104 protein-coding genes (2 of these 104 only partly in view) are annotated in these 114306 nt (G+C 65.7%); 37 read left to right on the top strand and 67 right to left on the bottom strand.

Translation table 11 applies throughout. The features are described from left to right. Positions 1-1339: the 5' portion of an FAD-dependent oxidoreductase gene (locus ACZYZ5_RS03015; RefSeq protein WP_463899033.1), read on the bottom strand. The gene continues 119 nt to the left of window position 1, outside the view; 1339 of the gene's 1458 nt are visible here — the first part of the coding sequence; the start codon lies at positions 1337-1339; its stop codon lies beyond the left edge, outside the window. Between the two features lie 174 nt (positions 1340-1513). Between ACZYZ5_RS03015 and rarD the strand changes: the two genes are divergently transcribed. Beyond that, positions 1514-2548: an EamA family transporter RarD gene (gene rarD, locus ACZYZ5_RS03020; protein ID WP_463899230.1), complete on the top strand. Its 1035-nt coding sequence runs from the start codon at positions 1514-1516 to the stop codon at positions 2546-2548. 104 nt (positions 2549-2652) lie between these two features. On the opposite strand, the gene ACZYZ5_RS03025 is transcribed toward rarD, so the two are convergent. Further along, positions 2653-3252 carry a universal stress protein gene (locus tag ACZYZ5_RS03025; protein WP_463899232.1) on the bottom strand — a complete coding sequence of 200 codons (600 nt, stop codon included), beginning with the start codon at positions 3250-3252 and terminating at the stop codon, positions 2653-2655. A gap of 611 nt (positions 3253-3863) precedes the next feature. On the opposite strand from ACZYZ5_RS03025, the gene ACZYZ5_RS03030 reads away from it, so the two are divergent. Continuing rightward, positions 3864-4220, top strand: coding sequence for a hypothetical protein (locus ACZYZ5_RS03030; RefSeq protein ID WP_463899035.1), 357 nt, complete (start codon positions 3864-3866; stop codon positions 4218-4220). A gap of 165 nt (positions 4221-4385) precedes the next feature. On the opposite strand, the gene ACZYZ5_RS03035 is transcribed toward ACZYZ5_RS03030, so the two are convergent. From ACZYZ5_RS03035 to ACZYZ5_RS03080, 10 genes are all read right to left on the bottom strand, one after another. Continuing rightward, a complete protein-coding gene (locus ACZYZ5_RS03035) occupies positions 4386-5117 on the bottom strand; it encodes a polysaccharide deacetylase family protein (RefSeq protein WP_463899037.1) in 732 nt (243 codons plus the stop codon). 136 nt (positions 5118-5253) lie between these two features. After that, the gene (locus ACZYZ5_RS03040) at positions 5254-6957 is read right to left on the bottom strand and encodes an endo-1,4-beta-xylanase (RefSeq protein WP_463899039.1); all 1704 of its coding nucleotides are present in this window, start codon (positions 6955-6957) and stop codon (positions 5254-5256) included. Next, the gene (locus tag ACZYZ5_RS03045) at positions 6945-8732 is read right to left on the bottom strand and encodes a polysaccharide deacetylase family protein (protein WP_463899041.1); all 1788 of its coding nucleotides are present in this window, start codon (positions 8730-8732) and stop codon (positions 6945-6947) included. Before ACZYZ5_RS03045 ends, ACZYZ5_RS03040 begins: the two co-directional genes overlap by 13 nt. A 58-nt stretch (positions 8733-8790) precedes the next feature. Further along, a complete protein-coding gene (locus tag ACZYZ5_RS03050; RefSeq protein ID WP_463899043.1) occupies positions 8791-10593 on the bottom strand; it encodes a polysaccharide deacetylase family protein in 1803 nt (600 codons plus the stop codon). Further along, entirely contained in the window at positions 10583-11923 is a 1341-nt protein-coding gene (locus ACZYZ5_RS03055; RefSeq protein ID WP_463899234.1) for a glycosyltransferase family 2 protein, read from the bottom strand. The genes ACZYZ5_RS03050 and ACZYZ5_RS03055 overlap by 11 nt, the downstream gene beginning before the upstream one ends. Positions 11924-11925: 2 nt before the next feature. Next, a complete protein-coding gene (locus tag ACZYZ5_RS03060) occupies positions 11926-12384 on the bottom strand; it encodes a hypothetical protein (protein ID WP_463899045.1) in 459 nt (152 codons plus the stop codon). Then, positions 12381-12545, bottom strand: coding sequence for a hypothetical protein (locus ACZYZ5_RS03065; protein ID WP_463899047.1), 165 nt, complete (start codon positions 12543-12545; stop codon positions 12381-12383). Before ACZYZ5_RS03065 ends, ACZYZ5_RS03060 begins: the two co-directional genes overlap by 4 nt. Positions 12546-12945: 400 nt before the next feature. Continuing rightward, positions 12946-13818: a universal stress protein gene (locus tag ACZYZ5_RS03070; RefSeq protein ID WP_463899049.1), complete on the bottom strand. Its 873-nt coding sequence runs from the start codon at positions 13816-13818 to the stop codon at positions 12946-12948. A gap of 256 nt (positions 13819-14074) precedes the next feature. After that, a complete protein-coding gene (gene gabT, locus ACZYZ5_RS03075; RefSeq protein WP_463899051.1) occupies positions 14075-15430 on the bottom strand; it encodes a 4-aminobutyrate--2-oxoglutarate transaminase in 1356 nt (451 codons plus the stop codon). A gap of 76 nt (positions 15431-15506) precedes the next feature. Continuing rightward, the gene (locus tag ACZYZ5_RS03080; protein WP_463899053.1) at positions 15507-16937 is read right to left on the bottom strand and encodes a gamma-aminobutyraldehyde dehydrogenase; all 1431 of its coding nucleotides are present in this window, start codon (positions 16935-16937) and stop codon (positions 15507-15509) included. Between the two features lie 145 nt (positions 16938-17082). Here ACZYZ5_RS03080 and ACZYZ5_RS03085 point away from each other — a divergent pair, with 145 nt between their 5' ends. The 5 genes from ACZYZ5_RS03085 (at position 17083) to ACZYZ5_RS03105 (ending at position 24479) form a co-directional block, all read left to right on the top strand. Continuing rightward, on the top strand, positions 17083-18525 hold the full coding sequence (locus ACZYZ5_RS03085; protein WP_463899055.1) for a PucR family transcriptional regulator: 1443 nt from the start codon (positions 17083-17085) through the stop codon (positions 18523-18525). A gap of 249 nt (positions 18526-18774) precedes the next feature. Beyond that, positions 18775-19593, top strand: a complete 819-nt coding sequence (gene ppk2 / locus ACZYZ5_RS03090) for a polyphosphate kinase 2 (protein WP_463899057.1) — start codon at positions 18775-18777, stop codon at positions 19591-19593. A 25-nt stretch (positions 19594-19618) separates the two neighbouring features. Next, positions 19619-22351, top strand: a complete 2733-nt coding sequence (locus ACZYZ5_RS03095) for a cation-translocating P-type ATPase (RefSeq protein ID WP_463899059.1) — start codon at positions 19619-19621, stop codon at positions 22349-22351. Positions 22352-22464: 113 nt separating this feature from the next. After that, positions 22465-23802, top strand: a complete 1338-nt coding sequence (locus tag ACZYZ5_RS03100; protein WP_463899061.1) for an MFS transporter — start codon at positions 22465-22467, stop codon at positions 23800-23802. Next, positions 23799-24479 carry a FadR/GntR family transcriptional regulator gene (locus ACZYZ5_RS03105; RefSeq protein ID WP_463899063.1) on the top strand — a complete coding sequence of 227 codons (681 nt, stop codon included), beginning with the start codon at positions 23799-23801 and terminating at the stop codon, positions 24477-24479. Before ACZYZ5_RS03100 ends, ACZYZ5_RS03105 begins: the two co-directional genes overlap by 4 nt. 128 nt (positions 24480-24607) lie before the next feature. On the opposite strand, the gene ACZYZ5_RS03110 is transcribed toward ACZYZ5_RS03105, so the two are convergent. Continuing rightward, positions 24608-25144: a hypothetical protein gene (locus tag ACZYZ5_RS03110; protein ID WP_463899065.1), complete on the bottom strand. Its 537-nt coding sequence runs from the start codon at positions 25142-25144 to the stop codon at positions 24608-24610. Positions 25145-25281: 137 nt separating this feature from the next. On the opposite strand from ACZYZ5_RS03110, the gene ACZYZ5_RS03115 reads away from it, so the two are divergent. Further along, entirely contained in the window at positions 25282-26223 is a 942-nt protein-coding gene (locus tag ACZYZ5_RS03115) for a DUF1206 domain-containing protein (RefSeq protein ID WP_463899067.1), read from the top strand. A 23-nt stretch (positions 26224-26246) separates the two neighbouring features. Here ACZYZ5_RS03115 and ACZYZ5_RS03120 read toward each other — a convergent pair whose 3' ends face one another. The 14 genes from ACZYZ5_RS03120 to ACZYZ5_RS03185 all read right to left on the bottom strand — a co-directional run bounded on the left by ACZYZ5_RS03120 (position 26247) and on the right by ACZYZ5_RS03185 (position 41875). After that, positions 26247-27248 carry a DNA topoisomerase IB gene (locus ACZYZ5_RS03120; protein WP_463899069.1) on the bottom strand — a complete coding sequence of 334 codons (1002 nt, stop codon included), beginning with the start codon at positions 27246-27248 and terminating at the stop codon, positions 26247-26249. A gap of 214 nt (positions 27249-27462) precedes the next feature. After that, complete coding sequence (locus ACZYZ5_RS03125; RefSeq protein WP_463899071.1) at positions 27463-28923, bottom strand: FAD-dependent oxidoreductase; 1461 nt, start codon at positions 28921-28923, stop codon at positions 27463-27465. Between the two features lie 106 nt (positions 28924-29029). Further along, positions 29030-30352 (bottom strand): uroporphyrinogen-III C-methyltransferase, encoded by a 1323-nt coding sequence (cobA, locus tag ACZYZ5_RS03130; protein ID WP_463899073.1) that lies wholly within the window; start codon positions 30350-30352, stop codon positions 29030-29032. A gap of 239 nt (positions 30353-30591) precedes the next feature. Beyond that, positions 30592-30888: a putative quinol monooxygenase gene (locus ACZYZ5_RS03135; protein ID WP_463899075.1), complete on the bottom strand. Its 297-nt coding sequence runs from the start codon at positions 30886-30888 to the stop codon at positions 30592-30594. A 42-nt stretch (positions 30889-30930) separates the two neighbouring features. Beyond that, positions 30931-31410 carry an SRPBCC family protein gene (locus ACZYZ5_RS03140; RefSeq protein WP_463899077.1) on the bottom strand — a complete coding sequence of 160 codons (480 nt, stop codon included), beginning with the start codon at positions 31408-31410 and terminating at the stop codon, positions 30931-30933. Between the two features lie 80 nt (positions 31411-31490). Continuing rightward, on the bottom strand, positions 31491-32426 hold the full coding sequence (locus tag ACZYZ5_RS03145; RefSeq protein WP_463899079.1) for an ABC transporter permease: 936 nt from the start codon (positions 32424-32426) through the stop codon (positions 31491-31493). Further along, positions 32416-33141 carry an ABC transporter ATP-binding protein gene (locus ACZYZ5_RS03150; RefSeq protein WP_463899081.1) on the bottom strand — a complete coding sequence of 242 codons (726 nt, stop codon included), beginning with the start codon at positions 33139-33141 and terminating at the stop codon, positions 32416-32418. Before ACZYZ5_RS03150 ends, ACZYZ5_RS03145 begins: the two co-directional genes overlap by 11 nt. A 42-nt stretch (positions 33142-33183) precedes the next feature. After that, positions 33184-34362, bottom strand: a complete 1179-nt coding sequence (locus ACZYZ5_RS03155; RefSeq protein ID WP_463899083.1) for an ABC transporter substrate-binding protein — start codon at positions 34360-34362, stop codon at positions 33184-33186. Between the two features lie 238 nt (positions 34363-34600). Next, positions 34601-35767 carry an RtcB family protein gene (locus ACZYZ5_RS03160; protein ID WP_463899235.1) on the bottom strand — a complete coding sequence of 389 codons (1167 nt, stop codon included), beginning with the start codon at positions 35765-35767 and terminating at the stop codon, positions 34601-34603. Between the two features lie 148 nt (positions 35768-35915). Then, positions 35916-37361 carry a sulfate adenylyltransferase subunit 1 gene (locus tag ACZYZ5_RS03165; RefSeq protein WP_463899085.1) on the bottom strand — a complete coding sequence of 482 codons (1446 nt, stop codon included), beginning with the start codon at positions 37359-37361 and terminating at the stop codon, positions 35916-35918. After that, a complete protein-coding gene (gene cysD, locus ACZYZ5_RS03170; RefSeq protein ID WP_463899087.1) occupies positions 37361-38416 on the bottom strand; it encodes a sulfate adenylyltransferase subunit CysD in 1056 nt (351 codons plus the stop codon). The genes ACZYZ5_RS03165 and cysD overlap by 1 nt, the downstream gene beginning before the upstream one ends. Continuing rightward, positions 38413-39084 carry a phosphoadenylyl-sulfate reductase gene (locus ACZYZ5_RS03175; RefSeq protein ID WP_463899236.1) on the bottom strand — a complete coding sequence of 224 codons (672 nt, stop codon included), beginning with the start codon at positions 39082-39084 and terminating at the stop codon, positions 38413-38415. The genes cysD and ACZYZ5_RS03175 overlap by 4 nt, the downstream gene beginning before the upstream one ends. Positions 39085-39248: 164 nt before the next feature. Further along, positions 39249-40997: a nitrite/sulfite reductase gene (locus tag ACZYZ5_RS03180; protein ID WP_463899089.1), complete on the bottom strand. Its 1749-nt coding sequence runs from the start codon at positions 40995-40997 to the stop codon at positions 39249-39251. A gap of 143 nt (positions 40998-41140) precedes the next feature. Beyond that, a complete protein-coding gene (locus ACZYZ5_RS03185) occupies positions 41141-41875 on the bottom strand; it encodes a sirohydrochlorin chelatase (RefSeq protein WP_463899091.1) in 735 nt (244 codons plus the stop codon). Positions 41876-41938: 63 nt separating this feature from the next. On the opposite strand from ACZYZ5_RS03185, the gene ACZYZ5_RS03190 reads away from it, so the two are divergent. Beyond that, positions 41939-42610, top strand: coding sequence for a trimeric intracellular cation channel family protein (locus tag ACZYZ5_RS03190; RefSeq protein ID WP_463899093.1), 672 nt, complete (start codon positions 41939-41941; stop codon positions 42608-42610). Positions 42611-42624: 14 nt separating this feature from the next. Further along, positions 42625-43053 (top strand): hypothetical protein, encoded by a 429-nt coding sequence (locus tag ACZYZ5_RS03195; protein ID WP_463899095.1) that lies wholly within the window; start codon positions 42625-42627, stop codon positions 43051-43053. A 210-nt stretch (positions 43054-43263) separates the two neighbouring features. Here the strand turns inward: ACZYZ5_RS03195 and ACZYZ5_RS03200 are convergent, their stop codons facing one another. Together ACZYZ5_RS03200 and ACZYZ5_RS03205 are read right to left on the bottom strand one after the other, a co-directional pair. Further along, positions 43264-44094, bottom strand: a complete 831-nt coding sequence (locus ACZYZ5_RS03200; protein WP_463899097.1) for a DUF559 domain-containing protein — start codon at positions 44092-44094, stop codon at positions 43264-43266. 431 nt (positions 44095-44525) lie between these two features. After that, positions 44526-45614 (bottom strand): tartrate dehydrogenase, encoded by a 1089-nt coding sequence (locus tag ACZYZ5_RS03205; protein ID WP_463899098.1) that lies wholly within the window; start codon positions 45612-45614, stop codon positions 44526-44528. 84 nt (positions 45615-45698) lie between these two features. Here ACZYZ5_RS03205 and ACZYZ5_RS03210 point away from each other — a divergent pair, with 84 nt between their 5' ends. Continuing rightward, the gene (locus ACZYZ5_RS03210; protein ID WP_463899099.1) at positions 45699-46670 is read left to right on the top strand and encodes a LysR family transcriptional regulator; all 972 of its coding nucleotides are present in this window, start codon (positions 45699-45701) and stop codon (positions 46668-46670) included. Positions 46671-46727: 57 nt separating this feature from the next. On the opposite strand, the gene ACZYZ5_RS03215 is transcribed toward ACZYZ5_RS03210, so the two are convergent. From ACZYZ5_RS03215 to ACZYZ5_RS03225, 3 genes are read right to left on the bottom strand one after another with little or no spacing between them, the layout of a single operon-like run. Further along, the gene (locus ACZYZ5_RS03215) at positions 46728-47828 is read right to left on the bottom strand and encodes a polyprenyl synthetase family protein (protein ID WP_463899100.1); all 1101 of its coding nucleotides are present in this window, start codon (positions 47826-47828) and stop codon (positions 46728-46730) included. After that, positions 47825-49231 carry a geranylgeranyl reductase family protein gene (locus ACZYZ5_RS03220; protein ID WP_463899101.1) on the bottom strand — a complete coding sequence of 469 codons (1407 nt, stop codon included), beginning with the start codon at positions 49229-49231 and terminating at the stop codon, positions 47825-47827. The genes ACZYZ5_RS03215 and ACZYZ5_RS03220 overlap by 4 nt, the downstream gene beginning before the upstream one ends. A gap of 12 nt (positions 49232-49243) precedes the next feature. Further along, positions 49244-50032 (bottom strand): demethylmenaquinone methyltransferase, encoded by a 789-nt coding sequence (locus ACZYZ5_RS03225; protein ID WP_463899103.1) that lies wholly within the window; start codon positions 50030-50032, stop codon positions 49244-49246. Positions 50033-50150: 118 nt separating this feature from the next. Here ACZYZ5_RS03225 and ACZYZ5_RS03230 point away from each other — a divergent pair, with 118 nt between their 5' ends. The 4 genes from ACZYZ5_RS03230 (at position 50151) to ACZYZ5_RS03245 (ending at position 54158) form a co-directional block, all read left to right on the top strand. Then, the gene (locus tag ACZYZ5_RS03230) at positions 50151-51488 is read left to right on the top strand and encodes an isochorismate synthase (protein WP_463899105.1); all 1338 of its coding nucleotides are present in this window, start codon (positions 50151-50153) and stop codon (positions 51486-51488) included. A gap of 162 nt (positions 51489-51650) precedes the next feature. Beyond that, on the top strand, positions 51651-52454 hold the full coding sequence (locus tag ACZYZ5_RS03235) for an ABC transporter substrate-binding protein (protein ID WP_463899107.1): 804 nt from the start codon (positions 51651-51653) through the stop codon (positions 52452-52454). Positions 52455-52551: 97 nt separating this feature from the next. Continuing rightward, positions 52552-53343, top strand: a complete 792-nt coding sequence (locus ACZYZ5_RS03240; RefSeq protein ID WP_463899109.1) for an amino acid ABC transporter permease — start codon at positions 52552-52554, stop codon at positions 53341-53343. Between the two features lie 11 nt (positions 53344-53354). Next, entirely contained in the window at positions 53355-54158 is an 804-nt protein-coding gene (locus tag ACZYZ5_RS03245; RefSeq protein ID WP_463899111.1) for an amino acid ABC transporter ATP-binding protein, read from the top strand. Between the two features lie 39 nt (positions 54159-54197). Here ACZYZ5_RS03245 and ACZYZ5_RS03250 read toward each other — a convergent pair whose 3' ends face one another. Together ACZYZ5_RS03250 and ACZYZ5_RS03255 are read right to left on the bottom strand one after the other, a co-directional pair. Next, positions 54198-55163 (bottom strand): hypothetical protein, encoded by a 966-nt coding sequence (locus ACZYZ5_RS03250; RefSeq protein WP_463899113.1) that lies wholly within the window; start codon positions 55161-55163, stop codon positions 54198-54200. 171 nt (positions 55164-55334) lie between these two features. Further along, complete coding sequence (locus tag ACZYZ5_RS03255; protein WP_463899115.1) at positions 55335-55634, bottom strand: helix-turn-helix domain-containing protein; 300 nt, start codon at positions 55632-55634, stop codon at positions 55335-55337. 65 nt (positions 55635-55699) lie between these two features. Here ACZYZ5_RS03255 and map point away from each other — a divergent pair, with 65 nt between their 5' ends. After that, entirely contained in the window at positions 55700-56464 is a 765-nt protein-coding gene (map, locus tag ACZYZ5_RS03260) for a type I methionyl aminopeptidase (RefSeq protein WP_463899117.1), read from the top strand. Between the two features lie 166 nt (positions 56465-56630). Here map and menD read toward each other — a convergent pair whose 3' ends face one another. The 8 genes from menD to ACZYZ5_RS03300 all read right to left on the bottom strand — a co-directional run bounded on the left by menD (position 56631) and on the right by ACZYZ5_RS03300 (position 65629). Further along, positions 56631-58337, bottom strand: coding sequence for a 2-succinyl-5-enolpyruvyl-6-hydroxy-3-cyclohexene-1-carboxylic-acid synthase (gene menD / locus ACZYZ5_RS03265; protein ID WP_463899119.1), 1707 nt, complete (start codon positions 58335-58337; stop codon positions 56631-56633). Beyond that, positions 58334-60091, bottom strand: coding sequence for an arginine--tRNA ligase (gene argS, locus ACZYZ5_RS03270; protein ID WP_463899121.1), 1758 nt, complete (start codon positions 60089-60091; stop codon positions 58334-58336). Before argS ends, menD begins: the two co-directional genes overlap by 4 nt. A 236-nt stretch (positions 60092-60327) precedes the next feature. Next, positions 60328-62409 carry a PhoX family protein gene (locus ACZYZ5_RS03275; RefSeq protein ID WP_463899123.1) on the bottom strand — a complete coding sequence of 694 codons (2082 nt, stop codon included), beginning with the start codon at positions 62407-62409 and terminating at the stop codon, positions 60328-60330. Positions 62410-62618: 209 nt separating this feature from the next. Then, the gene (locus ACZYZ5_RS03280) at positions 62619-63140 is read right to left on the bottom strand and encodes a MarR family winged helix-turn-helix transcriptional regulator (protein ID WP_463899125.1); all 522 of its coding nucleotides are present in this window, start codon (positions 63138-63140) and stop codon (positions 62619-62621) included. A 78-nt stretch (positions 63141-63218) separates the two neighbouring features. Then, entirely contained in the window at positions 63219-64211 is a 993-nt protein-coding gene (locus ACZYZ5_RS03285; protein WP_463899127.1) for an o-succinylbenzoate synthase, read from the bottom strand. Positions 64212-64214: 3 nt separating this feature from the next. After that, on the bottom strand, positions 64215-64370 hold the full coding sequence (locus ACZYZ5_RS03290) for a hypothetical protein (RefSeq protein WP_463899129.1): 156 nt from the start codon (positions 64368-64370) through the stop codon (positions 64215-64217). Between the two features lie 3 nt (positions 64371-64373). Beyond that, a complete protein-coding gene (locus tag ACZYZ5_RS03295; RefSeq protein ID WP_463899131.1) occupies positions 64374-65180 on the bottom strand; it encodes a class E sortase in 807 nt (268 codons plus the stop codon). 14 nt (positions 65181-65194) lie between these two features. After that, the gene (locus tag ACZYZ5_RS03300) at positions 65195-65629 is read right to left on the bottom strand and encodes a DUF6993 domain-containing protein (RefSeq protein WP_463899237.1); all 435 of its coding nucleotides are present in this window, start codon (positions 65627-65629) and stop codon (positions 65195-65197) included. A 236-nt stretch (positions 65630-65865) separates the two neighbouring features. On the opposite strand from ACZYZ5_RS03300, the gene ACZYZ5_RS03305 reads away from it, so the two are divergent. Together ACZYZ5_RS03305 and ACZYZ5_RS03310 are read left to right on the top strand one after the other, a co-directional pair. After that, positions 65866-66051 (top strand): aminopeptidase P family N-terminal domain-containing protein, encoded by a 186-nt coding sequence (locus ACZYZ5_RS03305; RefSeq protein ID WP_463899133.1) that lies wholly within the window; start codon positions 65866-65868, stop codon positions 66049-66051. 135 nt (positions 66052-66186) lie between these two features. Further along, complete coding sequence (locus ACZYZ5_RS03310) at positions 66187-66951, top strand: M24 family metallopeptidase (RefSeq protein ID WP_463899135.1); 765 nt, start codon at positions 66187-66189, stop codon at positions 66949-66951. 100 nt (positions 66952-67051) lie between these two features. Here ACZYZ5_RS03310 and ACZYZ5_RS03315 read toward each other — a convergent pair whose 3' ends face one another. Continuing rightward, on the bottom strand, positions 67052-67411 hold the full coding sequence (locus tag ACZYZ5_RS03315) for an iron chaperone (protein ID WP_463899137.1): 360 nt from the start codon (positions 67409-67411) through the stop codon (positions 67052-67054). A gap of 184 nt (positions 67412-67595) precedes the next feature. Next, complete coding sequence (locus tag ACZYZ5_RS03320; protein WP_463899139.1) at positions 67596-68948, bottom strand: glycoside hydrolase family 32 protein; 1353 nt, start codon at positions 68946-68948, stop codon at positions 67596-67598. A gap of 74 nt (positions 68949-69022) precedes the next feature. On the opposite strand from ACZYZ5_RS03320, the gene ACZYZ5_RS03325 reads away from it, so the two are divergent. Further along, on the top strand, positions 69023-69970 hold the full coding sequence (locus tag ACZYZ5_RS03325; protein ID WP_463899141.1) for a phosphatase PAP2 family protein: 948 nt from the start codon (positions 69023-69025) through the stop codon (positions 69968-69970). Between the two features lie 113 nt (positions 69971-70083). Here the strand turns inward: ACZYZ5_RS03325 and ACZYZ5_RS03330 are convergent, their stop codons facing one another. Next, positions 70084-70617 (bottom strand): hypothetical protein, encoded by a 534-nt coding sequence (locus ACZYZ5_RS03330; RefSeq protein WP_463899143.1) that lies wholly within the window; start codon positions 70615-70617, stop codon positions 70084-70086. A gap of 325 nt (positions 70618-70942) precedes the next feature. Here ACZYZ5_RS03330 and ACZYZ5_RS03335 point away from each other — a divergent pair, with 325 nt between their 5' ends. Further along, entirely contained in the window at positions 70943-72181 is a 1239-nt protein-coding gene (locus ACZYZ5_RS03335; protein ID WP_463899145.1) for an aminotransferase class I/II-fold pyridoxal phosphate-dependent enzyme, read from the top strand. A 173-nt stretch (positions 72182-72354) separates the two neighbouring features. Here ACZYZ5_RS03335 and ACZYZ5_RS03340 read toward each other — a convergent pair whose 3' ends face one another. After that, entirely contained in the window at positions 72355-72891 is a 537-nt protein-coding gene (locus ACZYZ5_RS03340; RefSeq protein ID WP_463899147.1) for a cupin domain-containing protein, read from the bottom strand. A gap of 102 nt (positions 72892-72993) precedes the next feature. Between ACZYZ5_RS03340 and ACZYZ5_RS03345 the strand changes: the two genes are divergently transcribed. The 5 genes from ACZYZ5_RS03345 to ACZYZ5_RS03365 all read left to right on the top strand — a co-directional run bounded on the left by ACZYZ5_RS03345 (position 72994) and on the right by ACZYZ5_RS03365 (position 76598). Continuing rightward, on the top strand, positions 72994-74184 hold the full coding sequence (locus ACZYZ5_RS03345; RefSeq protein ID WP_463899149.1) for a glycoside hydrolase family 26 protein: 1191 nt from the start codon (positions 72994-72996) through the stop codon (positions 74182-74184). 89 nt (positions 74185-74273) lie between these two features. Continuing rightward, positions 74274-74624 (top strand): PadR family transcriptional regulator, encoded by a 351-nt coding sequence (locus tag ACZYZ5_RS03350; RefSeq protein ID WP_463899151.1) that lies wholly within the window; start codon positions 74274-74276, stop codon positions 74622-74624. A 2-nt stretch (positions 74625-74626) separates the two neighbouring features. Then, positions 74627-74995: a DUF1048 domain-containing protein gene (locus tag ACZYZ5_RS03355; protein WP_463899153.1), complete on the top strand. Its 369-nt coding sequence runs from the start codon at positions 74627-74629 to the stop codon at positions 74993-74995. Positions 74996-75003: 8 nt separating this feature from the next. Beyond that, a complete protein-coding gene (locus ACZYZ5_RS03360; RefSeq protein ID WP_463899155.1) occupies positions 75004-75837 on the top strand; it encodes an ABC transporter ATP-binding protein in 834 nt (277 codons plus the stop codon). Further along, on the top strand, positions 75834-76598 hold the full coding sequence (locus ACZYZ5_RS03365) for an ABC transporter permease (RefSeq protein WP_463899157.1): 765 nt from the start codon (positions 75834-75836) through the stop codon (positions 76596-76598). Before ACZYZ5_RS03360 ends, ACZYZ5_RS03365 begins: the two co-directional genes overlap by 4 nt. 30 nt (positions 76599-76628) lie before the next feature. Here the strand turns inward: ACZYZ5_RS03365 and ACZYZ5_RS03370 are convergent, their stop codons facing one another. Beyond that, positions 76629-77843 (bottom strand): MFS transporter, encoded by a 1215-nt coding sequence (locus ACZYZ5_RS03370; protein ID WP_463899159.1) that lies wholly within the window; start codon positions 77841-77843, stop codon positions 76629-76631. Between the two features lie 473 nt (positions 77844-78316). Continuing rightward, positions 78317-79051: a GAF and ANTAR domain-containing protein gene (locus ACZYZ5_RS03375; RefSeq protein ID WP_463899160.1), complete on the bottom strand. Its 735-nt coding sequence runs from the start codon at positions 79049-79051 to the stop codon at positions 78317-78319. 114 nt (positions 79052-79165) lie between these two features. On the opposite strand from ACZYZ5_RS03375, the gene ACZYZ5_RS03380 reads away from it, so the two are divergent. Together ACZYZ5_RS03380 and ACZYZ5_RS03385 are read left to right on the top strand one after the other, a co-directional pair. After that, positions 79166-79462 (top strand): PqqD family protein, encoded by a 297-nt coding sequence (locus ACZYZ5_RS03380; RefSeq protein WP_463899162.1) that lies wholly within the window; start codon positions 79166-79168, stop codon positions 79460-79462. Beyond that, positions 79462-80358, top strand: a complete 897-nt coding sequence (locus ACZYZ5_RS03385) for a nucleotidyltransferase family protein (protein ID WP_463899164.1) — start codon at positions 79462-79464, stop codon at positions 80356-80358. Before ACZYZ5_RS03380 ends, ACZYZ5_RS03385 begins: the two co-directional genes overlap by 1 nt. 11 nt (positions 80359-80369) lie before the next feature. Here ACZYZ5_RS03385 and ACZYZ5_RS03390 read toward each other — a convergent pair whose 3' ends face one another. From ACZYZ5_RS03390 to pdhA, 10 genes are all read right to left on the bottom strand, one after another. Next, entirely contained in the window at positions 80370-81569 is a 1200-nt protein-coding gene (locus ACZYZ5_RS03390; protein ID WP_463899239.1) for a MinD/ParA family ATP-binding protein, read from the bottom strand. A gap of 241 nt (positions 81570-81810) precedes the next feature. Further along, positions 81811-82773, bottom strand: coding sequence for a LysM peptidoglycan-binding domain-containing protein (locus ACZYZ5_RS03395; RefSeq protein ID WP_463899166.1), 963 nt, complete (start codon positions 82771-82773; stop codon positions 81811-81813). A gap of 665 nt (positions 82774-83438) precedes the next feature. Further along, positions 83439-84254: an MBL fold metallo-hydrolase gene (locus tag ACZYZ5_RS03400; RefSeq protein WP_463899168.1), complete on the bottom strand. Its 816-nt coding sequence runs from the start codon at positions 84252-84254 to the stop codon at positions 83439-83441. 208 nt (positions 84255-84462) lie between these two features. Beyond that, positions 84463-85149, bottom strand: a complete 687-nt coding sequence (locus ACZYZ5_RS03405) for a sialate O-acetylesterase (protein ID WP_463899241.1) — start codon at positions 85147-85149, stop codon at positions 84463-84465. Next, a complete protein-coding gene (locus ACZYZ5_RS03410; protein WP_463899249.1) occupies positions 85130-85258 on the bottom strand; it encodes a hypothetical protein in 129 nt (42 codons plus the stop codon). Before ACZYZ5_RS03410 ends, ACZYZ5_RS03405 begins: the two co-directional genes overlap by 20 nt. Before the next feature lie 271 nt (positions 85259-85529). After that, entirely contained in the window at positions 85530-86663 is a 1134-nt protein-coding gene (locus ACZYZ5_RS03415; RefSeq protein WP_463899170.1) for an acyltransferase family protein, read from the bottom strand. Between the two features lie 185 nt (positions 86664-86848). Continuing rightward, positions 86849-88954 carry an acyltransferase family protein gene (locus ACZYZ5_RS03420; RefSeq protein ID WP_463899172.1) on the bottom strand — a complete coding sequence of 702 codons (2106 nt, stop codon included), beginning with the start codon at positions 88952-88954 and terminating at the stop codon, positions 86849-86851. A gap of 411 nt (positions 88955-89365) precedes the next feature. After that, complete coding sequence (locus ACZYZ5_RS03425) at positions 89366-90817, bottom strand: dihydrolipoamide acetyltransferase family protein (RefSeq protein WP_463899174.1); 1452 nt, start codon at positions 90815-90817, stop codon at positions 89366-89368. A 2-nt stretch (positions 90818-90819) separates the two neighbouring features. Further along, positions 90820-91932 carry an alpha-ketoacid dehydrogenase subunit beta gene (locus ACZYZ5_RS03430; protein WP_463899176.1) on the bottom strand — a complete coding sequence of 371 codons (1113 nt, stop codon included), beginning with the start codon at positions 91930-91932 and terminating at the stop codon, positions 90820-90822. Then, on the bottom strand, positions 91929-93179 hold the full coding sequence (gene pdhA / locus ACZYZ5_RS03435) for a pyruvate dehydrogenase (acetyl-transferring) E1 component subunit alpha (RefSeq protein ID WP_463899178.1): 1251 nt from the start codon (positions 93177-93179) through the stop codon (positions 91929-91931). The genes ACZYZ5_RS03430 and pdhA overlap by 4 nt, the downstream gene beginning before the upstream one ends. A 159-nt stretch (positions 93180-93338) precedes the next feature. On the opposite strand from pdhA, the gene ACZYZ5_RS03440 reads away from it, so the two are divergent. The 5 genes from ACZYZ5_RS03440 (at position 93339) to ACZYZ5_RS03460 (ending at position 100024) form a co-directional block, all read left to right on the top strand. Next, positions 93339-93803 (top strand): Lrp/AsnC family transcriptional regulator, encoded by a 465-nt coding sequence (locus ACZYZ5_RS03440; protein ID WP_463899179.1) that lies wholly within the window; start codon positions 93339-93341, stop codon positions 93801-93803. Between the two features lie 214 nt (positions 93804-94017). Continuing rightward, on the top strand, positions 94018-95484 hold the full coding sequence (locus ACZYZ5_RS03445; RefSeq protein WP_463899180.1) for a tyrosine-protein kinase domain-containing protein: 1467 nt from the start codon (positions 94018-94020) through the stop codon (positions 95482-95484). Between the two features lie 112 nt (positions 95485-95596). Next, complete coding sequence (locus ACZYZ5_RS03450) at positions 95597-96529, top strand: glycosyltransferase family 2 protein (protein WP_463899181.1); 933 nt, start codon at positions 95597-95599, stop codon at positions 96527-96529. A gap of 462 nt (positions 96530-96991) precedes the next feature. Next, positions 96992-97960 carry an O-antigen ligase family protein gene (locus ACZYZ5_RS03455; protein WP_463899182.1) on the top strand — a complete coding sequence of 323 codons (969 nt, stop codon included), beginning with the start codon at positions 96992-96994 and terminating at the stop codon, positions 97958-97960. A gap of 993 nt (positions 97961-98953) precedes the next feature. Next, positions 98954-100024 carry a transposase gene (locus tag ACZYZ5_RS03460; RefSeq protein ID WP_463899183.1) on the top strand — a complete coding sequence of 357 codons (1071 nt, stop codon included), beginning with the start codon at positions 98954-98956 and terminating at the stop codon, positions 100022-100024. Between the two features lie 131 nt (positions 100025-100155). Here the strand turns inward: ACZYZ5_RS03460 and ACZYZ5_RS03465 are convergent, their stop codons facing one another. From ACZYZ5_RS03465 to ACZYZ5_RS03480, 4 genes are all read right to left on the bottom strand, one after another. Then, positions 100156-101346, bottom strand: a complete 1191-nt coding sequence (locus ACZYZ5_RS03465; RefSeq protein ID WP_463899184.1) for an MATE family efflux transporter — start codon at positions 101344-101346, stop codon at positions 100156-100158. Between the two features lie 60 nt (positions 101347-101406). After that, positions 101407-102657: a Coenzyme F420 hydrogenase/dehydrogenase, beta subunit C-terminal domain gene (locus tag ACZYZ5_RS03470; protein ID WP_463899185.1), complete on the bottom strand. Its 1251-nt coding sequence runs from the start codon at positions 102655-102657 to the stop codon at positions 101407-101409. After that, positions 102654-103670 (bottom strand): polysaccharide pyruvyl transferase family protein, encoded by a 1017-nt coding sequence (locus tag ACZYZ5_RS03475; protein ID WP_463899186.1) that lies wholly within the window; start codon positions 103668-103670, stop codon positions 102654-102656. Before ACZYZ5_RS03475 ends, ACZYZ5_RS03470 begins: the two co-directional genes overlap by 4 nt. A gap of 124 nt (positions 103671-103794) precedes the next feature. Then, positions 103795-104097: an acyltransferase gene (locus ACZYZ5_RS03480; RefSeq protein ID WP_463899243.1), complete on the bottom strand. Its 303-nt coding sequence runs from the start codon at positions 104095-104097 to the stop codon at positions 103795-103797. Between ACZYZ5_RS03480 and ACZYZ5_RS03485 the strand changes: the two genes are divergently transcribed. Further along, a complete protein-coding gene (locus ACZYZ5_RS03485; protein ID WP_463899251.1) occupies positions 104044-104187 on the top strand; it encodes a hypothetical protein in 144 nt (47 codons plus the stop codon). The two genes, ACZYZ5_RS03480 and ACZYZ5_RS03485, sit on opposite strands and share 54 nt — an antisense overlap. A gap of 164 nt (positions 104188-104351) precedes the next feature. Here the strand turns inward: ACZYZ5_RS03485 and ACZYZ5_RS03490 are convergent, their stop codons facing one another. The 3 genes from ACZYZ5_RS03490 to ACZYZ5_RS03500 form a co-directional block, all read right to left on the bottom strand. Next, the gene (locus ACZYZ5_RS03490; protein WP_463899187.1) at positions 104352-105179 is read right to left on the bottom strand and encodes a glycosyltransferase; all 828 of its coding nucleotides are present in this window, start codon (positions 105177-105179) and stop codon (positions 104352-104354) included. Between the two features lie 208 nt (positions 105180-105387). After that, positions 105388-106545, bottom strand: coding sequence for a glycosyltransferase family 4 protein (locus ACZYZ5_RS03495; protein ID WP_463899188.1), 1158 nt, complete (start codon positions 106543-106545; stop codon positions 105388-105390). Between the two features lie 97 nt (positions 106546-106642). Continuing rightward, on the bottom strand, positions 106643-107764 hold the full coding sequence (locus ACZYZ5_RS03500; protein ID WP_463899189.1) for a glycosyltransferase: 1122 nt from the start codon (positions 107762-107764) through the stop codon (positions 106643-106645). A 392-nt stretch (positions 107765-108156) separates the two neighbouring features. Here ACZYZ5_RS03500 and ACZYZ5_RS03505 point away from each other — a divergent pair, with 392 nt between their 5' ends. The 4 genes from ACZYZ5_RS03505 to ACZYZ5_RS03520 all read left to right on the top strand — a co-directional run bounded on the left by ACZYZ5_RS03505 (position 108157) and on the right by ACZYZ5_RS03520 (position 112841). Then, on the top strand, positions 108157-109539 hold the full coding sequence (locus ACZYZ5_RS03505) for a sugar transferase (protein ID WP_463899190.1): 1383 nt from the start codon (positions 108157-108159) through the stop codon (positions 109537-109539). 81 nt (positions 109540-109620) lie between these two features. After that, the gene (locus ACZYZ5_RS03510) at positions 109621-111495 is read left to right on the top strand and encodes a DUF4012 domain-containing protein (RefSeq protein ID WP_463899191.1); all 1875 of its coding nucleotides are present in this window, start codon (positions 109621-109623) and stop codon (positions 111493-111495) included. Positions 111496-111666: 171 nt separating this feature from the next. Further along, a complete protein-coding gene (locus ACZYZ5_RS03515) occupies positions 111667-112263 on the top strand; it encodes an LPXTG cell wall anchor domain-containing protein (RefSeq protein WP_463899193.1) in 597 nt (198 codons plus the stop codon). Between the two features lie 122 nt (positions 112264-112385). Beyond that, positions 112386-112841 (top strand): VanZ family protein, encoded by a 456-nt coding sequence (locus ACZYZ5_RS03520; RefSeq protein ID WP_463899194.1) that lies wholly within the window; start codon positions 112386-112388, stop codon positions 112839-112841. A 2-nt stretch (positions 112842-112843) separates the two neighbouring features. On the opposite strand, the gene galU is transcribed toward ACZYZ5_RS03520, so the two are convergent. Both galU and ACZYZ5_RS03530 read right to left on the bottom strand, forming a co-directional pair. Next, entirely contained in the window at positions 112844-113734 is an 891-nt protein-coding gene (gene galU, locus ACZYZ5_RS03525) for a UTP--glucose-1-phosphate uridylyltransferase GalU (RefSeq protein WP_463899195.1), read from the bottom strand. Positions 113735-113832: 98 nt separating this feature from the next. After that, positions 113833-114306, bottom strand: partial view of an enoyl-CoA hydratase/isomerase family protein gene (locus tag ACZYZ5_RS03530; RefSeq protein WP_463899197.1) — the 3' portion only. Its footprint extends 306 nt past the window's final position; the window shows 474 of its 780 coding nt (coding positions 307-780); the start codon falls outside the window, past its right edge — the gene reads right to left on this strand; it ends in the stop codon at positions 113833-113835.

Raw genomic sequence — 114306 nt, forward strand, 5'->3', positions numbered from 1 at the left:
CGAGCCGGTTCCAGCCCTCCCACGTGGTGTATTCGATCCCGCGCTCCTCGAGGAGGTCAATGATCGCCTGCGGGTCCGGGTTCTGCGCCGGGGGCAGGCTCAGCCGGTCCTCGAGCAGGAAGCCGATGGTCTCCAGCGCGTCGCCCTTGGTGTGGCCGATCAGGCCGACGGGGCCGCGTTTGATCCAGCCGGTGGCGTAGATGCCGGGAACGGGGTTGCCCTCGGCGTCGAGCACCCGGCCGCCCTCGTTGGGGATGACGCCGCGGCGGGCATCGTATGCCAGTTCGTCCAGCGGCGAGCCGTGGTAGCCGATCGCGCGGTAGACAGCCTGGACCGGGTAGTCGAGGTACTCCCCCGTGCCCTTGACGTTGCCGGTGCCATCCAGCTGCATGCGCTCGAACTTGATGCCGGCGACCTTGCCGGGGTCGGCCCCGTCGCCGGGTGTTCCGTAAATTTCCACCGGGCTGTGCAGGAAGTGCAGGTGCAGGCGGCGGGAGGACGGCTCCTCGGCCTCGGCGTGCTCCTCGACGAGCCAGTTCGTCAGGGTGTTGACCATGGTGCGGATCTGGTTGTTGCTCCGGATCGCCTCGTCCGAGGCCTCGTCGAACTCGAAGTCCTCCGGGTACAGCACGATGTCGACGTCCCGGGCGTGGGAGAGTTCGCGCAGTTCCAGCGGCGTGAACTTCACCTGGGCCGGTCCGCGGCGGCCGAACACGTGGACGTCCGTGACCGGGGAGTTCTTGAGCGCCTGGTAGACGTTGTCCGGGATTTCCGTCACGAGCAGATCGTCGGCGTGCTTGACCAGCATCCGGGCCACGTCGAGGGCCACGTTGCCGTTGCCGATCACCGCGATCTCCTTGGCCTCCAGCGGCCAGTCGCGGGAGACGTCGGGGTGCCCGTCGTACCAGGAGACGAAGTCGGCCCCGCCGAAGGACCCCTCGAGCCCGACGCCGGGAATGTCCAGGTCGGCGTCCTTGATGGCGCCGGTGGAGAAGATCACGGCGTCGTAGAAGGCGCGGAAATCGTGCAAGGTCAGGTCACGGCCGTAGGTGACGTTACCGAGGAAGCGGATGTCGCCGCGGTCCAGGACCTTGTGCAGCGCGTTCACGATCCCCTTGATCCGCGGGTGGTCCGGGGCGACGCCGTAGCGGATCAGGCCGTACGGTGCCGGGTACGCCTCGAAGAGATCGATGCTGACCTCGAAGTCGCCGCCCTTGACCTCGTTGGACTTGGTCAGAATGTCCGCGGCGTAGACGCCGGCCGGTCCGGCGCCGACAATCGCAACGCGGAGCGGACGTTTGGACGATCTTTTAGGCGAAGTTTTGGCCGAGTTGGACACCGGAAGCCCTTCTGAGTCTTAGCGACAGCGCCAGCACATGCAGCGCACAATCCCCCATTCTAAATGTCCGCAGGACAGTATGGGCGCCCCGGTGACCGACATCGCAGGGATCCGCCCCCGGCGCCGGACGCCTCCGAGCCGAAAGGCAGGAATAGGAGTCCCTCCGGTGGTGTTATTGATCTTGTGTTTACCCCCGACCGATCCCCCTCCCCCGCCACGCTGAGCACTCCGGGCACCGCCGCCCCCGGTGGAAGCCCGTCGAAGCGGCCGCCGGCGGCCCTCAAAGCCGTCGACACGGACACGACGGCGGGAATCATCTTCGGGATCGGCGCCTACGGCCTGTGGGGGCTGATGCCCCTCTACTTCTTCCTGCTGCAACCGGCTGGCGCGGTCGAAATCGTGGCCAACCGTGTGCTCTGGTCGCTGCTGTTCTGCGCCCTGCTGATCACCATCACCCGCTCCTGGCGGGTCCTGGGCGCCGCTTTCCGGAACCGCACGCTGATCTTCCCGCTGATGATCGCCGCGGTCCTGATCGCCGTGAACTGGCTGACCTATGTGTACGGCGTGACCACCGGACAGGCCGTCGAAGCCTCATTGGGCTACTTCATCAACCCGCTCGTCTCGGTCCTGCTGGGCGTGGTGGTGCTGAAGGAGAAACTGCGGCCGCTGCAGTGGGCCGCCGTCGGAATCGGCTTCATCGCCGTGGGCGTCCTGACGGTCTCCTACGGCAAGCTGCCGTGGATCGCCCTGACGCTGGCGCTGAGCTTCGGCCTCTACGGCTTCGTCAAGAAGCGCGTCGGCCCGCGCGCTGACGCGATCACCAGCCTCACCGTCGAGACGATCGTGCTGGCGCCGGTGGCCGCCGCCGCGATGATCATCCTGGCACTCACCGGGACCGCGACGCTGGCAGCCCACGGCCCCGAGCACTTCTGGCTCCTCGCCGCGTCGGGCATCATCACCGCCGTGCCGTTGCTGTTCTTCGGCGCCTCGGCCCGGCGGTTGCCGATGACCACCATCGGCCTGCTGCAATACTTCGCCCCGGTGCTGCAGTTCATCGTGGCGCTGGCCGTGTTCCATGAGCCCATGACGACGGACCGCTGGATCGGCTTCGGCGTGGTGTGGCTGGCGCTGCTGGTGCTCACCGTGGACATGCTGCTCGCCGCCCGGAAGAACTCCGTGAACCGGAAACTGGCCCGCGCCGCCGCCTGAGTCTGGCGCGGGCCTCACGTGGGACGCTTGCCTGCCCGAGGCTGACCCAAGAGGGCCCCGAGCCGGCGAGCCGGGGCAGCGGCGCGGCGCCGCTCAGACTGAAATCAGACGGCGGGGCTGGTTTTGATCCCCGTGTAGTCGCGCGGGACCACCACCATGGGCACCGGAAGGGCCAGGAGCACCTTGTGGGCTGTGCTGCCGAGGAACAGTTTGTTCTTTTCCGCCAGGCGCGACGACCCGACGATCAGGATTTCCCCCTCGTCCCAGTCGAGGTCGTCGATCGCTTCCTCGATGGTGCGCCCGTGGGCCACCTCGACGGTGACGTCGTGTCCGGCCGGGAGGCGGTGCGCGGCCGCGGTGAGGACGGTATTGGCGTGGATGTGCGCGGCGTTGATGTTCTCCCCGCTGTCGCCTTCGGCGTCGAGTTCCACGAGGGACACCAGCCGCAGCGGGACCCCGCGGCGTTCCGCGGCCGTGATTGCGACGTCGATCGCGGCCTCCGCGCCGGGGCGCTGGCCCACCGCAAGGGTCAGCCGGGTGATCGGCTCCGTGCGGTGGTAACCCCGGGGCGCGAGCGCCACCCCAACAGGAGAGGCGTGGAGCAGGGCGTTGGCCGCGCTGCCAATTGTGTACCGCTTGAACAGCCCGGCGCTGGCAGCACCCACAACGATCAAGCCGGCCTCGTAGTCCAGCGCAGCATCAATGAGGCCGGCAGCGTGCGAGTCCGCGTGGCGGACATGGAACCTGGCCTCCGTCCTTGGGGACCAGGGACAAGCCCTCGCGTTCCGTGGTGATCATCTTCTGCTCCGCGGCACTGACACCGCTTCCCTCAGGATGCAAGGCGACGTAGGGGGTCCGCCGGTCACGACGTAGACCAGGTCAAGGTGCGCCCTGGGCGCGGGCCAGGGCAGAGGCCAGTGCAACGGCGTCGGCGCCGCGGTCGCCGGGGGTGTAGCCAACTACGTATCGCATCTATGAACCCCTTAAGGGTCTGTGGCAGAAGCCAGCTTTGCTCCGGGGGTTTCCGGGCGACGTCGGCCGGTCTGCGTTCCTGCAGTGGTAGAAATGACTCTAGCCCAGCAGGACCCGGAATTGACCCTGGCGGCCCGCGGTTTTCTCCCCTGAGCAGGGGAAACCTCTAACAAGTAGAGATGAGGATTTCGCAGGAACGATCCACGCGACCGAAGCGGGCGGGGGCGCCCTGCGGCATTGTCTGTAGCGGCGGTCACGTGGGTTTCGCTTCAGGCAGTCACCTGGGACGGAGAGTGTAATTCGAGGACTACCGGTGATAGCCGGCCAATGGCATACTGGCGCCATGCTGGCAGCCTACGCCCATCAGGCGACCCTAGAAATGAGTTCCGACGCTGACATCGACGCTATTAGTTTGGCCGTTGCCTTGGAGCTGTGCGGAAGCTGGCAACACAGCCCGCCGTGTCCGGTTCCCCACTCCACGCATGCCACAAAGACAGGCAGCACGGTCACCGTGCGCGTGGTATTCGCCGCGGAGTCGGAAGAGGTTGAGTCCGTACGACACCGGATTGGCGAAGCCCTCCGCACGGGCTCGGTTGCCGCTCCGGACGGTTCGACCACCAAATGGGAGCTTCGCGGTAGCTCCGCCGACGATGTGAGCGCCTCCGAACTTGCACGTGCCCGGCGTCTTGTCGGCGCCTGACTCCCGCCAAAGCTGACCGCTTCCCTTTCGTCCAGCCCCGTGCTGGATCCGCTGGCGGTACCTGGCGCCGCGGCCGTACCGGAAATGGAGCGCCGGTGTGATGGCCACCACACCGGCGCTGGGCTGCATCGCATACCCCGAGGACTATGCCCGCGGCTGGGCGCCTTAGGGCGCGACCACGACGGCCGGCGAGCCCTGGTTGACCGGGTTGGCCGTGGCGGAGGGGGCGACCACCCCGAACTCGTAGCCTTTGGCCCGCAGTGCGTCGATGGTTTTGGCCAGGTAGGTCCACTGCGTCGAGGGGCAGGACAGGACGTCCTCAGCGTCGTGGAGCAGGATCATCGCGCCGGGCACCGCCTCCGCCATCACATACTTTTGGACGCCGGCCGCACCGGGGCACTCGTAGTCGCCGGGGTTGCCGACGTCCCAGTGCCAGACAACCCCGCCGCTCATACCGATCGTCTTGAGGTAGCCCAACGCGTAAGAGGTGCTGTTGCCGAAGGGGAAGCGCATCAGCTTGGGCGCCTCACCGGTGGCGGCCTTGATGGCGGCGTTGGTGCGGTCGATCTGCTGCTTCTGCTGCGTCTTGCTGATTGCGGAGAAGTCGGCGTGGTCCCACGAGTGGTTGCCGATCACGTGCCCCTCAGCCTTGATCCGGCGGACGAGGTCGGGGTACTGCTGCGCGTGGGAGCCCTCGAGGAAGAACGTCGCCTTGACGCCTTTCTGCTTGAGGACGTCGAGGACGAACGCAGTGCGCTGGGGCGAGGGCCCGTCGTCGAAGGTCAGGCCGATCAGCGGCTTGCCGGCGGCCTGCGCCGACACGGTGGGGCCGCCGGCCAGCAGTGCCACAACCAAGGTCGCGGCGGCCAAGGCCGCGACGGCAATCTTGCTCTTCATGGTGCTCACCTTCCATTCTCAAGGTCGCTAGGTGAGCACCATAAGGCTCCGCTGAGGCCGCTGTAAACAGCTACTCGCTAGGCAGGGCTCCTCGGGTCGGTGGCACCCGTGTCGAACACGCGGTGGTCGCGGGTGGTCAGCCGCCCAGCGCACGCCTCATCGCGTCGTACGCGGGCGTCGGCTTCCCGTTGTCGAACAGGAAGTCGTGGCCCTGCTGCAGCCTGCCGTGATCGTCGATCCACCAGTTGTAGCGGTCGTCCACGCCCCACGTCGTGTAGGAGACGCAGGCACGCGAGCGCAGACAGGTGGCTAGCACCGTGGTGTACTGCTCCGCCTGGGCGTCCGTCCCCTCGTCGTCCTTGACGTCGTTCTCCGAGATGCGGACGTACAGCCCGGCCTCCTCGAAGAGATTGAGCGTATCGGTGAGGTCGTCGGCGGAGATCGCGTCGGTCTTGAGGTCGTAAACGTGGGCCTGGAGCCCGACGCCGTAGATGTGCCCGCCCAGCGCGTTGGTGTCGAGCGCGAGCTTGAGCAGGGCGTCCTGGCGGTGCCCCGGCACGTCCGCCCCGTTCTCGTTGATGAACTGCTTGACGTCCGGATCGGCGTCGTAGACGGCCTGGGAGACGACCGCCGGGTAGCTCGGCCCGAAGACGCGGTACCAGATGTTCTGCTGGAAGCTTGTCCCCTGGTCCACGTCGAACGGCTCGTTGACGACGTCGAGCGAGTCGAGCCGCCCCTTGAAGTGCGTCACCACGGTGGTGACGTAGTCGAGCAGGGCCTCGGCGCTGGCACGGCGCTCCAGCTCGGAGCCGGTGGGGAGCTCCCGCATCCAGCGGGGCATCGCCTCGGTGAAGGCGATGGTGTGGCCGTGCACCGCCATGCCCTTGCTCTCGGCGATCGCGAGAATCGCATCAGCCTCTTCGAAGGTGTACACGGCCTGCTGCGGTGAGAGGAACTGCGGCTTCATCGCGTTCTCCGGCGTGAGGGCGCCGAAGTTGCCGACGAGCTCCCGCGCGTAGTCCACGTCCGAGGCAAGCGGACCGAGCGCCACCGCCGCACCGATCTTGAAGTCCGGCCGGGTCCGGGAGGCCAGGGCCTGCAGCCCGTCCGCCGACTGCTCGGTCTGCGCGACCGCGGGGCCTTCGGTGGTCAGGGAGGCGCCCTCCGGAGCGGTGGCGGTGAGGGACCTGACCTGGAAGGAGCCGCCGTCGCTCGACAGCCCCAGCCAGAGCTCCCCCGATTTGAACACCCCGCCGAGGGGCAGCGACGACACGGTGCCCCCGCCGCTCGCGACCTCCAACCTCTGCCCGGACCGGCGCACCGAGATCGCGGCCCCCGGATCCGAGACCGTCACGTGCTCGTCGTGCGCCGGCTGAGGGTCGGTCACGTGCTGCTGGCGCGAGCCGTCGAAGACCGCAATCTCGAGGTCGTCGCCGCGGAGGGTGAGCCGCAGGCCCGCCGGCTCGACCCGGAACTCATCGGCGATCACCGGCGGGCTGTCGTAGACGGTCCAGGACGCGTCGGCGGTCACGTCGGAGAATGACGCGCTGAGGGTGAAGTCCCCCTTTGCGACCAGGTGGGTGCCGGCCAGGTTGAGCGGCGGGTTCGGCTGGCCTCCCCCGCCGTCCTGCTCGACGATGCTCCGTGCGGTGGCAGCGACCTGCAGCCCGCCGCCGGCGGCCGTCACCCCGGGCGTGTGCTGCCAGTCCTGATGGACCAGGTCAAGGACCACGTCGGGCTCCGGTGTCGGGTCGTTCGAGGAGCAGCCCGCGAGGGCGAGCAGAAGGCCAGACGCCAGCACGATCAGTACGCGCGGGCGCCCGGCCATCAGGGCCGCCACCAGCGGACATCGTCCACATAGGCCAGCACTCCAGAGTTGCCGGTGACGTACACCTGCAGGCTAGCCTTCGCGACGCTGGTCGTGCTCGGCGAGTAAGTCAGGTTGACGTTGGCGACGCCGAGCGCGGTGCCGGCGAGCTTCCACTGCCCGGAGATCCAGTTGCCGTTGGCGTCGTACTCGTCGATGTACCAGCCGACCTCACCGGCCGTGCGGTTCTTAATGTTGAGGTACGCCGAGATGTTGTAGTTGCCCGGCGTCACGTTGACCTGCGGCGAAAACAGATGGCCGTTGACCGTCGTTCCCTGCAGCTTCACTGAGTTCACCGGGTTGGCCGGGGCGCCATTTCCGGCGTTGTCGGCCACGATGGCGGTCGCAGCGTCGGTCCTCCAGCCACCGCTGATGCCGGCGTCGAACGTGCCGTTGACGGCTAAGTTGGCGGGCACCGGCGGCAGGGTCTCCGCGCCGAGCGCCAGCAGCTCCACGTTGTCCAAGTAGGCCGTAATGCCGGTCCCCGCGACGATCACCTGGAGACTGGCCTTGGCCACGTTCGTCGAGCTCGGCGTGTAGGTGAAGTTGAGCTCCTCCACCCACCGGGAGTTCTCCCGCTTGCGGTACTGCCCGGAGACCCAGGCTCCCGCCGCGTTGTACTCGTCGACGTAGAACGCCACCTCGCCCGAGGTCAGCGCGGAGACGTTGAGGAAGGTCTTGTACAGGTAGTTCGTCCCCGGGGTGACGGCGACCTGCGGTGAGAACAGGTGTGACGGGGTCGCACCGGAGACGAGCTTCACCGACCGCGTGGGGTCGGGGTAGCTGCCGTTACCGCCGGTGTCCGCCGTGATGGTCGCGGGAGCGTCGGTCCGCCAGCCCTCGCCGATGCCCGAGTTGAAGCTGGCGTTGGGCATCTTGTTGGGGGTGCCCGTCACGAGGCCCTTGGAGACGTTGACGTTCTTGATCTGGCCGGCCGTCACCTTGGTCTTCACGTAGGCGGCGAGCTGGTCCAGCTCGGCGGTGCCGTACTGGTAGTCGTCGGCGGTCCTGCTGGGGTTTACGGCGATGTCGTGGAAGGTGAACACGACCCACGTCTTGGCCGCGATGGCCTGGTCGACCTTCGCCTTCAGCGTGGCCACCGTGTCGAGGCCCTCCTCGACCGCGACGTTGTTGACCAGGTAGTCGCTCAGAGGCCAGAGGTTCACGCCCTCGTCCTTGAAACCGCGCATCGACGAGTAGTACTTGGCCACTTTGGCCATGACTGCCTGGTCGTAGTCGCCGTACGGCGGTGCGAAGGCGGTTGCCTTGATGCCTTGTGCGGCCAGCGCAGACCTGCTGTTCGCCATCTGCGCGTCGACCTGGGCCGCGGTCAGCTTGTTGGCCTGGCAGTCGCCGCCGATGGAGGTGAGGCACTGGTGGTCCACCCCGTGCGACCCGATCTCCCAGCCGTACTGGGTCTGCAGCTGCTTGATCTGCGCCCAGGTCATGTACGGCACGCCGCTGTCGGCCCGGCAAGTGTTCGGCACGGTCGTCATGCCAACGCAGTTAGTGATCACGTAGTTCGTGCCCGTGAGACCGTGCTTCTGAAGCGTCGGAGCGGCCTGAGTGAGGGCGCTGGTGTTGCCGTCGTCGAAGGTGAACGAGACGAGTGCCGACGGCGCCGGGTTGTCCACGGCTGCGTTCGCCGAAGTAGGGGTGAACAGTGCCGCGGTCATTGCTGCGACGGCAAACCCTATGGTCGCGAGCCTGCTTCGGGCTCGCGAGGTGCTGAATCTGGTTCCGGTCATGAGTCTTTCCGTTCTTTTCGGGTGGCCGACGGCGCCTGCTTACACCGCCGAATAGTGATCACGGGCCCCGCAACTTCTCGAACGCCTGCGCGACCGGCTGGACTTCGATGCCACTATCGTCAATGAGCTGCAACTGGGCGGCGAGGACGTCGCTGGTAATTGTGCTCCGGTCCGCCGCGATGGTGTTCTCCTGAGTGCCGGTGGACTCGGGGGTTGCGATCTGGTGGTAGACGAAGATGAGCCAGCCGTTTACTCGGGACGTCTCGGCGAGCGCTGCGGCTAGGGTGTCCGGCGTAGTTTCGTCGGTCACGTAAAAGACCTTTAGATCGTGTGGTTCGAGGTTCTGCCGGGTGTTGATGCCCTGCTCCGTCCCCCGCACGATGTCGAAGTACTTGCTCGCGTACCAGTCGACCTGGGGGTCGGACCGTCCGAACGGAGGTGCCAAGTCGTCGGTGCCGAGGCCCGCGGCCGCAAGCGCCTCCTCACTCTTCCGCATCTCTTCGTGCAGCCGGTCGGCGCCGATCGAGGTGAGATCGACGTGTTCGTAGCTGTGTGCGGCGATCTCATGTCCGGCGTCGTGCAATTGCCGCACCTCGGCGGCCGTCATGAAGTTCGGCGTCTCGATGGAGCTGGCATTGACGTACTGGGTGGACCGGAAGCCGTGCTTGTTCAGCAGTGGCAGGGCGCGGTCGTGCACTGACTGCCAGCCGTCGTCGAACGTGATCGAGACCATGGGCTGGTCCCAGCGGAGGGGTCCGGGCTTGGTGACGTCGGTCAGCGTATAGTCGCGGACGCCGGTGGTGCCGTTCCCGTGCGACACCAGGGTGACCATCGCCGTCTTCGCCCCGTCGGGGACCTGGAACGCCTCCCTGACCGTCGTCCACTCCCCCGCCGGCGGCACCGTCGCCAGGTTGCGGAACACGCGCCCGCCGTTCGCGAGTTCGAACTCCGCCACCACATCCACCTCGCGCTCGGACTGGTAGGTCGCGCCGAACTCGAAGTACCGGTCGGTGGTGACCGGGACCGGCTGGTACTGCCATTTCGCCTCGCCGCTCTGGTAGTTCTCGATGCGGGTCCAGAGGAAGCTGCCGTCCTCGTCCTGGCCGCGCCCGGACTCCACGGTCGAGGCCCCGGAGGCGTACGGGGACCATGAGTCGGGTGCGCCCAGCTGGGGACCGGCGAAATTGGGGGCGGGGACGAGGTTGGGGCCCGCCGTCGCGGCGGGCGGCACGCGGACGTCGTCCGCCGCCTCGATGTACGCGCCCTCGACCCGGATGGTGCCCTTGGAGGCGAGCCGGAAGACGTACTCCACTGCGGTGGTCGTGTCGCCGCTGTCGAACGCGTCACTCACCGTGAACAGCGAATTGCCCGGCCGCTCGAGAGGGTTCGGCAGCTGCTTCAAAGTCGTGCTGCCGGCTGCGTGGTGCTGGCGGGCCAGCAGCGTGAAGTCCGCGTCGCTGGCGGTGAACGCCTTGAACAGGTAGGTCTCGCCGGGCTCGACCTCCACCCGGGGGCTCGTCAGCGTGACATCCCCCGAGGCGTAATGGGTGACGTCCAGCTTCAGCGCCTGGCCGCTCAGCTGCCCATCGACCAGCTCCAGCGAGGTCCCAGCGTCCCCGCTGTGGCTGACGTTCCAGCCGCCCACGTCGCCGGCGGAGGGCGCCAGGCCGGACGCCGCCGGATCGCCCACCGCAGTCACACCGAGCGCGGGGAGCAGGTTCGCACCGGGCCGCGCCTGAGCGATGCTGCCGGTCCCACCGGTGTACAGCAGCCACCCGATGGTTATCATGACGACCATCACCGAGATGACGACCAGCGGATTCAGCAGCACACGGAGAACCCGGCCGCGCTTATGCGGCACGAGCTACCACCACCACGCTGGCGGCCCGCTGCGGCGACTTCCATGTGTTGATCTCGGGACGCCGGAACAGCCCGCGCGAGCGCGCGATGCAGCGAAGCGCCGCCGTCAGCTGCACCAGGTCCATGATGTAGAACAGGAAGTAGGCAGTCGGCGCGTAGATGGACAGCCGAGTGCGTTCACGCGCGGTAAGGTTCTCATCCATCCAAACCGTCAGCAGTGTGTACACGGTGATGGTCGCATACGCGCCCAGTATCAGGGCAGGCGTCTGCGTGACCATCGACCAGTAGACCGCGTACGTCCACGCGACGGGCGAGACGAGCAGCGTGAACTCGCTGAGCACAGCCATCGGCATACGGTAGCAGGTCAACATGCGGGTGTACCGGCGGCTCGGGTTGAGCATCATGCCGCGGTACTTGATGAGGTTCTGAATGCTTCCATACTTCCAGCGGTAGCGCTGCTTCGCCAAGGCGCGGAGCGTGAGCACGCCCTCGGTCTTCGCGACCACGTCAGCTCCATAGATCATGCGGAAGCGCCGGTTCCCCAGGCTGGCAATCTTCGCGCTCAGGCCGATGTCCTCGGTCACGGTGTCCGTGTCGTAGAATCCGACCTTGCGCAGCACGCGCATCCGATACGTCGAGGCCACTCCGCCCACCACGAACTCGCAGTTCAGCAGCGAATAGAGCTTCTTTGAGCGGTAGCCGATCATGTGCTCGAAAAGCTGCAGGATGCCGAGCGCCGTCGTCTCCTCCAGGATCTGCACGTTGGCTGCGACACCGGCCACGTACGGGTCGTCGAAGTAGGACAGCGCGTTCGTGATGGCGTCCGGCTCGATGATCGAGTCGGCGTCGAGCGTCATCACGTACTGGCCGCGCGCATGCCGGCGAAGCGCCGCGTTGAGCGCCGCGCCCTTGCCGACGTTCTTGCGCATCCGCACGATGCGCAGGTCCATCTCGGGGTGACGCACCTGGTAGTCGCGGGCCAGCCGACCGGTAAGGTCGGTGGACGCGTCGTCCGCGACGAGGACCTCGAAGGAGCGGTAGTTGCTGCGCCGGATGGAGTCGAGCGTCCGGACGATCACCGCCTCCTCGTTGTGGGCGGCGATGACGATGGAGACCAGCCCGGGCACCTCGGGGAGGGCACGGCGGGTCCAGGTGGCCGTCGCCGCGCACTCCGCCTCGTACTCGACGGGGAGCCGGACGCCCCTCATCCCCTTCCGCCGCTGCTGCCAGACGTCGTAGAAGTTGGCGCCCACCAGGTACAGGCCGAAGTGCACGACGTAGAGGATACTGACGCCGGCGAACAGCCAGAAGATCACCAGCGGGATGTCCATGCTCAAGCCTCGATGGAGTTGGCGGCTAGCGCGGGCACGTGCGCGGCGGACCGGGGCTCGGCGCGCTCGGTGCGAAGCGCGCGGCGCGGCACCTTTACGGACGCGGCGACGGCGGCCGCCGCCTCGGCCGCCGGCTGCAGAACCTCATCGAACGTGGCGTTCGTGACGGCGTTGGCCAGCTGGCCGGCGGCCGGCTGGACCAGGTCAACAATGGCCGTGGTGGTCGGCACGGCAGCGGCCGGAACGGCGGCGCTCCGCGCCACGGTCTCTACGAGAGCCCTGCGAGCCGCGCCGTGGCGATAGATCCGGATGCCGACGAAGCGGATGATCAAGGTGAGGATCACCAGGGCCCACAGCACCACGCTCAGCTGAGCCACGAAGCCGAGCAGGCCCTCGAACATCGCACTGTCCCGGCCGAAAGTCGCCTGTGCGGTCACGGCGACGCCCTGCATATGCGTCATCGAAGGCCCTTCCCTGCTGCATGGGTGTAAGCCGCTGCCGTGCGGCCAAGCAACTGGTCGCACTGCTCAGCCAGCCCTGAAGACTGCTTCTTTTGCGGAAGAGATGCGTGCGCCAGGGGCAGGACAGTGCTGTTCATGGACATCTCGATTTCGGTAACCACCTTGCGCCTCCTCGATTCCGGCATGCGGCCCACTTCCAAAATATGGGGATCCATGCATGGGGGCACGAGTGCTGATTACGTGAATAACTTGCTTGCCAGAATAGGGGCAATACTCGGTTCGGCGGCGAGGTACTCGGATAGATAGCCGCGGTTACCCGACCATTGCCGCGGCTTCCCTTCGGTAGGGCCCTAAGACCCCAATCGCGGTGCTCATCACCTGAAAACGTCATCTGAGGAGCTGGCATTAATAGGCCGTCACGCCAGGCGATATTTTCGCCTGGCGGCCTTAAATTTGCCGGCCTTTAAGCGGTACGGCCCGCCAATGCGTGGTCATTGTGACGCACTGGAGGGCCGAGATCCGTCGAGCCGGTGCAGTGGCGCGGCGTCGCTCAGACTGAAGTCAGACCCCGGGGCTGGTGTGCATCCGTGAGTAGTCGCGCGGGACCACCACCATGGGGACCGGCAGGGCCAGGAGCACCTTGTGCGCGGTGCTGCCGATGAACAGTTTGTTCTTCTCCGCCAGGCGGGAGGAGCCGACGATCATGATCTCGCCCTCGTCCCAGTCCAGGTCGTCGATCGCTTCCTCAATCGTGCGGCCATGGGCCACTTCGACGGTGACGTCGTGCCCCTCCGGGAGCCGGTGGGCGGCCGCGGTGAGGACGGTATTGGCATGGATGTGCGCCGCGTTGATGTTTTCGCCGCTGTCCCCTTCGGCGTCGAGTTCCACGAGGGAAACCAGCCGTAGCGGGACCCCCCGGCGTTCCGCGGCCATGATCGCGACGTCGATCGCCGCCTCCGCGCCGGGACGCTGGCCCACCGCGAGCGTCAGCCGGGTGATCGGCTCGGTGCGGTGGTAACCCCGCGGTGCGAGCGCCACCGGAACGGGCGAGGCGTGGAGCAGGGCATTGGCCGCGCTGCCGATGGAGTATCGCTTGAACAGCCCGGCGCTGGCGGCACCGACGACGATCAGGCCGGCCTCGTAGTCCAGGGCCGCATCAATGAGGCCGGCGGCGTGTGAGTCCGCGTGGCGGACGTGGAACTTGGCCTCGACGTCCTTGGGGATGAGGGACAGGCCCTCCCGTTCCGCGGTGAGCATCTCCTGCTCCGCGGCGCTGACACCGCTTCCCTCCGGGTGCAGGGCGACGTAGGGGGTCCGCCGGTCCACAACGTAGACCAGGTCAAGTTGCGCTCCCTGGGCCCGGGCCAGGGCGGAGGCCAGTGCAACGGCGTCGACGCCGCGGTCGCTGGGGGTATAGCCAACTACGTATCGCATGTATGAACCCCTTATGGGTCTGTGGCAGAAGCCAGCTTTGCTCCGGGGGTTCCGGGCGACGTCGGCCGGTCTGCGTTCCTGCAGTGGTAGGAACGACTCTAGCCCAGCGGCGCGCGGAATTGGCCGTGTGCCGGGGCGCGGAATTGGCGCGGGGACAGCGCGGGGAAGGGAGCCGGGTTAAAGCAGCAAAGCCGCGGACGCTGGGTCCGCGGCTCTGCTGCGTTGTGTTGGTGCCGTGCCTTCGTGCCCGGTCTGGTTAAGCGTTGGCCTTGATGGCCGCGGCCAGGACCTGGAGGCCGTCGAGCAGCAGCTCGTCGCTGATGACCAGCGGCGGCAGCAGCCGGATGACGTTGCCGTAGGTGCCGCAGGTGAGGATGATGACACCCTCCTTGAGGCAGGCTGCGGCGACGGCCTTGGTCAGCTCCGGGTTCGGTTCCTTCGAACCGGCCTGGACCAGTTCGATCGCGAGCATCGCGCCGCGGCCGCGGACGTCGCCGACCACGGGCTGTTCGGACGCCAGTTCGCGCAGCTTGCCGAGGGCGAGCTCCTCGATGTGCTTGGCGCGGGCGTTGAGGCCGTACTGCTCCATGGAGCCGATCGATGCGAGGGCCGCGGCGCAGGCCACCGGGTTGCCGCCGTAGGTGCCGCCGAGGCCGCCCGGGTGGACGGCGTCGAGCAGGTCGGCGCGGCCGGTGATGGCCGACAGCGGCATCCCGCCGGCGATGCCCTTGGCCATCGTGATGATGTCCGGGACGACGCCCTCGTGGTTCACGGCGAACCATTCGCCGGTGCGGCAGAAGCCGGACTGGACCTCGTCGGCGATGAAGACGACGCCCTTGTCCCTGGCCCAGCCCGCCAGCGCGGGCAGGAAGCCCTCGGCGGGGACGATGAAGCCACCCTCGCCCTGGATCGGTTCGATGATGATCGCGGCAACCTGCTCGCCGCCGATCTGCTTTTCAATCATGGTGATGACGCGCTTGGCGGCCTCGGCACCGGTGATCGCCGGGTTTTCCTCGCGGTAGGGGTAGCTCATCGGCATGCGGTAGACCTCGGGCGCGAACGGGCCGAAGTTGGTCTTGTACGGCATGGCCTTGGCGGTCAGCGCCATGGTCAGGTTGGTGCGGCCGTGGTAGGCGTGGTCGAAGGCGACGACGGCGTCGCGGCCGGTGGCCAGGCGGGCCACCTTGACGGCGTTCTCGACCGCCTCGGCGCCGGAGTTGAACAGCACGGTGCGCTTTTCGTGGTCGCCCGGGGTGAGCCGGTTCAGCTGCTCGGCGACGGCGACGTAGCCCTCGTAGGGCGTGACCATAAAGCAGGTGTGGGTGAAGTGTTCCACGGCTTCCTTGACCGCGCCGACCACGGCGGGGTCGGAGGCGCCGACGCTGGTCACGGCGATGCCGGAGCCGAGGTCGATGAACGAGTTGCCGTCGACGTCGTGGATGATTCCGCCGTCGGCGTCGGCGACGAACACGGGAACGGTGGACGCGACGCCGGCGGCGACGACGGCCTTGCGTCGCTCGGTCAGGGCAACGGACTTCGGGCCCGGGAAATCGGCCTGGACGCGGCGCTTCTGCTCAAGACGGTAGGTGATGTCATTCGCGGTGGTGGTCATGGAAAAGCCTTTCTAGCGTGCTGGGTGTGCGGTGGAGCTGTGCATCGGTGCGGTGCCAGCGGGGGATGCAACTGCGCTAGGCGTCCAGCGCACTCATGACGTGCTTGATGCGGGTGTAGTCCTCCACGCCGTACATGGAGAGGTCCTTGCCGTAGCCGGACTGCTTGAACCCTCCGTGCGGCATTTCGGCGGTCAGGAGGATGTGCGTGTTGATCCAGACGGCGCCGAAGTCCAGGTCCCGGCTCAGGCGCATGGCCGTGCCGTGGTTGGTGGTCCAGACGCTGGAGGCGAGGGCGTAGTCGACGTCGTTCGCCATCTCCACCGCTTCCTCCTCGGTGCTGAACTTCTGCACCGTGATGACCGGACCGAACGTTTCCTTCTGCACGATGTCATCGCTCTGCTTGGCGCCGGTGACAATGGTCGGCTCGAAGAAGTAGCCCTTCTCCCCCGCCCGGTGCCCGCCGGTCTCGATCTTGCAGTTCGCCGGCAGGTGCTCGACGACGGACGTGACCGCCTTGAAGTGGTTGACGTTGTTCAGTGGGCCGAAGTAGTTGTCCTCATCGTTCTGCGAGCCAGTGTGCAGGGTCTTCGTGTGCTCGACCATGGCGGTGACGACGTCGTCGTGCACCGAATCCTGGACCAGCACGCGGGTGATCGCGGTGCAGTCCTGGCCGGCGTTGAAGAAGGCGAACTCGGCAATGGCCGCGGCGCTCTTCTTGATGTCGGCGTCGGCGAACACAATGGCCGGCGCCTTGCCGCCGAGCTCCAGGTGCGCGCGCTTGAGGCCCTTCGCGGCACCGGAGGCAACGGCGATGCCGGCCCGGACGGAGCCGGTGATGGAAACCAGGCCGGGGACTTTGTGCTCCACCATCAGGGCGCCGGTCTCGCCGGTGCCCAGGACGACGTTGAGCACGCCGGCCGGGAAGATCCCGCCGGCGAGGCGGGCCAGGACGAGGGTGGATTCCGGGGTGGTGTCCGAGGGTTTGAGCACCACGGTGTTGCCCGCGGCCAGGGCCGGGCCGATCTTCCAGATGGCCATCAGGAACGGGTAGTTCCAGGGCGCGACCTGGGCGACGACGCCGATGGGTTCGCGCCGGACGTAGGAGGTGTGGCCCTCGAAGTACTCCCCGGCGGACTTGCCCTCCATGATGCGGGCGGCGCCGGCGAAGAAGCGCAGCTGGTCCGCGCCGGCGGCAACTTCCTCGGAGGCGATCAGGGACCGGACCTGGCCGGTGTTGCGGTGCTGGGCCTCGACGAGTTCGTCGCTGTTGGCCTCGACGGCGTCGGCGAGCTTGAGCAGCATCAGCTGGCGCTGCCCCGGCGTCGTGTGCTTCCAGCTCTTGAAGGCATCCTTCGCGGCGGTCATGGCGGCGTCGACGTCGGCCTGGCCCGAGACGGGCGACTTCGCCACGACCTCGCCGTTGGTGGGGTTGACGATGTCCAGGACACCGCTTCCGGCCGGAGTGACAAACTCGCCGTTGATGAAGTTTTGCAAGGTTTGAACCACGGTGTACAACCTCTTTCGCGCTGAAAAGGACCCAATGAGACTGCTCCGAGCCTATGCCAGCCGGTCAACCCCGGGGAATAGTCACCTGCACACCGTTGTCGCCATATTTTAGTGCGCTTGCCCAGCCCGTGGTTATCCTGAATCCATGGCCATTTCACTTGCTGCCCTGCTGGGGGTGCCGTCCCTCAAACTCGCCAAGGCCGGCCTGGCGGAAACCACCTGGCACCAGGACATTGTCTGGGTGGCCGTCACCGAACAGGAAGACCCGCAGCGGTTCCTCAACGGCGGCGAACTCATCCTCACCACCGGCATGCGGCTCAAGAGCGCCCCAGAGCAGCGCCGCTTCGTCCGCCAGGTCCAGCGTGCCGGGGCTGTGGGCATCGGCTTTGGGATCGGCCTGACCCACGACGCCGTGCCGCCGGCCCTGATCGCCGAGGCCAACCGGTGGGGGCTGCCGGTGGTGGAGGTGCCGTACGAGACGCCGTTTATCGCGATCGGCAAGCTCGTCGCGGACGCCCAGTCCGCGGACCACTTCACCAAGCTGGAGCGGCTCATCGCCGGGCACCAGATCCTCGCCCGCGCCCTGCTCACCGGCGGCGGCCTCGCCGAACTCCTCAAGCACCTCGGGTCGATGCTGCGCACCGACATCGTGCTGACCCAGTTCACCGCCCAGCTCTACAACAGCGTGCCCGGCCACCCCGCGCCGAGCGCCGAGGGCTGGGCGTCCTTCCCGATTCCCACCGGCCGCCGCGACGCGTGCACGCTGTGGGTGAAGCAGCCCTTCGAGGACTCGGGGATCGTGGGTTACGCCCAGAACCTGATCAGCGTCGAGCTCAACAACATGGTCAAGCAGCGCCAGTCCCAGCGCGCCCTGGCCGGGCAGGTCCTCGAGGACGTGATCCACGGGACCCTGGAACCGAGCGAGGCCACCCGGCGGCTCGCGGGCATCGGAGTCAACAGCACCCGCCGGAACGTCGTCCTGCTGGGCGAGTCCGCCGCGCACATCAAGCAGTTGGGCACGTCCTCGCTGCCGCAGCCGCTGGAAACGGCGGTGAGTGCCGTCGTCGGCAAGGATCTGGTGGTGGTGATTCCCGACGACGGCCACGGCGCCAGTGCGCTGGCCCGGAGCCTCAGCGACCACCTGGCCGAGGCCGGGATCCACGCCACGATCGGGATCGGCGGCGCCTACACCAAGCCCAACGGGCTGCGCTGGAGCTACTTCGAGGCCCGCGACGCGGCCAGCCACGGCCTGCCGGTGAATGAACCCGAACGGCTGAGCCTGACCTCGCTGCTGCTGGCCAGCGAGGATGTGCCGCTGGCGGACATGGCGAACGAGTCCCTCAACCCGCTCCGGAGCTTCGACGCCACCCACGGCGCCGAGCTGCTGACTACGCTGGAGAGCTACCTGACCAACAACGGCTCGGTGGCGGCCGTCGCCGAGGAGCTCACGCTGCACCGGAACACGGTCCGCTACCGGCTGGCCCAGATCACCGAGCTCACCGGCTACGACCCGGCGCAGACCGCGGACCGGGTGCAGTTGTGGCTCGCGCTGGCCGTGCAGCGGCTGAGCGCCCGCCACCCGCGCTGACTCTGCCGCGCCTGTCGGCGGGTCTGTCGGTGCGGACCGTCCACCGCGGGCGGCCCCTCAATAGGGTCTTAGTGCCGTAGACCCGGGTTCAGCCACGGTCAACACTGGGATTGGCAGCACGCTGTACGAGAGTGCCCGCAAAGTGCCCGCGCCCTTCCGCCCGTCCCGCGGACGAAAGTGCCGGTCCCGTCGGTGTCGCGGTGCGGTTGCCTGAACCGCCCTAGGAAGTACCCGACTAGGAGGCCGATCGTGGGCAAGAAGAAAAACAACAATGGCACCGAGGACGAGACCCGGACCAAGATGCCGCGCAAGGAGTACGAGGCGGAGATGGCCGTCCTGCAGGGCGAGCTGGTGGCCCTGCAGGAATGGGTGAAGTCCACCGGAGCCAAGATCTGCATCGTGTTCGAGGGCCGTGACACGGCCGGCAAGGGCGGCACTATCAAGCGCATCGTCGAACGGGTGAGCCCCCGGGTATTCCGGGTGGTGGCGCTCCCCACTCCGACGGCCCGGGAAAAATCCCAGATGTACCTTCAGCGCTACATGAACCATTTCCCGGCGGCCGGCGAGGTGGTCATCTTCGACCGCAGCTGGTACAACCGTGCCGGCGTCGAGCCCGTGATGGGCTTCTGCACGCCGGAGCAGACCGAGAAGTTCCTCGACCTGGTTCCACTGGTGGAGAAGGCGATGGTGGACTCCGGCATCATCCTGCTGAAGTACTGGCTCGAGGTCAGCGCGGACGAGCAGACCCGGCGGCTTCAAAGCCGCATGGACGATCCTCGCAAAACGTGGAAGCTCTCGCCGATGGATCTGAAGTCCTACAGCAAGTGGTACGACTACTCCCGGGCCAGGGACGCCATGTTCGCCGCGACGGACACCGCCTGGGCACCCTGGTTCGTCGCGAACAACGACGTCAAGAAGCGCGGCCGCCTGAACATCATCAGCCACCTGCTGAGCCAGGTGCCCTACGAGCCGTACCCGGGGCTCGACGTCGAACTGCCGAAGCGCCAGAAGGCTGGCGACTACCGCGAGCCGACCCTCGCGGTGCGGCGCGTCCCGACCCCGTTCTGAGCAGCGCCGTGATGAGGAGCAAGTCATGAAGGACAATCCCGGAACAGCGGCAGCAGTGGCCCCGGCCGAGGCGGACGCCCCCTGGTATACGCTCGCACCCGCCGAGGTGGCCGCCGAGCTGAGGGTGGACCCCGCCCGCGGATTGAGCGCAGCCGAGGCGCAGGAGCGGCTGCAGGAGTACGGCCCCAATGCCCTGGCCGCCGCGAAGCAGGAACCGGTCTGGAAACGGTTCTTCAAGCACTACCGGGACTACATGCAGATCGTGCTCGTGGTCGCCGCGCTAGTCAGCCTGCTGATCGCGGAATACGGGACCGCCATCGGGCTCGCCATCCTGACACTGTTCAATGCGTGGCTGGGATATCACCAGGAAGGCAAGGCTGAAGAGGCCGCCGCTTCCTTGGGGCAGATGATGAAGGCGATGGCCAAGGTGCGCCGCGACGGCGACATGGCCGAAATCGCCGCCGAGGACATCGTCCCCGGCGACATTGTGGTGGTCGACGCCGGTGACCGGGTCCCCGCCGACGGCAGGATCATCCTGGCGGCGACCCTCCAGATCGAGGAGGGCGCCCTGACCGGCGAGAGCGTCGCGGTCGAGAAGGACACCGCGGCCATCAACCGGCACGACGTCGGCATCGGGGACCGGCTCAACATGGCGTTCATGAACACCAACGTGACCCGGGGCCACGGCGAGATCCTGGTGACCACCACGGGCATGGGCTCGGAGGTCGGACACATCGCCCACATGCTGTCCGGGCAGAAAGTGGAGAAGACCCCGCTCACCAAGCAGGTGGACCGGCTCACCATCTTCATCATCATCGCCGCGCTCTTCGCCTTCGTCGCCATCGTGGTGATGGGCCTGGCCCAGGGCGAATCCTTCGCGGTGCTCTTCGGGATCGGCGTGGCGCTGGCCGTCGGCTCCATCCCGGATGCGCTGCCCGCCGTCGTCACCACCATCCTGTCCGTGGGCTCGGTCAACATGGCCAAGAAGAACGCCATCATGAAGGTGCTTCCCGCGGTCGAGACCCTGGGCTCCACGTCGGCGATCAACTCGGACAAGACCGGCACCCTCACGCTGAACCAGATGACGGTGCGCGAGTTCGTGACCGTGCAGCACCACTACACGGTCAGCGGCGAGGGCTACAGCTTCGACGGGCAGGTCAAGCGGACCACCGGCGACGCCGAGCAGAACCTCGACTATGTGATGTTCCCGTGCGCGCTGTGCAACGACTCCGATATCCAGGACGGCGAGGTGATCGGCGACCCCACCGAGGCGGCGCTGTACGTGCTCGCGCAGAAGGGCGGTGTGGACGTCCGGGAGTTCCGCCGGAACAACCCGCGGGTGGCGTTGGTGCCCTTCGACTCCGACTACAAGTTCATGGCCACGTTCCACCAAATGCCGGGTGCCGACGGCAGGCCCGTGATCCGCGCCTACGTGAAGGGCGCGCCCGACGTTGTGCTCAACCGGTCCTCGTCCGGGCGGATGCCGGGCGGCCGCGCCGAGCTGCTCACCGAGGAGATGCGGGCGAAGGTGCTCGCCGCGAACGAACGGATTGCCAGCCAGGGCCGACGGGTGCTTGCCCTGGCGCAGCGCGAGTTCGACCCGGCGACCTTCCAGCCCTCGGGCGACCTCATGGCGCTGATGCAGGATCTGGAGATTTGTGCGCTGATCGGCGAGGTGGACCCGCCGCGGGCCGAGGCCGTCGCCGCCATCGCCAAGGCCAAGCACGCCGGCATCCGGGTCCGGATGATCACCGGCGACCACGCCATCACCGCGGCCGCGATCGCCGACGAGCTGGGCATCCGGGGCCGGGCGGTCACCGGTGCCGAGTTCGCGGCGATGAGCGATACGGAGGCCGACAGCCAGGTGGACGGGATCGGCGTGATCGCCCGGGTGGCCCCCGAGCACAAGGTCCGGCTGGTCGAGGTGCTCAGGCGCAAGGGCAACGTCGTCGCGATGACCGGCGACGGCGTGAACGACGCACCCGCCATCGCCGCCGCCGACATCGGGATCGCGATGGGCATCACCGGCACCGACGTCGCCAAGGGCGCGGCCAAGATGATCCTGGCGGACGACAACTTCGCCACCATCGTGACCGCCGTCGAGCAGGGCCGGCTGGTGTATGACAACCTGCAGAAGTTCATCCGGATCCAGGTCGCTAACCTGTTTATGTTCATCCTGGCGTTCATCGGGTCCTCGGCCTTTGCGATTGCCGGCACGGCGCTGCTCAGCCCGGCCCAGGTGCTGTGGATCCACATGGCGATCGTCGCCCCGATCGGCGCCGTGATGGGCCTGGACCTTGCGACGCCGGGCATCATGGACCGCAAGCCCCGGCCCTTCAACGAGCCGATCATCGTCCGGTCGATGATGGTGCGGCTGTTCATCGTCGGGCTGTTCATGGCGGCCGCGACGCTGGTCCTCGTGCAGATCGGCAAGACCTCGTATGGATCCCTCGAGATCGGCCAGACCATGGCCATCGTGGGCCTGGGGCTGATGAACATCGCCGTCGCCCTCAACCTCCGCTACCCCACCGAGAGCGCCTTCGGGCCCTCCACCTTCTCCAATCCGAAGCTGCTCTGGGCGTTCGCGTGGGCCTTCATCGGCTCCATGCTGATCACCCAGATGCGGGTGCTGCAGGACCTGTTCGGCACCGTGGCGCTCAACGGCGAGCAGTGGCTGGCCTGCCTCGTCCCGGCCGTGGTGCTGCTGGTCCTGGGCGAGCTGTTCAAGCTGATCCTGCGGGCCCGGCACGCCCACTGACCCCCGCCAGCAACTGCCCCCGCGATGCAACGCGGGGGCGCAGGGGGCGTCATGTGTCGAGATATTCGCCACTAAAGGTTAAAGTGCAAACGTCAAACGTCTAACCTTTAGGAATGGCTAGCAGCACGGCGGCGTCCGCCCTTCCCCAGACCGCACGTCCCGCCGTCGCGGCACGTCCCGCCGACGCGCGCGCACCGCGCGGCGTGGTCATCGCCGGAGTCGTCGCGATCGTCCTGATCGGGCTCAACCTGCGCGCCGGGATCACCGGCGCCGCCGCGCTTCTGCATGACCTGCAGGCGGTCCTGGGCTACGGGCCGCTGATCGCCGCCGTCATCCCCTCGATTCCGACGCTGTGCTTCGCCGTGGCCGGCGCCGCCACCTCGTGGCTCACCCGGCTGCTCGGGCTCGAGAAGGCGATCCTGCTCTCCCTGGTGCTGCTCGCGGCCGGGCTGCTGGTCCGCGGGATCCCCTCCACCGGCATGCTGATGGCGGGCACCGTCGTCGGGATGTCCGGGCTGGCGATCTGCAACGTGGCGATGCCGTCCTTCATCCGGGTCCACTTCGCGCACCGGACGTCGCTGATGACGGCGCTGTATACCGTGACCATGACGACGGGCGCCACCGTGGTGGCCGTGCTGATCGTCCCGGTGGCGCAGCAGCTCGGCTCGCCCTCCGCCGGCGTCGGGGCGATCGGATTCCTGGCGCTCGGCGCCTGCCTCGGCTTCCTGCCGATCGCGCTGCACGCCCACCGCAACGCGCCCGCGGTCAAGGCCGGCCGGGTGTCCCCCTGGCCCCTGCTGCGGACCCGCACGGGCATGCTGATCACGCTCGGCTTCACGGTCCAGGCCCTGCTGGCCTACGCCGTGCTGAGCTGGTTCCCCTACATGCTGGTCACCCTGGGCATGACAGCCTCCGGGAGCGGGCTGATGTTCGGCCTGATGCAGCTGGTTTCCGTCCCGGCCGGCATGGTGCTCGTCGCGATCGGCTCGCGCCCCCGGATGCGGCGCACCGCCTTCTACCTCGCCACGGTCACGATGGCCGTGGGCGTCCTGTCCATGCTCGTCCTGCCGCTCTCCTGGGCGCCGCTGACCGCGGTGCTGCTCGGCTTCGGGCTGGGGATCTTCCCGCTGGTGATGGTGATGATCAGCCGCAGCGGCCGCACCACCGCCGAAACCACCGCACTGTCCACGGTGGCGCAGTCCGCGGGGTACCTGCTGGCGACGCTCGGCCCCTTCGGCATGGGGCTGCTGCACAGCGCCACCGGCTCCTGGACGCTGCCGTTGATCCTGCTGCTGGCCGTCGCCCTGGGCCAGATCGCCGTCGGACACCTGCTGACCGCCAAGCCCAAGGTTCCCCGGCCGCCGGAACCGGGGCCTGCCGAACCAAAGCCCGCGGAGCCGCAGCCTGCCGGGGCGTCCACCCAGATCTCAGCTGGACGGGAACAGTCATGACGCTCACCACATCGCACCGGCCGCCGCTGGTGGAGGAGATCACTGCCAAGCTGCGGGAGCTGATCCATTCGGGCGAGTGGCCCCTGCAGCAGCGGATCCCGGCCGAACCCGAGCTGATGGCCGTGCTCGGAATCTCGCGCGGCACCCTGCGCGAGGCGATCAAGGCCCTCGCCCACAGCGGCATGCTGGAGGTCCGGCGCGGGGACGGCACCTATGTCCGCGCCACGAGCGAAATCTCCGGCGCCGCCCAGCGCATGTACCGGGACCACTCGCAGGTTCACATCCTGGAGGTCCGGGTCGGTCTGGACACCCAGGCCGCCCGGCTCGCGGCCCGCCACGCCACCGCCGACGACGTCGAGGCGATGCGAGGACTGCTGGAGGCCCGCCGCGTCGCCTGGCTCGCCGAGGACTACGCCGGCTGGGCCCGGGCGGACTGGGAATTCCATGTCCTCGTGGCGCAGGCCTCGGGCAACCCGCTGCTGCACGAGCTATACGTCAGCTTCGGCGTCGTCTTCCACGCCGACCTGCTCCGGCAGCAGGGCCGCGCCGGCTTCAACGGCCTCCCGCACGAAGGTCACGACGACCTCGTCGACGCCATCGCCGCGCACGACGAAACGGCCGCCGTCGAGAGCGTGCACCGGAACCTGAACTCCTGCGCGGAGTGGATCCAACAGTAGCTGCCCCGCCCAGCACAAGGCCTCCGCACCGGGATACCGGTGCGGAGGCCTTTTGTTGTGCTCGCGCTGACCTGCTGTTAGCTCGCGGTTAGCGGGCGGGTCCCGCGTGCGCGGTCAGCGTGATCGGTTTAGCGTGCGAGGCCCGCGAAGACGTTTTTGGGACGCTGCATTTCGCCGTGCTTGGCGCCGAGGACAATCACCGTGCCGGCAAAGACCGGGATGGCCCACTGCAGGATCTTCAGCTGCTGCTGTGCGGAGCGGAGTTCCTCGGAGGCGCCGGGCTTGGGCTCGGTGGCGCCCCTGGCACCTTCGCTGGCCAGCTTGTCCACCTTGGCGCCCTGGAGTCCGGCGTACAGGCTCACGCCTGCACCGGCGAGGGTGACGACAGACTTGATGACGCTGAGGCGCACGACGCCGTCCTGCTTGGCCATCCGGCCCTTGTTTTCCCACATGATCGCGAGGCCTGAGAGCAAGTGCGCGCCGAAAGCCGCCGTCTGCACCGGGGCCCATTTCTTCCAGCCCAGGCTCGACAGCCGGGTGCGTTCGGCCGGATCCTTGGCTTCCGCCGTCGCCCCGTTCAGGCCAATGGCGCCCATCAGCGAACCGCCGAACCAGGCACCCGCCGTCAGGTCGTGGATGGATCGGGCAACAAGATTTCCTGCCATGTTGAGCTTCCTATCGTCTGAGTTCGAATCCGGAACAGCCGTGGCCCACGGAGGGTCACGTTCCGGCTATAGTAAGCACACTTATGAAAAAGTTGATAGTTCCGGGGACGCGCTCTCCCCTGCGTAGACTCGGCGGCATGGAATCACCGGGGCCACACGGCCAGCAAGCGTCCCGCGGAGCCCGCGGCGAGACCCCCGGCGCCACGTCCGGCGCGTCCGGCGCGTCCGGCGAAACCCCGGGCGGAGCCCTTGGCGAGACCCTCGGCGCGGCCGCCGGCGACGCTGCCGACGCCGCGGAGTCCGTCTCGGACAGTGCGGCGCTCGACGTCGTCGCCCGCTCCGGCTTTGCCGTGATGGCGCTGCTGCACATCGTGATCGGCGCGATTGCGGTGGCCCTGGTGCTGGGCGCCCCGGGTCAGGCCGAGCCGACCGGGGCGATCGAACAGCTCGCGGCCAACGCCTGGGGGCCTGCGGTCATGTGGGCGGGATTCATCGCCTGCGCCGGGCTCTCCCTGTGGCAGCTGAGCGAGGCGACGCTGCGGGCCAGGCATTTCCCGCGCCGGCAGCGGCTCGGCAAGCTCGTGTCCTCCGGCTTCCTCAGCATCGCCTACGGCAGCGTGGGGCTCAGCTTCGCGGGCTTCGCGCTGGGCAACCGGGGCGATTCGGGCGACTCGACCCGGGACTTCAGCACCGCCCTGGTCCGCAGCCCCTTGGGGGTGCCGGCGCTGATCGGCCTGGGCCTGACCATCATCGGGATCGGCGTGTACTTCATCGTCAAGGGCGCGGGAAAGAAGTTCAAGGAGGAGCTGCGCCACTTTGAGGGGATGCGCCGGGGCCGGCTGATCAGCGGCCTGGGCGTCACCGGCCACATCGCCAAGGGGGTGGCGCTGATCCTGACGGGCCTGCTGTTTGTCATCGCCGCAGCCACCAACGATCCCGGTTCGTCCACGGGACTGGACGGCAGCCTGAAAGCCCTGCAGGACCACCCTTTCGGCCCCGTCCTGCTGCTGGCAATCGGGGCGGGCTTCATCGCCTACGGGCTGTTCGCGCTGGTCCGGGCACGCTTCGGACGGATGTAGCCGGACGTCGTCCGGCCCGGCAGCTACCCCGCGGCCTTCCGCAGCGGAACGACGTCGCCCTCTTGGTACAGCAAGGCCCGGACCTCGGATTCGGCGGAGTCCACCCGTTTCGGATCGATGGTCTCCCCCGCGGAGAAGTGGTCCAGCACCCGCGGATCCACGTAGCTCTTCCGGGCGATCGACGGCGTGTTGCCAAGCACATCGGACGCGTCCAGCATGGCGCGGCTCACCGCCCGCTTCCGGGCAGAGACCTTGGGCTGCGGACCGCTCTTCGCCAGGCTGGCGGCCGCGGCCACCGTCCCGCGTAGGGTGCGGAAGTCCTTGGCGGTGAAGTCCTGGCCGGTGCGCTCTTTGACGTAGTCGTTGATGTCCGCGCTGGAGACCGGGCGCCAGCTCCGGCCGTCCTTGTAGGCCAGCAGCCGGGCGTTGCCGCCGCGGCGCTTGAGCTGGCGCACGACGGCGGCCAGGTCGGCGTCGTGGATCCGCGATTCCCAGGTCTTGCCGCTCTTGGCGGGGAAGCTGAGCCGGATCTCGTCCTTGTGCACGCCGACGTGGGCGCAGAGCAGGGTGGCGAGGCCGTGGCTGCCGTTTTCATTTGTGTACCGCTCGGAGCCGACCCGCAGCGAGCCGCTGTCCAGCATCCTGAAGGCGGCGGCCAGCACGCGCTCCCGGGTGAGGCCCTCGGAGCGCAGGTCCATGGTGACGAGCCGGCGCGCGGCGGGCAGGGTTTCGGCCAGCTGGAGGGCGCGGTCGAACTTGAGCCGGTCCTTCTTTTCGCGCCAGCCCGGGTGGTAGATGTACTGGCGCCGGCCGACGGCGTCGAGCCCGGTGGCCTGGATGTGTCCGTTGTCGTACGGCGCAATCCAGACATCCGTCCACGCCGGCGGGATGCCGATGCCCTCCAGCCGCTCGCGCACCGGCCCGGGCGGCAGCGTGGAGCCGTCCAGGTCCTTGTAGCTGAAGCCGGTCCCGGCCGGGACCCGGCGGTAGCCGCGGCCGGACGCGTTGCTGCGCCGGAGCCTCATCGGCCCGTTCCTGGTCCGGGGGCTGCCGGCATGTGCTGCTCATCCATGACGGTAAGCCTACTGACTAAAACCGGCTTTCCGCCACGCACCAGAAACGCGAGGTCATTCGCGGCCCGTAGTCCCCTCCGGGATGGGCGCGAAGTGACCCCGCGTTGCTGGTTGGTGGTGTGTGGTGGTGCGGTGCCTGCTCGGGCGGTGCCTGTGCGTGCGGGGATCAGACCTCTGCGGCCACGCCGCCGCGGGAGATTTCCACCATGGCCTCGCGCGGGACCACTTTGATGCGTTCGCGGGCGAGGCCGTCCGTGCCGGCGCCGCCGCTGGCCTTCTCGCCGAGGGACCGCTCGTGCGCGTCCAGGGCGAGCCAGCCTTCCCAGCTGGTGTACTGCACGCCGCGGTTCACCAGCAGTTCGACGATCGTCTCCGGGGCGGGTGCCGCGGCGAGCGGCAGGTTTGCGCGGTCCTCGAGCAGGTAGGTCACAGTCTCCAGGGCATCGCCCTTGGTGTGCCCGATCAGGCCGACCGGGCCGCGCTTGATCCAGCCGGTGGCGTAGATGCCCGGCACGTGGGCCCCGGACGAATCCAGGACGCGGCCGCCGTCGTTCGGGACAACACCCTTGCTGTGGTCGAACTCGACCTCGGGCAGCGACGAGCCGAAGTAGCCGATGGCGCGGTACACGGCCTGGACCGGGTAGTCGACGACCTCGCCGGTGCCGCGGGCGCGGCCCGTGCCGTCCAGTTCGGTGCGCTCGAACTTGATGCCGGCGACGCGGCCGGGGGCCTCGGCGTCGTCGTACACCTCGACCGGGCTGTGCAGGAAGTGCAGGTGCAGGCGGCGGGAGGCCGTGAGCTCGGAGAGGTCCTCGGGCTGCTGGGCGATCCAGTTGGTGAGTGTGCCCACCATGGTCTTGGTCTGGTTGTTGCTCTGGATCTGCCGGTCCGATTCGGCGTCGAACTCGAAGTCCTCGGCGTAGAGGATGATGTCCACGTCCTTGGAGTGGGACAGCTCGCGCAGCTCCAGCGGGGTGAACTTCACTTGGGCGGGGCCGCGGCGGCCGAAGACGTGCACGTCGGTGACCGGCGAGGACTTGAGGCCGGCGTAGACGTTGTCCGGGATTTCCGAGACCAGGAGGTCGTCGGCGTGCTTGGAGAGCATCCGGGCGACGTCGAGGGCGACGTTGCCGTTGCCGATCACGGCGATTTCCTTGGCCTCCAGCGGCCACTCGCGGGAGACGTCCGGGTGCCCGTCGTACCAGGAGACGAAGTCCGCGCCGCCGTAGGAGCCCTCGAGTTCGATGCCGGGGATGTTCAGGTCCGCGTCCTTGATGGCGCCGGTGGCGAAGATGACGGCGTCGTAGTGGGTGCGGAGGTCCTCGAGGGAGAGGTCCGTGCCGTAGTCGACGTTGCCGAAGAAGCGGATGTCCCCCCGGTCCAGGACCTTGTGCAGGGCGTTGACGATGCCCTTGATGCGCGGGTGGTCCGGGGCCACGCCGTAGCGGATCAGTCCGTAGGGCGCCGGGTAGCGGTCGAACAGGTCGATGCTGACCGTGAGCTCGCCGCTCTTGACGGCCTCGCTCTTGGTCAGGATGTCCGCGGCGTAGACACCGGCGGGTCCGGAGCCGACGACGGCGATGCGCAGCGGGCGGGCAGCAGTTCCTACAGGGGTGTTCGTTGACACGGCTGTGTTCCTTTGTTCTTCTGCATCCGTTGCTCCACAACCGCCCTTTTGGGGCCTGATAACGGCAGTTACGGAGCAATCGACGGGGCTTGGGGGCGGTGCGGGTCTAGGGGGTCAGTACGCGGGACTTGGTGGTCTTGGTGGTCTTTGTGGTCTTGGTGGTCTGGGTGGTGCTGGTGGTGCGGGGGGCGTTCGGGGAGGTGGTGCCGTAGTCCGCGGTCTTGAAGTGCGACGGTGCGAACGGGCTGACGCGGACCACGTCACCGATCACGATCACGGCGGGGTTCGCGACGCCTGCGGCCTCCGCCTGGTCCGCGATGGTCCCGAGCGTTCCGATGGTCACCCGCTGGTTCGGCAGATAACCATTCTCTACGATGCCAACAGGCGTCCCCGCTGGCAAACCGGCGCGTCCCAGCGAGGCCGCGGAATCGCGCAGCTGGCCCACGCCCATGAGCAGGATCACGGTGTGGTCGGCACGGGCGGGGACTTCGGAGAGCTCCTCGTGGCCGGTGACCACGCTGAAGCCCTTGGCCAGCCCGCGGTGCGTGACCGGGATGCCGGCCGCGGCCGGGACGGAGATGGCGGAGGTGACGCCGGAAACCACTTCAACTTCGACACCGTGCTGCCGGCAGAACTCGGCTTCCTCTCCGCCGCGGCCCAAGACGTACGGGTCGCCGCCCTTGAGCCGGACCACGCGGTGTCCCTGCAGGGCCTCGTCGACCAGGATCCGGTTGATCTCGGACTGCGGGACGGGGTGGTGGCCGGGGGTCTTGCCGACCTCGATCACGCGGACGTCGGGGGCCAGTTCGGCCAGGAGCTCGCGCGGGCCCAGGCGGTCCGCGACGACCACGTCGGCCTGGCCCAGCAGCCGCCGGCCGCGGACGGTGATGAGCCCGCTGTCGCCGGGGCCGCCGCCGACAAGCGCGACGGTGCCGGCGGATGTGGATGGGCGTTGCCGGCGCAGCGGCAGGTCCCCGGTTTCCAGGGCGGTGGCGACGGCGTCGCGCAGGGCCATGGCGCGGCGCGGGTCTCCCCCGGCGTTCACGGCGATCTTGACGTCATCGACGACGGCGACGGCGGGTGTCCAGGCGGCGGAGGCCTCGTGGTCGGAGGCGTTGACGCACCAGATCCGCTGCGCCTCGGCGTCGGCCGATACCTGCGCGTCCACGGCGGCGTCGCCGGTCGCGGTCTGGACGAACCAGACGCCGTCGACGTCGGCCGTGCGGTAGGTGCGGGGCTCCCAGGCGAGGAGGCCGGCGTCGGCGAGGCCGGTCAGGGCCGGGCAGGCGAGGGGCGCGACGACGGTGACACGGGCGCCGGCGTCGAGCAGTCCCTTGGCGCGGCGTGCGGCGACCGGGCCGCCGCCGACGACCAGCACGGGGCGGCCGAGGAGGCGCAGCGCCGTGGGGTAAATGTCCTGAATTGCCATGCATCGACGATAGGGCGGCGGCATGGGCCGGAACAACGGTGCGGAAACACCCGTTCACGCGGGGTAACGCCACGTCACATAGTTGTCGCGGTCCGTCGGCGGCCCGGACAGGCACCCCGGGTGGCGCCCATTCGCCGTCCGGGGGCACTTTGACGGCCGGATCAGCCGCTGCGGGCTCAAACGACGGCGTGTCCGTGTCAATGTGCCCCCGCATGGCAGGCGGCCGGGTGGCGATGGGCCTACTTCACCGCAATGAGCTCGATGAGTTTGATGTCGGGGTCCTTGGTTAGCAGCTCGGGCCCGTGCTGGCCCAGGGCGGCGGGGATCGCGCCGTCGAGGTGGGCCTGCCGGTCCTCCTCGGTGTCAAAGGTGTCGAAGATGCCGAACGTGTTCTCGTTGACCCGGAAGGCGTACCAGGTCCGGGTGCCGGGTTCGGCCAGGACGATCTCGCGGCCTCCGTTGAGGAAGTCCCAGACGTCCTGCTCCTTCCCGGGCTTGGCTTCGACCAGTGCCAGCACTCCGTATTTTGGCGCCACGGCTGTCTCCTCAGATTTGGGCTGGATCGGCCGGATACCGGCCTATAGCCGCGAGTGTAGGCCGGTGCCGGGGTCCGGACAAGGCGTCGCGAGGAGGGCACCGCGCCCGGCAATAAGGCGTTCCAGATAGCGGCGCAGGATGACCCGCTCGACCAGCCAGCCCACGGGTCCAAAGGGTGCCGAGAACTCAATCCGGTCGGTCATGACCGAGCCGGCGTCGGTTGCCGCGAACTCGTGGACGTGGCGGAACGCCTTGAAGGGGCCCTGCACTTGTTCGTCCACGAACGAGGCCGGGTAGTCGAGGCGGGTCACGCGGCTGGTCATGGTCAGGGGGACGCCGAAGTGCCGGGCCCGCCAGGTGACTTCCTCGCCGGCGCCGATGAGCCCTTCGGTTACCCCGGCCACGGCGCGCTCCCCCGAGGCCGCCATCGTCTCCACATGCGCGTCGATGCTCCGCGCCCGGTCGAACAGCTGCTCCCTCGGCAGAACGGATTCGGTGCGGCAGACGAAGCTCACGGTCATGCCGTCAGTCTGCCAGACGCAGCAGGCCCCGGCGGCGGTGGTCGCCGTCGGGGCCTCCTGTCGGCTTGCGCCGGGGGTGGCTAGCGGGTGCTGCCGGCGAGGAGGCCACGACGGCGGAGCAGGCGCTTTTCGATCGGGGCGAAAAACAGCAGTTCGATCAGGATGCCGACGGCGAGGATCAGCAGGATCGCGGCCATCACGATCGTCATGTCGGACAGGTCGCGGCCCTGGTTCAGCATGGAGCCCAGGCCGAAGCCGATGGAGCCGCCGACGGCAATGATTTCCGCGGCCATCAGCGAACGCCAGGAGAAGGCCCAGCCCTGCTTGAGTCCGCTGAGGTAGCCGGGCAGCGCAGCCGGGAGGATGATCTGCAGGGCCAGCTGGAGCCGGGACGCGCCCAGGACCGTCCCGACGCTGCGGTACTGCGGCGGGATCTGGTCCACGCCGGAGATCAGCCCGTTGATGATCGAGGGGATGGCGCCCATGAACACCACGAAGTACACGGTGGCATCCGTGAGGCCGAACCAGATGATCGCCGCCGGCACCCACGCCACGGACGGCAGCACCTGCAGCCCGGAGATCAGCGGGCCGAACGCGCGGCGCAGCGGCGCGACCTGGGCGAGCAGGAGCCCGACCGGGGTCGCGATGGCCACGCTTATCAGGAACCCGACGAGCCCGCGCTGCAGCGAGGTCCACACCGCTTCCTGCAGCTTCCCGTCGGCCCAGAGGGTACCCAGCTGGCCGAGTACATCCAGCGGACCGGGCACAAGGTCCTGCCGCTTGAAGCCCATGGACACGTACAGCTGCCAGATGATCAGCAGCACCACAATGGCGGCCACCGGCAGCAGGACCCGGCTCCAGTCGACGCGGGCCCTGCGCACGGCGTCGGACTGCAGCGAATCCAGCCCGGCCTCAAGCTCGCGCAGGTCGGACGGGCCGGTCGAGGACCGGGTCAGGGCCGCGGTGATGTGGCGGGTCTCGGCGGGTTCCACCAGCGACGTTGGTTTATTTGGCATGGCGGCGGATCTCCTCGCGTAGCCGGGCGGTGATTTCGCCGGTGAGCTGGCCGGCCAGTCCGGCGTCGGTGCGGTGCTCTTCGCTGACGTGCCATTCCCGCACGACGCGGCCGGGCCGGGAGGAGAGCAGCAGCACGCGCTGGCCCAGCCGGACGGCCTCGCGCACGTTGTGGGTGACGAAGACGATGGTGCGGCCGGTTTCTTTCCAGATCCGCTCGAGCTCGTCGTGCAGCAGGTCGCGGGTGATCGCGTCCAGGGCCGCGAACGGCTCGTCCATCAGCAGCAGCTGCCGGTCCTGGGCGAGCGAGCGGGCTAGGGCGACGCGCTGGCGCATGCCGCCGGAGAGCTCGTGCGGGCGCTTGTCCCCCGCGCCGCCCAGGTGCACGAGGTCCAGCAGTTCGCCGGACTTGACCCGGCGCTCGGCCTTGCCGACGCCGCGCAGCTTCAGGGCCAGTTCGATGTTCTCCCGCGCGGTCAGCCAGGGGAACAGTGCGGCGTCCTGGAACATAAACGCGGCGCCGTCGCTGGGCACCTCGAGGGCGCCCGACGTCGGGGCCTCCAGTCCCGCCATGATGTTCAGCAGGGTGGACTTGCCGCAGCCGGACGCACCGAGCAGGGCGACGAACTCGCCCTGCCCGATGGTGGCGTTGACGTCGTCCAGCACCGGGGCGCCGTCGCCGAAGCGCTTGCCCAGGTTTTCCAGTACGACTGGCATGGTCACGTCCTTACTTCTGTTGGCGGGCTGGGGAAGGACCGGCTAGTCCTGGCCCAGTCCCTGCGCGGAGATCTTCGTTCCCGTGGTGCTCTCGCCGAGGACGCTGTTCAGGGCCGTGAGGTCGAAGATGCCGGTGATGTCGGCCTGTTTGGTGGTGCCGGCGTCGACGCCGTCCTGGAGCAGCTTCTGGTACGTTCCGGCGAGCGGGTCGACGGTGAAGACGATGTTCTTGAGCGAACGGTCGATCACGTCAGCGGGCAGGGCGGCACCGGCAGAGTCCTTGAGCGCGGCGTTGAGGGCCGTGGACTTCTCCGCCGCGGGGGCGGCGTTGAGCCAGTCCACGGATTCAACGTGGCCCTTCAGCAGCGCCTTGACTGTCTCGGGGTGCGCGGCGGCGAAGTTCTTGTTGACGATCAGGACGGTGGTGATGAACTCGCCCTTCTCCCACAGGTCCTTCTCATCGACAAGGACCTTCGCGCCGGCCTGGAGCATCAGGCGGGAGGCCCAGGGCTCCGGGAGCCACGCGCCGTCGAGCTTTCCGTCCTGGAACAGTTTCAGGGTCTGGGCGTTCTCGGTGGGGTTGATGGCGACGTCGCCGCCGCCGTCGGTGGTGGTCTGGTAGCCCTGCTTGCCGAGCCAGGCGCGGAGGGCCACGTCCTGGGTGCCGCCGAGCTGCGGGGTCGCGAGCTTCTTGCCCGCCAGATCCGCGGCCGAGTTGATCTCGGGTTTGACCACCAGCTGCGCCCCGCCGGACGCTGCGCCGGCGATGATGCTGATCGATTCGCCGTTGCTCTTGACGTAGGAATTGATGGCCGGGTTGGGGCCGATGTAGGTGGCGTCGATGGCGCCGGCGTTGAGGGCTTCGATCGCGGCGGGCCCGGCGTTGAAGACCTGGGTGCTGAGCTTGGTGTCGCCGAGGCTCTTCGCGATCAAGCCCTGGCTGGTGCCGATGAGGGCCGGGGCGTGGGTGATGTTCCCGAAGTAGCCGAGTTTGAGTTCGGCAGCCGGGGTGCCCGCGGCGGCGACCGGCGCAGCGGCGGCTTCGTTGTTGCGGGACAGCGTGGACGCGACGGCGGCGCCGGCGGCGATCAGCAGCACAAGGCCGACAGCCAGGCTGATCTCCAGTGTGCGCTTGCGCTTGGGCTCGGCTGATTCGCCAGCGACGATCCGGGTAGTTCCGGGGGCCTGGCCGGGGGTGGGGGTGTTCGACGGGGATGACATGAGGGAGGTCCTGTTCTTGGGAGTGCGGGGGTGGCCGGGCGGGTGGTCAGCGTCGGCGACATCGCCCCCGGGGTACCCGGCTGGCGAGGCCAAAGGAGATCAGTTCCGTGGTTGTCATTGCTTCACCATAGGGACTGTCAGGAACACGGTTCAACGGCCCGGAAACCCGGGGTCACGCGGGTTCATGCAGCGTCACATGCGGGCCCGCATCCGGGCTTTACAGCGGATTTATTGCGGTTTAATCGCCCTTAACGTTGACGAGCTGCCGGAGCCTGTGCCGTATCTTGACAAGGTCCGCGGAGTCGCGCATCACCTGGTCGATGGGTTTGTACGCCGCCGGGATCTCGTCGATGAAGGCCTTGCTGGGCCGGAATTCGATGCCCTGCATGGCGGCCTTCAGCTCGGCCAGGGTAAAGGTCTTCTGCGCGGCGTGCCTGGAGTAGGCGCGCCCGGCGCCGTGCGGCGAGGAGTTCAGGGACTCGCGGTTCCCCAACCCGACCACAACGTAGGACGCGGTGCCCATGGAGCCGGGAATCAGCCCGGGGTCCCCGGCCTCGGCCCGGATCGCGCCCTTGCGCGAGACCCAGACCGACTTGCCGTAATGCCATTCCTTGGCGGTGAAGTTGTGGTGGCAGTTGATCCGTTCGGCCTCCCGGACCGTGCCGCCGGTCCAGGATTCAAACTGCCGGACCACCCGGTCCATCATCTCCTCGCGGTTCAGCAGGGCGAAGTGCTGGGCCCAGCGGAGTTCCCTGATGTACCGGTCGAATTCGGGGGTGCCTTCCTCGAGGTAGGCCAGGTCGGGATGCGGCAGGGCGATGTGCCGGCTCCGGATCAGGCTGCGGGCCTCGCCGATGTGCCGCTGCGCGAGTTTGTTGCCGACGCCGCGGGAGCCGGAATGGAGGAACAGCCAGACGGCGTCCGTCTCATCCGCGCACACCTCGATGAAGTGGTTGCCCGAGCCCAGCGATCCCAGTTGCAGCGTCCAGTTCGCGGCGTACTGGCCGGGGTCGAACCGCGCCTTGACCGCCAGGCGCCGCAGCTGGTCAATCCGCGGTGCGGCGGTGGCGCTGATCCTGTGGTTGAAGTGGCCGGCGGACAGCGGAACGGCATGCTCAAGGCCCTCCCGCAGCGGTTTGCGGTCCTTGGGCAGGTCCTTCACGGAGTACTGCGTGCGGACCGCGATCATGCCGCAGCCGATGTCCACGCCCACAGCCGCGGGGATGACGGCGCCGAGGGTGGGGATGACGGATCCCACGGTGGCGCCCAGGCCCAGGTGGGCGTCCGGCATCAGCGCCAGATGCGGATAGATGATGGACAGCTGCGCCGTGGCCAGGGCCTGTTCGCGGGTCTTGTCATCGAGGATCGACGCCCAGCTGATGAGCCGGCTGTTGATGACTTCCACGGCGCCTCCCACCACGATGATCGTGGTCCGCCGGCCGGGTGGCAAGGGCCTCCGACGGCGACTTCGCCGGAAACGTGCGGGCTCGCCGTAAGTTTGCCTGCGAGCTCGAGCGTCTCCGGCGATTTCGGGGGTATGCCCCGAGCGGGCCTCAGATCGAGTAGCGCTCGTCCTCGTGGTCGCCGGGGTGGTCCTTGACGAGGCCGGCGGCGAGGGTGTTGCCGTCCTGCGGGTCGATCACCAGGAACGCCCCGGTGCGGCGGTGGTGCAGGTAGTTCTCCAGCGGCAGCGGCGCGGCGAGCCGCAGCTGGGCATGCCCAATGTCGTTGAGCTCCAGGGTGGTGGTGGGCTCGAGCTGGAAGTTGGCGAGGTCCAGCTTTCCGGTCACGTTCCGGACCAGGGCCTGGACCGTGCGGGTGCCGTGCTTGACCAGCACCTTGGCGCCCTCGCGGAGCGGTTTCGGCGAGAGCCAGCACAGCGCGGCGTACAGGTCGGCCGAGGCTTCCCGGATGGTGCCGGCCGCGGCAATCGTGTCCCCGCGGGCGACGTCGAACTCGTCCGCCAGGCGCAGGGCCACGGACTGCGGGGCCACGGCCTCGGTGAGCCGTCGTCCCGCGAAGTCGATGCCGGTCACCGTGGTGGTGCGCGGCGCCTGGCCCGGGGTGAGGACGCTGACCTTGTCCCCGAGCTTCACGGAGCCTTCGGTGATCTGGCCGGCGTAGGCGCGGTAGTCGCGGTAGCCCTCGACGTCGAGCCCGGCGGCGACGGCGTCGGGAGCGAGCGCGCCCTGCGGCCGGACCACCAGCTGCACCGGGAAACGAAAGCTCTCCAGGTGGCTTTCGAGCTCGTCCGCGGCCGGCAGCGTCTCCAGGACCTCGAGCAGGGCCGGGCCGTCGTACCAGGGCGTGCGGCCCGAGCGGTCCACGACGTTGTCGCCGTCGAGCGCGGACACCGGAATTACCAGCAGATCGGCAATGCCGTCCGCACCGAGGCCGAGCTCGCGGCCCACCTTCTGCACGTCGGCTTCGATCTCACGGAACACGGCCTCGCTGAAGTCCACCAGGTCGATCTTGTTCACGGCGACAATCACGTGCGCCACGCGCAGCAGCTGCAGCACGGACAGGTGCCGGCGGGTCTGCTCGAGGACACCCTTGCGGGCGTCGATGAGCACGACGACGGCGTCCGCGGTGGACGCGCCGGTCACCGTGTTCTTGGTGTACTGCACGTGCCCGGGGCAGTCGGCGAGGATGAAGCTGCGGCGGTCCGTGGCGAAGTAGCGGTAGGCGACGTCGATGGTGATTCCCTGTTCCCGCTCGGCGCGCAGGCCGTCGGTGAGCAGCGCCAGGTCAATCCGCTGTTTCCCGTTGGGGCCGACGGCCGCGCCGGCACCGCCGAAGCCGCGGTCCGCGGAGGTGCGAGCGACGGCGTCGAGCTGGTCGGCGAGGATCGCCTTGGAGTCGTGCAGGAGCCGGCCCACCAGGGTGGACTTGCCGTCGTCGACCGATCCGGCAGTCGCGAAACGGAACAGGGAGGCATGGGCCAGGGGCGCCTCGTCAAGAAGGGCAGCCGCGCGGGCGGTGTCGATTTCGGTGCTCATTAGAAATAGCCATCCTTCTTGCGGTCTTCCATGGCGGCCTCGGAGATGCGGTCATCCGCCCGGGTGGCGCCACGTTCGGTGATGGTGGAGGCGGCAACTTCGATCACGACGTCGCGCACGGTGGCGGCGGCCGATTCCACGGCGCCGGTGCAGGACATGTCGCCGACGGTCCGGTAGCGGACGGTCTTGGTGATGACCTGTTCGGTGTCGCGGGGCTGGGAGACCTCGCCGACCGCGCGCCACATGCCGTCACGGGCAAAGACCTCGCGGTCGTGGGCGTAGTAGAGGCCGGGCAGGTCGATGTTTTCGCGCTCGATGTAGCGCCAGACGTCGAGTTCGGTCCAGTTGCTGATCGGGAACGCGCGGACGTGCTGGCCCACGGTGTGCCGGCCGTTGTAGAGGTTCCACAGCTCGGGCCGCTGGTTGCGGGGGTCCCACTGGCCGAACTCGTCGCGCAGGCTCAGGATGCGTTCCTTGGCCCGGGCCTTGTCCTCGTCGCGGCGGCCGCCGCCGAAGACGGCGTCGAATTTGTTGCGCTGGATCGCGTCCAGCAGCGGGACGGTCTGCAGCGGGTTGCGGGTGCCGTCGGCACGCTCGGCCAGCTCGCCGGAGTCGATGAACTCCTGGACGCTGCCGACGACGAGCTTCAGTCCCAGGCGCTCCACGGTCCGATCGCGGAACTCGATGACCTCGGGGAAGTTGTGCCCGGTGTCCACGTGCAGCACGGGGAACGGCACCTTGCCGGGCCAGAACGCCTTGGTGGCCAGGTGCAACATCACCACGGAATCCTTGCCGCCGGAGAACAGCAGCGCCGGCTTCTCAAACTCGGCAACAACCTCGCGGATGATGTGGATCGCTTCCGACTCCAAGGTGTCCAGCGACGAGAGGCGGGCCGGGGAGCTCAGGCGAGCGTCCGCCGTCGACCCCGATGCCGCCCAGGGAGTGGCATCGGGCCTGTCGGAGCGGGACGCGATGCTGCTTGCAGCATCGCCGTCCCGCGAAGGGGCGGGGGCGGCATCGGGGTCGACGGCCACGAAAGTCTCAACATTGCTCATACGTGTAGTCCGCATTCTGTCTTGTCGGTTCCTGCCCAGCGGCCGGCGCGGGGGTCGTCGCCGGGCGCCACCTTGCGGGTGCAGGGCTGGCAGCCAATGGACGGGTAGCCCTGTGAAAGCAGCGGGTTGACGGGGAGAAGGTTGTCGTCGGAGTACTGGACCAGCTGGTCGAAGCTCCAGGCCGCGACCGGGTTGACCTTGACCAGGCCGTTGACGTCGTCCCAGGTGACCAGCGGGGTGTTGGTGCGGGTGGGGGCCTCGTCGCGGCGGACGCCGGTGAACCAGAGTTCGTAGCCGGCCAGCGTTCGGCGCAGCGGGGCGACCTTGCGCAGCGCGCAGCACTGGGCGGCGTCGCGGGCGAAGAGGTCCTTGCCGAGGAGCCGGTCCTGCTGCTCCACGGTGTTCTCCGGCAGCACGTCGACGACGTTGACGTGAAGGCTCGCCGCGACCTCATTGCGCGTCGCGTAGGTTTCCGGGAAGTGGTATCCGGTCTCCAGGAAGAGGACGTCGACGCCGGGGAGCTGGTCCGCGACGAGCGCCGGGAGGACGGCGTCGGCCATGGAGCAGGCGACGGCGACCGCGGGCAGCTCGAAGTTCCGCGCCACCCAGGCGATCACCTCGCGGGCCGGGGCGTCCCAGCCGAGCTCGGCGGCGCCGGACTCGGCGATGACCTTGAGCTCGTCGTGGGTGCGAAGCGCAACGGGGCCGTTGGCAGGCGATGCCGCCCCCGCCCCTTCGCCGCGCTGCTGATCTTCGATCAGCTCAGCGCGCGGCTTCGACAGGCCCGATGCCACTCCCTGGGCGGCAACGCCTGCCAGCGGCTGAACGTTGCTCACTGCAGATCACCCTCATCGGCCGCGAAGGCCCATTCGGCGAAGGTCTGGCCCGCGGAGTGGTCGGCCACGAACTTCCGGACTACGCGTTCGACGTAATCGGGCAGGTCCTCGGCGGTGACCTTGAGGCCGCGGACGGTGCGTCCGAGACCGGCCTCCTCGCGGCTGTCGGAAGCCAGCCCGCCGCCGAGGTGGACCTGGAAACCGGGAGTGGGGTCGCCGTCGGGCGTGGGGAGCATCATGCCCTTGAGGCCGATGTCCGCGGTCTGAATCCGGGCGCAGGAGTTGGGGCAGCCGTTGATGTGCAGCGACAGTGCCTGCGGGAGCTGCCGGGTCTCGACCAGGTCGGCGAGGCGGCGTTCCAGCTCGGCGACCGCGGTGGCGGCCGTGACCTTGGTTTCGACGATGGCGAGCTTGCAGTATTCGATGCCGGTGCAGGCGATGGTGCCGCGGCGGAACACGGACGGGCGGGCGGAGAGGCCCAGGGCGTCGAGTTCGGCGACGAGCGGTTCCACCTGGTCCTTGGGCACGTCGAGGACGACGAGCTTCTGGTGCGGGGTGGTGCGCAGCCGCTGCGAGCCGCGGGCCTCCAGCGTGTCCGCGAGCTTCACGAGCTGGCCGCCGGAGAGGCGTCCGGCGAGCGGGGTGGCGCCGATGAAGAACTTACCGTCCTTCTGCTCGTGCACGCCGATGTGGTCGCCCGGGGTGGAGGGCTTGGGCGCGGCCGGGCCGTCGTCGAGCTTGTAGCCGAGGTATTCGTCCTCGAGGACCTGGCGGAACTTCACCGGTCCCCAGTCGGCCAGCAGGAACTTCAGCCGGGCCTTGGTGCGCATGCGCCGGTAGCCGTAGTCGCGGAAGATGCTGGTGACGCCGAGCCAGACGTCGGCGGCCTGGTCCGGCCGGACGAACGCGCCGAGGCGCTTGCCCAGCATCGGGTTGGTGGAGAGCGCGCCGCCGACCCAGAGGTCGTAGCCGATGCCCAGTTCCGGGTGGACCAGGCCCACCAGGGCGACGTCGTTGATCTCGTGCACCACGTCCTGGCTGGGGTGGCCGGTGATGGCGGTCTTGAACTTGCGCGGCAAGTTGGCCAGCTCCGGGTCGCCGATGAAGCGTTCGGCTAGTTCGTGGATCAGCGGCGTCGGGTCGATGATCTCGTCCTTGGCGATGCCGGCGACCGGGGAGCCGAGGATGACGCGCGGTACGTCGCCGCAGGCCTCCGTGGTGGACAGGTCCACCGATTCGAGGCGGCGCCAGATTTCCGGGACGTCCTCGACCCGGATCCAGTGCAGCTGGATGTTCTGGCGGTCGGTGAGGTCGGCCGAGTCGCGGGCGAAATCGACGGAGATCTGGCCGATGACGCGCAGCTGCTCGGTGGTGAGGGCGCCGCCGTCGATCCTGACCCGCAGCATGAAGTACTTGTCCTCGAGCTCGTGCGGCTCAAGCGTGGCGGTCTTGCCGCCGTCGATCCCGGGCTTGCGCTGGGTGTAGAGGCCCCACCAGCGGAAGCGGCCGTGCAGGTCCGTGCCCTCGATCGAGTCGAAGCCGTGCTTGGAGTAGACGGACTCGATACGCTCGCGGACGTTCAGGCCGTTGTCTTCCTGCTTCCAGGTTTCGTTGGCGTTCAGCGGCGCGGTGCCGTCCACCTTCCACTGCCCGTGCGGCTTTGCGGCGGGGCGGGAGGTGGGGCGCTTGGTGCGGCCTGCGGCAGCCTGGTCCGGGGACGCTCCGGCTAGAGCTGTATCAGTCATGCATCGACTGTAGGGCGGGCTGTAATGCCGTCACAAAGGTCCGGAAATGCGAGGTCACCTAGGGCAACAAATCGTCACGAAGCGTCGGCGAGCCTTGAAGTGGCGCGGGTCGTGTGCATGGGCGGGTACGCGCCAGGCGCGGGTCAGGCGCGGGCCGCGAGCGCGGCGTCGTAGCGTTCCAGCGCGATTTCGGCCAGCACCGGCGACGGCAGCAGCGCCGCCGTGACGAGGTCCGCGCCGGCCTTGTGGAGCTGGTCGTGGAAGAACCCCGGAGCCAGCAGGTAGGCGGCGATGACCACACGTCCGCCCAGGTCCACGGCCCCGGCGGACTCCCCCGCGCCGGCGCCGCCCGCGGCCTCCTCGCGGAGCATGGCCACGGCCTCGGGCACCGACGGCTTCGCGGACGCGCCGTAGGCCGGCACGATCCGGTTGGACCGCAGCGCGCGCAACTGCTCCGTGAGGACCTCGACATTCTGCGCGGCGGTGGGGTCGGAGGACCCGGCAGCGGCAAGGATCACGGCGTCGTTGTCGGTCACGCCGGCCTCCCGGAGCCGCTGGTCCAGCAGCGCCGCGAGCCGCGGATCGGGCCCCAGCGGCGCGGCGGCGCGGGTGTCCGGGCGGCTCTTGACGGCCCGGGCGATGTCCACCTTGACGTGGTACCCGACGCTGAGCAGCAGCGGGACGACGACGGCGGTCTCCCCCGCCGGCAGGCCCGCGACGACGTCCGGCAGCTCGGGGTCCTGGACGTCGACGTAGGCCTCGCGGACGTCGAGTCCGGGCCGCAGCGCGGCGATCCCGTCCCGGAGGGCGTTGACTTCGGCGGCGCCCTCGGTGCTCGAGGTGCCGTGTGAGCAGGCGATCAGGATGGGGCTATTCATAGCCGTTAGCGTAACCTTGGACCCGGCCCATCCGCCCCCTTTGCTATCCGACCGGGACCCTCCATGACTTTTTCCTTCAGCGTTGTCCTGCTCTGGCTGGACCTGGCCGGGGTCTTCTTCTTCGCGGTCTCCGGGTCCCTGCTCGCGGCACGGAAACAGTTCGACATCATCGGCTCCCTGCTGCTGGCCTCGGTGGTGAGCCTGGGCGGCGGCGTCATCCGCGACATCATCATCAGTGCCGGCCCGCCCGCGGCCTTCACCAACCCGGCCTACCTGGCGCCGCCGCTGCTGGCCGCGGTGCTGGTGTACTTCCTGTTCTCCAGTGTCCAGCGGTACACCTCGCTGCTCATCCTGTTCGACGCCGGCGGCCTGGCGCTCTTCTGCATCACCGGAACCCTCAAGGCGATCGACGCCGGGATGAACCCGGTCGCGGCGGTGCTGCTCGGGGTCACAACGGCGGTGGGCGGCGGCCTGCTGCGCGATATCACCGCCAATGAGGTGCCGCAGCTGTTCGACCCGAGGGATCTGTACGCGCTGCCGGCGTTTGCGGGGGCGGCACTGACCATGGTCCTGTCCGTCACCGGCACCTTCAACGCGTTCAGCGCGGGTGCCGTGGCCGCCGTCGTTTTCGCCTTCCGCGTCACGGCCTGGCGGCGGAAGTGGTACGTTCCGCTGGCGGTCCGCGGCTGGCACCGGCTTGGCCTGAACGCGGCGGATGGCGGGCCCAAGGATTAGCTAGGATAAGAACCATGACTGACATGTTCCTCGAGAAGTTCCGCGCGCTTGTTCCGAAGTATCTCGAAGACGAATGGCAGGAAGAGGATGGCCTCGAGACCGACGAGCTGGATACGGCCCTGGCCGAGCACCAGTTCCAGGTCCCGCTGGTGCTGCGCGAGTTCTACCTCGCGGTCGGCGGCTGCGAGGACATCATGGAGGCGTACCACTACTTCTGGGACCCCGAAGAGCTCGAAGTAGATGACGAAGGCTTCCTCATGTTCCTCGAGGACGAGGAAGAACAGTTCACCTGGGGTTTCCGGGTCGGCGACCTCAGCGTCCCGGACCCGATCGTGTACCGCCGCAACAACGCCCGCGGCCAGTGGAAGAGCGAAGAGGGCACGTTCTCCGAGTTCGTCTTCGACATGTTCGAGTGGGCCTTCAACGACGAGGACGAGGACTAAACCCCCGCACCGGGCGGCCCGCGCACCGGCAGCCCGGGGGCACCCACTCCCCTGGCCACCGCCCCGCCCCTGGGGCATCGGCAGATCACGCCTGGCCACCATCGGCGGTCCGGGGGCACTTTGACACGGACTCGCCGCCTCCCAGGCCGGAAATCCCCTATTGAGGCCTCAATGTAGCCCCGGACGGCCCCCGCGGCCTGGCGCTCACGGCTAGAACGCACCCCGGCGGCGCTGCTCCAGCACCGCAAGGACCTGGGCGAGCATCTGCTCGGGGTGGTGGACGACCAGGTCGTAGCCGAATCGGAGAACCAGATAGCCACCGACGTGGCTCGCGTTGTTCCGACCCCGGTCCTTCTTCACCTGCCGCGGTTCCAGATGCGATTCGCCATCGGTCTCCACGATCAGGCAGTCCTCCACGAGGAAGTCCACCTCCCCCACCCCGGGAATCTGGACGTGCCTGCGCACCTGCAGCCCGGCCCGGAGGAAGACGGTGTTGGCGAGAACTTCGAGCAGCGAGTCGGCCCGGGGAATGACCAGGTCCAGCACCGACCTGGCGCGGGCGTTGCGGTTGCCGCCGAGTTTGCCGCGGAGGAATGCCAGGCTGATGTCCCCGCGGCCCACAGCACACTGGACCATGACAAGAGCCTCCAGTTCCGGCAGGCAGCGCAGCGCGTGGATCAGGACGTCGGCCAGTCCGGCAATAGGGAGCCACGGGTGCCGGGGATGCCGGCAGCGGCCATGTGCCACCGAGCCGGGCGGCGCTGCCCGGTGCCCTACGCAGAGGTGCAACTTCGACGCCGGTACCAAAGTCCACAAGCCGTAGCCCGGGGCTGCGGAGACACAGGTCAACAGCCCGCCGGCCTCGCGGGCAGCCCGCACGGCCGAGGTTTCCCGGGCCAGCGCATAGTGTCCGCGGCGGATCCTCACGATGGTGCCCTCCGCCACGGCCCGGCCAATCCGATATCGGTTGAATCCGGCCCGCGCCAGGTCGGCCGTGCTGGCCGGTCCGCCCCGCGAGCCCAGGAAATTGGCGAAGTTCATTCCGCCAATGTGCCCTGCCGGCGGCGCTCAGACTCCACCCGGGCCGTGCCATGTGGACAACTCCTGCAGCGGCCAAGGGGCACTTCGACGCGGACATGCCGCCCCACAGCCCGGGATCCCCCATTTGAGGCCTCAAAGTGCCCCCGCGCGGCCCAAGGGACCCCCAACGAATACTGTGACAGCGAATTTACAGGCAGCCTAGACAACGTGACACTTCTGTCATATGCTCATTCATGGGTTCACCAAATGCCTCCGGTGGATCTGATGCGAACGGAGAAATGGCCCCGGTTCGACGCAACGGATGACTCGAAACGTTGCAGGAACCGGGGCCATTCCGTTTAAGCCGGAGAGCCCAGCAGGGAAATACTCATGCAAGGGGACATGGTCAGCCCGCGGGGCGGGTGGGTGTCAGCCCGCGGGGCGGGTGGGTGTCAGCCCGCGGCGACGGCACGGATTTCGGCGGCGATGGTTTTCCCCAGGAGTTCGGTGGTGCCGCGTCCGCCAAGGTCGGGGGTGAGGGATCGGTCTCCCCTTGCGAGGACGTTCTCAAAGGCATTCACTACTGCGGCGGCCGCGGCGTCCTCGCCTAGGTGCTGGAGCATCATTGATGCGCTCCAGATCTGGCCGATGGGGTTCGCGATGCCCTTTCCGGCGATGTCGGGGGCTGACCCGTGGACAGGTTCAAAGAGGCTCGGGAACCGGCGCTCGGGGTTGATGTTGCCGCTGGGTGCGATGCCGATCGTTCCCGTGCAGGCAGGTCCCAGATCGGAGAGGATGTCGCCGAAGAGGTTGCTGGCCACAACGACGTCGAACCGTTCGGGATGCAGGACGAAGTTCGCCGCGAGGATGTCGATGTGGTAGCTGTCGGTCCTGACGTCGCTGAAGTTCTGCGCCATAAGTTCGACCCGCTCGTCCCAGTAGGGCATGGTGATCGCGATGCCGTTGCTTTTTGTTGCCGACGTCAGGTGCTTCTTGGGACGGCTGGCGGCGAGGTCGAACGCGTACTTGAGGATGCGGTCCACGCCGATCCTGGTCATGACGGTCTCCTGGAGGACGGTCTCCCGGTCGGTTCCTTCGAACATTCTGCCGCCGATGCTGGAGTATTCACCCTCGGTGTTTTCCCGGACGACGTAGAAATCAATGTCCCCGGGAACCCGGTCAGCCAGTGGGCTCTTGACGCCGGCCAGCAGCCTGACGGGCCGCAGGTTGACGTACTGGTCGAAGTGGCGCCGGAACTGCAGCAGGCTTCCCCACAGGGAGATGTGATCCGGGACGGTCTCCGGGGAACCGACGGCACCGAAGAAGATGGAATCGAAGCCGCTGAGCTGATCGACCCAGTTGTCGGGGAGCATCTTTCCGTGCTTGAGGTAGTAGTCGCCGTTGGCGAAGTCGAAGTCGGTGGTTTGCAGCTTGAAGTCAAAGGCCTCTGCCGCGGCTTCGAGTGCCCGGACTCCCTCCGGGACAACTTCCTGCCCGATTCCGTCTCCGGCAATCACGGCAATTTTGTGGGTCTGTGTCATGAGGAGACTTTCTTGTCGGGGAGCCCGTGCCAGGCCTGGCTGCACCGGACGGCGCCTTGTGCTGTCTGTGACATAAGTCTATTGATGAAGAAGAATGCGATATATAGGTTCCAGGGCAAGGCATTGTTTCGCACAGAGAAAGAAGTAGCGCCAGTGGATTTGAGCAGCGTGGATGACCTGGAGTTCTTTGAACAGATCTCCCGTTCGAGTAGCCTGACGGAGGCTGCCAGAAGCTGGGGAAAGTCCCTCCCGTCGGTGAGCAAACGGTTGACCCTGCTGGAGTCCCGGCTCGGCGTGCAGCTCGTCCGGAGGAGCACCCGCAAGCTGACCCTGACACCCGAAGGGGAGCAGTACGCTGCCGGGGCCTTGTCGATTCTGCAGCAGAAGACGGATCTCGAGGAGGGGGTGACGCAGAAATATGGTGAACTCCAGGGGCGGATTGCGGTGCATTCGACCATTGGTCTCGGCCGCATCCACATTGCGCCCTTGCTCGGTGAGTTCGTGCGGGATCATCCCCGGGTCTCCATTGACCTGGAGCTGTCCGCCCTCCCCCTCAACATTGCCGGGACGAGCTTCGACATCGGCATCCGGGTCGGCAGCCTGGAAGACTCGCGGCTCAAGTCCAAACGCCTTGCGGAAAGCCGCCGGGTGGTATGCGCATCCCCTCAATATCTGGACACCGTTGGCCGGCCTGCGACAGTGGCGGAACTGGAACGGCACAACTGCCTCATCCTCCGGCAGGAAAACAGTGACTACGCCGTGTGGCGGTTCGGATCCGTTGGCCGGGAACAACAAGTACGGGTGAACGGCAACATGGTCAGCGACGACGGCGAAGTAGTCACCGGATGGTGCCTTCAAGGCCTTGGACTCATCATGCGCTCCAGCTGGCACGTAAACCCGATGCTGCGAGAGGGCCGGCTGCAACAGGTCCTGGAGGACGTGCCGACGCCGGCGGCGGACATCCATGCCGTCTACCCCGCAGCGGTGCACACGCCGCGCCGCGTCAGCGAAGCCATCGAGTACCTGAGAACGGGATTAGCAGAGCGTCTGGCGTAGCCGCGACCGCCCTCCCGGCCGAAGCCGGACCCGCCGGAGGCGGAGCCCCGGCCCGAATCAGCTGGCGCGGTCCACCACGGCCAGCGCGAAGTTGGTCAGCGAGTCCTTCACGACACCCTCGGGCAGCGGCGCGAGCGCGGCAATGGCTTCCTGGGCCCAGGCGCGGGCCACCACCCAGGATTCCGCCGTCACGGGGTGCTCCCGCAGGCCGGCGACGGCGGCGGCGAGGGCCTCGTCGGAGCTAAGGTCCCCGTCGATGAGCTTCAGGAGTTCGACGGCGGACTGGTCGCCGTCGTCGGCCTTCTTGCGCAGCAGCAGCACGGGCAGCGTCGGCACACCCTCGCGCAGGTCGGTGCCCGGGGATTTGCCGGACTTGACCTTGACGCCGGTGACGTCGATGACGTCGTCGGCGAGCTGGAAGGCCACGCCCACCTTTTCGCCGTACTCAACCAGCATTGGCTCGTAGGTTTCGTCGGCGCCGGAGAAGATCGCGCCGAGCTGGCCGGAGGCCGCCACGAGCGAGCCGGTCTTGTCCGCGATGACCGAGAGGTAGTGCTCCACCGGGTCCTCGTCCGGGCGCGGGCCGACGGTTTCGTGGAGCTGGCCCAGGCAGAGCCGCTCAAAGGTGCGGGCCTGGATGCCCAGCGCGCGGGAACCGAGTTCGGAGACCAGGATGGAGGCGCGCGCAAAAATCAGGTCCCCGGTCAGGACCGCGACGGAGTTGCCCCAGACCTCGTGCGCCGTGGGGGCGCCGCGGCGGAACGGCGCGGAATCCATCACGTCGTCGTGGTAGAGCGTCGCCAGGTGGGTCAGTTCAACCACGACGGCGGCCTGCACCACGGCCGCCCGGGAGGCGTCACCCAGGTGGGCGCAGAGCAGGGTCAGCAACGGCCGGATGCGCTTGCCGCCGGCTTCCACGAGGTGGCGCGACGTCGCGTCAGCCAGCGGATCGGAGTTGGCGATGGCTTCGCGCAGTTTCTTCTCCACGCGGGCCAGGTTGGTGGTGATCGCCGGTCCCAGTTCGGGGTCCCCCGCGATCGCAGCAAAGCCGGCCGGCAGCTGCAATCCGGTGGCGATCGCGGTGGTGTTGAGGCTGGGTTCGGAGCTCGGCAGGCCGTGTCCGGCGTGCGTCCAGCTTTGGTCTGCAGAGTTGGTCACGGGTTAACCCTAACTTTTGTTGCGGAAACCTCGGTGTTGGCGCCGGTATTCGCAGGGGTGTCGCTGCGGGACGGGCCGGTCTGCGACGAGCCTGCACTGCCGGCATCCGCCCTGGACAGGCCCTGGTTGGACGTCGCCGGGACCAGCGATTCCAGCACCCGGATGACTCGGTCCTCGAACCCCTTGGCCGCGGGATCGGTCAGGTTGGCCAGCAGCCTCACCACGAACCGCATCAGCACAGGAATGGGCATGCCCGTCCGGAGCGCCAGTTTCATCACGGCCGGCTTGCCGATCAGGGCGGCGAAGGCGCGGCCCAGGGTGAAGTGCGAACCCCACTGGCCCCGCACGTAGCCCGCGTACCGGGCGAGGTGCGCATCGGCGTCGGCCGGTCCCCAGCCCGCGGAGGCCGAGCGCGCGGCGCCGTCGATGATGAACTCGGCCGCGAACCGGGCGGACTCCATGGCGTAGGAGATGCCCTCGCCGTTGAACGGGGAGACCATGCCGCCGGCGTCGCCCAGGAGCAGCAAGCCGGGCGAATAGTGCGGGGTGCGGTTGAAGCCCATCGGCAGCGCGGCGCCGCGGATCTCGCCGACCTGGTTCTCCGGGGTGAAGCCCCACTCGGCGGGCATGCCGGCGGTCCATTCGCGCAGGACCTGCTTGTAGTCCAACTTGCCGAATTCCTTGGACGAATTCAGGATGCCCAGGCCCACGTTGGAGGTGCCGTCGCCGACGCCGAACACCCAGCCGTAGCCGGGCAGCAGCTTCCCGTCGCGGCCGGGGAGCTCCAGCCAGCCTTCCATCCAGTCGTCGTCGTGCCGCGGCGAGGTGAAATACGTGCGGACGGCGACGCCGAGCGGCCGGTCGTCGCGTTTCCGGATGCCCAGCGACACGGCGGTGCGGCTGGAGTTCCCGTCCGCGGCGAGGACGACGTCGGCGGCAAAGTCGCGGGTCTCCCCCGTCTTGCGGCCGGACTCGTCCAGCAGGGCCGCGCGGACCCCGGTGACGCGCCCGCCGTCGTCGTGCAGTGCCTCGGTGACGCTGTGGCGTTCCAGCACGACGGCGCCCGCGGACTGGGCGTGCCGGGCAAGTTCCTCATCGAAGCCCAGGCGCGTGCGGATCAGGCCGTACTGCGGGAAGTCGGAGACCTCGGGCCAGGGCAGCTCGATGCTGCGGCCGCCGGCCAGCAGGCGCAGGCCCTTGTTGCGGCGCCAGCCGTCGGCCTCGGGGTGCGGCAGGCCGAGCTTCTGGATCTCGCGGACGGCGCGGGGGGTGAGCCCGTCACCGCAGACCTTTTCCCGCGGGAAGCTGGTTTTCTCCAGCACCGTGACGTCGATGCCCGCCTGCGCCAGGTAGTAGGCGGCAGTGGATCCGGCCGGACCTGCTCCGACGATCAGTACTTTCACGGCGGCGACGAACTAACGCGCGGGCCGGGTGATGTTGCGGCGCAGCTTCGCCACCGGTCCGGTGTGGGCGGCCAGGGCTGCGGCGGCCGCGGAGGGACCGGCCTCGGCGCCGGGCTTGACACCGCGGTGCACCGCGACGATGCCGCCGCTGAGGTTGCGGTAGGAAACCTTGTCCCAGCCGGCTTCCTGCAGCCAGGCCGCGAGGTGGTCCTGGTCCGGCCAGGCGCGGATGGACTCGGCGAGGTAAACGTAGGCGTCCGGGTTGGAGGAGACCTTGACGGCGATCGCGGGCAGCGCACGCATGAGGTATTCGGTGTACATTGTCCGCCACAGCGGCACTACGGGCTGGGAGAACTCGGCGATGACCAGCTTGCCGCCGGGCTTGGTGACCCGGAGCATCTCGGCCAGGGCCTTCTTCGGCTCGTTGACGTTGCGCAGGCCGAAGGAGATGGTGCTGGCATCGAAGGTGTTGTCCGCGAAGGGCAGGCGCGTGGCGTCCCCGGCGATGAAGTCGATGTCGGGGCGGCGGCGCTTGCCGACCTTGAGCATGCCCAGGGAGAAGTCGCAGGCGATCACGTCTATGCCGGCATCGGCATACGGTTCGCTGGAGGTGCCCGTGCCGGCGGCGAGATCGAGCACCCGCTGGCCGGGTTTCATATCCATGGCTTCGACCACAACCTTGCGCCAACGGCGCGTCTGCCCCATCGACAGGACATCGTTGACGACGTCGTATTTGGGGGCGACGTCGTCAAACATCGTGGCTACTTCGTCCGGACGCTTATCCAAGGATGCTCGGTTCACCCTGACATTGTCTCAAATGATCAGCACACACCCTAACCACGCCTGAACTGGGGCTGAACTGGGCGTCCGTGGCGACTGGGCCGAGCCTGCGGCGGGGCGGGAGTAGTGTTGTCTCACTATGACGAGCGCGTTCCGAAACAGAATTATCAGAACAATGACACTGCCCCTCGATGCAGAATCATTCCCCGGGGGGCTGCCGTCGTTTCTGGTCCGGGACGACCTCCTCTGCTGGACCCGCCGCGAAGCCGGCCTGGTCGGCTTCGGCGAGGTGGCCCGGTTCACCGCCACGGGGCCCGAGCGTTTCCTCGAGGCGGACATCTGGTGGCGCCACCTGGTCATCGAGGCCGAGATCGACGACCCCGTCGACTGGCCCGGCACCGGCCCCGTCGCGTTCGGCTCCTTCGCTTTCTCCAAAGCCTCCGCGCACGAGTCGCGGCTGATCGTGCCCGAGATCGTCGTCGGGCTCCGTGACGGCAAGGCCTGGCTCACCCAGATGACGTTCGACGACGGCGACCTCACCGAAGCGGGCGCCCGCGCCGCGCTGGACCGTTGGCTGGGGACACCCGGCGTCGTACCCGCTGGGGCAGACGCCGCTGGGGCAGACGCCGCCGGGGCGACGCTGCACACCGGGTCGCTCAGTGAGGCGGACTGGATGGCGGCCGTGGCCGCGGGCGTGGCGGAGATCCGCACCGGGGCGCTGGAGAAGCTGGTGCTGGCCCGCGACATCGTGGCCACCGTCCCGGCCGGGGTGAACGCCGCCGAGATCCTCCGCCAGCTCGCCGTGCGCTACCGCGAATGCTGGACCTACGGGGTGGACGGGCTGGTGGGCGCGACCCCGGAGATGCTGATCCAGGTGGAGGGCCGCACCGCGCAGGCCCGCGTCCTGGCCGGCACCCTGGACCGCCGCGACGCCGACGGGATGGACGGCTCGCCGCTGGCGTTCGCCGAGCGCGTGCTGGCCGGATCCGAAAAGCAGCGGCACGAACACGACATCGCGATCCAGTCGCTGACCACGCAGCTGGCACCGTTCTCGGAGGCGATGAACGCGCACAGCGAACCCTTCATCCTGGAGCTGCCCAACGTCTGGCACCTTGCCTCGGATGTGAAGGCGGAGCTCGCCGAGGTCGAAGGGCATGTGCCCACCTGCCTCGCGCTGATCAATGCCCTGCATCCCACGGCGGCGGTCTGCGGCACGCCGACCATCGTGGCGGGCGCGCTGATCCGCAAGCTGGAGCACCTGGACCGCGGCCCGTATGCCGGACCGGTCGGCTGGCTCGACGCGGCAGGCAACGGCGAATGGGGCATCGCGCTGCGCGGCGCCGTCATCGAGTCCCCGGAGACCGTGCGGCTGTACGCGGGCTGCGGCGTCGTCGAGGGCTCCGTGCCGGAAGCCGAACTCGCTGAGACGTGGGCGAAGTTCCGGCCGATGCTGGAGTCCCTCGGCATCAGCAGCTAGAGTCCGGAATAGGAGACACGGCCGCCCCGCGGGGGCTTGCACTAGTGTCATCAATAGTTATCCAATGGTGAAACTAAGTTTCCTGTGATGCACATCTCGTATTCGGCGATACACTATAAGCCGACTAAGTCACATCTGCTCCTGCAACAAGAGGTAAAAAACATGCAGCTCAAGTCCCTCGCCTCGGCAAAGGTGGCCGCCAAGGCAGCCACAATCCTCGCCGTCGGCGCCCTCACGCTCACGGCCTGCGGCGGCAGCTCGACCCCCGCAGCCACCTCCGAAGGCGGCATCCAGCTGATCAACGCCGGCAAGCTGACCGTCTGCTCGGATGTGCCCTACGAGCCGTTCGAATTCCAGAAGGACGGCAAGATCGTCGGCTTCGACATGGACATCGCGGCTGAGGTGGCCAAGGACATGAAGGCCGAACTCAGCGTTGTCGACAGCTCCTTCGAGGCCATCGAGACCGGCACCGCACTGACCCAGTGCGACGTCTCCATCTCCTCCATCTCCATCACGGACACCCGCAAGTCGATCATGGACTTCTCCGACCCGTACCTCGACGACGACCTGACCCTCGTGGCCTCTGGCGATTCAGGCATCACCAACCTCGACGGCGCCAAGGGCAAGAAGGTGGGCGTCCAGCAGGCCACCACCGGCGCCCAGTACGCGAAGGATCAGGGCCTCGACGCGCAGCAGTTCGAGGACACGGGACTCCTGGTCCAGGCACTCAAGGCCGGCACCATCGACGCCGCCCTGGGCAACCAGTCCGTCCTCGGCTACGCCATCAAGGATGACTCCAATTTCAAGCGCGTGGAGAACTACGCCACCGGTGAAAAGCTGGGCATCGCCATCAAGAAGGGCAACACCGCGATGGCCACCCAGGTCAACGGCACGCTCAAGCGCCTGACCGACGACGGCACCCTGGCAACGTTCGAGACCACCTGGTTCGGCGAACCTTCCAAGTAGCCAGCACCCGGCCTGAGACCTACGCAACTGAGGCCCCGTACCGCTGTACAACAGTCCGTACGGGGCCTCAACTGCGCGAAACGAATGTGAGAACACCATGGCAATGACCGCACGTCAACGAGCCAAAGTCAGCCTGTACGTCCAGGCCGGAATCTTTGTGGTGGCCGTGATCGCCCTGATCGTGGCCACGGACTGGGAGACCATCAGCAACAGCGTCTTCAACTTCGCCAAGATTGGCCCGATGTTCCCGGACATCATCCTGGTGGGCCTGAAGAACACCCTGATCTACACCACCCTCGGCTTCATCGTGGGCCTGACGGGCGGCCTGCTGCTGGCCCTGATGAAGCTCTCCTCGTTCCCGCTGTACCGCTGGATCGCCACCGGCTACATCGAGTTCTTCCGCGGCGTCCCGGCCCTGCTGGTGTTCATCGCGTTCGGCTATGGCGTGCCGCTGGCGTTCGGTGTCTCCTGGAACGTGACCGTGGTGGCCATGGTCTCGCTGGGCATGGTGGCCGCGGCCTACATCGCCGAAACCCTGCGCGCCGGCCTGCAGGCCGTGCCGAAGGGCCAGATGGAGGCGGCCCGTTCACTGGGCATGCCGCAGTGGCGGGCGATGATCACCATTGTCATCCCGCAGGCCTTCCGGATCGTCCTGCCGCCGCTGACCAACGAGGTCATCCTGCTGACCAAGGACTCCTCGCTGATCTACGTGCTGGGCCTGACCGCGTCGCAGTACGAGCTCACGAAGTTCGGCCGCGACGGCATCTCCAGTCTCGGCGCGGGCCTGACCCCGCTCCTGGTCGCCGGCGCCTTCTACCTGGTGATCACCATCCCGCTGAGCCTCTTGGCCCGGAAGTTCGAAAGCCGCTCCGCGCGGACGAAGCGATAGGCAGGACAGTCATGAACGACGTCATACAGAACGCCCACGGCCGCAGCGGAGCCGTCCACGCCGCCGGGGTCTCCATCAAGGACCTGCGGAAGTCCTACGGCTCCAACGAAGTGCTGAAGGGGATCGACCTCAACGTTGCCCCCGGCGAGGTCGTCTGCCTGATCGGCCCCTCGGGCTCGGGCAAATCGACCCTGCTGCGCTGCGTGAACCTGCTCGAACAGCCGAACCAGGGCACCATCCACGTCGGCGGTTTCGAATCCACCGATCCGGATGTGGACATCGACAAGATGCGCCGCAAGGTGGGCATGGTCTTCCAGCAGTTCAACCTCTTCCCGCACCTCAGCGCGCTGCAGAACTGCACGGTCGCGCAGACCAAGGTGCTCAAGCGCAGCCAGTCCGACGCCTCGGCGGCGGCCTTGAAGAACCTGGAGCGCGTCGGCCTGGGGCACCTCGCGGACCGTTTCCCGGACGAGCTCTCCGGCGGGCAGCAGCAGCGGGTGGCCATCGCCCGGGCCCTGAGCATGGACCCCGAGCTGATGCTCTTCGACGAGCCCACCTCGGCCCTGGACCCGGAGACCGTGGGCGATGTCCTGGCGGTCATGCGGAACCTGGCCAGGGAAGGCATGACCATGCTGGTGGTGACCCACGAGATGGGCTTCGCCCGCGAGGTCGCCGACCGTGTGGTCTTCATGGACGGCGGCGTCGTCGTGGAGGAAGGTGTGGCCGAGAAGGTCATCAGCTCCCCCGCCCACGCCCGCACCAAGGAATTCCTCCGCCGTGTGCTCGACCCGACGCACATCGACATCACGGAGTAGGTTCCCCTTCGCGGATTCCGCACCGATTTCAGACAGCCGCTACGTGGATCCACGTGGCGGCTGTCCGTTTCTGTAGCGAATTCGGGGGACGCCTTTTGCATCAAGGAAAGCCGCGAATCTCTCCAGGCTGGCGAGCTCCGACCAGGTCCATCGGATGACCCGTCGCCCGGTGGCCCGGATCCGGTCCTCACGAACCTTCTCCTCGATCACGACATCCGAGGACGTCCGCCCCTTCAGATAGGCCGCGTCCCGGTATTTAACCAGACCATCGAATTCGCCGGACAGGCCGTCATCCGGCCACTCAAAGTCCGTGAAGCCGACGAGTCCCCGGGCATCCCGAATCTCGTGCTGGAGTAGGGGCGCCTTGAAACCCAGCCGATGCATCATCGCCCGGCTCACCGATTCCCCCGGAGAACCCGACGCCGGGTCGCTGAACTCAAGGGCGGTGACGATCCTGCGGGCTGCGGCGGCCGTGTAGATACCGGGGATGCCAGCTTCGAGCAACGCAACATTCAGCGCCGGCGGCCCATTCCGCGCGGGCCGCAATACATGATCGGCGGCTGCTACGGCCTGCTCAAAGGATCCGAAGGCAGCCAGGTCCAGCACCGTCCGGGCCCGGGCCGTGACCAGCAGGCCCTGGCGCTCCTCGATCTGGAGGGATTGCGGATCGGCGAAGTGCCGCCGCACCCCCGCCCTGGAGCGGCCCCCGCCGGCGTCGGACGTGCAGGCGTGAACAGGGTGCCGCGTTCCGAGCACTGGGATATCCGAAAGGGCGGCGGCCGACTGCCGGCAGAAAACGGTCCGGCTTCGCAGGGTGGATGCCGCGGCATGGATCAGCAGCGGATACCGTTCCCAGTACTGCAGTGCATCCCACGCCTCGGCCCGGACATACACACCCTGGCGAAGGCGTCTGAGCTCGCCGGTCTCTGCTTGCCGGGCAAGCGCACGCGAGTCGCGGCCAAGACGCGCGAGGTCGCTGCTAAGGATCAGGGCGGGCAGGTCCATGCACCGATACTGGCCCGGGCCTCAGAGCCGCAACAACAGCGCGGCGCCCGGATGTGGAAAACGTCGACGGCGCCGGCGGCGTTTTCGCGGCGTTTTCGGACAGGCGCGGCGGGGATCCGCGCCGCCCTCGTCCGAATCCGCAACGGAAACGTGGGAAACGGGGCATCTAACCTAGGACGCCAGACGGTCGGGCCGCTGCTCCGAAACATGATCGCTGGACGCTTGCGCCGGCGGGTTGATGGCGGACCAAACATCGTCGAGTGAGAGACCGAGCACCGCCGCAATCGCTGCGATGGTGGAGAACGCCGGAGTGGCCACACGGCCCGTTTCGATCTTCCGAAGAGTCTCCGGCGAGATGTCTGCGGCCACCGCCACCTCGAACATGGAGCGATCTGTCCTCGCTTGACGCAGGAGTGCGCCCAAACGTTGTCCTCGTTCGACCTCGGCGGGAGTGAGTGGGAGTCTGACCATGCCTCCAACTATAGTACCGGTATAGTATTACCGGTATATTTATTGGCAAGCGAGAGGGCCACCCAGTGATCGAAATATTCAGCCCAGCCGAACTTCAGCGAGCGACAGTGAGCGGTAGGTTCATCGCCACAGTGCTGCAGAGCTTGCAGGAGCGAGTCAGGGTCGGCACAAACCTCCTGGAGATCGACCAGTGGGCCGGTGAGATGATTGCCGAAGCAGGCGCTCACTCCTGCTACATCGACTACGCTCCCTCGTTCGGCCGCGGGCCCTTCGGTCACTTCATATGCACATCAGTCAACGACGCAGTGCTGCACGGAATGCCCCACGACTATGCCCTCAAGAATGGCGATCTCCTCACCCTTGACCTAGCCGCGTCCCTCCAGGGGATCGTCACCGACGCCGCCGTCAGCTTCATCGTCGGCGTATCAACCAACCCTTCGGACACCAGCATGATCGAGACGACTCAGCGAGCACTCGACGCCGGAATCGCGGCTGCCAACCCCGGAGCGCGAATCGGGGACATCTCCCACGCAATCGGATCCGTCCTTGCAGCCGCCGGCTACCCCGTCAACACCGAGTTCGGAGGGCACGGCGTCGGCTCGACGATGCATCAGGATCCCCACATCCCCAACATGGGACGTCCCGGCCGGGGATACCGGCTCCGCGCCGGCCTGCTACTGGCAATCGAACCATGGGTCATGGCGGGCACCGCCGACCTCGTTACCGACCCGGACGGATGGACACTCCGAAGTGCAACAGGAACCCGCACCGCGCACAGCGAGCACACCGTAGCCATCACTGACGACGGACCTGTCGTCCTCACGACCTGACCATTCGCGCCCCCGAAAGCCAACCGCTTCAGCGACCGACCTTTCGGCGTTGGACGGGGACGACCTGTTCCACCGCCAGGCAAGCAGCGCATCCGCGGCGTTTTCGGACAGACGCGCCGCGGATCCGCGCCGCCCTCGTCCGAAACCGCAGCGGAATCGCCCCGGGCTACTGCGCGGCGAGGACTCCGGCCACTGCGGCGCCCACGGCGGCCCTGATCCGGACGTGCAGCTCCCGCAGTCCGCGCCGGTCCGTGTGGACTTCGATGATGCTGCGGCCCTCCCACGGCTCCGCCAGCGCCGCGGCGAGCTCCGCCGTCGTGCGGACCGAGCGGTGCGCGACGCCGTACGCGGCCGCGAGTGCCCCAAGGTCCACGCTGTGCGGGGTGCCGAAGAGGCGTTCGACGGCGGTGCCGTAGCGGCCCGCGGCCTCGACGACGCCGTGCTCCAGCAGCCCGAAGATGGCCCCGCCGGCGTCGTTGAGGACCACGATGCGCAGGTCGGGCTCCGCTTCCCCGGCGCCGAGCAGCAGCCCGCCGGCGTCGTGCAGGAAGGTGACGTCGCCCAGCAGCACCGTAGTCTCCTGCCGGCCGGCCAGGGCGATGCCGGTGGCGGTGGCGAGGGTCCCGTCAATGCCGGAGAGGCCGCGGTTGGCGAAGACGACGGCGGCCGGCTCGGGGGCGGGCGCGCCGGCGAGGTCGACGTCGCGGATGCCGTTGGAGGAACCAAGCACCAGCTGCCCGCGGGTGTGTTCCCAGACCAGGGCGCCGACGGCAGGCCCGGTCGCGGCAGCGGAGCCGGCCAGGGCGACGTCGACGGCGTGCTGCGCGGCGGCGCCGGCCAGGAGCCAGGCATCCAGCCACGCCGTGGAGCCGCGGCCGGCGAAGTCGGCCAGGTCGGCCAGGTTGTCGAGCGGGAGTTCGGTGCGGCGGCCGGGCTCGTACCAGGCCACGGGAACCGGCTGATACAGCGCCGAGGGGACGTCGGCGCGGGCCAGCAGGGCGCTGACCGGCCGGGAGAGGGTGGGCCGGCCGAAGAGCACCACGCGCTCGATCGGCTGCGCGGAGTCCGGCCCGAACGCATCCAGGACAATCCGGTACGGTCCCACCGCGTTGGACCCGAACCGCGCGTTGGAGGACGGCTCCGCCAGCAGCGGCAGGCCGTGGGCGCGGGCGAACGCTTCGGCGACCGGGCCGGCGTCGTGCCCTGCCAGCACCACGGTCCGCCGTTCCGGCAGCCCGGCCGAGGCGGGCGGGAAATCGAGGGCCAGCGGGCCGCGGGGCGCGCGGTACACGCGGCGGCCGGACTCGGGCGGCAACCGGTCGCCGGGCGCGGGGACGAGCGGGTCGCGGAAGGCCAGGTTGAGCTGGACGGGCCCGGGCGGGGTGTCCTCGAAGGCCCCGGTCGCGGCGCTGAGCGCGGTCTCGACGGCGCGCTGCGGGTCGCTACCGGCGGGCACATCCGCGGCGAAACGGACATGCTCACCGAACAGGTCCAGCTGCGCCGTGGTCTGGTTGGCGCCGGTCCCGCGGAGTTCCTCGGGCCGGTCGGCCGAGATCACCACGAGCGGGACAGCGGCGTGGTTGGCCTCCATCACCGCCGGCAGCAGATTGCCGACGGCAGTCCCGGAGGTGGTGAGCACGGCCGCGGGCGCCCCCGTGGCCAGGGCCAGACCCAAGGCGGTGAAGCCGGCGTCGCGCTCATCGATCCGGACCAGCAGCTCGACCCGTCCGGCGGCGTCGGCCTCGGCCAGCGCGTACGCCATCGGCGCGGAGCGCGAGCCCGGCGCCACCACCACGTAGCGGACCCCCTCGAGCAGCAGGGCCGCGACGGCGATCCGCGCGGCATCCAGCGCGCTCAGCTCCTCCGAACTCACATGTTCTCCGGCGTCTCGATGCCGAGCAGGTCCAGGCCCTCGGACAGCCGGCGCAGCACCAGGGCGCACAGGGCGAGCCGCGATTCCCGGACCGAGTCCTCGGACTTCAGCACCGGGCACTGATCATAGAAGGCCGTGAACAGCTGCGCGAGTTCGAACAGGTACGTGCACAGCCGGTGCGGCTCCAGCGCCTCGCGGACCTTGTACAGCGTCGCGCCGTACTCGAGCAGGTGCAGGGCCAGGGCGCGTTCGGCGGGTTCGACGACGGCGATCGGCGTCGCCGGCGTGCCGCCGTCGATCCCGGCAAAGTCCAGCGCGGTGTACCGCTCCAGCACACCGGCCTTGCGCAGGATCGAGCGGATCCGGGCGGCGGCGTACTGCACGTAGGGCCCGGTGTTGCCGCTGAGGGCCAGCATCCGGTCGAAGTCGAAGACGTACTCGGTGTCGTGCCCCACGGAGAGGTCGGCGTACTTGACGGCGCCGATGCCCACCTGCCGGGCCGTCACGGCGCGCTCTTCCGCGGTGAGTTCGGGCCGGCTGGCGTCGATGACGGCGCGGGCGCGGTCCACGGCCTCCTCCAGCAGGGCCATCAGCTTGACCGGGGCCCCGGAGCGGGACTTCAGGATCTTCCCGTCCTCCCCCAGCACGTTGCCGATCTGCACGTGCACGGCCTCCACTGTGTCCGGCAGCCACCCGGCGTCGCGGGCCGTGGCCATGACCATGCGCAGGTGCATGTTCTGCGGCGCGCCCACGACGTATAGGACGCGGTTGGCCTCGAGCTCGCGGACCCGGTAGCGGATGGTGGCGAGGTCCGTGGTGCCGTAGCCGTAGCCGCCGTCGGACTTGCGGATGATGAGCGGCATCGGCTCGCCGTCGCGTCCGGTGAAGCCGGCCGGGAAGGTGCACAGGGCGCCGTCGCTGATCCGGGCGATGCCGCGCTCCTCGAGTTCTTGGCACAGCTGTGCCAGATGGGCATCGTAGGAGCTTTCGCCGGCGATGTGGTCGTCGGTGAGGCTGATGCCCAGCATCGCGTAGATGGCGTTGAAGTAGCGTTTGGACTGCGCCACAAGCCGCTGCCAGACGGCGAAGGTCTCCTCGTCGCCGCCCTGCAGCGCCACCACCCGTTGCCGCGCGCGGACGGCGAAGCCGTCCTCGTCGGTGGCGGAGGCATCGAACTTGGCCCGGGCCGCCTGGTAGAACGCGCTGGGGTCATCGACCAGCAGCGCCGCCTCCGGGGAGTCCTCGCCGATCTCCAGCCAGTGCTCGATCAGCATGCCGAACGGGGTGCCCCAGTCGCCGATGTGGTTCTGCCGGATGACGGTGTCGCCCAGCGCTTCGAAGACCTTCACCAGGCTGTCGCCCACCACCGTGGTGCGCAGGTGCCCGACGTGCATTTCCTTCGCGACGTTCGGGGAGGAGTAGTCGACGACGACGCGCTGAGCTTCCGCCGCCGGCATGGCCGGGGCGCCGGGAGACTCGGCGTTGAGCAGCTCCTCGATCCAGGTCCCGTCGAAGGTGAGGTTGATGAAGCCGGGTCCGGAGATCTCGACCGAGGTGCAGATCCCGTCCAGTTCCAAGGCCTCGACGATCCGGGCGGCGGCGTCCCGCGGCGCCATGCCGACCTTCTTGGCCAGTGCCATGGCGGCGTTGACCTGGATATCCGCAAACTGCGAGGGCCGGACCACGGGATCGGTCTCGCCGTACTCTTCGCCGAACGCGCTGGCAATTGCTGCCTGGACTCTGGGGACAACCATTTCGGCCGGATTATTCACACTGTTCAAATTATCAGTTCCCCCGCACCCCGGCGCTCGTTCACCTCCGGCTTCCAAACAACAGACGCTCCCGCACGTCTGACCGTCTAACGGCGGACGCTCCCGCACGTCCCGCCGTCGGACCGCCGAACGTGAGAGAGCGTCCGCCCGAAAGCGGCGGAACGTGAGAGAGCGTCGCCCCGAAAGCCGCCAGACGTGAGAGAGCGTCCGGAAACGGGTTAGGAGTCGGCGCGGAAAACCTGGACCACCGAGGGGCGGGGGGCGCGGACCTGGCCCCGGGCCGGCGTCGTGCCTGCTGGGACATAGTCCGGGAAAAAGGACAGCTGCGCGTCGAAGCTGCCGTCCTCGCCCGGGTGCTGCACGGAGACGAACACGGTGCGTTCCTCGTCGCGGATGATCGGCCCGCAGGTTTCGCCGTCGCGCGGGACGGCGAGGAACTGCTCCACGCGGCCGCGCTCGGCGCCGTCGAGGGTGACCTTGAACAGCCCGTCCGCCTTGCCGATGCCGGAGGGGGCGCCGTCGGTGGAGATCCAGAGGTTCCCGACCGAGTCGAACGCGAGGTTGTCCGGGCAGGAGATGGGCGAGACCTGGTCCGCCGGGAAGCCGGAGAAGTAGGTCACATCCCCGGTGGAGGGATCGCCGCAGACCATCAGCAGGTTCCAGGTGAACGCCGTGGAGGTCTGGTCGCCGGTCTCGGTGATCTCCACGATGTGGCCGTCGCGGTTGGCGTTGCGCGGGTTGACCTCGGTGGCGCCTTCCTTGCCGGCCTTGCCGCGGTCCGAGTTGTTGGTGCAGGCGACGTAGACCTTGCCGGTGTGCAGGCTGGGCTCGACGTCCTCGCAGCGGTCCATCTTGGTCGGGCCCACCTTGTCCGCGGCCAGGCGGGTGTAGACCAGCACTTCCTCGACGGACATCCCGGGCACAGAGGACTTCCCGCTGACCACGAGGGGCAGCCATTCGCCGGTGCCGTCGAAGCCGCCGTCGGACGGGACCGTGCCCGTGCCGGTGATCTCGAGGGCCGGGGAGCTGCCGGTGAATCGGGCCACGTAGAGGTCGCCGGCGGAGAGCAGGGTCATGTTGTGCTTCCGGTCCCCCTCAACGTACTTGCCGGCGGAGACGAACTTGTAGAGGTAGTCGAAGCGCTCGTCGTCGCCGGAGTAAGCCACCACGTGCCCGGACTCGGCCACGATCACGTTGGCCCCCTCGTGCTTGAAGCGGCCCAGCGAGGAGTGCTTCTTCGGCGTCGACGTCGGATCGAACGGGTCGACCTCCACGATCCAGCCGAAGCGGTTGGCTTCGTTGGCGAAGCCGGGATTGCGGGTGTCGAAGCGCGGGTCGTCGAGTTCCCACTTGCGCGCCGTGGCGGAGGACGTGAGCCCGTAGCGCTTGTCCTCGGCCGAGGTGCCGGGCGCGACGAAGTACCCGTTGAAGTTCTCCTCGCCGGAGAGGATGGTGCCCCAGGGCGTGGTGCCGCCGGCGCAGTTGCCCAGCGTGCCGCGGACGGTGCGGCCGGCCGGATCCGCGGCAGTGCGGACCAGCGGCGAGCCGGCCACCGGTCCGGTGAGCTCGTAGGCCGTGTCGTTCAGGTAGCGGCGGTTCAGCCCGGCGCCCTTGACGTAGGACCAGGGATGGTTCTTGTTCTTGCGCTCGAGTTCCACCACGGAGAGCCCGTGCGCGGCGGCGCCGACCGCCCGCACGTCGGCGGCGGGCATCGAGGCCGGGAACATGATCGTCTCGTTGGTGTATTCGTGGTTCGCGAAGAGCACCGCGCGGCGGCCCTTGCTGCCGGGGATCTCGAGGATGTCGGTGTAGTCGTTGTTGTAGCCGAACTGCCGCGCCTGGGCGGCCGCCGTCTGGTTGCCGAGGTCGAAGTCCGGGGCGTCGTCGAAGATCGGGTCACCCCAGCGGATCACGGGCCGCCAGGTGAAGCCTGCCGGGACGGTGACGGCGTCGACGGCGGCATCCACCGGGGCGATCGCGGTGAACCGGAGCTTGGAGGCACCGTAGCCGTTCCTGGCTGCCGGGGACAGGCCGGGACCGCCGGCCACTGCGGCCTCGGGCGTGGCCAGGGCACCGCCGAACGCGACGGCGAGGGCACCGGCGGCACCGAAGCCCAGGGCGGCGCGGCGGGACATGGTCGCGGAGGCGATGTCGCGGAAGTAGCTGTTCGAGCTGGTGTTGCAGACCTCGCCGGTGCAGGCGTTGTCGCATTTCAGCGCGCAGGTGACGGCGCTGCGCTTGCCTTTGGTGTGGCCGAGCATGGGGAGCAGGGAGAACTTGCGTCCGGAGGAAACAGACATGGAGAGACCTTCCACGGGTGGATTGGGGTGCCTCCCCACCGTTCCAGCCGCGGCCTACGCGGAGCCGTCTCTCACATGAAGTCCGGGTGAACTCCGGGCGTCGCCCCGCAACCCGCCGGACCTGAGAGAGCGTCGCCCCGCAACCCGCCGGACCTGAGAGAGCGTCGCCCCGCAACCCGCCGGACCTGAGAGAGCGTCCGGGGGAAGAGTTAGTTCTCTTCCGGGGCGCTGGCGGCGGCCATCAGCCGCTGGCCGATGCCCTCGAGGAATTCGGCGATGTCGATGATGTTCTCCTCGGAGGAGGCCTGGAGCAGGGCCCCGGCGGCCGCGGCGAAGTGGTCGTTGGCCCACTGCATCGCCTCGGTCCCCTCCGGGCTCAGGTGCAGCAGCACGCTGCGCCGGTCCGTGGGGTTGGGCTTGCGCACCATAAAGCCCTTGGCCTCCAGGCGGTCCACCATGGCGGTGACCGAGCCGGTGGTGATGTTCAGCGTCTTGCCCAGGTCCTTGGGGGTGAGGCCGTCCACCTCGCCCACAAACGCCATCGCGTTGATGTCGATCGTGCCGATTCCCAGCTTCTCGGACAGCCGGATGCGGAGCGCGTAGGTCCCCGTGTCCACGCGCCGCAGGCCCTGGACAATGCGGAGCAGCCCGGCCTGGTGGGTCGCGTTCTGGCCCTCCGCAGGCTTGGCCTTTGCCAGCTCGTCAATTTGCTGGGGTACCGGGGTGGTCATGACGAATCTTCCGTTCTAAAGCTATTTCCGGCGGCAACATCGCCGCGTCCGCATCTACTTTACTCGCAACCCCGGACGTCACCGGCCGGTGGACAGCACCGCGTGGACCCGGCGCAGGCGCTCCAGCCACCACTCCCGGCGCTCCGGCGCGGCCGCATGTTCCGCCAGCAGCCCCGGATCAGCGGTCACGTCGCGGACCCGGATGGCGCCGTCGTCGGGCACCAGCGAGTCCCGGGTGACGTCGGCGGCGAGCAGCGACACGGTCCCCAGCCCGCAGGCGTAGGGCAGTTCCGGCAGCGCGGCGGCGAGCGCCAGTCCGGCGCGGATCCCCACGGAGGTGTCCAGCGCGGAGCTGACGACGGCGGGGAGCCCGGCCTGCGTCACGATGTCCAGGGCGCGCCGCACTCCCCCGAGCGGTGCCACCTTCACGACGATCAGGTCCGCGGCGCCGGCACGGGCCACCTTGAGCGGGTCGTCCTCCTTGCGCACGCTTTCGTCTGCGGCGATCAGTACCGGGACACCGGCGGCGCGCAGCCGGCGGCGTACCTCGGCGAGGCCGGCGATGTCCGGCACCGGCTGTTCGGCGTATTCGAGCCCGACGGCGGCCAGCCGGGTCAGTGCCGCGACGGCGGTCGGGACGTCCCAGCCGCCGTTCGCGTCCACCCGGATCGCGGCGTCCGGGAGCGCAGCGCGGACCGCGGCGACCCGGGCGGCGTCGTCCTCGAGGCTCTGCCCTGGCTCGGCGACCTTGATTTTGACGGCGTCCACCCGGCCGAAGCGGGCCAGGATCTCCGGGACCCGGTCCGCGGCGACGGCGGGGACCGTGGCGTTGACCGGAATCACGCCACGGAGCGGCGCCGGGAAGCCCTGCCAGCCGGCCTCGATCGCGGCGGCGAGCCAGCGGGAAGCTTCCGGGTCGCCGTACTCCGGGAAAGGGCAGAACTCGCCCCAGCCCAGCGGGCCGTCCAGCAGCAGGGCCTCGCGCTGGAGGATGCCGCGGAACTTCACGCGCATCGGCAGGCTCACCACGTGCGCGCCGGCGAGGAGCTCCTCCAGTTCGGGGACCTGCACCGGTCAGCCCACCGTCGCGTCGGTCAGGTTGGTGAGGTCGGCCAGCCAGGGGAAGACAAACTCGACCAGCAGGAACAGCGCCCCCGCAAGGAGAGCGGCTGAGAGCAGGATCCGCAGCCAGAGAGGCCCGGGAAGGTGCTGAAAAAGCCAAAGGTACATGGTCTAGCCTTTCCCCTGCAGTGCGGCGAGCTGTTGGGCGATCGGTGCCGGGGCCCCGGCGGCGAGCGGCTGCCAGGATTCGAAGACCGAGTAGGCGATGATGCGCTCCTCGGACCCAAAAAGCGGATTGCAGCTGGTCAGGGTCAGGAGCCGCTGCTCCGGCACCGCCCCGGGTTGGGTCGGCACCGGCAGGATCACGTCGGTCCGGTCCGGCAGGACGATCTCCTGGTTCCGGAAGACGTAGGTGTAGAAGCCGTCGGCGGTCTGGACGTAGATTTTGTCCCCGGGCACGAGGGTGTGGATGTTGTCGAGGACCGCGCCGTGGGTCTGGCGGTGGCCGGCCATGACGAAGTTCCCGACGGCGCCGGGCATCGCCGTGCCCGCGTAGCGGCCCAGGCCCAGGGTGTCGATGACGTCGCTGCTGGTGCCCTCGATGATCGGGCGGCTGTAGTCGGCTCCGAAGCGGGGAATGTAGATGACCCCGATGGCCGCCCCGTGGGCCGGCGCCGTGCCGACCGGCGTGTCCGCGGGGTCCGCAGGGGCCGCCGGGACGGGGGCGGAGGAATCGGCGGCGGACGCATCAGGAATGGGCGCCTGGTGCTCCTGGACGAACTGCTTCACGGCAGCCCCCTGGGCGGCGTCCGCTTCAACGTTGGTCCACCACAGCTGCCAGGCGACGAAGAGGCAGGCGATCACGCCGAGGGTGATCAGCAGTTCGCCGACCACCTGGACAGCCATCAGCGAGCGCCCGCGGCGGGGGCGGCGGGTTTCCCGCGCGTCGGCGGCGCGGCGGTTCAGTACGTTCGACATGCCACTCCTGTTAATTACCGCTGGACGCTGCCAATGAAGCATCGCCCGTTCGGAAGAACCGGCAAGACTGACGTTGCCACAGTTCCGGACCGGAGCTGCGCCATGACACATTCGTTCTCGCCCAGCACTCCGACCTCGACGGCGTCCGCGGCCAGTCCGGTGGGGGTGCGGGACGCGGAGACCTCGACGGCGGCCGGGGCGAACCCCGCCGCGGACAGGCTCTCGCGGACCTGCGCCGTGCTGGGTTGGGGTGCGGAAGCCACCAGCGCCTGGAGCGCCGCCGCGACCGCAGTGGAAACGGCGGACGGAGCGGCCGGGGCCGCCCCGGTCACCTCCGGGGAGGCGACCTCCGTTGCCGGCCCGCCCGCTGCCGGCGAGCTGTCGGTCGAGCCGGTTGCAGCAGCCGGGCTGAGGGTAACCGTGGGTGCGGGCGCCGAACACGCCGCCATCCCGATCACCAACGGCAGCACCAGAGCAACCAGCCCCGCGTAACGGCGGCCGCGTGAGCTGCGGAGCGGGGCGGGGGCAGGGGAAGTCACCGGATCATCCTTTCATACCGGGGCCCGCGTCCCGCCGCCTGTGACGTGCTCACACTCCACTCAAGGGAGGTGCCCCGCGGGGGAATACGACCCATCCATCATGGTCCCAGCAGCACCCGGAGCCGGACCCGTCGAGCATTTCCCAGATGAGGCACGCACCGCGAGCAGCCCAGGATGCCGGGCTCGACGGCATCCTGGTCACTCCCGGACCGGACCTGCTGTACCTCACCGGGTATGCTCCCGTGGCCATCACTGAACGCATCACCATGCTCGTGATCCCCGTCGACGCGGAGCCCGCCATGATCGTTCCGAGGCTCGAGAGGCTCGAGTAGCCCGACGCGGAAGCGGCCGCCGGCGCTTCGGTTCTGCGGATCACCGACTGGACCGACGGGAGCGACCCCTACACGGAATCTGCGGCGCTGATGGCCGGCACCGGACGTTATGCCGTCTCTGACTCGGCTTGGGCCATGCACCTCCTCGGCCTGCAGGATCGACTGCCCAAGGCGTCCTACGTCTCGATGACGACCGCCCTGCCGATGCTTCGGGCGATCAAGGATGACAACGAGATCGAGCGGCTGGCGGCGGCCGGCGCGGCCGCGGACCAGGCGTACGAGGAGATCGTCACCGTGCGGTTCGCTGGGCGCAGCGAGACCGACGTCGGCTCTGATCTCGCCGACCTGCTTCGCCAGTTCGGTCATTCGCAGGTGGACTTCACCGTCGTCGGTTCGGGTCCGAATGGAGCCAACCCTCACCACGAGATCGGCCCGCGGATCATCGAGGACGGAGACATGGTGGTGCTCGACTTCGGCGGCCTCAAGCACGGCTACGGATCAGACACGTCGCGGACCGTGCACGTCGGCGAACCCACCGCCGAGGAGCGCGAGGTTCACGACGTCGCCAGGCACGCACAGCAGGCCGGGTTCGAGGCCGTGCGGCCAGGCGTCGAATGCCAGGAGATCGATCGCGTGTCCCGGGCGGTGATCACTGAAGCCGGCTACGGCGACTACTTCATTCACCGCGTCGGGCACGGAATCGGACTGACGACTCACGAGCCGCCCTACATGGTCGAGGGCGAAACCCAGATCCTCCACCCCGGCATGTGCTTCTCGATCGAACCCGGAATCTACCTGCCGGGCAGGTTCGGCGTACGGATCGAGGACATTGTGACGGTTGTTCCCGACGGCGGACGGCGACTCAATCAGACCTCGCACGAGATGAGAATCGTCCACTAGAGCTATTTGTCACCTCGCAGCCCGCAAGGGGATGGTCGTATGGGACGAGTCACTCATCCAAGCCGGCGGCGGAACGGTGCGGTGCGCCGAGGCGACTGACTCAAACCCTGTCTGAAGGCAACTGCTGTAGCCGCCACGCGATTATCTCGCGGATGAGCTCGGTCGGGAGCGGGGCATCATGGCGCAGCTGGATAGCGTGCTCGGTGGTTCCATATGCGGCCAGCTCTGTCGAGAAATGCGCGATCGCGTCTGAAGTCGGATAGAACCCGATGTGACGCTTTGTTCCGGTGAAGAAGAACAGCGGCTCGGTGCCGAGTTTGAAGGTCGGCATACGCCAACTGATCGATTCCACCGCTTGATCGGGCACGGCCGACCGGATCAGTTCGTACACGGTCAGCAGCCGATGCCGTACATCACCGTCGTACCGGTCGATGTACTCGATGATCGAACCCGCTGTCATGGTGGTCTGCCTTTTCGCCGACGTCCGGTAGGGCGACAGTCGCATCTTGAGCGATGGTGCACGCCCGATGATATTACAGCTGCAGGACCCCCAGACAGCTGCCCGTTTGCGCACGTCGGCGCGGGGAACAGAAAGCGTCGTCCGAGGTCGGCGAAGAGGTCCTTAAAGCACATAAGGCCGTTCTCTAGAGGGACATGTCCGGCCGCTCCGGGTGCCGGAGTTCCCAGACGTCCGCCGCGGCGCCGTGCGGCAGCTCGAGCTGCCACTGCTCGCCCGGGCCCGGGTAGGCGCGCAGGGTGGTCGGCACCGAGCCGTGGCGGTAGACCTCCACGATCGAGGCGTCGAGGAAGATCCGCAGCTCATCGCCCCCGGCCACGGTGTCGGCGAACACGGTCCGCCGCTGCCCCGCGGCGACGAGGACCAGCCGGAGTGTGCCCTCTCCCCCGGCCACCCGGATCTCGGACTGCGGCGGAACAGCGAACGTGCCCGCGGCGCCGTGGCGCAGCCGATAGCCGCGGTAGGCGCGGAGTTCGGGGGCGGGCTCGACGGCGAGGACTCCGCCGTGCACGGACAGCTGGCGCGGGAACGTCAGGATCCCGGCCCAGCCGGCGTCGTCAATCTCCGCCTGGCTGCGCCCGGGACGGCCCTCGCTGTCCTCCGCCTCACCGGACCAGGCCCAGAGCAGCGCCCGGTCCGGCAGCGCGAGGAGCTGCGGGGCGTAGAACTCCCGCCCCAGGTCGGCTTTCCCGCCCGACGCCGGGGTGAACACCGGCAGCCCGCTGACATTCGCCGCCAGCGCGCCCAGGAGGTAGCCGACGCCGTTGGCGTGGTCGTGCTCGTCCGACCCGAGCCAGAGCGAGGCCATCAGCACCCAGGTCTCGGCGCCGGAGGAGTCCGGGACCTGGACCAGCTGCGGGCACTCCCAGATCTCCGCGGGCAGGTGCCGGGCCGCGAGCGGGTCCTCCGCGCTGAACCAGATCCCCTCGTACCGCCAGCGGCGGAGGTCCTCGACGCTGTACAGCAGCACCGCGGCGTGGCCGGAGGCGAGCCCGGCGCCCTGCAGGGCGAAACGGCGGCCCTGGAAAGTGAACAGGAACGGGTCGCGCACGGCGGTGACCTGCGGGTCCGGGGGGACCTCCGCGGCGACGTGCCCGTCCTGGGTCCAGGTGCGCAGGGCCGCGTCGGCCCCGGCCAGGACCACGCGGGAGTGGCCGCCCACCGTATCGACGCCGGAATACACGGCGGTGGGGACGCCGCCGTCGTCGGCCACCACCCCGGACCAGCAGCCCAGCGCGTCCGGCCCGCCGGACTGGGGCCGGAGCGCCACCGGTTCCTCGACCCAGTGGACCAGGTCGGGGGAACTCAGGTGCCCCCAGCAGATGCCCTCGTGCCGCGCGGAGTCCGGGTTGTGCTGGAAGAACACGTGGTAGCGGCCGTCCGCGTGGCTCAGGCCGTTGGGATCGTTGATCCAGCCTTGCGCGGGCCGCGGATGGAAGCGGGGGAAGGCTGGGTCCGGATGATGCGCCGCGGTGTCCATGGCCAAAACACTACCCGCGCCGGCCGCGGGGCGCCCCCAGAAAGTTCGCAGGCTTCTGTGGGAACCTGAGATCGATGATTTTTCGGCAGGAACACCCCACCATGCAGCCGGCTCCGGAGTACCCGCAGCCGCCGGCCCGCGCGCCCGAAGGCCGCCAGGGCCGGGGCACCGGATTCCTGTTCCTGCTCGCCACCCTGGTCAGCATGGCGGCGCTGGTCGGGACGTACTACTTCTTCGTCCGCACCACCACGGGCCAGTTCATCGACGAATCGGCCCTCGTGGAGGCGGTCGAAATCCACGGCACCGCCGGCAAGGCCGCGAACAAGCTCCTCGACTCGCTGCCCGCGCTGTCGCTGCTGATCTCCGCGGTGGTGGTCCTGATCGTCACCGTGCTGAAGCGGCGCTGGACCGCGGCGGGGATCGCGGTGGCGGCCTGCGTGGGCGCCAACATCGCCACCCAGATCCTGAAGAACATCGTCCCCGACCGGCCCTACCGCGGGATCGAGACCCTGGAGCTGAACTCGCTGCCCTCCGGCCACACCACCCTGGCGGCGTCGGCCGCGGCGGCGGTGTTCCTGATGGTCTCCCCGCGCTGGCGCCCGCTCGCCGGTTTCCTGGGCGGCAGCTTCGCCGTCGCCACCGGGGTGTCCACGTTGATCAACCAGTGGCACCGGCCCGCCGACGTCGTCGCGGCCTTCCTCGTTGTGGCCGTGTTTATGCTCCCGGCGGGCTGGCTGATCATCCGCAAGGGCCCGCGCTGGAACGTCTGGGAGGGCTACGGCCGGCACTGGGCCTCCTCCCGGCTGTGGCTGGCGCTGCCGCTGCTGGCGGGGCTCGCCGCGGCCGCCGTGGCCGCCTTTTCGCTGCTCAGCGTCGCCGCCGGCACGGGCCTGGCGGGCAGCAGCACGCACTACTTCTGGGCCGGGACCGCGCTGATCGTCATCGCGGGCTACCTCGCCACGGTCGCCGGGGTGTGGCTGTTCGGGCATGCCGCACGACGGCGGGGCGAACCCCGCCGCTGACCGGTGACCGGGGGCAGGGGCCCGTGTGACGAGCACCGAGACCTCGCAAGACGCCAAGCCTGAAACGGCCCCGCACGCCAACGCATGCGGGGCGGTTCTCTGTTCAGTTTGGATTAGCGGGTTGGCTTTGCGAGTTCCGCGCAGATGTCTCTTTGCGTACCGGATGTACTCGTGACTGTTGAAACACCCTTGGCATCGTTGCTGAACGTGACGCGCCCGGTGTAAAGGATGGTGGAGGGTCCAGGGTTGTCCGTTGGGAAAAGAACAAACAAGTTCTTCCCCGTCAGTTGGAAATCGGCTGTTCCGTTCGGGTAGCTCTTAATCTTCGTGACTGATCCGTTGGTGGGAAACGTCACTGATTTTTTCGTTTCGGCGTTGGTGACTGTCAGGACAGTGCCGTGTCCGCCAATAATGGTGTATTCCACACCGTTCTTATCCCGGAATAACCTCACCGCCTGGTTTCCACCAGTGCCCGAAATTGTTATCCCGAAGCCGTCGCAGCCAGGGTATACCGGCGGTTCCTCCGCGGCGAAGGCTGATTGCGGTGCTGCGAGTGCGAGGGCAGCAAACAGGGCTGCGGCCGGGGCGAACCGGCGGGACGTCTTTCCTAACATGAGCTTCTCCTCCATTTTTACGTCGAAACGCATCACCCATCCGGGCGGAGACCATGCGCAGCAAACAGTCACGGGCGAACCCTGACGGCGGCACTTCTGCCGTCCCACGTAGGGCCGGTTTTGGGATGCACCGGCGCACTCGCCCGACCGTACTAAGCCCCCTTAGTTTCCGCCCGAGTAGTCGCTACTCGTATGTCACCACACGGTTACCCGCCCCGGAAAGGACCACCGCCGCCGGCGGCGCGAACCCGTTTACATCCGGCCCGCCGCGGGCCAGAATTAGTCCCGCCCAGCCACTGGCTCAGGAGCTCGCTGGGCCCAGCCGTCCATACGTCCAGCCACGTCTCGAGGGACTGTCATGAGCACTGATTCTCCGGTTCCGCAGAGTGTTTCACCAGGCGTGTCACGGCGCGCCGCCACCCTCGCGTCCGTCCCGTCGCAGCAGCGGATCAACACCTTCCTCCGCGACTCCGTCTACGCTCGGCGCCAGCACGTGCCGGGGATCTGCGACCTGGCCCTGGGCAACCCGCACCAGATGCCGCAGGCCGCCTACGTCGAGGCCCTGGCGGACGCGCTGACGCCCCGGAATGAGCGGTGGTTTGCCTACAAGACCAACGAGCCGGAGGCGCAGGCCGCGGCGGCGGCGTCCCTGCAGCGGCTGCTGGGGATGCCCTTCGAACCGGCGGACATCCACCTCACCACCGGCGGCTTCACCGCGATTCCGCTGGCGCTGAAGGCCGTCGCGGACCCCGGCGACGAGGTCATCTTCACCCTGCCGCCCTGGTTCTTCTACGAGCCGCTGGTGCTCGAGGCCGGGCTGGTGCCGGTCAAGATCCGCTGCGACGCCGAGACGTTCGACGTCGACCTGGCGGCTTTGGGGGCGGCCATCACGCCGCGGACCCGGGTGGTGATCGTCAACACGCCCAACAACCCGACCGGCCGGATCTACCCGCCCGCGCTGCTGAAGGACCTGGCGGCCATGCTGGAGGGGGCCTCGCGCAGCAACGGGCGGCGGGTCTATCTGCTCTCGGACGAGCCGTACAACCGGATCGTCTACGACGGCGCCCGGTTCCACAGCCCCGCCGAGTACTATCCGTACACGCTCCTGGCCTACTCGTACGGCAAGACCCATCTGGCGCCCGGGCAGCGGATCGGCTATCTGGCGTTGCCGCCGACCATGCCGGACCGCGGCCCGCTGCGGGAGGCGATCACCGCCCTGCAGATGGCGCTGGGCTGGATCTACCCCAACGCCCTGCTGCAGTATGCGCTGCCGCGGCTGGACGAGTTCTCGATCGACGTCGGGCAGTTGCAGCGCAAACGCGACCTGATGGTGGAGGCGCTGACCGGACTGGGGTACCAGGTCACGCGGCCGGAGGGGGCGTTCTACCTGTTCGTCCGCACTCCGGCCGACGACGACGAGCAGTTCACCGCCGCCCTCGCGGACCAGGACGTGTTCGTGCTGCCGGGCACCCTCTTCGAGACCCCGGGGTATTTCCGGATCTCCCTCACCGCTTCGGAGGACATGATCCAGCGCGCCCTGCCGGTCTTCGCCGCGGCGATCCAGCGTTCGGGCGGGGCCCTGAATCCGCCCACGTGACTCGCAGCAGGATCCGTTCCGGGCGGGCGATCTCAGGGGGTGCGTGCAACGTTTGGTTGTTGTCTTGGCCGCCTGTTGGAGCAGGGGCCGCGATTTTGCGGCCAGGAAGAGGCTTCTCGATTACGGAGAGCGGGAGCCATTGTCCAGTTACTCACCTGGAAATGGGCGATTCATCATGCGCCCTGTCCAGGTGGGGGCGCACCCATCTCCAATGGAGAGGTCAAATCGAAGCGGTCGATCAGTTGCGGGATGGACTCGAAGTCCATCTGAAGGCCGTACCTGGCATTAGCTTCGGCCATCGCTTCAAGGTCTGGTGGGGCTCCTTCTGGAAAGAAGGGCCCGATCTCCTCAAAGTACTTTTCGAATCCTGCCGGAGAAATAATCTCCAGCATTCGTGCCTGTTCATTGCCGGCGTTCCAAAAGGTGTGCCATTGATCCCGGGGCTTTAGTACCAGCTCCCCCGGGCCGGCGTAAAACACCTCATCCCCGAGAAGGAAGCCAACCCGACCCTTGGTGATGATCGTGTATTCGTCCTCGCGGCTGTGCATATGGAGGGGCGCGCCCAGTTCGCGCACGGCCAGCAAGTGCTCGACAATGGACAACCTTGCCCCAGTTGTCGCTGCGTCCAGAAGGGTTCGGGCGGTGAAGGCATCGCCGAACCGAATGAGGGTGCCGACCCCATCGCCGACCGGTCCGAATTTCGTACTCATGGCGCGACGATACGCCCGCGCATTTTCGTAAGCAATGGCTGGTGCGCGGCTTGCAGGCGTGGCCGGCCCGGATCCCGGGGCGCCGGCTTGTACATTTGTTCGATGAATTCCCGACGCCTTTGGTCCAGCGCCGCTGCGGCCATAAGCATTGTAGTACTCACCTCCTGCGGCCAAGGCCTCGCGAAGTCGCCGCAGCAGGCCGTGTCAGCAGCCGAGTGCAAGCCCCTGGCAGGTACCGAGCTGGCTCCGACGTCGGGCATTCTGTCCGGCGTCAACCTGGACTGGGAGCACGAGACGCTCGACCAGTTCAGCGCGGGCCTGGGGCGCAGGCCGGCGGTGACCGTCAGCTTTGCGCCGTTCCCGCTGGGCGAAGCCGACCAGGCCAATCTGCTGGCCGCGTACCAGCAGGTCCGGACCAACGGCGGAATGCTGCTCCTGACGCTGGAACCCCGGACGGGGCTTGGGGCCGTGACGCAGGCGGTCACCGATGACCTGGCCCTGACCCTGGATGCATTCAACAAGGCCGGCGTGCCCGTCATCGTCAGGTTCGCCCACGAGATGAACGGCTCCTGGTACGAATGGGGCCAGCAGCCGGCCGAGTACCGGGCCGCGTTCCGGCGTGTGGCGGAGTCGCTGCACCGGCGGGCACCGGGGAGCGCCACGATGTGGGCGCCGAACTACGGCGGAGGCTACCCCTTCGCCGGCGGCCAGCACCAGGCCGCCCCGGGAACAGCGGCCTTCCGGGAACTGGACTCCGACCAGGACGGGGCGCTGACCGGGAACGACGACCCGTACGCCCCCTACTATCCGGGCGACGACGCCGTGGACTGGGTGGGAATGTCGCTCTACCACTGGGGCAGCACGTACCCCTGGGGCGCCAATGTGGTGCCCGAACCCGGGAAGTTCCTGCAGCAGCTCTCCGGTTCCTACAACGGGGCCGGCGGCAACGATCTCGCCGTTCCGGATTTCTATGCGGACTACGGCAAGCGCCGGAACAAGCCCGTGGCCATCCCGGAAACAGCGGCGCTGTTCGTCCCGGGCCAGGCGGGAGCCGCTGAACTCGACCTCAAGCAGGCCTGGTGGCGCCAGCTCTTCGACCCCAGCATCCCGGAAGATTACCCCCAGCTGAAAATGATCAACTGGTTCGAGTGGAACAAAAACGAGGTCGAGGTCAAAGCGGTGGTGGACTGGCGCTCCGCGGGGACGCCGTCCGTCGCCGGCGCCTACACGGCCGAGCTGCCCGAGTGGTTCCGGTTCGCCGAACAGCCCCCGGCCTGCACCCCCGCGCCCTGACCATCACACCTGCCTCTTGCAGAGTCGCTAATCAGTGTTACTATCTAGTGGTAGTCAGCATCACTGAGTAGCGTATTAGGGAGGGTTCCATGGGCAAGCAGATGACCGAAATGCTCAAGGGCACGCTCGAGGGCATCATCCTCGCCATCCTGGCCGCGCAGCCGGCCTACGGCTACGAGATCACAGCGCGGCTGCGCGAGCAGGGCTTCTCCGACATCGTCGAGGGTACCGTCTACGCGCTGCTGGTCAGGATCGAACAGCGCGGCCTCGTGGACGTGGTGAAGGTCCCCTCCGAGAAGGGGCCGCCGCGCAAGGTCTATTCGCTGAACGCACTGGGCGGCGAGTACCTCGAGGAGTTCTGGAGATCCTGGAGCTTCCTCGAAGAACGGATCGAACAGCTCCGCCACCACATCGAGCCACCGCAGGAAAAAGGAGACTAAACATGGCCGCAAAGTGGATCGAGGCCCTCACCGGGTCGCTCGAGCAGAAGAAACAGTACAGGCAGTACGTGGCCCGCATCGAGGCCCTCCCCGAACCGTACAAAAGTGCCGCGAAGGCGTTCCAGCGGTACTTCATGTACTACGGAGCGGTCTCCGACGGTGACACGCTCATCACGATGTTCGGCGACTTCGCCGACCTCTGGGAGCGCGCCGCCGCCGACGGCACGCCGGTGCGGGCGATCGTCGGCGACGATCCGGTCGAGTTCGCCGAGACATTCGCTCAGGCCTACTCCGGCAAACAGTGGATCGACAAGGAGCGCGAGCGCCTCATGAAGGCGATCGACGCCGCCGCCGGCGACACCGGAAAATAGGCGGACGCATGACCACAGACCAGGCCTTCGAACCCGCCATCCGGGTGCAGGGCATCGAGAAGTCCTTCAAGGACCTGCACGTGCTGCGGGGCGTCGACTTTGCTGTGCGGGCGGGGAGCATCTTCGCGCTGCTCGGCTCCAACGGTGCGGGCAAGACCACGCTGGTGCGGATCCTCTCGACGCTGCTGAAGGCTGACGCGGGCACCGCCACGGTCCACGGCTTCGACGTCGCCGCGAAGCCCGGCAAAGTGCGCGAGTCGATCAGCCTGACCGGACAGTTCGCCGCCGTCGACGACGTGTTCACCGGTCGGGAGAACCTCGTGCTGGTCGCCAAGTTGCGCCACCTGAAGAACCCGGGCGCGATCGCCGATGGCCTGCTCACCCGCTTCTCACTCACCGCAGCAGGGAACCGCAAGGCCTCGACCTACTCGGGCGGCATGCGACGCCGGCTAGACATCGCCATGAGCCTGATCGGGAACCCGCCGATCATCTTCCTCGACGAACCCACTTCCGGGCTCGACCCCCAGGCGCGCCTCGAGGTGTGGCAGACGGTCAAGCAACTGGCCGGTCAGGGCACGACGGTGCTGCTCACCACGCAGCACCTCGACGAGGCCGAACAGCTCGCCGACCGCATCGCGATCCTGCACAGGGGCACGATCATCCAGAACGGGACCCTGGCCGAACTCAAGCAACTGCTCCCGCCCGCCACGGTCGAATACGTCGAGAAGCAGCCCTCCCTCGAGGACGTCTTCCTCGCCCTGGTCAGCGACACCGCCGGGACCGGCACCGCCGGGGACGGACACGACGTCGGCACGGTACCGGCACGAAAGGAACCCCGATGACCACCCACGTCCTCGGCGACACCCGCGTCCTGACCGGCCGCTCGCTGCGCCACATCCTCCGCAGCCCGGACACGATCATGACCACCGCGGTCACCCCGGTCGCGCTGATGCTGCTGTTCGTGTACGTGTTCGGCGGCGCGATCAACACCGGATCCGACGAGTCATACGTCAACTACATGCTCCCCGGCATCCTGCTGATCACGATCGCGTCCGGCGTCGCGTACACCGCGTACCGGCTGTTCCTCGACATGCAGGGCGGCATCTTCGAACGCTTCCAGTCGATGCCGATCGCGAGGTCGAGCGTGCTCTGGGCGCACGTGCTCACCTCCCTGGCCGCGAACCTGGTCTCGGTGGCGATCGTCATCGGCGTCGGGCTGATCATGGGGTTCCGCACCGGGGCATCCGTGGCCGGCTGGCTCGCCGTCGTCGGCATCCTGATCCTGTTTACCCTCGCACTGACCTGGATCGCCGTCATCGCCGGACTTTCGGCGAAGACCGTCGACGGCGCCAGCGCGTTCAGCTACCCGCTGATCTTCCTGCCGTTCATCAGCTCGGCGTTCGTGCCCACCGACTCAATGCCAGCCCCGGTCGCCTGGTTCGCCGAGAACCAGCCCGTGACCTCCATCGTGGACACCATCCGGGCCCTGCTCGCCCAGGAACCGGTCGGCAGTGACATCTGGATCGCTCTGGCCTGGCTCGTCGGCATTCTCGTTGTCGCCTACGCCTTCGCGATCGCCGCCTACCGCCGCAGGATCAGCTGAGGCCGGGCGCTGCACGTCTGCCGGGACCCCTCAGTAGTTGCGCCGGTGCTTCAGCCGAGGGATGGTGATGGCGAAGACCGTGGCGGCCGCGAAGCCAAGCACGCCGGTGGCGGCCACCCCGGCCCCCAGCGAGGCCACGGCGGTCACGCCGGAGAGCAGCACCGGTCCGCCGGTGGCCCCGGCGTCGGCCATGAACCGCCAGATGCCCAGGAACTGGCCGCGGCCGTTGTCGGGTGAGAAGTCGGCGCCCAGTGTCATGTTCAGGCCCGAGCTGATGCCGTTGCCGAAGCCGATCAGCAGCGCCCCGAGCAGCAGCCCCACGAAGCCGGTGCTGAGCGGGATCAGCAGCAGGGCCGTGCCCATGATCAGGGTCGAGGGGATGGCCACCCACAGCCTGCCCTTGCGGTCCATCAGCTTCCCGGCCGGGTAGAACACCAGCATGTCGATGGCGCCGGAGAGCCCGTAGATCAGCGAGGCCTGCGTGGCGTCCATCCCGAGGTGCTCGGCCCAGAGCGGGATCACCACCTGTCGGGACGCGCGCAGCGCACTGAGCAGCAGCACCCCCACGCCCACACTCAGGAACACCCCGGCGTGGGAGACGGCGACGCTGCGCAGCGTCGCCTGCGGGACCGGGACGCCGTCGCCCGGTGCGGGTTTGGCGACGAGGTCCGGGATGGTCACAGACAGGGCCGCGGCCGCCGCCATGGCGACGACGCCCACCCAGTAGGCGCCGGTGATGCCGGCGAACTGCATCACGGCGGCACCGATGAACGGGCCGATGAAGATGCCGATCCGGTTGACCCCGCCCAGTGTGGACAGCGCCCGGGCCCGGAGGATCACCGGCACCGCCTCGGTCAGGTACTTCTGCCGGGCCAGGCTGAACACGCTCGCGGCCATGCCGACGACGAGCATCGCGGCGGCGAGCAGCCAGAGCCCTCCGGGCAGCAGCGGCGCCAGGGCCGCAGCGGCCAGGGCGACGGCGCTGGCCGCCGCGGCCCCGACCATGGCCCAGCGTTCGCCGAACTTCAGCGTGATGAGCGAGGCGGGCAGGTTGAAGAACCAGGAGCCGAGGCCGATCAGAGTGACCACCAGCGCGGCGACGGCCACAGAGGCGCCGAGGCCGCGGGCGGACAGGGCCACCACGGGCAGGATGGCGCCCTCGCCGAGGCTGAACAGCAGCGCCGGGCCGAATGCGGGGACGGCGATGCTGCGGAGGCTGAAGGGCGCGGTCTGGGTGGTGGTCATCCCCTTCATCCTAAGGCGGGCGGGGCGCCTGGCCATCTGGCCGCTAAGCCGGTCTCAAAGTGTGCGCGGGCCTCCCCGCCGTTGAAGTTCCGGAGGACCGTCTCAGTGGTCAGCGAAAAACTCGGGTCCTCCGGCTCCCTGGAGCTGGAGGACCCGAGCTGTAGGACCTAAAACTGACGGGTTAGAGCGAGGTAAACAACCGCGAGCGTTACGGCAGCTAGGACAGCCAGCCCAGAAAGCTGCGCCAGCCGCAAAGTCCGTCGCTGTGAGGAACGCAGCTCCTTACGCGAATACAGGTCGTTGCTACTACTCATCTGTTCTCCTCAACTCAGCGTCACAGCCGTCCGGGGCTGCGCGGGCATCTCACCCACCCGACCAAGCCTGCGCGATCGGGAACAAGCTGCAACAGGGTGGAGAGTACTTGTGTTCGCATCACCGACTACCTGCTTCGCTTCGAGGACCAGCCGGTGCTCTCAGGTCTCGAAGTGCGTGCGGACATCCCCACCGGTGAGGTTCCGGAGGACCTCGGCGGCGACGTCGCGGAGCTTCTGGTTACGGTTGCTGGAGACCTTGGTGAGGATGCCCATGGCTTCCTCTTGGGAGCAGCGGTTCTGCGCCATCACCACGCCGCAGGCCAGATCGATCGAGGTGCGGTGTTCCATGGCGGCCTGGAGGTCCTCGGCCCGGGACTGCGCGGTCCCGATCCGGACTGCCAGGCGGAGGGATCGTCCGGCAAGGTCGGCGAAACCGGCGGCCTCGGCAATGACGTCCTCGGTGAAGATCCCGGTGGCCGAGCCGAAGAAGTTCAGCGCCGCGGCCGCATCCTTGCCGATTTCCAGGGGCACTCCCAGCGTGCTGCGGACGCCCTGGTCGGCGAGCTTCTGCTGGTAGACCGGCCAGCGCGGATCGGTGTCGACGTCGGCCAGCAGCACGACCGATTTGGTCCGCAGCGCCTCGATGCACGGGCCCTCGCCCAGGCTTTGCTCGATGCGGTCCAGGACGACGGCCCGCGGGCTGCTCCCCGCCACGGTCATGGTCTTCCGCCGGCGCTGCAGCGTCACACCGCATTCGATCTCGGCGCCGGCGGCGTTACTGAGCGTGGCCGCCGAGAATTCCGCGAGCTGGCCGAGGAAGTCCTCGACGTTCTCGGTGTCCATCAGGAGGTCCTGCAGGTGCAGGGCGGCTTCGTCCCCAGCGTTGTTGGTCATGCCTAAATCTAAGTCGGTCCCCGGCGCGAAACAACTTGCCTGCCGCGCGGTAGCATAAGCCTTGCGAAGGCCCCGCGTGATGCGCTAGGGCTCCCTAGTGTCGGTGGAGGTCTCATGACGGAACGGGTGTGGCGGGTCAGTGCCGACGTCGCCTGTGTCCAGAGTCCCGACGGCGCCCGCGTCGCGGTGCTGCACTTGGAGCAGGACGTGCCCGTCATCCTGGTGGGAACGGCCGCGTCCGTCTGGAACGCGCTTGACGGAACCCGGACCGAGGCAGAGCTAGTTGAGGAGCTTTCCCGCGAATATGGTGCCGATGCATCCGCCATCCACTGGGATGTGATGGCCTTGATCCACGAATTGAACCGCGGCGGAATGATCACTCAGTCCCCCAGCGACGTGGCTGCCGGCTGATGGGCACGGCAGAGCCTCTGCACCAGGATGAAGCCGTCCTCTTGGCCACGGCCCTCGTGGATTACGTGGCAGCATCGGCCGGTATCCCAGTGTTGTTCATCAAAGGTCCCGGGGCCACCATGATGGGGCTGCGACAAAATCACATCTCTGCGGACGTAGATGTTCTGGTCCGTCCGGAACACCTGGCGAGGATGGTTGAGCTCCTTGACTCCAGAGGCTGGCTCGAAAGGCCGTCCGGCGTGTCAGTCGTCCGCGAGTACTTGCACTCCCGGACGCTGTATCACCCGCAGTGGAACTGCGATATCGACGTGCATGACAGGTTTCCCGGGATGGAGGCGGTAGCAGAAAAGGCATTCGACACGCTTTGGCGCGACAGGCATTACCTGGTCATGGCGACTCGGAGCGTGCCCGTCCCTTCCGTCCCCGCAGCCCTAATCTTCCAGGCGCTGCATAGCCTCCGGGCCATGGAGGAGCCCCGCCATCAACGCGAGTATTCGGAGCTGCTCCAGCGGGTGGATGCCACCATTTATCAGGACATCGTCGATCTCAGCGTCGAGTTGCAGGCGACGGCGGCGCTGAAACCGCTGCTGGACGAACTGGGCATAGAAGAACTGGCGGTCCCGCAGGGAAGTGTCAGCGAGGAGTGGCGCCACCGGACTTCCGTACAGGGCACGGGGACAGCGTACCTGGTCGAGCTCATAGAAAGTCCCTGGCGAGCCAAACCGCGGGTGCTCGCGCGCGCGATATTCCCCTCGCGGCAGAGCTTACGGCACGACAACCTTTACCTTGACGAGACCGTGACCGGGATAATCCGGACCCACGTTTCGCGCTGGGGCCGCGGACTCGCTGGCCTTCCAGCAGCAGCCCAGAAGATCAGGGAATCACGCCGAGGGTAGTCGTCTTCCGGCTACACGTATCCGTCCACGATGGCTGCCGCAATCTCCCGGTAGGCACGCCGGGTTTCAGGCCGGAGCACGTCCAGGGTGACCAGATCGCCGTCGGCTACGCCGCGGTCGTGCGGCACGGCGATCAATTGGCGGCAGATGCCGGAGAGGTGGTCCTCGATCGCGTCCTTGTCGACCCGGGAGGAGACCTCGTCCTTGTCGGTGATGACCACGATGGCGTTGCGCGCCAGTTCCTCGTAGCCGTGGCCGGCCAGCCACTGCAGAGTGCTGCGGGCGCGCTTGGCGCCGCTGACGGCGTAGCCCGCGGCGATGATGAGGTTGTCCGCGGACTGCAGGATGCCGCTCATGGCGTTGTGCGTGACGCCGGTGCCGCAGTCGGTGAGGGCCACCGAGTAGTAGCCGGAGATGAGCTTGCGGATCCGCAAGTATTCCTCGGCCGTCAGCGAGTCCGACACCTCGGGATCCTGTTCACCGGCAATCAGGTGCAGCCGGCCGGCGTGGTGCATGTACCTGGCCAGAGCGGTGAGCGAATCGATGGACTCGATGTTCTGGAGCAGGTCCGTGATGGTGCGCGGGCTCTGCTGCTGGTAGATGCCCTCGCCGAGGGCGCGCTCCACCAGGTCACCGGAATCGGGGTTCGCGTCGATCGCACACGGCGGGTCGCCGCGGAACTCGGCCAGGGTCAGCCCGACGCCGACAGTCGTGGAGGTCTTGCCGATGCCGCCTTTGAGGCTCAGGACGGCGGTGTTGTAGCTGCCCTGGAGCTGGCGGGAGATGCGCCGGGCGAGGTCGTCCTCCTCGCGCTGGCGGGCGCTCGGGCCAAGGTTCAGGCTGCCGCCGGTCACCTTATAGAGGGCGCCGCGGAAACCGCCAACGGGGCGGGGCTTCTGCTCGCGGACAAAGAGCCCGGGCGAGCTGATGAAATCCGGAGCGGGGGCGGCGAGGGCTGCTGCGCGGCTGCCAGCCCGGCTGGATCGGACCGGCATCGGCGGGACGGAGGGCGATGTCCCGGGGGCGACGGGCAGGTCCGCGCGCACAGGACCGGGAGCCGCAGGGATTGAGTCAATGGGAGGACGGGTATCAGCAGGGGCACGCGTCGGGGCCTGCGGGGCATCCGCCGCAGCTGCGGCTTCTGCCCAGGAGGTGCTGCGGACCGTCCGCGCAGGTTCGCTGGCGACTTCATTGGGCGTGATGATTGGCATGGTTCCTGTCCAGGCGTCGGACTCGTCGCCGCGGCGGCGGGCGCGCCGGCGACGGAGTTCCGGTTGCTCTACGTCTTCGTCGTCCTTGGCTGTGTTGTTGGCCACCGGTTCGGGCATTGTTGTCCCCCCTGGGACTCACAGCGCAGACCGCTGTGGTGCTCGTTTGAATTGGTCCAACAGCAATTCTAGATGCAGACGCTAGAGCAGGAGGACCAGCGGGCACCCACGCCCGCGCGTCCGCCTAGTTCAAGGCGATCAGCAGCATCTTGTTCGTGCCCGGAATGCAGGTCTGCAGGACAGCCCGGGGGAAGCCGCCGAACACGGCACGGACGTCATTCGTACTCCCGCCCTGGAAGACCTGTCCGCGGGCCGTTGCCTTGTAGGTGCCGTAGCCGGAGAGGATCACGGTTTCGCCGATGCCGATCCCCGAGAACCGCGCCCATCCTCCGCAAAAGTCGTGTTCGGTGATGAACAGCGAGTAGGCATCCGTTGGCGTGAAGTGGATGGGGCCGATGCACCTGTCCACCATGGCCTGACCGCCCGAGCCCGCCACGAAAATCGTGCGCGCAGCCTGTGCCGCCGGAGCAGGCCTCGCCGGGAAAGCCTTCGCCGGCGGAGCGGGAGCCACCGGTGCAGCCGCAACCGGGGGACCTGAGAGCTTCAGGGTCTGGCCGGGCAAGATCGTGCTGTACACGCCCAGCCCGTTGGCTGCCAGCACGTCGTAGACATTCAGGCCGAAGCGAGTTGCGATGGCGCCGACGGTGTCCCCAGCAACCACCACGTACAGGTTGCTGTCGGGGACGCCGCCGACCGGCTTCTCCGGTGGAGGCTCAGCCACCGCGGCCTCGGCGGCCGGCGCTTCAGGCGCGGGCACCGGAGCAGGAGCCGCCTCGAGCGCAGCAGGGGGTGGATCTTCAGCGGCCGGGCCCGGGATATTCGCAGGAACGGGCAGGGCGGTGGCTGACGGCGCAGCCGGGTCCGGCGGATCAGTGGCCGGAATCGCTGCCACCTCCGCGGGCGACACCGCGGCTTCCGTAAGGCTCTCGCCGGCCACGGGTGCCGTTGCACGGAAAGGCGGCTGAAGCGCCAGGACGGTAGCCAAGGCCCAGGCAGACAGGATGACCGCCACGGCAATCAGCAGCGCAGGGATCGTTCGTGGGAACCGGTTGTTCCTCTGAAGCTCGTGCTTGGGAGCCATCTGCATCAGCCCGACCTATGAATAGGCGGTTCACCAGGGGCCTAATTTTGGTCCTTTCAAGACCTCAAGGCGGCTGCACACTCTGCGGGGACGCGGTGGCAGGACTCCTGATCCGGCTGAGCCCGGGTAGGTACGCGATGGTCCCGAGACTACTAATCAGGAAGCCATCTCACACGCGTAGTTGTTGCCTGCATTTTTCAACCCCACCACTCGGACCTCGCCAGGCCCTGCCGCAGCGGGCTTCGGTCAGCGGGGTGTCAGCGCCAGAACCACGACGGCGACAGTAACTACGGCGAGGATGGTCAGGCCCACGTAAGCCCACCATTTCGGCCGCTTGCGGTGGGGGTTGATATCGATGTACGGCAAGGCTAGGGAACCTGTCGTTGAAGAGCGGACGCTTGCCGCCTGCGTTTCAAGCAAAGGACCGCGTAGGGAACGGTGGCGATAAGCACAAGGCTTCCCAGCAGAATGCACAGGGCGAAGACATAGCCGGGCAGTGTCACAGGTGAGACCTCCTGAGAGCAGCGTCATCGTTGACGCGCGCCTTGGGATCCCCATCCCCCGGGCGAGCTGAGCGCTAGCGGGATTGGACCCTAGGTTGCGGGTCCCCCACGAGGTTACTCACGGGCTACCGGCGTTGTCCACGCGGCGCGCCGGTAGCTCTCCGCGGCTCAGTTGTGTGCGCGGGCGTCCTGCAGGCGCTTAATGAACCAGCGGGACTGTTCCGGCCCATAAGGCAGGATCGGGATGGCCTTAGTGGCGTCGTCAGGGGTCTCCCTGGTCGCCTGGGTGGCCTGCCGCACTGCCGTGGTCATGGTGTTGGCCATGGTCTTGACGAACTGGTCGCTGCAGGGCTCACCGTGTCCGGGGATCAGGAATTCGTACCGGTGGCGGAGGGCCGACACGTGCCGGAGGACGTCTGCCCATTCTTCGGGGTAGGAATCCTCAAAGGACGGGTGGGAGCCTTGCTCCACCAGGTCGCCGGCGAACAGCGTGGTGGCCGTCCCGACCAGGAGGTCGCCGTCGGTGTGCCCGCGGCCGAGGTAAAAGAGTGTGACGCTCTGGCCACCGAGATCCACCAGCACGGGCTGGTCCTTCACGATGGCGTTGGGGACCACAATTTCCACGTGGTCACCCTCGCCTTCGGCCATTTCCGGCTCATCGGCCCCGATGAGGCGGCGCTGAGTGTCGCCGTTCTCGTCGATCTCGGCCGCGCAGTTCTCGTGCGCCCAGAACTCGGTAACGCCGGCGTCGGCGAACACCGCGTTGCCGAAGAAGTGGTCGCAGTGGGCGTGCGTGTTGACGACGACGAGCGGCAACGGGGTCTTTTCCCGCACGGCATTGAGGATCTGCCGCCCCTGCCTGGGACCGCCGCCGGTGTCGATCACTAGGGCGCGTTCGGAGCCTACAACCAGGCCGGTGTTGAGCAGGGAACCTTGGGTGGTCAGGACGTAGTTGTCTTGTCCTACCTCGAGCCATCGTGACATTGAGAATCTCCGTATTCCGGCTTTTTCCGGCGTCGCTGGTGCGGTGTTCTGCCATCGATTGTACCCACCTGGGCTGGCTGAGGGCTGGAAGCGAGCACCATGCGGGAGCTCATTACTTCCAGCGCGGTGCTCGCCTCAATCTGACGTTCCACGAGCACATCGTCCTAAGTGTCTCGAACAGCAGCCGCCAATGCCAAGGCGTCGCGCCTCAAGGCCGTTCAATATCGACTAGCCGGCAATGCTCTGCGAAATACCGCCGACCAAGCTCGCGCTGACCCGCTGCATTGAAGTGGATTTTCTCAGTTTCAGAGTTATACATTCCCACTGGGGCTTCCACGAACGACACGGCCGGCAGCCGGCTCGGCGTGTCACGGTGGGCGGCATCAATGATCCTGTAACCGGGGACATCTTCGGCCGCTTCTGTCATCCGGTCAGGGCTCATTTGCCCCAGGATGAACGGAACGACACCGAACCGCTCCCGCAGCCCGCCAATGAGGGCGTCGAGTTTCCCGGCGTAATTTTCGGGCTCGTGCCTAGCATCGTTCTCGCCCTGGTGCCAGAGGACACCCATCAGTCTGTTGTCCGGGTGCATCGCCAGGGCGGCGGCGAGTTGCTCTATGGCGAAGCAGTAAAGGTTGAACGCACCGCTGGCATCGTAGCGGTCCCAAGTGAAACCGTCATCTGGATGGAACCCCGACGAACCACGGGCCACCGGCACGAGAAGCACGGGTCTGCCTGTTGCTTCGACGTACAGCTTCGAGAACGTCAACCCGAAACCAACCCCGGACGCCCTCTGCTGGTGCAGCAGTGGATCGGAGGCGGAAACGATGCGGCATGAGCTGGGCCCGCAACCCGCAAACTGGTGAACCCGACGATTAGGGGATTCCCCCCGCACCCATGCCGGCGCCCTGCGCGTTCGATTGGCCGGCAACCAGAAAGACGTCATAACCTGACGCACTGGCCTTCACGTACTTGCCGACCTTGAGCCTATCGAAAATCCACATGGGGTAAGTGTCGGGCCGGGCAGTGCCCGTTCAGCGCCTGTTCTTCCAAGCGTCCTCCGACGCCCCGTACATCTCTTCGATACGGGCCGATAGCTCCGCATTCCGCTGCGCTATCTCGTCCTCACTGGCACCTCCAAGGGCATTAAGTCCATATCGGACAGCAACACTTCAGCCCGCAGCTTCGCCAGCCCACTTGGATCATCCAAGCCCAGGTTCTAGGGCTCCATTGGACCGGAACTGCGCAAGCAACTAAGACACCAAGCCTTGGCGTCTATTCCTGCGCCGGAACATACGGACGTCGGGCTCGTTCGCCCGACGTTGGAACCGGTGCAGGGCTCCGCCCTTGTGGCTTGAAGCGCATAGCTGGCCGTTCAACTACAAACCAGCTTAGGGCGGCGAATGGCATAGTTAGGGCGGCCGCCACCGCTGCAAAGAGTGGAACGGGTAGGAATGCCAGTCCAGCCAGAGCCATGAGCTGCTGAATTGGGAACGCATACACATACATGCCGTATGAAAAGTCGTTACGAAGAACGAAGCGTTTGTCCTTGATGAGGGCACCCGTGCCAACAAGTACGTAGGCCAGGAAGGGTGCCGCAATTAGCGAATATTCCGGCAACGCAGTGCTCGCAACCACTATGAGCGCGGCTATGCCTACCCTTGCCCCAGACAAGGGCAGCCCTTCCCGCAATGCATAAAGCAATGCGCCTGAGCAGAAGGCAACCCCAAACCTGGCCGCATACCCGACGTAGCCGTTGTCAACCACACCAAGAGAAGTGACTAAGAGCAGAATCCACGATGCAGCGAAGCCCAACGGTAAAGTGGCCCGGTACCTCAGCAGGCCCGTAGTTCCTAGCGCCAAGACTCCTAAGTAACACAGGAATTCCCATGCCAAGGTCCAAAGCGAGCCGTTGAGGGCGTTGGGAAAGGGCGCCTCCGCGGTCGTCCCCGCGATGTCATACTGAAAAATCCACAGAAGGGAATTCTTCAGGACGTACAACAGCGATTCCGATGAGTACGCCGGGGCGCCCGAGCCTGAGAGTAGGACTCCAAGGGGCGCAATGATCAGCGCCGTAACAGCGAGGCACACATAGAACCCCGGCAAGATTCGAAGGGCGCGAGCGGCCAGGAACCTGCGTGCATCTGGGTTATTTAGCCAACTGCCGACGATCAGGTACCCCGAAACGGCGAAAAAACCGTCAACCCAAACGTGTCCCAATAGTTGGCGGAGGGGCTGCCACTCCACGCTCCGACCCGTGAGGGGGAACGAATGCCACACGATGACTCCAACCGCCAGCATCAGGCGCAGCGCGTTGAGAGCATTTCTCTTTCGGTCAAAGATTCCACCCAATGTTTGCGGGTGCCGGCGTCGCGCCGCGGTGCCGCCCCTAGTAATTGCCATTCTCATCCCCAAATTTTGTCCACCAGTCCCGTAAATTCTATGGGAGCGGGGCGGCCCAAAACTCCAGTCAAGGCCCTGATCTGAGACCAATCTTGGTGGCGGTTGTGGCGCGCAGCGTGAGATGTCCCTCCGAGCATCTGCGGAGCTCACCTATCGCGCCGTCCATCGGCGTGACTGAAGTCAACTTATTCTCATGCGATCTGGAAAATGCCCGCGAGGTTCAATTGCTCCTTTGCTACTTCGCCGAGTTCGGCTTGGTACGCAGGAGACATATGAGCCCAGTCCATCTTGACGGGGACATTCCCAGCAAAACTGGGGCACATATCATCGACGCAGAACCAATTCGATGTGTCCACGTGAACGGCGCCGATCGTTTTGGCCAAGGCCTGTTCACTTTTGTTTATAAGGTACCAGCGCTCAGGCTTTCGCGACATGCAGTCTAGAGGAGTCGACGTTCGCGTAAAACATGACTTGATGTCCTTGTCCGCCGGCGGCGGGGAAAGAAAGACCACTTTGCCTGTCGAGGGCAAAATCTCATCGATCTTCGACTTCAGCGCGCTCTGCCACTGCTCCCCCGTGATCGCTGTGGCCGATCCTTCTGGCTTCCGCTCCAGATAGTGATGCGCCACAAAGACGACGTCAGGATGCAGTTCACTGATGTCCTTCACGGCATCGGCGTTCCGAGCCTCACATGCATCAGATGTATCAATTCCAAGGGAGCGCTCGTCGGCGAAGGCGCAGGCGAATGTGCCATAACTTTTGACGCGCCATCCGCCCTCATCTCCGACGGCCTCACGCAACGTTTTGACGTACGTCAATGAAATGGAGTCGCCGAGAATGACAGCTGTTTTCGTTGCCTCGGGGTCACCCCATGTGCACGTGTCAGATTTGACGAGCTTGGCTTCCATGCCACACGGCATGACATCAACCGGCACCTGGCCCCCTGCGATAACTGAATCGATAGACGGGGACAGCTCGGGCCAGGCGTCAGAGCGGAGTGCTGCCGCCAGCTTGGATTGCAACGCCGCTAATGTAGGGGCGAACTTTGGACCCACCTCTTTGGCCGGTTGGACGGGAAGCTGGACACCGGCCGTTGTGGGCACCGGGGCTTTCGGGACCAGGACGGGTGTAACGACAGCGGCAGTCAGAAGCACAAGCGCACTCAAAGCTGTCAGCTTGTAACCGGATGAAAAGTGGACCTCTCGCCCTCGCCTGCGTGCTTTGCCGTTTAGCCAGGACGACTTCCGGATAGGGTCCTCCACCAAGTGATAGGAGTAGACCGCCAATGCTACGAATACTGCGGCTAGAATCAGCTGCCCAAGCAGGTCCGATTGGTCAACCATCTGCGATCCGATGATGATAACTGGGAAGTGCCATAAGTAGAGGGAAAACGAAATGTTCCCGATGTATTGAGCCACGCTATTCGTAAGGGGAGCCAGGAACTTATGCTCTGCAGCCCCTGTGCCGGAAGCCACCACGAAGCATGTCGCCACCACGGGGAGAAGTGCTCCCGGGGCCGGAAACAATGGTCCCGCCGTCGTGACGAACACTGCGATTAACATGCCTGCCAGACCAGCCCAAGCCATTACAGGCCTCAGCATCGCAGGTATCCTGGAGAAGGCTGGGGCGAAAACTGCGAGCATCGCCCCCATCCCGAGTTCCCAGGCGCGCGACGTATTTGAGAAATATGCGACGCCGTTGCTGTTCTGTGTTTCCCAAACTGCCCACGCAAACGAAAGAACAGAAACGGCCACGATCGCCGACCCGGCGGCCGCTCTTGGCGACCCCTTCCGACCCGGCAACTTCCTAGCGATCCCGATCGCCACCAACATCACCAGCGGCCACACGAAGTAAAACTGCTCCTCGACCGCGAGGGACCAATAATGCTGAAGAGGGGAAACCGGGCCATCTGCCTGGAAGTAGTCAGTGCCCGCAATAGCGAAACGCCAGTTGCTTGCAAACAGAGCGGACCAGACAGCGTCCCACAACGTGGTTGTGAATCGCGCGAAATTGAACACAAGATAAGCTGCGACCGAGCTCACTACGAGAACCAGTATGGATGCGGGGAGAATCCTTTTCACGCGTCGCTTGTAAAAGCTCTGGAACGAGATTGTGCCCGTACGCTCATGCTCACGAAGAAGGAGCCCTGTTATGAGAAAACCCGACAGAACGAAGAATACGTCGACGCCGACGAAGCCTCCGTTAGGCCACCCCAAAAGGTGGTCCAGCACGACGGCGACGACGGCAAATGCCCGTAGGCCTTGAATGTCTGGACGAAGCTTGCTGGGACTTCCCATCTTCCCGTTCTGACGGCTGAAGAAGGCGAATCCCAATCGATTCCGCGCAGGCTGGCGCAGCGATGTACTTGTCAACGAGAGTCCCCCAGTAAGATCACCAAAATATTGTGCAAGCCTATAGCGAAGTAGGCTCCATAAAGGAATCCCTGCTCGATGTCCAGTCAATTTGGATAGTCGTGCGACTCATTCGGCGAAAGAGGCGGCGTTGGCGGGGGCACGCGTTCCGGAACGCCCCTCAGCCAGTGACCGGCTAAGTGCCCCGACGCGGCCGTGACACTTCTAGTGAACGCGACTTCCGCCAACCCCCATCGACATTCGTATTCAAATGACGTACGAGCCATCGTGGACTGCCTAGCAAGGACGACTCCGCGTCAGCCATCATCAGGCTACATGAGGCCGACTTCCTGCGCCTCACATATCCGCCAGCACCGACCCTGGATTCTCGATCGCGTCGGCCACGTAGCGGAGGAAGCCGCCAGCGGTTCCGCCGTCGCAGACGCGATGGTCGAACGTGAGGGTCAGCTCCGTGACCTTGCGGACGGCGAGTGCGCCGTTGACCACCCAGGGCTTGTCGATGATGCGTCCGACGCCGAGGATTCCGACCTCGGGGTGGTTGATGATCGCGGCGGAGCCGTCCACTCCGAAGACGCCGTAGTTGTTCAACGTGAAAGTCCCGCCGCCCAGTTCCGCCGGAGTCGCTTTGCCGTCCCGCACGACGGCGGTGAGCCGCCTGATTTCGGCGTCCAGTTCGCGGGCACTGAGTTTGTCTGCGTTGCGCACCGACGGGACCATCAGGCCGCGATCGGTCTGGGCCGCGAAGCCGAGGTTGATCCCATCGAAGGCCACAATCTCCTGGGAGGCGCCCCCGGTGGTGTCCTCGGTGGTGACGATCCGGGTGTTCAGTTCCGGGAACTTCTTGAGCCCGGCGGTGACGAAGCGCGCGATGAACGCCAGCAGGCCCGGGGTGTGTTGTGGGTCGGCCTGCTTCATCGCGGCTCGCATCTCCACGAGGGCGGTGGCGTCCACGTCGACCCACACGGTGGCTTCCGGGATCTCGGAACGGCTGCGGCTCATGTTCGCCGCGACGGCCTTCCGGACGCCGCGGACGGCGGTCCGCCCGGTGATGCCCAATCCGGTGCGGGCATCAGTGTCGCCAGCGGTAGCCACTGGAGAAACCGACGTGGGCTGTACGGGCTGAACCGTCGGACGCTCAACCCCAGCGGGCTTAATGACCGCTTCGACATCGCGGCGCATGATGAGCCCGCTGGCCCCGGATCCCTGGAGTTCCCCCAAATCAACTCCATGGTCACGAGCCATCCGCCGGACGAGCGGGGAAATAACAGCCCCCAGCTTCCCGGGCACCCGGGGCCGCATCAGCAGCAGGTCATCCGCAGCCTTCTCGGCCGAAGATACCGGGGCCACCGGCCCGGCGACTGCAGCCCCGGCCGGTGCCTTGCGGGGCCGGGTCCTGCGGGCGACCCCGTGCCCGCCGGGAGTGCCGTACCCGATCAGGACGTTTCCCGATCCAGCCTTTTCTTCCTCGCGGTAGACCTCGGCCGCAATGTCAGCAGTTTCGGCAGCCGCAGCCACGGGGGCAGCGGCGGGCGCAGCCGCCGCGCCGACGGGCGTCACGGAGATCAGCGGCTTGCCGACGTCGAGGGTCTGGCCGGGCTCGCCGTGAAGCACCGCCACGGTGCCGGCGTACGGGGAGGGCACTTCGACCATGGACTTGGCCGTCTCGACCTCGGCGATGGGCTGGTCGACGTGGATCTCGTCGCCCACGGCCACGAGCCAGTTCACGAGTTCGGCTTCGGTGAGGCCCTCGCCGAGGTCGGGGAGGAGGAATACTTTCGGTTCGCTCATGGTCAGTCTTCCCACTGGAGGTCGTCAACGGCGTCGAGGATGCGGTCCACGCCGGGCAGGTAGTAGTGCTCGAGCTTCGGCGCCGGGTACGGGACGTCGAAGCCGGTAACGCGGAGGATCGGCGCAGCCAGGTGGTGGAAACAGCGTTCCTGGACCCGGGCCACGATCTCGGAGGACACGGAGGCGAAACCGTGGGCCTCGGCGATGACCACGGCCCGGCCGGTCTTTCGCACGGAGGCGCAGACCGTCTCGTCGTCGAACGGCACGATCGAGCGGACGTCGATCACTTCGAGGGAGCGTCCCTCCTCGGCGGCCGCAGCGGCGGCGGCCAGCGCCGTCGGGACGGACGGGCCGTAGGCGATCAGCGTCGCGTCGGTGCCGGGGCGAGCGACGGCGGCGCGGCCCTCGGAGGAGGTACCCCGTTGGGTATTCTCGGCGTGCTCGGCCCGCAGGGCGTCCAGGTCCACCTGGTCCTTGGACCAGTACAGCTTCTTCGGCTCCATGAACATCACGGGGTCGTCGGAGTCGATGGCCTCGCGGAGCATCCGGTAGCCGTCGGCGACGGTGGCCGGGGTGAAGACCTTCAGCCCGGCGGTGTGGGCGTAGTAGGCCTCGGAGGAGTCGCAGTGGTGCTCCACTCCCCCGATCCCGCCGGCGTAGGGCACGCGGATGACCATGGGCAGTTTCACGGTGCCCTTGGTGCGGTTGTGCATCTTGGCGACGTGGCTGACGATCTGCTCGAAGGCCGGGTAGGCGAACGCGTCGAACTGCATCTCGATGACCGGGCGCATGCCGTTCATCGCCATGCCGACGGCCATACCAACGATGCCGGACTCGGCGAGCGGCGTGTCGAAGCAGCGGTCCTTCCCGAAGGTCTTGGTCAGCCCGTCGGTGATCCGGAAAACGCCACCGAGCATGCCGACGTCCTCGCCGAAGACCAGAACCGAGGGGTCCGCGTGCATGGCGTCGGCCATGGCGGTGTTCAGGGCCTTGGCGAGGGTGATGGTCTGAGGGCCGGTCTGCTCGGCCGTCGCAGCAGCGGTGGCGGCGGCGCGCGCGGTGGCGGCGCTGACGTTGCCGTTCGCCTCGGAGGAGGTGGTTATGGTGGGGCTCATTTCGCGGCCTCTGTCTTCGAGGCGGCGTCGCGGGCGAGTTCGTCGGCGAGCATGGCGGACTGTTCCTTCAGCTGGGGTGTGGGGGTGGAGAAGACGTAGTTGAACAGGTCCTGGGGTTCCACCGGGACTTCCTCGCTCAGGCCCTCGCGGAGCTGGGTGGCGACGGCTTCGGCCTTCTCGGCGATCCCAGCGGCGCGGTTATCGTCGAGCAGTCCGCGGTCCGTCAGATAGGTCTTCATCCGGCTCAGCGGGTCCTTGGCCACCCATTCGGAGACTTCGCTGTCCTGACGGTACCGGGTGGCGTCGTCGGCGTTGGTGTGGGCCTGCATGCGGTAGGTGTGGGCCTCCACCAGCAGCGGGCCGGAGCCTTCCCGGGCGAGCCGGACGGCGCGGCCCAGCACGGCGAGGAGGGCCACGATGTCGTTGCCGTCCACGCGTTCACCGGCCATGCCGTAGCCCACGGCCTTGTGGGCAAGCGACGGCGCGACGGACTGGTGCGCCAGGGGCACGGAGATGGCGTACTGGTTGTTCTGGACGAAGAACACGACCGGCAGGTGGAACACCGCGGCGAAGTTCAGCGCCTCGTGAAAGTCGCCCTCACTGGTGGCGCCGTCGCCGCACATGGCCAGGACCACGGTGTCCTCGCCGCGCAGCTTGGCGGCGTGGGCCACACCGACGCCGTGCAGCAGCTGGGTAGTCAGCGGGGTGCACTGGATGCCGACCTTGTGCTTGGAGGGGTCGTAGCCGCCGTGCCAGTCTCCGCGGAAGAGGGTCATGGTCTGCACCGGGTCTACGCCGCGGGCCATCACGGCCACGGAGTCACGGTAAGTGGGGAACATCCAGTCACCGTCGGACAGGCAGAGGGCGGCGGCGACCTGGCAGGCCTCCTGGCCGTGGCTCGACGGGTAGACGGCCATGCGGCCCTGCCGGACCAGGGCGGAATTCTGGTCATTGACTCGGCGCCCGACGACCAGCTGCTCGTAGGCGGCCAGCAGCTCTTCGTCGCCAGGGAGGGCATATTCATGGCCGGGCTGGGTGCCCTGTTCGGTGTGCGGGGTCAGGGTGCCGTCCGGGCCCACCATCTGGATCTGGTGCCGTGCCGGCAGCATGTAGTCCTCGACCGTGATGCCGAATTTGCGGACCGCCTCACCGGCGGCGTCTTCCGGCGCATTGCCGGGCGCGGAAGCGCCGGGTGTCTGATCCTCGGGCGCCGGGTGCTGCGCAGTGTGGTCTGCGGAGATCGTCATTGGTCCGTCCTTCTGTAGCCACTATTCATTCCAAGTATGGCGCGGGACGATGTTTCGTATCCAGCTCCGCTAAAAATCGTGGAGAAGTTCAGAAGATTGGCCTATTCTGGAAGACAAATCGTAAGTGTGAGCCGGATTACGGGTGGGGGTCGTGGACGAATGGCAGAGGACAAGACGGACCAAGCGGCGGTGCCGCTGGATGATGTGGACCGGAACATCATTGCGGAACTGACCCGGGACGGCCGGATGTCCGTCACGCAGGTCGCGGAGAACGTCCACATCTCGCGGGCCCACGCCTACACGCGGATATCTCGGCTGACCGGCGAAGGCGTGCTTACGAAGTTCACGGCACTGGTGGATCCGATCAAGGCCGGCCTTAAATCGTCGGCCTACGTGACCCTCAAAGTCCGGCAACATTCTTGGCGCGAATTGCGGGAGCTTCTGCGCGCCATCCCAGAGGTGCACCACATTGCCCTGGTGGGTGGGGACTTCGATGTGATCCTGCTAGTGCGCGCCGTGGACAATGTTGATCTTCGCCGGGTGATTTTTGACCAGCTGCAGTCCATGCCCGGGGTGCTGGACACCCAAACATTTCTTGTCTTTGAGGATGTCGATACTCGGTAGGGGGGGGTTTAACCCTCGCCCTTAGTATCCCCACACGGCGGCTAGGTACACGTTAAGTATCGGAAACGGCGCACAGGTACAATGAACCCCGACCGTAAAAATATTGCCGTTCTTGTGGCGTGCCATAGGCTGCACCAAGAAATCGACACAGGGGGACCCGGGTTTGGACCTACGCGATTACTTGCGCATCCTACGCCGTAACTGGATTTTGATCGTGGCCGCGACAATGGTTGGACTCCTCGTCGGCAGTTTGGCCTCCATGTTGACAAAGCCCACATACACCTCCGGTACGCAACTTTTCGTTGCAATCCAGAACTCCGGCTCCGTTCAGGAGTTGCAACAGGGAAACACCTTTAGCCAGGCTCGCGTTCAGTCCTACGTAAAGACAGTCAACACGCCTGTGGTTCTGCAGCCCGCGATCGACTCTCTTGGCCTGCCCTTCACGTCAGAGGAGCTGTCGGCCAAAGTTCAAGCCAGTACGGACGTCAATACAGTACTTATCAACATTTCGGTTACGGATCACTCTGCCGTTCAGGCCGCTGCCATAGCCCAAGCCGTCGCTTCGAGCCTCGTGGCTGCCATTGACACCCTAGAGAAACCACGGACAGGTGGATCCTCACCAGTCAGCCTCTCCATTATTACGCCGGCTAAGGCACCTCTTCTGCCCTCCGCACCGATCACGCGAATGTATCTGCTTTTTGGCCTCATCGGAGGACTCGCCGCCGGCGTGGCAATGTCAGTTTTGCGTACAACCCTTGACTACCGTATTCGGGGTGAAGCCGACCTCCGCGGAGCGACGGACGCGCCACTCCTGGGCGGCATTTCCTTCGACCAGGACGCGTCTAGGAAGCCCCTATTGACTCAGACGGCAGCACAAAGCCCGAGAGCGGAATCCTTCCGCCAACTCCGTACGAACCTCCAGTTCGCCAATGTTTCGGGTAATGCAAAATCGGTTCTGGTCACGTCCTCCTTGCCTGGCGAGGGAAAGAGCACGACGGCAATCAACTTAGCGATTGCTTTAGCTGAGGCGGGTCAGGTCGTCTGCCTGGTCGATGCAGATCTCCGACGACCAATGGTCAACGAATACCTCGGTCTCGACCGCGGCGCAGGCCTAACCACTGCATTGGTCGGCGACGCTGATGTCAATGACTTGCTGCAGCCGTGGGGAGACGGCAATCTATTCGTCCTGGCATCCGGGCAGATCCCGCCAAATCCGAGCGAACTTCTCGGATCACAGGCAATGGAACACCTAATCCAAGGGCTCGAGACGGCCTTCGATACTGTCGTAATCGATGCTCCGCCGCTTCTACCGGTGACGGATGCAGCGGTACTATCGCAACACGTCGGAGGCGTGGTCTTGGTCGTTGGTGTGGGGAAAATAAAACAGCAGGACCTAGATAAGTCACTCAGAGCCCTCCACATGGTCGGCACGAACCTGCTCGGCGTTGTCCTTAATTTGCTACCGGCCAAAGGGCCCGACGCATACGCCTATAGTTATTACTCCAACGACGAACCGCACCCTCAGAAGCCGCATGTCGCGGGCGGTTGGGGTAGATCCCCTCAGCAGGTCAAGCCAGACACCCGCTCACGCCCTACGGACCACGGACCACAGAACCCCGATCCCGGCGTCACCTCCAGGGTGCCAGGTCGATACCCGTCCGAGAGAATCAGTCGCAGCTAGTCCGGTCGCCAAGCCCAAATCAGCATCATAGAATCCGAGCGGGTTGCATCTGCCGCCAAATGGGTGGAGTAGGACTATCGCCCAAACGTGCCCATCGACTGACAACTATCGAATGAGAACCATCGTGCACCTCGCCAAAATTTCCGTCGCAGCGATTGTCGTGCACTACGACAGCCCGGATACCCTCCACAAGACACTTGACAATTTAAGCCAAGTGTTCGACCGAGCGCACATAATTGTTGTGGATAATTCGTCATCCCTGAGCGAGGAGCCCATACACGACATCGCAACCGTTATCGCGGATGGTGGCAATAGGGGATATGCGGGTGGCGTAAATAGAGGAGTCGAGATCGTATCCTCCACGCTTCCTCTTGTGACGGAGATACTTGTCTGTACTCATGAGACGCTCTTCAGGCCCGGAGCCATCGACAGACTCCTCGCGACGGCTGGAGACTATCCGGATGGCCATATCGTAGGACCACGACTCGTGACTAAGTCTGGCACGGGCGACTTCCGAGTTTGGTCCAACGGAGGAAATCTCAATCCGCCCTTCTACTACCCCAAGCACAATACCAAACCGTCCTTGCTTGGTATCCACAAAGTGGCTTGGGTTGATGGCGCAGCTTTCGTCATAGATATAAAGACGTTTCGCCGGATTCAGGGTGTACCGGAGGAATTCTTCATGTATATGGAAGATGTGGCGCTGGGCCTGCGCGCACGCGACCTTGGCATACCGGTTCTAGTTGACCTGTCGGCCACCGTCGAACAAACTGCCAACGGTCCAAGCCGGGCACTGGCCATCCGCAACCGAACTTTGCTCGCATTAAGATACATGAATGCGTTTTCGCGGCTAATAGTTTCACTAGAAATATTCATTCGTCAATTAGTAATGACAGCCATGCCCATGGCGTCGGCGCAGAATAAGGCTAGAGAAAGTAGAGACGCTGTGAGGTCTGCGAAGGCTCTCTTAGTTGATTTGCCTCGGCTTATACCGTCGCGACCTACAAGTACAGGTCAGACTTCAGACACCGAACTGAGCAACTAATGATGCACTCCTATGGATCACTAGTTCAGCAACCTCAGAGAAAAATTCCAGTTACACCATGGCACGGGGAGATGGACTCTAATTTGGCGTCGTCCCAGATATCCAGGCGCGGCAATGGGTGACTCAGGACTGTATATTATCGTTGCGCTTCTTCCCGTCTGGGTTATTCTAGTTTGGAGAAACGATGGATTTCTCAAATCATGCCTCATTGCCACTTGCGTGTTGATCTTCGCATCTGGTTTCGCTCAGACAGTCGTCCCGATAAGATTCGTGCTTGCATTCTGCGCATTCCTGATCGTAGTGACCGTAATGGTCGGGGACCGTGGAAGCCTAACTCAAAAGACGATCTGGTCCTGCCTTTTCACCCTATTCACATGCAGTCTCGCGTTTGTTATAATTCAGTTTTTCGTTGAAGCTACGGACCTTGATCGACTATTCCGCTATGCCGTACTTTATCCTTCAATGCTTGTTGCCGGTATACTTCTGTCAGCTTCCAATCGGGGAATGTTGGCCGCGAAAACCTACGTCTACTTTAGCTTGCTATTCGGAATCCTGGCCATAGCCGAACGCATTCGAGGCACGTTTTTTATTGCTGACACATTCGTGGATATCGACCGCTTAATGCGTGATGACACTATTCGCAGCATAGTTGCTGCTGAACATCCGCTCGTTCTGTCTGTCCTCTTAGTCGCAGCCATCCCGCTGGTGCAAGCGGCAATCGGGCGCCATATTTTGCGAACTCTTTCCTACTGTATTCTTCTAGGAGGAATCTATTCCACAAACAGTCGAGGCGCCTTGGCCCTAGTCGTTGTATGGTTTGTCCTTTCTGCAGCGTTGAGGGTTCGCGCTCTAGGGCGTTTGGGCACAAAGGCGCTGCGTTCGATTGTCGCACTCGTTGCCGTGAGCGGTCTCGTTTGGCTTATGGCCGGAACTGGTTCGGAGAGTCTTTCGAGCACGTCCGCAGTCGAGGCCAGCGCCGAGTATCGATCGTCTCTTTATACTTTCGCTGCAAGGTCCCTCACTGATCAACCCCTTGGCTGGGGACTATCTGGCTTGCCCGAGGGGCAGTATATCGTGGCGAGTAACTTCGGCAGCTTGGACATCGCCAAAACCGTCGATTCCGAATTCGCCTTGGTAATGTTCGACTTTGGATGGTTGGGTCTCATTGGGCTTGGTGGTCTCATCTTTGTCCTGCTAAAGAGTCAGAGACTCAGAACACCGTTGGGGCAGTCCGCAGTCCTCATCACGGCTTCCGGGTTTTACCTTGCTCTGCATTCATGGCCTGGTCTCGGGTCCGCATGGTTCTTGATGCTCGGCCTTTCGTTGAGTACTAGCCTGCGGTTGACTCACGACAGCGATGAGCAAAAATTCTCAGTGAAGAATATCCGACAGAGCCCCATTGCTGTCCCGCGGTTTGTCGAGCGTAACTAGTCTCTGAAATCTGTGTCCTGACTTTCCTGACAATGAGAATGTGGCGCCAAGAACTACGAGTTACGCCGAGCCGAGTCACCAACGACCGTAGCGAATCGGACAACCTGGACCCCGAACCTCGAGGGAGCCGGCCGCGGCCGCCCTCATGAGCACTACATGCTCCATCAACGTGGGCCCAATAGCAGGACGCGGCCCGGGTTCGTGGAGATCGATTTCGTCGGCCATGATGACTTCTCAGAGCTTGTGGGAAAAGATTCCCCGAATGACTGTCGTGCCGCCGTCCGGGCGGCACTTCTCATTGGAAAACCGATAATTATTGCCTGCGTTGTGGTAGTCGCGCGGTGCGCTTGATGTGCTTGATGCCCGTGCTGCTTACTTCGACCATGCCAGTGGTGGCGCCGGCGACGATGATGACTTCGCTCTCTGCCCACCATCGGCAGATTGTGCCGTAGAGCTGGTTCGTCTCGCAGGGTCCAGCGTCCTCGATCAGAACATTGAGGTTCGGCTTCAGCGGCGGCTGCGTTGGCCAGGAAGTTCTTGCGCAGTAGCGCTCTGATCTTTTCCCTGGCTTTCCACACCCCCTGCAGCTTGCCGGCTCTTCAATGTTCGTGGGGAAACGGATCCCCGGATGAGTGTCATGCGCCGTCCGGACGGCACTTCTCATGAGATTAACGGCTCTTCGTGGTGGTGGGGAATGATTCCGTGTCGTAGCTGAAAAGGGGCCCGTGGCCCTGCTGGGATGAGGGTCTGGCATTCAACCAGGAACAGGACCATGAGCCTTGACCGAGACTACCGGGCCGGCCGCCGACGCTGCCCCCGGCATCTTCAAACCTGCCCGACTGCCGCGTCATCTCGGCCACCGCGCTGGCTGACGGCCAGCTCCAGATCATTGCCGAAACCGCTCAGCCACCAGGCTGTCCCAACTGCGGTGTCGTCGCGACGCGTAAGGAACGGCGCTTCCAGCGGACCCGAGACATCCCCGTCGCCGGCGCTGTGGAGGTCCTCTGGTCCATGTACCGCTGGTACAGCGAGGAATCCGTGTATGCCCGGCTCTCGGTCTTAGAATCCACCGCCCAAGTGCAGCGCCGAGCCCGCTCCACCAGCCGGATCCGGGACCACGTCGTTGGCGCGGTCATCAGCTCCGGCCGCGCCGTGTCCGAGACCGCCGCCGCGTTCGCGGTGTCCTGGTGGATGGTCCGTGCCGCACTCACCGAAGCCTGCCTTCCTACCCTGCCGGACGTGGATGAGCCCAGGCCGCGGATGCTGGGCATCGACGAGCACAGGTACCGGTCCGTGCGTTGCTTCCGGGACCCCGACTCCGCGTCGTGGATCCGGCGCGAGCCGTGGATGAAGACCATCGTGGACCTGTACACCGGGCAGGTCCTGGGAGTAGTCGACGGCCGGGACCACAAGGGCGTCGGCGACGGGCTCTTCGCCCGGCCGCTGGAGTGGCGCCTCGACACCCAGGTCGTCGCCATCGACCCCTTTGCCGCGTTCCGCAAAGTGTTGAGGATGTGGCTCCCACGCATCGCTGTCGCGGTCGATCGTTTCCACCTGATCTCTCTCGGCAACCACGCCATGACGGAGGCCCGCCAAAGCCAGTCCCAGCAGGTCAAGGGCCGCCTCAGCCGCTGCGTCGACCAGGACCGGGCCCATCGAATGCTCCTCCTGCGGGTCCACGAGACGCTCCCCGATAGGGCAGCCCACCGGCTGGCTGATGTCTTGGCCGACGACGACCCGACCGGCAAGCCGCAAGCCGTGTGGAAGGTCGAGGAACAGCCCAGGGCGCCGCTGCGCGCCGACTCCCTGGCAACGCCGCAGCCGCAAATGAAGGCAACATCCTGGTTCAGGAGGCCGGACGGCCCGAGACGAACAAGCTCTACCGCACCACTTTCGGTGGGGTGCCAAGATGAAGTCCTCATCGTCCCCGGCGCCACCACCGGCAAGGTGGAAGTCAACAGTACCGGCATCAAGCCCATCAAACGCACCGCCGGCGGCTACCGGAACGTTGGCAACTACAAAGCGGCTATTTACGTGAGAAGTGCCGCCCGGATGGCGGCATGACACTCATCCGGGAATCCATTTCCCCACCACATTGAAGGGCCGCGTTAACGGCCATCAGAGGTCACATCAGATGGACTCCCATGGTCAGCACATACTGGACATTGACAGCCGTACTCTGCGACGAGCGGGCTTCACGCAAAGCCTAAAAGCCGTCTCCAGGCCGGCCACCCGAAGTAGAAGGCTTTCATGCCGGAGAGCAAAAACATATAAACCGCACTCAAGACGAGCAGCAGGACACCAACAGTCCCAACGCCCGTGGAGGTGGAAGTCTGCACGCCAACCCACCAACTTCCACCAACGATGACGGCCAGCGAAATCGGAAACCAACTATCTCTGGTTGGGGACGTCGAGTAGTGATGAAGGGCCGGCGCTAAACCTGCTAAACCGACTGTTACGATGCAGGCCGGCCATAGGAGGTCGAGGGAAGGCAGGAACGCGGGACCAAAGAGGAACGGCACTAGCGGTACGGCCACTAGAGCCGCACCAACTGCCATCAGCGAGCCTGAGACCACAGTAACCTGCCACAGTAGTTTGGTCCGGACGCGTAGACTCAGGGTCGGGGACTTGGCATATGAAGATTGAATTAGAGTCTGAATGACTTGGTAGGCCATCTGGGGAATGAGAGACACGACCGCATAGAATCCCACGGTCTGGACGCTCGTTTGCCCGATAAATAGAAGAGTGTCCGTCCGAATGATTCCGGCCTCCATTATTTGCGAATGCCAGGCCCGCCACGCTCTTTTTGCCAAGGATCGAATCGATTCGGATTCGAACTCGCTCGCAACGACTGATCTCAGCAATCGACGCATAGGTATGACGATTAGTATCATCTGGACAATGAGGGCACCTGCGTTGAAAGCCACAACCGTCCACAGGCTCAATGCCCCGGTCAGAAAGGCAACAACTATGCCACAGGTAACCGTTCCGGCCGCCGCAAGATTGGCAAGACCGAATTGTCTTGTCCGTCCAGCAACAATAAGGATGTTGGCGTCGACACTTCTGCTAGCACTCATTCCTGCAAGTGCGAAAAGTATGGTTGCAGCTAAGGCCTCGCCAGCCGATAGGGACATCGATTTGGTGATCAAGAATCCAAGGGCCGTCGACGAAAGTACGGCGAAGAGCGTCACTCGCTTTCCCCTCCGGGCCCATCCGTGGGCCTGGCCCATGTCAGTTGCGACAGCCTTTCGGGCAAGCAACCCTAATCCCAACGCGCCTATGAGACCGATGAAGGCAGCGACGAGCAGGAGTATGGCCAACTCGCCACGGGCTGCGGGACCGAGACTCCTCGCGGTCAGCGGTGCGGTAATGAGGCCTCCTAGCACTGGCGCGATATTTCCGGCCAAATGCAATAGTGCTCTCACCCAAGACCACCGACAGACTGCCTAGCCACGTCGGTTCTCCGCCTTGGATCTTCTGAAGGATCCGTAGGCGTAACGCAACGCTCGAATGGGGTCCTTTGCGCTCTGGGCCAGCAGCCCGAACCCCACAAAGTTGGGCGTTTTCCACCCCGCCATTCGACGACCGAGCATCCTGGCCCAGAGGGTCGAACGGCGTTCTACTTGATACGGTTGAATGCTGCTGATGTCGCTCAAATCAAGTGGCTCTGCCTCGATAATTCCAGCAGCAATGGCCTTGACGATAATGTCATGCCCCCTCCTCGTTCTCGCTATGAGCGCACTGACACCGCTGCTGTCAGTGAACACCGGGTAGCCATTCGCATCGGCCTTCCAGTAATCTCCCGCGACTATGTCCGCGCTCTCTCCGACACCGTCTGGGCACACCTTGCATCGCCATTGCATGGCTGGACCCAACTGTTTCCCCCACGACTCGTCGTAGCTACTGGACACCGACTCCCCTTGATCGGTCTCAGCGTAGAAGTCGCCGGGCCAGCCATGTCCGCGGTACCTGAGGGTTCGCAAAGGTGATCCCTGCGGAATCCCGAGCACGTTCAGCAGTTTTTCCGTCGCGTGCTGGCTCGGAACACCCGCACAGAAGAACGACATAATCAGCGGGGTCTGATGTTGGCCCCGTTCCTGCATTAGCTGTCGCAGTCCTGACGCCTCACAGGGTTTACCGACAAAAACGGATTGGGGTGACAAGGCAGCCTGGGACCCGGCAGCAGAAACGGGCGCATAGCGTGACCCGGATTGTCGCAGGAAGTCTCCACCTAAGCCCAGCTCAATGGGAACCGTTCTGCGGGGCTCCAATAAATCCGCTCCCGCTCCAACAACTTGAACGGCTTGACCTGACTCAACCAGCCAACGGGACAAAGCTGTCAGCACTCCGCCGCTGCTTCCGCGGAACCGCGTTGTAGAGTCAATGGCCCAAGCCTGCCAACTAGATACAGCGGCGCCCAAGGCGGGGTCACTTCTAAGTTTCTGGCCGGCAGGTTGATCCGGTCGTCTAACCGTCATGCCAGGACAGCTGGCGGACAGTTGACGCGAAGCCAGTTCGTCATGTTTCGGAGAAAGAGGCAGCTGCCTATGCGGGCGGTTAAATCCCGCGTCATCCAGCATCATGGCAAGTCCAGGGTCAATTAGTGAGCAAATCCCGCATCCCGAACAATTACCATTCTCCACGACGACAGAGATCAGCCTATCGAATTGGGCCGATTTGTTCTGGGCTGTCGTCATGCCACAGCCCGGACCGACGAAGAAAGTTGCTCTGCTGCCGCATCTAGCTTTTCTTCCGCCAACTTCCGAACATCCATCGCTTCGGCCTTAAGAGCGTCATTCCCCAGTATGGCCAGCACCTTGTCCGCGATCTCCGCATCCCTTCGAAGGTCGAGAGTGTGCGGCCATCCAATGTCACCAAGTAGAGGTGCAAACTTTCGGGAGTAGGCCAGGGGGATGGCTGGCACGCCCATAGAAAGGGCGTTTAGGCAAGCGTGCATCCTCGCCCCCACGACAACGTTGCAGCCAGATATGAAGCTACGCACATCGTCTAGGCCCTTTGGGATGAAAACGTCAACACGGTCCCCGTAGTCAGCCCGCAGATCATCAATGGCGTCGATGTCATTATCGGCCGAAGGGTTATCTACTACATGCGCCATCAGCGTGATGGACCGCCCAGCTACTAGCAGCTTGGCAATAAGGTCACGAGTCATTTCCCGGTATTCCACCATTGATCCGTGGGCATCACTATTCCATAAGAGACCTGACACGTTCAATGCAACATCGGCACGCTTCATCGACGAAGTATGCGGTTCCGTCAATGCGAACGCCACGTCAGTAGCCAGACAGTCAGCAGGACGCCCTAGTTGACGGGCAAAGTCAGCGCTCGCGCTGTCCCGAGCCATCACTATATGGGCCGACTTCAAAGTCAGGCGTGCAGCGGCTCTTCCCCAGACGGTATTGAACGGTCCGATGGTCTGAGGTGCCAGAATAACTGGAACTTTGCATTGTCGGGCGACAAGCCTCGTATAGACCATGATTGCCAGACGCTTCGGGCCATAAATATCCGTGAAACTATCGCCAGCACCAGTATCGATCACCACGTCGTATTGGCCCATCGTTTCCCGAATTGATTTATTGCAGGTGAGAATTCCCTGAACCACAGTTTTTCCTGAGAGCTGAGTTCCCAAGGGCCCCAATGAAAAACTCTGAAAATCAACACGAATATCACTTCCCCAAGCTCTACGAGCCAATGACTCCGCACCTCGCCCAAGTACTCGGACACCCAAATTGCTGGATTCCGCATCAGCCCACAATATCAAAACCCGCATAGCGATTAGCGCCGTCTTTCCTTGTTTATTATTTCCAGATATTCTATTACTGGAATGGCATATGAAAATCTAGTTCGTAGTCTAGGTCGCGGCTTCTCTGGCCGATAACACGTGCTGGCACGCCAGCCACGATGGCATAATCTGGAACGCTTCTTGATACCACCGCGCCGGCGGCTACAACTGCGCCCTCTCCAATCTGAACCGAGGGAAGTATCGTTGCCCTAGATGCGACGTATGCCCGGTCGCCAATGCAAACCGGGCCTCCTTTGGCCTCAAAGCTCGGACTCTGGGGATCATGACCTACGGTGAAGATTTGGACGTGACCCCCGATATTGACATTGTTCCCAATGTGAAGCCCAAGCCGACCGTCCAAGAAACAGTCATTACCTATTATGGAATTCCGGCCAACCACAATCCCTTTCGGCGAAAAGAAGGATAACCTCCAGTGGACGGTAGCCTTTTGCCCGATTCTGATTCCGAAAAACCTTCGATACAAGAAACAACGGAACGAATGCCAGGGAATCCGCCCAACTATAAATCCGATGAATAGCTTTAGCCCTTGAAGATAAAGGCGCACCGTAAATTCCTTTCCGCGCTCATACGTCATGTCCCCAACAGGGCCATACTGACTAGCATCTGGCCTACCGAGGTTTTGAAGGCTTCTTGGCTAAATTGACGCCTGACCAGCCCGGCGTCAGGAACGGGCGGGAATTTTGGGTTCAGTGTCAATAGTTGATCGATGCTCCCGATATACGATGCCCATTCCGGGCTAAATCCACTTCTGACGTGATTGGTGCCAAACACTGGAACACCGTAAGCCATGGACTCTACTGCCTTTGCCTTGATTCCGCCGCCGTGGACAATTGGAATAATTGATGCATCCAGGCTGGAATAAAAATCTGGTAGGGAGTCAACCCGACCGAGGACCGAGGCCGGCACGTTCCAACTCCTAACAATTTCCGACCCAAATCCCCCGACAACGACTTCAATTCCCGTTTCTTCAATGGCTTTGCCATAACGGCTGAAGAAATTCCGCAGGGACGTCACATTTGGGGGGTAGGCAAAGTTTCCGATGAACCCGACTTTTAAGCTGCCTCTGCTCGATTGGCGCTGGGATACCGGGGTGGCATCGATAGGCGTCGGCATCCAGAATGCCGGCGCTGACGAGTCCGCGGCCGCGGAAAGACGATCTGCATACCCAGCAAAGGTGTTAATTGCTGGTTTTTGGACCAGAAGTCTTTCCCGGCGCGACCAGAGCTGACTCTGAATTGACCCACCAGGCTTGGATAGCCACGATGAACCCCCTATCGTTCGAGCATTGACACTCCAGAGGTCCATCCAATCGAAGACGAGAGTGTTCCTGGGAAGCTCGGCAGCGGCAGAAGCAAAGACCGATGGAACCGTCACGACGTTTACGTCTGCCGCCTTCATCGGGGGCAACCCGGACAATAATGGCATTGGCAGGACTGCCCTTTTTGCCGACCCCAGAATCCTTGTGGTCGTAGGCGAATGGTCTTCGGTCTTAAGCGCGACTATGGATGTCTCGAATCCAAGTTCTGTCAATGCATTATGCCAGGCGAGGGCCCGGAGTCCTCCACCATCACGCGGCATGCCTGAAAATCCGTACCAATATACGACGTTAGCGCTTGGCATGATTCACTGCCTCTTCATCCCCGCGGATTTGCGACCATAGCTCCCTAAAGCGCGACCTATAGGCATCAATGGAAAATGCCCTCTCGTAACTGCGACGCGCATTGGCGCCCAATTCTGCTGCCTGCTGTCGATCTACGGACTGCAATACTGCCCTCAGGTCCATCGGATTACCGATCTCGTAGAGCTTCCCATCGACTCCGTCGTTAACGATGTCGGTTACGCCACCGCCACGGCTTGCAATGACAGCGCGGCCCCTGGCGAAAGACTCCAAAAGCACCAGCCCGAAGGGTTCCGGACTGTCAGAGGGAAGTAAGAGAAAATCAGCGTCGTCGAGATGCGACTCTATATCTCCAACCTCACCAATTAGGGACACGGAACATGGGTGCCGTAGGTTCCTAACCATTTCCGGTACGTCGACGCCGGCACCTAGTGGCGGTGGTCCACCAAGAATGCTCAGTATTCCTGGGGCCTCATCTGAATCCCACGCGTCCAATAGGGTTTTATGGCCCTTCCAAGAATTCCATCGACTGGCCACAACAAACCTGGTGGGCCCGGAATCGCCTCCCCTTGAGGTCAACTCCGTACCTGACTCCCTATGAGCATTAATAAGCAGCTGTGCACGAGATTTTAGGGAATCGGGCAGCGATGCATTTGCTGCCCGCGAAATGCACAGAATATGCGTGGCGCTTCTCGCCAGCAATCCGAGGACGAAGGATTCCTTCGGCGACCAAATTTCTTGGACGTGCAGCACTACTTTTCGGACGCCCGCCAAACGGGCCAACGGCAAACAAAGCACCATCGCAGAGGTGGTGCAGTACACGATGTCAGGTTTGGAGTCCCTGAAAATCCGAAAAGTCTTCCACAAACGGCTGATGAGTGGCAATACCCCGTGAGGTCGCAGATATCGTCGGCGGAGTACAGGCAAAGGCGCAACCAGATTTCTGATCGAAGAGATATCTAATTGATCGCTCAATCGCCCTTGGTTAGTCGGCAAATCGTCCGGCAGATAGATAAGAACCGAATTCCTGTCTTCTTTAGGAAGTGCTTTTAGGATTTCCAGAAGAATCTTATCTGCGCCGTACATCTCATTTGACGAGTGAACGAATGTGATCTGCTGCAAGCCGCGGTCTTCGCTATCACTCACTGCGGTGAAAATTCTGCTTCGGCATTTTTAACCGTAGAGAGTCCTCGCCTGAAGGCTCTGGTTGCGGAGATTATCAAATGTTGGGAGGCAATTTTATTCATCTGACGACCTCAACTGACGGAACTGCCGATACCTGGCGGCTTAGCACATCGCTGTATGAAGAGCACACGGACTCCCAGGTATAGCCTTCCTGGAGGCGCTGGAGTGAAATCTGCCTTAGGCGGTTTTGTTCTTCCGGAGAGTCCATGACTGCACGGATGGATTCCTCGATGCTCTCAGCATCAGGCTTACAGAACCTACCGTGCAGTCCTAGGACTTCGCGGTTATAGACCGTATCCCTCGCAACGGTTGGCGCCCCGTTGGCCATGGCCTGGACCAGTGCTGGATTCGTCCCACCGACACTGTGGCCGTGAAAATATGCTCCGCAATTCTTCCATAGGGACAGCAAACGCTGATCATCGGCCACGTGCCCCAGCCAGAACACATTCGGGTTGTCTGCGACGAGTACCTCTACCTCTTCCTCTAGGGCCCCCCCGTATCCCGAAGAGCCGACAATAACAACTTGGTAGTCGGCGGAGAGTGATCTCGCAGCCTCTAAGAACTCTGGAATTGTGTTTTCTGGTACGAATCGGGCCACAGCAAGAACGTAACGATGTTTGGAGAACGATTCTTCTCCGGATTCCTTGACGCTCGCATCGCCGCCGTAAGGAATGAAGATAGAAGATCGAGAAAATTCAGCCCGCCACCTGCGACCGATTTCTTTTGAATCTGCGACAAGGATTGTGCCGAATCGCGCCGTAAGCCGGGCGCCCAACTTGAAGATGAATTTTGCGAATCGACCCCATTTGGCGCGCTCCCACTCGATCCCGTCCACGTTCACCACGGTCGGTATCCCTCGCATCGCCAACAAGGGCAGCCAGAAACCGTTCGCCACGTTCATTACCAAAGCGACATCGGGCTTTCTCCACGCAGCGTGCAAACAGGCCGTCAATCCATACGTCAGCGTGCTGAGGGACTTGTTCTCGATTCCACCAGTCGTCACAACGTTGACTCGCGGATCCCGGTTCGGATCCCCCGGAGCGGAAGACGAACGGCCATAAACCGTGACGTCCCATTCCTGATCAACCAGATATGGAGCCAGCTTACGAACAGCAGTCTCGAATCCTCCGTAGAAGCTCGGATATCCGCGGGTTCCAATGATCGCAACAGATCGACTCATGAACGCTCCCCATTTTTGGCACTTCCTGCTGGCCCCGAAACAGTGCCAGCGTCAAGGTTATCATCCGCGATTCAGCCGTCTAACCCACGATAAACATCCCATCGCTGCGCCAGGTCCTGTTGGCTTCGGACTGCTTCATCGCTTGTCAAAGGGGTCCTCCAGTATGCCCTGCACGCGGTGATGACTGACCCAACACGGACACTTGTCGGTGACGGTCGAGTACATGCGACTGCCCGCACATCGCACCTTTATCGCAAGATTACGACCGATTCGCCGACCGACTGTATCCTTTCGACAGGGATCTCCATTGAGCGGAGCTACTAACCTTTGGGGGATGTTGATTGAGCGGCGTGTCGGATTGGCGGGTACAGACTTCACGAACACTGCGTTTTGTGGATTCGTTCGTCGTAATTTGGGCCGTTGCCGGCGCATACATCATTAGGTTCGGCGTGGAACCCAGCCTCGTTGTGTCAGGGGGCGAGTCGAACTATCTTTGGTTCTCGGTGGCATTATGCGTTGCTTGGTGGCTGATGTTGGAGGCCTGGAACAGTAGGAATAGCAGAATTCTGGGTTCTGGTCCTGACGAATACAAACGAGTAGCCGCGGCTTCTCTCTGGCTTTTTGGACTAGTGGCCATCTTCTCCTACGTCTTCCGAATCGAAACAGCGCGCGGTTATGTAGGGATTGCATTGCCAGTCGGTCTACTGGGACTCATCATGGCCCGCTGGCTCCTCAGACAGCACCTCAGCGTGAACCGTCGAAGCGGTGCGAGCATGTCTCGACTGATGCTTGTGGGAGGTCCTAGTGCCGTTGCGCACTTGGCTTCGAGCCTGGTTGCGGCCAAACACGCGGGATATCTTCCGGTCGCGGCGTACACACCCGGCCAGGAGATGTTCACGATGGAACCAGAATCCGGGCTCCCGATCCTTGGCCATAAGCCGGAAGCACATGCGATTTTGGAGGCTATAGACAAGTGCAATGCCGATGCCGTCGCGGTTTCGGCTGGTGTTCAGTTGCATCCTCAAACCCTTAGGCACCTTGGGTGGGAGCTGGCGGCGCGGAACGTTGGACTCATCATGGCACCCGCTCTCACGGACATCGCAGGACCACGTATCCACACTCAACAAGTGGCTGGACTTCCCCTAATTCACGTCACCACGCCGGCGCTTGACGGCGGACAGCGTGTAGCCAAGAGATTGTTCGATGTCGCAGTTTCTGGAGGCCTAATTGTCCTCGCGTCTCCCGTTCTAGTCATCATTGCACTTGTACTCAAGCTGACCGATCCCGGCCCTGTGCTCTTCAAGCAAGAACGGGTCGGCATCGAGGGGACCCATTTCGGCATGCTTAAATTCCGCTCGATGGTCGTGGATGCCGAGCGACGACTTGCAGAGCTCGAACAGCGAAACGAGGGTAACGGCCTCCTGTTCAAAATAAAGAACGATCCGCGGATCACGCCAGTGGGAAGATTTCTTCGGAAGTACAGCCTCGACGAACTACCCCAACTCTTCAATATATTTGCCGGATCTATGAGTCTCGTTGGCCCCCGACCGCCGCTTCCTCGAGAAGTCGCAGCCTATGAGAAAGATGTCCGGCGGAGGCTGCTTGTTAAGCCCGGCCTGACCGGACTCTGGCAGGTCAGCGGACGATCGAATCTGTCATGGCAGGACTCGGTCCGACTCGATCTTTACTACGTGGAAAACTGGTCACTGGCTGGAGATCTAGTGATCATCCTAAAGACAGCCCGCGCTGTCTTTAGCAGCTCGGGCGCGTACTAGGCGCCCCAATGGCTTTCCGACCCCGCTCCCTGGCAAGGGTCGTGACCAAATACCCCCTACAGGGGAAGGAAAACCCGCTTCATGACTGAGCTAGGCAAAATGGAATCGGACGAAGACCAAAAGAGCCACCTGGTGCGTCAGCCAAAGCGCCCTACACGCCACAAGCGTCTCTACGTGGTTGCTGCTGTATTCCTGACCACCGCGGTCATCGCAGGAACGGCAGCATCGTGGCTGGGAACTCGCGCCACGATCATCAAGAGCGAACTTGAGGCAACCGCGCAACTCATCCCTGTTCTCAAACACGGTATTGCCGCAGGCAAGTCGCAAGAGCTTAGCGCTACGGCCGATCAACTCCGCGTTCACGCAGCGGCAGCACGCGAAGCCTCGGGAGATCCGCTCTGGACGTTGGCCGCTTCGTTTCCGTGGGTCGGAGCTAATATCGGAGCCATTTCAGAAGTTGCACGATCGGCGGATGATGTCGCTGCCTTGGGCGTCGGGCCCTTGGTAAAGGTATACGACTCGCTCGATTGGGGCAGTCTCCTGCCTAGTAGTACAGGAACTAACCTGGACCCGATCCAGGACGCATCCCCCAGCGTTTCGGCCGCGGCGCACGCCGTACGGGCCTCTGCCGAACGACTGGACAGAATTGATGCAAGCAGCCTGTGGCCCCAGGTGGCTGACCCGCTGACACGGGCCCGCGAGCAACTGCAAGAAGTCACGGGGGCCCTCGATGCAGCCGCGAACGCCGTACAGATTGCCCCCGGCATGTTGGGGGCGGACGGCCAGCGGAACTACCTGCTTATGATTCAGAACAATGCCGAAACCCGGGCTTCCGGGGGTATTCCCGGAGCGCTGGCGGTCCTAACACTGGCCAACGGCAAGTTGACGCTGGGCGTGCAGAGCAGTGCTGGCGAAGTTGGAACCATGTCGCCTGCAATCGCTGTGGACGAGGAACAGACGCAGCTCTACACGACGCGACTCGGAAAGTACATGCAGGACGTCAACCTGACCCCAGACTTCCCCACTGCCGCCGCCACTGCGCAGACCATGTGGGAGAGAAGGACCGGCCAGAAAGTAGACGGTGTGATCTCGATGGATCCAATCTCGTTGGGGTATGTCCTCGACGCAACCGGACCTGTGGAAATCACCCAGCCCGAGCTCCTGGCCATGGCCAGCGGTGGACTGCCGACTCAACTGAGCGGCAAGAACATTGTGCCGACCCTACTTTCGGACGTTTACGCCAAAATCGCCTTGCCTGAATACCAGGATGTCTACTTTGCAGGGGTTGCCAAGGAAATCTTCGGCGCGTTATCCACGGGTGGAAAGGGCGACGCCAAGGATCTCATTGACGGTATTTCCCGCGGAGCGTCAGAGGGGCGGATTCTGTTGTGGTCGGGAGCGCCGGAAGAACAGTCGGTTATTACGACGTATCCAGTGGGTGGATCAATCGTCGGTCCGAGCGTCGCCCCCGCGCAGTTCGGCGTGTATTTCAATGACGGCACCGGCGCGAAGATGGACTACCACGTCAAACGGACCGTCCAGCTTGTCAAGAAATGTGCCGTAGACGGCTACGAACAGACAACTGTCCGCATCACCAGCACGAACTCAGCCCCGGCAGATGCCGCGACGTCGCTGCCTAAGTACGTCACTGGCGCCGGAATTTATGGCGTACCCGCGGGGACAGTCCAAACTAATGTTGTCGCGTATGGGCCAGTTCAGGCCAACGTGGAAACGGCCGCGGTGGACGGGCAGAAGTCAGACTTCGCCGCTCATCGCCACGCGAATAGACCCGTGGGAACGGTAACTGTCACCTTGGCACCTGGCCAGAGCAGCACGGTAGAGCTGACTTTCGGCAAAATCGTTCAACATACGGAACCTAACGTGGTTGTCACGCCGACCGTCCAGCCTGTCAAAGATGTCGTTCTTGCGACAGCAAATGAAGTATGCAATCCGTGAAAGTAAACGTCACGTTAACGGTATGTAAAGCAACTTGATTCACTTTGGTCACACGCGTTTTGGGTGCTAGTGTCTGCAGGGACTTAACTAATGAGATTTCAACTGGCGGCCGCTGGGGGGCCGGAATCTCCACATCGCGTGACACTCGTATATACGGTCTCAGGGGGACACATGAAGAAAACACTTGCCGCGATCACACTCGCTGGCTCCATCGCACTCATCGGCGCCGTTCCGGCCATGGCAACAAGCAGGCCCTACCCGGCTCCGCCCGCCAACTCCGCTGTCTCTGACGGCACCGTTGGCCCGGGCGAGCAGTTCGTCTTCCGCGGCAGAGGCTTCAAAGCCGGCGAAGGACTCTCCATCAGCGTCACACCCGGCGGCAGGCCTGCGTCAACCGGCGCCAGCGTCAACGGCCGTGGCATGAGCGTCTCCGGCAAGATCACTCTGCCGCTGGCACCGCAGGAGTTCTCCTCCAGCGCAGACGCCAGTGGCGCCTTTTCTTTCCCGGTCAGCATCGGTGAGGCCGGTGTCTACACCCTCACCGCGACCGGTCTGGAGTCTGGCGTTACCGCCAGCTCGAGCGTCACGGTGCAGGGTGCCGCAGTGGGTGCCAACCTTGCGACCACGGGTAACGGAACCGCACTCGCCAACACAGGTGCAGATTCCAACCTGATGATCTGGTCGCTCGTCGGCGCAGGGGCCCTGGCTGCCGGCGTTACCTCCGTCGTAGTGGTTCGTCGCCGTGCCAAGGCTGACGTAACAGCCTAGGCATTAGTCAACAAGCAAAATGAGGGTGGTGGTCTCCGGGAATCCGGAGACCACCACTCTTTGCTTTGTCATAGGAAGTGGCGGGCACACCTGTTCTGAATTAGCCGTGGTTAGGATGTGCTGTGGTTGAAGACTCTGCGGCCCGTATGAGGGCACTGTCCACGCCTCAGGTCTGGCGCGGAGTCCTGGCAGGCTTCCTGACCGTCCTGGCACTGATTGGATTCTGGCCGAGTCCGGTGGACAAGCCGGTGCAGGGACAGATTGCCGGATTCCTATTCCTGATCCACAAACTCGGTGTTCCGGCATGGCTTGGCTACGGATTCGTCGAGGCCTCCGCTAATGTAGCCCTCTTTGTACCCCTCGGGGTCCTGGCGACGTTAGCCTTTCCGAAGAAACCCTGGTGGCAGATCGGTGCCTTGGGGCTGCTGGTTTCCGGGTGTATGGAGCTGGGGCAGCTTCTATTCCTTCACAGCCGCTTCCCCAGCCCACTGGACCTTGCCACCAACACCGCCGGATGCCTCCTTGGCTTCCTCCTGGTGGCGCACCTTGTTCGCCCCCGGAGCCCCGCGAGCCGCTAGTTTCAGCTGACGAAGGCCTTCATCCAGGTCTTGAGCTCTTCACCGAACTCCACCCGTTCCGAGGCAATGGAAATGACAGCCTTCAGGTAGCTGAGTTTGTCGCCTGTGTCGTAGCGGCGGCCCTTGAATACCACCCCGTACACGCCGCCGCCCTCGCAGTCCGAGGTGGCTAGGGTCTGCAGGGCGTCGGTGAGCTGGATTTCGCCGCCCCGGCCGGGCTCGGTTTCCTCCAGGACATCGAAGACCGCAGGGTGGAGCACATACCGCCCGATGACGGCCAGGTTGGAGGGCGCGTCCACGATCGAGGGTTTTTCCACCAGCCGGTTGACGCGGACATGGCCTTCGCCGTCGACGGGCGAAACATCGGCGCAGCCGTAGGCGCTGATCTCGGCGGGGTCCACCTCGATCAGGGCGATGACGGAGCCGCCGGTCCGGGCCTGCACCTCGATCATGGTGCTCAGGAGCTCGTCGCGCTCGTCGATCAGGTCATCGCCCAGCAGGACGGCGAAGGGCTCGTCGCCCACATGCTGGCGGGCGCAGAGTACAGCGTGCCCTAGGCCCTTCGGGTCGCCCTGGCGGACGTAGTGCAGCGGTCCCAGGCTGGAGGCGTGCTGGACAGCTTCCAGGCGGTCCACATCGCCCTTGTCCTCGAGGGTGCGCTCCAGGTTAGGTTCGCGGTCGAAGTGGTCTTCCAGGGCGCGCTTCTGGCGGCCGGTGATCATCAGGAGGTCCGTCAGGCCGGCTTTGACGGCCTCTTCCACCACGTACTGGATGGCCGGCTGGTCCACTACCGGCAGCATTTCCTTCGGCATTGCCTTGGTGGCGGGCAGGAATCGCGTTCCCAATCCGGCAGCAGGAATGACGGCTTTTCTAATGGTTTTCCCCAAAGTCATAAACGAACCTTACAAGGACGCCCGGATAAACGAAATCCCGTTACCTAAAGACAAGTGCCGGGACAACGCGGACGTCCATAGCCCGCTTTTCGGCGCTGCTAGCCCTTGAAAACAGGCTTGCGCTTTTCCTGGAACGCCAGGAACCCCTCCGCGTAGTCCTCGGTCTTGCAGAGCCGGGCCTGCTCGGCGTTCTCCTCTTCCATGGATTCCCAGAGGCCCAGGCGCTGGTCCCGGATGTGCGCGACGAGTTCCTTGCTGGCGTTGAAGGCGCTGGTGGCGCCGGTGGCTGCCTTGGCTACGATGGCGCGGGTGGTCTCCAGCAGGTCAGCCGCGGGCAAGGCCCGGCTGAACATTCCCTGGGCCACGGCGTCTGCGCCGCTCATGAGCTCGGCGGTGTAGATCAGGTCCAGGGTACGGTGCATGCCGAGGCGTTCGGTAAAGTACCAGTGCCCGCCCGAATCGAGGGTGGCGCCCAGGTTCGCGAAAGGGGAACCGAACTTGGCGTTCTCGGCCACATAGACCACGTCGGTGGCCAGCAGCAGCCCCAGCCCCACGCCCAGGCAGGCCCCCTG

This window comes from Pseudarthrobacter ribosi (assembly GCF_055412865.1).

Excerpts from the sequence above, each read along its gene's own strand:
- ACZYZ5_RS03030 (WP_463899035.1), top strand. The coding sequence starts at position 3,864 with ATGCTGGCAGCCTACGCCCATCAGGCGACCCTAGAAATGAGTTCCGAC.
- ACZYZ5_RS03035 (WP_463899037.1), bottom strand. The coding sequence starts at position 5,117 with ATGAAGAGCAAGATTGCCGTCGCGGCCTTGGCCGCCGCGACCTTGGTT.
- ACZYZ5_RS03045 (WP_463899041.1), bottom strand. The coding sequence starts at position 8,732 with ATGACCGGAACCAGATTCAGCACCTCGCGAGCCCGAAGCAGGCTCGCG.
- ACZYZ5_RS03055 (WP_463899234.1), bottom strand. The coding sequence starts at position 11,923 with ATGGACATCCCGCTGGTGATCTTCTGGCTGTTCGCCGGCGTCAGTATC.
- ACZYZ5_RS03060 (WP_463899045.1), bottom strand. The coding sequence starts at position 12,384 with ATGACGCATATGCAGGGCGTCGCCGTGACCGCACAGGCGACTTTCGGC.
- ACZYZ5_RS03070 (WP_463899049.1), bottom strand. The coding sequence starts at position 13,818 with ATGCGATACGTAGTTGGCTATACCCCCAGCGACCGCGGCGTCGACGCC.
- gabT (WP_463899051.1), bottom strand. The coding sequence starts at position 15,430 with ATGACCACCACCGCGAATGACATCACCTACCGTCTTGAGCAGAAGCGC.
- ACZYZ5_RS03085 (WP_463899055.1), top strand. The coding sequence starts at position 17,083 with ATGGCCATTTCACTTGCTGCCCTGCTGGGGGTGCCGTCCCTCAAACTC.
- ACZYZ5_RS03095 (WP_463899059.1), top strand. The coding sequence starts at position 19,619 with ATGAAGGACAATCCCGGAACAGCGGCAGCAGTGGCCCCGGCCGAGGCG.
- ACZYZ5_RS03100 (WP_463899061.1), top strand. The coding sequence starts at position 22,465 with ATGGCTAGCAGCACGGCGGCGTCCGCCCTTCCCCAGACCGCACGTCCC.
- ACZYZ5_RS03105 (WP_463899063.1), top strand. The coding sequence starts at position 23,799 with ATGACGCTCACCACATCGCACCGGCCGCCGCTGGTGGAGGAGATCACT.
- ACZYZ5_RS03110 (WP_463899065.1), bottom strand. The coding sequence starts at position 25,144 with ATGGCAGGAAATCTTGTTGCCCGATCCATCCACGACCTGACGGCGGGT.
- ACZYZ5_RS03115 (WP_463899067.1), top strand. The coding sequence starts at position 25,282 with ATGGAATCACCGGGGCCACACGGCCAGCAAGCGTCCCGCGGAGCCCGC.
- ACZYZ5_RS03120 (WP_463899069.1), bottom strand. The coding sequence starts at position 27,248 with ATGAGGCTCCGGCGCAGCAACGCGTCCGGCCGCGGCTACCGCCGGGTC.
- cobA (WP_463899073.1), bottom strand. The coding sequence starts at position 30,352 with ATGGCAATTCAGGACATTTACCCCACGGCGCTGCGCCTCCTCGGCCGC.
- ACZYZ5_RS03140 (WP_463899077.1), bottom strand. The coding sequence starts at position 31,410 with ATGACCGTGAGCTTCGTCTGCCGCACCGAATCCGTTCTGCCGAGGGAG.
- ACZYZ5_RS03145 (WP_463899079.1), bottom strand. The coding sequence starts at position 32,426 with ATGCCAAATAAACCAACGTCGCTGGTGGAACCCGCCGAGACCCGCCAC.
- ACZYZ5_RS03150 (WP_463899081.1), bottom strand. The coding sequence starts at position 33,141 with ATGCCAGTCGTACTGGAAAACCTGGGCAAGCGCTTCGGCGACGGCGCC.
- ACZYZ5_RS03155 (WP_463899083.1), bottom strand. The coding sequence starts at position 34,362 with ATGTCATCCCCGTCGAACACCCCCACCCCCGGCCAGGCCCCCGGAACT.
- ACZYZ5_RS03165 (WP_463899085.1), bottom strand. The coding sequence starts at position 37,361 with ATGAGCACCGAAATCGACACCGCCCGCGCGGCTGCCCTTCTTGACGAG.
- cysD (WP_463899087.1), bottom strand. The coding sequence starts at position 38,416 with ATGAGCAATGTTGAGACTTTCGTGGCCGTCGACCCCGATGCCGCCCCC.
- ACZYZ5_RS03180 (WP_463899089.1), bottom strand. The coding sequence starts at position 40,997 with ATGACTGATACAGCTCTAGCCGGAGCGTCCCCGGACCAGGCTGCCGCA.
- ACZYZ5_RS03185 (WP_463899091.1), bottom strand. The coding sequence starts at position 41,875 with ATGAATAGCCCCATCCTGATCGCCTGCTCACACGGCACCTCGAGCACC.
- ACZYZ5_RS03190 (WP_463899093.1), top strand. The coding sequence starts at position 41,939 with ATGACTTTTTCCTTCAGCGTTGTCCTGCTCTGGCTGGACCTGGCCGGG.
- ACZYZ5_RS03195 (WP_463899095.1), top strand. The coding sequence starts at position 42,625 with ATGACTGACATGTTCCTCGAGAAGTTCCGCGCGCTTGTTCCGAAGTAT.
- ACZYZ5_RS03200 (WP_463899097.1), bottom strand. The coding sequence starts at position 44,094 with ATGAACTTCGCCAATTTCCTGGGCTCGCGGGGCGGACCGGCCAGCACG.
- ACZYZ5_RS03205 (WP_463899098.1), bottom strand. The coding sequence starts at position 45,614 with ATGACACAGACCCACAAAATTGCCGTGATTGCCGGAGACGGAATCGGG.
- ACZYZ5_RS03210 (WP_463899099.1), top strand. The coding sequence starts at position 45,699 with ATGAAGAAGAATGCGATATATAGGTTCCAGGGCAAGGCATTGTTTCGC.
- ACZYZ5_RS03230 (WP_463899105.1), top strand. The coding sequence starts at position 50,151 with ATGACGAGCGCGTTCCGAAACAGAATTATCAGAACAATGACACTGCCC.
- ACZYZ5_RS03235 (WP_463899107.1), top strand. The coding sequence starts at position 51,651 with ATGCAGCTCAAGTCCCTCGCCTCGGCAAAGGTGGCCGCCAAGGCAGCC.
- ACZYZ5_RS03240 (WP_463899109.1), top strand. The coding sequence starts at position 52,552 with ATGGCAATGACCGCACGTCAACGAGCCAAAGTCAGCCTGTACGTCCAG.
- ACZYZ5_RS03245 (WP_463899111.1), top strand. The coding sequence starts at position 53,355 with ATGAACGACGTCATACAGAACGCCCACGGCCGCAGCGGAGCCGTCCAC.
- ACZYZ5_RS03250 (WP_463899113.1), bottom strand. The coding sequence starts at position 55,163 with ATGGACCTGCCCGCCCTGATCCTTAGCAGCGACCTCGCGCGTCTTGGC.
- ACZYZ5_RS03255 (WP_463899115.1), bottom strand. The coding sequence starts at position 55,634 with ATGGTCAGACTCCCACTCACTCCCGCCGAGGTCGAACGAGGACAACGT.
- argS (WP_463899121.1), bottom strand. The coding sequence starts at position 60,091 with ATGGTTGTCCCCAGAGTCCAGGCAGCAATTGCCAGCGCGTTCGGCGAA.
- ACZYZ5_RS03275 (WP_463899123.1), bottom strand. The coding sequence starts at position 62,409 with ATGTCTGTTTCCTCCGGACGCAAGTTCTCCCTGCTCCCCATGCTCGGC.
- ACZYZ5_RS03280 (WP_463899125.1), bottom strand. The coding sequence starts at position 63,140 with ATGACCACCCCGGTACCCCAGCAAATTGACGAGCTGGCAAAGGCCAAG.
- ACZYZ5_RS03290 (WP_463899129.1), bottom strand. The coding sequence starts at position 64,370 with ATGTACCTTTGGCTTTTTCAGCACCTTCCCGGGCCTCTCTGGCTGCGG.
- ACZYZ5_RS03295 (WP_463899131.1), bottom strand. The coding sequence starts at position 65,180 with ATGTCGAACGTACTGAACCGCCGCGCCGCCGACGCGCGGGAAACCCGC.
- ACZYZ5_RS03300 (WP_463899237.1), bottom strand. The coding sequence starts at position 65,629 with ATGGCGGCGTGTTCGGCGCCCGCACCCACGGTTACCCTCAGCCCGGCT.
- ACZYZ5_RS03305 (WP_463899133.1), top strand. The coding sequence starts at position 65,866 with ATGAGGCACGCACCGCGAGCAGCCCAGGATGCCGGGCTCGACGGCATC.
- ACZYZ5_RS03310 (WP_463899135.1), top strand. The coding sequence starts at position 66,187 with ATGCACCTCCTCGGCCTGCAGGATCGACTGCCCAAGGCGTCCTACGTC.
- ACZYZ5_RS03315 (WP_463899137.1), bottom strand. The coding sequence starts at position 67,411 with ATGACAGCGGGTTCGATCATCGAGTACATCGACCGGTACGACGGTGAT.
- ACZYZ5_RS03320 (WP_463899139.1), bottom strand. The coding sequence starts at position 68,948 with ATGGACACCGCGGCGCATCATCCGGACCCAGCCTTCCCCCGCTTCCAT.
- ACZYZ5_RS03325 (WP_463899141.1), top strand. The coding sequence starts at position 69,023 with ATGATTTTTCGGCAGGAACACCCCACCATGCAGCCGGCTCCGGAGTAC.
- ACZYZ5_RS03330 (WP_463899143.1), bottom strand. The coding sequence starts at position 70,617 with ATGCGTTTCGACGTAAAAATGGAGGAGAAGCTCATGTTAGGAAAGACG.
- ACZYZ5_RS03335 (WP_463899145.1), top strand. The coding sequence starts at position 70,943 with ATGAGCACTGATTCTCCGGTTCCGCAGAGTGTTTCACCAGGCGTGTCA.
- ACZYZ5_RS03340 (WP_463899147.1), bottom strand. The coding sequence starts at position 72,891 with ATGAGTACGAAATTCGGACCGGTCGGCGATGGGGTCGGCACCCTCATT.
- ACZYZ5_RS03345 (WP_463899149.1), top strand. The coding sequence starts at position 72,994 with ATGAATTCCCGACGCCTTTGGTCCAGCGCCGCTGCGGCCATAAGCATT.
- ACZYZ5_RS03350 (WP_463899151.1), top strand. The coding sequence starts at position 74,274 with ATGGGCAAGCAGATGACCGAAATGCTCAAGGGCACGCTCGAGGGCATC.
- ACZYZ5_RS03355 (WP_463899153.1), top strand. The coding sequence starts at position 74,627 with ATGGCCGCAAAGTGGATCGAGGCCCTCACCGGGTCGCTCGAGCAGAAG.
- ACZYZ5_RS03360 (WP_463899155.1), top strand. The coding sequence starts at position 75,004 with ATGACCACAGACCAGGCCTTCGAACCCGCCATCCGGGTGCAGGGCATC.
- ACZYZ5_RS03365 (WP_463899157.1), top strand. The coding sequence starts at position 75,834 with ATGACCACCCACGTCCTCGGCGACACCCGCGTCCTGACCGGCCGCTCG.
- ACZYZ5_RS03370 (WP_463899159.1), bottom strand. The coding sequence starts at position 77,843 with ATGACCACCACCCAGACCGCGCCCTTCAGCCTCCGCAGCATCGCCGTC.
- ACZYZ5_RS03375 (WP_463899160.1), bottom strand. The coding sequence starts at position 79,051 with ATGACCAACAACGCTGGGGACGAAGCCGCCCTGCACCTGCAGGACCTC.
- ACZYZ5_RS03380 (WP_463899162.1), top strand. The coding sequence starts at position 79,166 with ATGACGGAACGGGTGTGGCGGGTCAGTGCCGACGTCGCCTGTGTCCAG.
- ACZYZ5_RS03385 (WP_463899164.1), top strand. The coding sequence starts at position 79,462 with ATGGGCACGGCAGAGCCTCTGCACCAGGATGAAGCCGTCCTCTTGGCC.
- ACZYZ5_RS03390 (WP_463899239.1), bottom strand. The coding sequence starts at position 81,569 with ATGCCAATCATCACGCCCAATGAAGTCGCCAGCGAACCTGCGCGGACG.
- ACZYZ5_RS03395 (WP_463899166.1), bottom strand. The coding sequence starts at position 82,773 with ATGCAGATGGCTCCCAAGCACGAGCTTCAGAGGAACAACCGGTTCCCA.
- ACZYZ5_RS03400 (WP_463899168.1), bottom strand. The coding sequence starts at position 84,254 with ATGTCACGATGGCTCGAGGTAGGACAAGACAACTACGTCCTGACCACC.
- ACZYZ5_RS03410 (WP_463899249.1), bottom strand. The coding sequence starts at position 85,258 with ATGTGGATTTTCGATAGGCTCAAGGTCGGCAAGTACGTGAAGGCCAGT.
- ACZYZ5_RS03415 (WP_463899170.1), bottom strand. The coding sequence starts at position 86,663 with ATGAGAATGGCAATTACTAGGGGCGGCACCGCGGCGCGACGCCGGCAC.
- ACZYZ5_RS03420 (WP_463899172.1), bottom strand. The coding sequence starts at position 88,954 with ATGGGAAGTCCCAGCAAGCTTCGTCCAGACATTCAAGGCCTACGGGCA.
- ACZYZ5_RS03425 (WP_463899174.1), bottom strand. The coding sequence starts at position 90,817 with ATGAGCGAACCGAAAGTATTCCTCCTCCCCGACCTCGGCGAGGGCCTC.
- ACZYZ5_RS03430 (WP_463899176.1), bottom strand. The coding sequence starts at position 91,932 with ATGAGCCCCACCATAACCACCTCCTCCGAGGCGAACGGCAACGTCAGC.
- pdhA (WP_463899178.1), bottom strand. The coding sequence starts at position 93,179 with ATGACGATCTCCGCAGACCACACTGCGCAGCACCCGGCGCCCGAGGAT.
- ACZYZ5_RS03440 (WP_463899179.1), top strand. The coding sequence starts at position 93,339 with ATGGCAGAGGACAAGACGGACCAAGCGGCGGTGCCGCTGGATGATGTG.
- ACZYZ5_RS03450 (WP_463899181.1), top strand. The coding sequence starts at position 95,597 with ATGAGAACCATCGTGCACCTCGCCAAAATTTCCGTCGCAGCGATTGTC.
- ACZYZ5_RS03455 (WP_463899182.1), top strand. The coding sequence starts at position 96,992 with ATGCTTGTTGCCGGTATACTTCTGTCAGCTTCCAATCGGGGAATGTTG.
- ACZYZ5_RS03470 (WP_463899185.1), bottom strand. The coding sequence starts at position 102,657 with ATGACGACAGCCCAGAACAAATCGGCCCAATTCGATAGGCTGATCTCT.
- ACZYZ5_RS03485 (WP_463899251.1), top strand. The coding sequence starts at position 104,044 with ATGACCTACGGTGAAGATTTGGACGTGACCCCCGATATTGACATTGTT.
- ACZYZ5_RS03490 (WP_463899187.1), bottom strand. The coding sequence starts at position 105,179 with ATGAAGGCGGCAGACGTAAACGTCGTGACGGTTCCATCGGTCTTTGCT.
- ACZYZ5_RS03500 (WP_463899189.1), bottom strand. The coding sequence starts at position 107,764 with ATGAGTCGATCTGTTGCGATCATTGGAACCCGCGGATATCCGAGCTTC.
- ACZYZ5_RS03510 (WP_463899191.1), top strand. The coding sequence starts at position 109,621 with ATGACTGAGCTAGGCAAAATGGAATCGGACGAAGACCAAAAGAGCCAC.
- ACZYZ5_RS03515 (WP_463899193.1), top strand. The coding sequence starts at position 111,667 with ATGAAGAAAACACTTGCCGCGATCACACTCGCTGGCTCCATCGCACTC.
- galU (WP_463899195.1), bottom strand. The coding sequence starts at position 113,734 with ATGACTTTGGGGAAAACCATTAGAAAAGCCGTCATTCCTGCTGCCGGA.